A 112980-nucleotide genomic window follows, 5' to 3' on the forward strand; every position below is an offset into this window, starting at 1 on the left:
GCCCGCGCTGAACCCTCAGACGGGCACCGGCACGTTGCCGACCCACCGGTGCACCGCCTCCGCCAGCCCGGCATCACCCGAGTCCGGCGTCCCCAGCCAGGCGACGTGCCCGTCCGGCCGCAGCAGCACCGCGTCGATGTCCGAAGTGGACGGACTCGACGCCGCGACCACCGGCACCCCGGCCGACCACGCCTCGAACGACCCCGCCGACGTCAGGTCGAGCAACACCGGCCCTCCCGCATGCAACAGCGCCGCCAAGTGCGTCGGCCGATCCGAGACGGTCAGCGAGATGTCCGGTGCCAGCCGCCCCAGCCACGGGTGCCCGCCGGTCTCGTAACACGCGTCCAGTCCCGTGATGATCTCCGCCAGCGCCCGGTTCCCGGCCGGGTGCGCCGCCACCCGCCGCATCAGGTCCGCCCACGGTTCCTCGCTCGACTCCTCCAGCGCGACCTGGGCGCGGGTGTTCGCCAGGATTCGCTCGCCCGCCGCGTGCCGCTCGGCGTGGTAGGTGTCCAGGAGACCTTCCGGAGCCGTCCCGCGGACCGTGGCCGCCAGTTTCCAGCCCAGGTTGAAACTGTCGTCGAGAGCGACGTTCACCCCGATCGCCCCGGCCGGTGGGTGGATGTGGGCCGCGTCGCCCGCCAGTAGCACCCGGCCTTCGCGGTACTTCGACGCCAGCCGGGCCGCGTCGCCGAAGCGGCTCAGCCAGCGGGGTGCGCGCAGCTCGACGTGCCGGCCCAGCACCGCGTCCACCTGGGCCTGCAGCCGCTCCAGCGTCACCGGAGTGTCCTTGTCCGCCGGCGGGTCGTCCTCCCGCACCACGATCCGGACGTACCCGGGCCGCGGGATCACGAACAGGCTCCGCCCGTCCGGCCCCGCCGACGGCCCGTACGGCAGGTCGCATTCGACGTCGCCGAGCAGCGCGTACCAACGTGCGTCGACGCCCGGGAAGCCGATGCCCGCCTGCTTGCGGACCGTGCTGCGGCCGCCGTCGCAGCCCACCAGGAACCGCGACCGGATCGTCCGGCCGAACTGTCCATTGTGGACGACCGTGGTCACGTCGTCCGCGGACTGGGTGAACGAGCGCAGGTCGTGCCCGCGCAGGATTTCGGCGCCCAGTTCGAGCGCCCGTGCTTCCAGGATCTCCTCGACGCGCGTCTGCGGGATGCCCAGCGAGAACGGGTGGTCCGTGGCCGTGCCGTCGAGCAGTAGCGGGCCGGGCAGGCCGGTGACCGGCGCGTGCGGCACCCGGTGGCCCTCCGCCACCAGCCCCTCGGCCAGCCCGCGCCGGGCCAGCAGGTCCAGCGCCCGCGAGTTGAGGTTGAAGCCGCGGCAGTACGGCGGGCGCTGCGGCAGGCGTTCGACGACCGTGGTGCGGACGCCGGTCAGCGCGAGTTCCGCGGCGAGCAGCAGGCCGGCCGGGCCGGCACCGGCGATGAGGACATCGGGATCGGACACGGTTTCCTCTCAGAAGTTTTCGGGCCACGGCAGGGAGCCGGAGCGGATTTCGGCGGCGGTGTCGCGCGCCCAGTCGAGCTCGGCCTGCCAGGCGTGCCGGACGAACTCGACCTCGATCATGAACAGCCGCGGCGCGCCCTTGCCGACGGTTTCGGCCAGTGCCGTGTCCGCGCCGTCGATGCGTTCGGCGAGGTGGCGGGCGCGTTCCTCCAGGGCGTCGGCGGCGCGGTCCGGGCCGAGCGCGCCGAGGTAGCTCACCGCCGCGACGAACTTCGGGTACTCCGCGACCGGTTCGCGGACCAGTTCGTCGAGCCAGGCGACGAACTCCTGGCGGCCGAGTTCGGTGTGCGCGTAGACGGTCCGTTCCGGCCGGTTGCCCTCGCGGACCGTCTCGACGGGCTCGATCCAGCGGTGCTTCGCCAGGGCTTCCACGGTGTCGTAGAGGGAACCCGGGTTGATCTTGAACGTCGAGCCCTTGTGGCGCTCGCGCAGCGTGGCCGCCATTTCGTACGGGTGCATCGGGCGTTCCAGCAGCAGGCCGAGCACGGCCAGGGCGAGGGTGTTGCGGATCTTGCGCGGCACTAGTCGCTCCCTATTAGTCGGAACCGACTATACGGCGTCGGTCAAGCCCGGCTAGAAGCGCGTGTGCTCCAGCCAGTGCCCGAACAGGGCCGCGTCCCCGGACACGGTGAGCCGCGGGTCGTCCGCGGGGATACGCCCGGTCAGCGCGAGCAGCAGGTCGGCGGCGCGGCCTTCGACGACGACGTCGGCCTCGCCGGTTTCCCGGCTCGCCTCGGCTCCCGACGGCGTCCGCCGGACCAGCCACCCGGGTTCCGGCTCGGGGGCGCGGAAGAGCAGCGTCTCGCCGGTGCCCTGCAGCGGCGTCCGGTCCAGGGCCGGGTGCGGTCGCCGGGAGAACACGGCCACCAGGTCCAGGCCTTCGGAGATCCCGTCCGCCGCGAGCTCGGCGTCGACGTCGTACGGCGTGCCCGTCGCGAAGGCCGCGTCCGCGCGGTGGACGACGGTTTCGTGGGTCAGCCGCCGGGTCCAGAACCCGGCGCGCCGATCGGGCGTCCAGGTCGACGTCGGGGTCTCGGGTCCGACCTCGGCCACCGCGGCGACCAGCCGCTCCGCGCCGTCGCGGAGCCAGCCGCCGAGGGCCGCGAACGCGGGCGGGTCGTCGACCGTGACGGCGTCGAAGGGCACGTACCCGGTGGGCCGGCTCGCGATGATCACGGCCGCCTTGTGGTAGGCCAGCCCGACGTGCCAGGCCAGGTCGCGCAGTGTCCACTCGGGACAGGTCGGCACGCGCACCGCCGGGTCGGCGCCCGCGATCGCCGTCCCGAACCGGTCCGCCTCGGCGACCAGGGCAGCGGCCAGCCGGTCGTGGCTCAACGACTTCACCCCGCCACGGTAGGCCGGGCGGCGGCGGCCGTGGGGTCATGATCGGCTGCCCCGAAGACGACCTCCCCGGACCTGGACGGCCCGCCGCGCCGTGGCCATGATCTCCTAGGGCGATGGGGGACCTGAAACGCGCCCGCCTCGGCGTTTCCGTCGTGTTCGCGGTGTGCGGCGCCGCGTTCGCGACCTGGCTGGCCCGGGTGCCCGCGGTGCAGGAGCGGCTCGGGCTGAGCACCGGCGAGCTGGCGACGGGGCTGTTCGGCCTCGCCGCCGGATCGGTGCTGGCGCTGCTGGGCGCGGGCGCGCTGCTCACCCGGATCGGCAGCCGCGCGGCCGTGGTGCTCGGCGCGGTCGTGCTCTGCGCGGGGCTGCCGCTGGTCGCGCTCGCGTGGTCGGCGCCGGTGTTCTGCGCCGCGCTCGTCGTGCTCGGCGTGGGCAACAGCCTGCTCGACGTCGCGATGAACGCGCACGCGGCCCGCGTCGAGGAGGGCTACGGCCGCCCGATCTTCGCCGGCTTCCACGCGTTCTGGAACATCGGCGGGCTCGCGGGCTCGGGCGCCGACGCGCTGATGGAGGCCACGCACGTCCCGGTGTCCGTGCACTTCCCGGTGGCCGGCGCGGCGCTGCTCGCGCTGGCGTTGTGGGCGGCACGCACCCGGTTCCTCACCGGCGCCGACCGCGGCCAGGGCGAAGCGGCGTTCGCGTGGCCGAGCCGGGTACTGGTGCCGCTGGGCGTGCTCGCGTTCTGCGGGTTCGTCGCCGAAGGCGCGGTCAACAGCTGGAGCGCGGTGTACCTCGCCGACGTCACCGGCGCGACGCCCGCGCTCGCCTCGCTCGGCTACTTCGCCTTCTCCGGGACGATGATCGCGGTCCGCCTGGTCGCCGACCGCATCGTGGCGCGGACGGGCCCGGTCCGGTTCGTCCGCGTGGCGGCCACGACCGCGGTACTGGGCTTCGCGGTGGTCCTCGCCGTGCCGTGGCCGGTGGCGGGCGTGCTCGGCTTCGCGGTCGTCGGGCTCGGCGTGGCCGGGATCGTGCCAATCGCGTGGAGCGTGGCGAGCCGCAAACAGGCGGACGCACCGGGCCGGGCGGTCGCCGCCGTCGCGGCCTGCGGCTACCTCGGGTTCCTGGTCGAACCGGTGCTGGTCGGCGCGCTCGCAACCCGCGTCGGGCTGCACTGGGCGTTGTCGTCGGCGGTCGTGATCACCTTCGGGATCGTCTTCCTCGCACCCTCGCTGCGGGAACCCACGTCGGCGCGGGCCGGTTCGGCCTAGACTCGGTGCGGTGGGGGAGCAAGCCGTTCCGATCGACCTGGTGCTGCACCACGCGTACCGGGCGGCCGGTCCGATCACCCTCGCGCACCTGGCTTTCGGCCTGCTGACGGCGGGACCGAGCGTGGCCCTTCGCGTGCTCTCGGAGCTGGGAGCGGACCCGGCCGCGCTGGCGGAGCAGTTCCGGCCGCCCGTCCCGCCCGACACCGGACCCTTCACCCCCGAGTCCTTCATGCGCGCGTTGGAGGAACGGAACCGCACAGAGCTGACCCCGGAAGCGCAGGCCCTCGTCGACCGCGTCCGCGAGGAGCGGGACTGCGCCCCGTCGCTCCTGCTGGCTCTCGCCGAGGCCGGTGTGCTGCCGGTTTCGCCGGACGAGGTCCGGAGCGAGTTCGGGAAGTGGGGTGTGGAACCCGAGCCGGTGTTCCCTCCCGGCATCGGGAAGCTGAACGCCCTGATCGGCCATTACCGGAAGCTGAAGGAGGCAGCCGTCGACGCGGAACGCTACGAGCAGGCGAGCGCCCACCGGGCCCGCGAGAAGGCGGCGATGCGCCGTCGCGCCGAACTCCTGACGGAGTGGGCGGGCGAAGCCGAGCTCGTGGCCATGGTGGAAGAGATCGAGTCCCTCCGCGCCACGGTCCGCCGGCTCCGCGGGTGAGGCTCAGTGCGCGCCCTGGACGTCGGCGCGGCACGCCTCCAGGAACCGGTCCCCGGCGTCGCTGATCCCGGTCAGGAGCTCGTCGAGGCTCTCCCGGCGCACTTCCGAGGCCCCGGCGTCCAGCTCGGCGAAGACGGCGTTCGCCCCGTTGCGGGCCGCCTTCCACAGCTCCTTCCCGCGCTGCCGCGGCTCTTCGGTGCCGAACAACGCCACCTGGTTGTGCGCCTTGCGCAGCTCCGTGCGCCGCTCGCGCCAGCGTGCCTCGATCGCCTTGCGGTCCTCGGGCAGCTTGATGAACTCCGCGCGGACCAGCTGGAACGCCTCTTCGCTCGCCGTCGACAGGCCCGCGTACGCCTTGACGCGCTCGTCGCGCAGCCAGTTGGCGTGGTCCGCCGCCCGCTTCTGCGCTTCGGCCCGCTGGGTCGCCTTCAGCTTGCGGCCCTCGACGAACGTGTTGGTCAGCAACGTGAGCACGACCCCGCCGAGCGTGGCGCCCACGGTGATCAGCTGCGTGGTGGTCCCCGAGTCCATGGCCGGAGTATCCCGGATCCCGTGCCAGACTCCGGTCATGATCTCCGGCCACCCCGGTACCTGGACGCTCGGCGACCGCACAGTCCACCGCATCGGCTTCGGCGCGATGCGGTTGCCGCAGCACGGCCAGGCGTTCGCTCCCGACGCCGTTCCGCGCGATCGCGACCAGGCGATCGCCGTCCTGCGCCGGGCCGTCGAGCTGGGTGTCGACCACATCGACACGGCCGCGTTCTATTTTTCCCGGCTGCGGTCGGCCAACGAGCTGATCAACCGCGCGCTGGCGCCCTACCCGGACGACCTCGTCATCGCGACGAAGGTGGGGCCGTCCCGCGACCCTTCCGGCGCCTGGCAACCGCTCGCCGCCCCGGAGCAGCTGCGCGGGCAGGTCGAGGAGAACCTGCGCCAGCTCGGCCGCGACCACCTCGACGTGGTCAACCTGCGCGTGTCCGGGCTCGACTCGATCGCCGAGCACTTCGGCGTGCTGGCCGGGCTGCGTGAAGCCGGGCTGATCCGGCACCTCGGCATCTCCAACGCGCGTCCCGCGCACCTCGCCCAGGCGCAGGCGATCGCGCCGGTGGTGTGCGTGCAGAACGCCTACGGCCTCGGCTACCGCCCGGAACAGGACGCCTTCCTCGACACCTGCGGCGAGCAGGGCGTCGCGTTCGTGCCGTTCTTCGCGATCGCCGGCGCCGGGCGAGAGGCCGGCGCGGGCGACGACGAGCACGAGGAAGTGCTCGCCATCGCCCGCGCGCACGAGGCGAGCCCGGTCCGGGTGCGGCTCGCCTGGGCGTTGCAGCGCGGACCGCACGTGCTCGTCATCCCCGGCACCGGATCGGTCGGCCACCTCGAGGACAACGTCGCGGCGGGCGCCCTCCGGCTCACCCCGGACGAGCTGGCCCGCCTCGACGCCGTGCACTCACTCGGACGGTGAGCCGAACCAGCGGGTGAGGTGGTCGTCCAGGTCCCGCTGGTCGTCGCCGATCCAGGCGACGTGGCCGTCGGGCCGCAGCAGGAGGCCCGGGACGTCCACCGCGGCCGCGGGCGCCGCAAGCCGGTCGACCCGGTCCGCCCGGCGCCCGGCGGTCAGCCGTCCCGTGCGGTCCAGCAGCAGGCCGCGGCCGCCCCGCAGCCGGTCGTAGAGGCGGCCGCCCGGGACGTCGATGTCGCGCAGCCGGCGGCCCAGCAGGTCCGGGCCTTCGCCGAAGTCGTAGCGGATTCCGGTGGCGGCGATCTTCTCGATCAGGTGGCGGTTCACCTCGTTGATGTCCATCAGCTCGGTGAGCAGCCGGCGCACGGCCTCCGGGCCCGGTCCCGCCGACGACAGCTCCGTCTGCGCCCGGGTGTTGTCCAGCACGTCCGCGGCGACCGGACGGCGTTCGGCTTCGTAGGTGTCCAGCAGGGTTTCCGGTGCCCAGCCGCGGATCTGCGCAGCGAGTTTCCAGCCCAGGTTGACGGCGTCCTGGACACCGAGGTTGAGGCCCTGCCCGCCGGTGGGCGGGTGGATGTGGGCCGCGTCGCCGGCCAGCAGCACCCGGCCGGTGCGGTACCGCTCGGCCAGCCGGGTGGCGTCCCCGAACCGGGACAGCCAGCGCGGCGAGTGCACGCCGAAATCGGTGCCGGCGACGGCCCGCAGCTGCTGCCTGAATTCGTCCAAAGTGGGCGGTTGCGCGCGATCGGCGACGCCGGCGGCGGGGACGACGACGCTGTAGACCCCTTCGCCGACGGGCCTGATCCAGAACCGCCGGTGGGGTACGCCGGCCCCGGCGAGTTCCGACGGCGGCACCCCCACCTCCATCTCGCCCATCAGCGTGTCGTTCCGCGAGGGCTCGCCGGGGAAGCCGACGCCGAGCCGCTTGCGCACCGTGCTGCGCGCGCCGTCACAGCCGACGAGGTAGCTCGCCCGCACCTGTCCGCCGCCGGTCAGCCCGACGGTCACGCCGTCGGCGTCCTGCTCGAACCCGGTGACCGCGCACCCGTGCCGGACCTGCGCACCCAGCCCGGCGGCGTGCTCCTCGAGGAGCCGGACGAGCACCGGCTGCGAGATGCCCAGCAGGAAGGCGTGCGCGGAATCCAGGCCATCGGGCACGGGCTTGACGATGCCGGCGAAGAACCCGGCGGCCGGCCGTTTCCGCCCGTGGGGCAGGAGGCGGTCCAGCAGCCCGCGCATGGCCATCAGCTCGAGGCTGCGCATGTGCAGGGCGACGATGCGGACGAACGGCGCCGGTCCGGTTTCGGGTTCCAGAACGAGGACGCGCACGTCGTGCAGCCGCAGCTCGGCGGCCAGCACGGCGCCGGTCGGCCCGCAGCCGGCGATGACGACGTCGAAGGACGGAGTGTCCATGGTGGTGCCTTTCGGGAGTGCCTGGTGGTTCGCGGCGCTCCCGGCGACACCTACGTCAATCGCCGGCCGTGACGGAAACGGGGAGCACCCACGTCGATACAGCGTTCATGGGTCTCACCTCCTCGGGCCGGTCACGGACGGCTGCACGCTACAAGGCCGCGTGGCACCGCGTCCAGCCGGTTTTCAGGCCGTCGGGCGGCCCGCGCCCGCGTAGTCGTCGCCGTCCCGGCGGTACGAATGGACCTGGACCGCCTGGCCGGTCTGCGGGGCGTCGATCATCTGCTGGTTGCCGATGTAGAGCCCGACGTGGTGGATCTTCGTCGCCGGTTCGCCGTAGAAGATCAGGTCGCCCAGCTGCGGGTCGGTCACGTGCGGAACGCTGCGGAACTGCGTGTCCGCCGTGCGCATCAGCCTGATGCCCGCGCTGCCGTACGCCGCCGTCGTCAGGCCCGAGCAGTCGAAGCCCGGGTCGTTGCCGCCGGTGCCGTTGCCGCCCCAGATGTAGGGGAGGCCGATCTTGTCGATCGCGAAGTTGACCGCGCTCAGCACCGCCGGGTTCGGCGGCGCCGAGCCCTGGCCGACCGTGCCGTAGACGTTGACCGTGGCCAGCGTGCGGTGCAGGAACAGCGGCGCCGGCTGCAGCGTGCCGACCGCGTTCCACCACGCCTGGCCCTGCGAGAGGTCGTGGCCGTCGGCGCACAGCGCGCGGCCGGTGGTCAGGGCCGCGTCGTCGATGTTCTGCACGTCGGGCTTCCCGCCCGCGTAGCTCGCCTGGTACTTGCCCCAGAGGGCCGGGGACAGCTGCATCGGCCCGGCGGCGTTCGCCGTCGAGACGACCTTGTTGTAGAAGTCGCGCACCTCGATCGTGCCGAGCGGCTTGTCCAGGACGCCGGTCGTGCCGAGCTGCCTGCCCTGGGCCCGGCCGTGGTCGGTGGTCACCTTTCCGACCGCGGCCAGCGTCACCCACGACAGGTGGCACCCGGGGACGTCCTTGCCGAGTTTCGTCGTCGCCTTCGCGTAGCCGACCATCGCCCGCAGCGGGATGTCGAGCCACTGGCTGGTCTTGGACGCCCAGGCGTCGAACTCGCTGGCCTCGGGCACCTTCGGCGGCGCGGACGTCTGGGGCGGGGTGGTCGTCGGCGGTTTGGGGGTCACTGACGGCGCCGGTGTGCCCGTCGCGGCGGTGTTCGTGGTCTCCTGCTGCTTCGGCGCGAGCAGGATGCCGGCCACCAGCGCGGCCGCGACGACGACCACCGCCGCGACCACGACCACGGGCTTCCGGCGGCGAGGCTCGGGCGTGTCGTCCGGGACGACGTCGGGCTCGTCGCTCACCGGGCCGCTCCGGTGAGCCGGTCGAGGACGAAGCCGCGCAGGCCGTCGAGGTCGGTGTCCAGCGCGACCTCGATCGGGCGGCCGGGGGAGAACTGGGGATCGTCCTCGCCGAGCCGCCGCCGGTCGACCAGGGTCTGGCCGCGGGCCGGGCCGAGGCCGCAGTCGACGTCGACGCGGTAGGTCTCGGTGTGCAGGATGCCCGGCGAGATCGCCTCGGCGACCGCGACGGCGTCGTGCATGACCATCCGGTCTTCGCCGAACACGCGCGTGTAGTGCTGCCGGTACGTCGACGTCAGTCCTTCGAGGGTGGCCCCGACGGGCCCCGACGCCGCGAGCTTCGCCAGCCATTCGCCGTCGACGGCGCAGCGGTGCGTCAGGTCCAGCGGCACCAGCACGACCGGGACGTCCTCCTCGACGAGCACCCGCCGGGCCGCCTCGGGGTCGCTCCAGATGTTGAATTCGGCGGCGGTCGTGCTGTTGCCGAACGTCACCCCGCCGCCCATGATCACCAGCCGCGCGATCTTCGCCGCCGCGCCCGGGTGCGCCGCGAGCAGCGCGGCGATGTTCGTCAGCGGCCCGATCGGGGCGATGGTCACCGGCTCACCGGCGGTTTCGAGCAGATCGAGCATCAGCCCGACGGCGTCCCGCTCCTCCAGCGGACGGCTCGCCTCGGGCAGCGTGTAGGAGTGGCCCGACAGGCCGTCGCCGCCGTGGACCTCTTTCGCGTCACGCGGCTTGGAGTAGACCAGCGGCCGCGCCGCCCCGGCGGCCACGGGAACGTCGTCGCGGCCGAACAGTGCCAGCAGCCGGCGGGCATTCGACGTCGTGCGGTCGAGGGGGACGTTGCCGAAAACCGACGTCACCCCGAGCAGGTCGACGTCCGGGGACAGCGCCGCCAGCGCGATCGCCAGCGCGTCGTCGACGCCCGGGTCGGTGTCGATGATCAGCTTCGTGCCCATCCAGCTCCCCTTGCCTGCGAACCCGTCCCGCACACAGGTTACGGTCACTCGCATGACGTCGATGTGGGGTGCGCCCGCGCTGTCGCGGGTGCGGGCCTGGCGCCGCGCCCGGCAGGACCCGCGGCAGGCCAAGTTCCTGACCGCCGACTCGCTGCGCTGGGTGCTGCGCAACCGCGCGTACACGCCCTGGTACCTGGTCCGGTACTACCGGCTGCTCAAGTTCCGGCTCGCCAACCCGCACATCATCCTGCGGGGGATGCTGTTCCTCGGGAAGGACGTCGAGATCCACTGCCGGCCGGGCTACGGGCGGCTGGAGATCGGCCGCTGGGTCCACATCGGCGACGGCAACGCCATCCGCTGCCACGAGGGCTCGCTGCGGATCGGCGACAAGTCCGTGTTCGGCCGCCAGAACGTGATCAACTGCTACCTCGACATCGAGCTCGGCGCGGCCACGCTGGTCGCCGACTGGGTGTACATCTGTGACTTCGATCACGTCATCGCGGACATCCACGTGCCGATCAAGGACCAGGGCATCGTGAAGTCGCCGGTCCGGATCGGCCCGGACACCTGGCTCGGCACCAAGGTCAGCGTGCTGAAGGGCACGCGCATCGGCCGCGGCAGCGTGCTGGGCGCGCACGCGGTCGTCCGTGGTGACATCCCGGACTACTCGATCGCGGTCGGCGCGCCGGCCCGTGTCGTCCGTAACCGCGAAGACGACTACGCGGCCGACGCCGCGCGTCGCGAGGCCGTCGCGGACATGGCCCGCAAGGCGAACAAGGCGCTGCAGAAGACCCTCAACGAGCAGTAGGACTACTCAGGCGGCGTGGTCGTCTTCCGCGACATAGTGATCGCATGGGGGAGTCCCGCAGGGGTGCCGTGTCCGCCGCCCTCGCGCTGGCCGCGGTGGGGTGGCTGGTCGTCGTCCCGTTCCTGGTGCTGCAGGGCGCGCTCGCGAACATGCCGGTGTTCGGCACGAGCTCGCACGCGGGCGACGGCTACCTGGTCTGGGCGGCCTGGCTCGGCGCCGGGCTGCCCCTGGCCGGCGTGGTCGTCGCGGCGACCACACGGCGGCGGGGCTGGACGTGGTTCTTCGGGATCGCCCTGACGCTGGCGGCCGCCGTCGCGGCACTGCAGGTGGCGGACGACCTCCGCCACCGCCCGCCGCCCCCGCCGGGGCCGCGCCACTGCGTCGAGCACAGCGGCGGCGGCAACGAATGCCCGGGCGGCTGATCCGTCCTCAGATGCGGGCCCGCAGCTGGTCGCGGACCTCCATCAGCGCGAAACCGAGCAGGTTCAGCCCGCGCCAGTAGTCGGGCTTGGTCGCGTTCTTCTCTTCGCGGGCGATGCCGGTGCCCCAGACGAGGTCCTTCTTGGACGCCTCGACGAGCACCTTGTCCTCGGTCCCGAGCAGGAACCGGCGCAGGTCGCGGTGGGCGCGGAACTTCGCCAGGTTGCCGTCGACGACGATGTCGAACCGGTGCCGCTCCCAGGTCTCGGCGTCGAACCCGGCGACCTCGCGGCCGAGCACCTTCGCCGCCTTCGGGTCGGGCGTGGCCCGGATCAGCTCGGCCTTCTCGTGGTCGCCGAACAGGTCGGCCTTGCCGGCCATCATGTAGTGCTCGGCGGTCGGGTAGACGACGCCGTCGGCCTCGAACGGGTCGACCCACCACTGGCTCAGGCAGCTCGCCGTCACCCGCCCGGACTTCGCGGGCGTGTGCCCGTAGAACAGCAGGTATTCGGGCTCCGCACCCTCGTGGACCTTTTCGCGCAACGCCTCGACACTGCGGACACCGTCGACCTTCACCATCCGACTAGTGGACCACGCGCTCAAAGCAGGAAGTGGAACAGGGGGCTGCCCGGCTCGATCCGCTCCACCTGCAGCGGGCTCGCGTCCATCCGGGCCAGCAGGCCGGGCAGGTCCGACGACCGGGCGATCTCGATGCCGACCAGCGCCGGCCCCAGCTCGCGGTTGGTGCGCTTGACGTACTCGAAGCGGGTGATGTCGTCTTCGGGGCCGAGGACCTGCTCGAGGAACCGCCGCAGCGCGCCCGGCTCCTGCGGGAACCCGACGAGGAAGTAGTGCTTCAGCCCTTCGTGCATCAGCGAACGTTCGAGGATCTCGCTGTAGCGGCTGACGTCGTTGTTGCCGCCGGAGACCAGGACCACCACCGTCTGCCCGGGTGTCACGTGGACGACCGTGCCGAGCGCCGCCGCGGCGAGCGCGCCCGCGGGTTCGGCGATGATGCCGTCGGACTGGTACATCGCCAGCATCTCGGTGCACACCGCGCCCTCGGCGACCGCGGTCAGCTCGGCGCCGCTCTCGCGGATCAGCGGGTAGGTGACCGCGCCGGCTTCGCGGACGGCGGCGCCGTCGACGAACGAGTCGAGCGCCGGCAGCCGCACCGGCCGGCCGGCCTCCAGGGCCGCCGCCATGCAGGCCGCGCCCGCGGGCTCGACGCCGACGATCCGGACGTCCGGGTGCCGCTCGCGCAGCCAGCTGCCGACGCCGGCGAGCAGCCCGCCGCCGCCGACCGGCACGACCACGACGTCGGGCACGAACCCGAGCTGCTCGACCACCTCCCGCGCGACCGTGCCCTGGCCGGCGACGGTGCGGACGTCGTCGAAGGCGGGGACGAGGGTCGCGCCCGTGCGCTGGGCGTCCTCGTTGGCCGCGGCGAAGGCGTCTTCGTAGGTTTCGCCGACCACGACGACCTCGATGTGCGCGCCGCCGAGGGTCGCAATGCGCTCGCGCTTCTGCCGCGGCGTGGTGCCCGGGACGTACACGCGCCCGTTGGCGCCGAGCCGCCGGCACGCGTACGCGACGCCCTGGGCGTGGTTGCCCGCGCTGGCGCAGACGACGCCGAGGGCGCGGGTGGGCTCGTCGAGCTGGACGATGAAGTTGTAGGCGCCGCGGATCTTGTACGACCGGACCGTCTGCAGGTCTTCGCGCTTCACCCAGACCTGCGCGTCGACCCGGGCCGACAGCCGGGCGCTCGGCTCCAGCGGCGTCCGGGTCACCACCCCGGCCAGCCGCCCGGCGGCCTGTTCGATCGTGGCCGCGGTCACCGTGTCGATGTCGTGCACCCCGATGAATCTACGACTCGCGCGTCCCGGGCAACCTCCCGGGCCTCCGGGCGCATCAGAGGGGTGTCGAACAGGAATGGGGGCGCCGATGGACGCCGGATTCACGGAGTACGTGACCGCGCGGGCGGGGTGGCTGCGCAAGGTCGCGTACCTGCTCTGCGGCGACTGGCACCGGGCCGACGACCTGGTCCAGTCCGCGATCACCCGGCTCTGCGCGAACTGGCCGCGGGCCGCCAAGGCCGACAACGTCGACGGCTACGTGCGGCGCACGCTGGTCAACACGTTCCTGGCCGAGCAGCGGACGTCGTGGTGGCGCCGGGTGGACCTGGGAGGCGCCGACGACGTACCCGTGCCCCGCACGGACGTGGAACTGGCCCTGGACCTGCGGGCGGCGCTGGACCGGCTGCCCGCCCGCCAGCGCGCGACCGTCGTCCTGCGGTACTTCTGCGACCTCCCGGTCGCGGACACCGCGCGGGCGCTGGGTTGTTCCGAAGGCACCGTCAAGAGCCAGACCGCGAGGGCTGTGGACGCGCTGCGCGAGCTGCTGGGCGAACCGATCCGGGAGGGACGAGCATGACCGACCACGAGCTGAGCACGATGCTGAAGGACCTGGCCGACACGCCCGCTCCGCCGCCGTCGATCGACGTCGAGCGCGCCCGGCGGCTCGGGGGACGCCGTCGCCGCCTGCGGACGGCCGCCCTGGTCGTCGGCTGTGCCGCGGTGGTGACGGCGGGCGGGCTGACGGCGGTGTCGGCGTTCCGGCCACCGACGCCCCCGATCGCTCCGCCGGCCGTCTTGCCCAAGCCCGCGCCCGTCACACCCGCGCCCACCGACGACCCGCTGGTGGCGAAGGCGAGCTTCGGCTGGCTGCCGGAGCCGATCAAGGGCGTCGAGTACGGCGCCGGCGGCCACGGTGACTACGCACTGGCCATCGGCCGCGGCGACCTCGCCCCGATGATCTGGCTCGCGGTGTACGACCGGGAACCCGCGCTGGACCGCAGGCACGACATGGGCGGCCGGGCGGTGCGCGTCCCGGTCCGGGTCGGCGACCGCGACGGCTACTGGATCACCACCGATCCCGCGGATCCGCTCAACCGGGGCAACAGTTACCTGCGCTGGCCGGCCGCGGACGGCCGCTGGGCCGAGCTGAACGCGTACTACCTCGCCCTTCCCGACCTGCAGCAGGTTTTGCTGCACGTCGCTGCGGAGGTGACGTTCGCGAACCGCGCGGTGCCCCTGCCGCTGCACATCTCCGGTCTGCCGGAGACGTTCCGCGTCGCCGACATCGGGCTGTGGCGCCGTCCGGACACCGACGGCGTCCCGTGGCGGGCGGTGCTCCAGTACTCGTCGAACGGCGCACTGGCGACGATCACCGTTTCCCCGCCGGGTGGCCGCGCGGATGGCCTGGGCAAGCCCGTGTGCACGACGGAGAACGGGCTGCGGGCGTGCGTCGCGATCGACAAGCCGCAGGCCGCGGGCATCACTTCGAAGGAGCTGCTGAACCGGATCACGCTGCTCGGCCCGGACGAGGCGAAGTGGACGCCGCGCGTGATCGGCTGATCACCCCTTCGGCACCGCCGGGTACGGGACGAAGGTGCTGGTGTTCTCGTCCACGGTGAGCTGCTTGCCGATCGTCGGGAACGCGCGCTGCGAGCACGCCGGGCGTTCGCAGACTTTGCAGCCCATCCCGATCGGCGTCGCCGCGGCCGGCTCGTCCAGGTCCAGGCCCGTCGAATAGATCAGGCGCCCGGCGTGGCGCAGTTCGCAACCCAGACCCACGGTGAACGTCTTGCCCGGGCTGCCGTAGCCGCCGATGTTGCGCGACACCGTGCGCGCGATCCAGAAGTAGCTCTTCCCGTCGGGCAGGGTGGCGATCTGAGTGAGGATCTTGCCCGGCTGGGTGAACGCCTCGTAGATGTTCCACAGCGGACACGCCCCGCCGACGCGGGAGAAGTGGAACCCGGCCGCGGACTGCCGCTTGGACATGTTCCCGGCCCGGTCGACCCGCACGAACGAGAACGGCACCCCGCGCTGCTTCGGCCGCTGCAGGGTCGACAGCCGGTGGCAGACCGTCTCGAAGCCGACGCCGTAGTGGTCGCACAGCCGCTCGATGTCGTAGCGGAACCGTTCGGCGGCGGCCAGGAACGGTCCATAGGGGAGGATCAGCGCCCCGGCGAAGTAGTTCGCCAGGCCGACCCGGGCCAAAGACCGGGCGGCCGGGCCGGAGAACGCCCACGAGTCGGCCAGCTCGGTGATCAGGTCGTCGTATTCGAGCAGGGCGATCTGCGAAGCCATCCGGAACGCCTGCTGCCCGACCCGCAGGCTCGGCGCCAGCCGCAGCACCCGCGTCACCGGCTCGTACCGGTGCTGCTGCCCGGCGGCTTCGTCGATGCCCTCGCTGGTCACCTCGACGCCGTAGCGCTGGGACAGGCGTTCCTTCAGCGCGCCGAGCACCTGCCCGCGCTGCAGCGGGATGTCGGCAGCCATCTTCTCGGCGCGTTCGTCGAGTTCCGCGACGTAGTTCTCGCGCTCGTAGAAGAAGTCGCGGACCTCCTCGTGCGGCAGCGGCGCGGCGGCGCTGCCGTGCAGGCCCAGCCCGTTTTCCATGGTCAGCGCGGCGGTGTTCTCGACGGCGTTGCGGTAGCTGCGGTGCAGCTTTACCAGCGCCTGCGCGATCGCCGGCAGGTTCGTCGCCAGCTCGTTGAGCTCGCTCGTGGTCACGTCGATGCCCAGGGCCTCGTCGAGCAGGGCTTCCTTGACGTCGGCGACCAGGCGCGAGGTGTCGTTGTTGGCGAAGAACTCGGTGTCGACGCCGAACGCCTGCGTGATCCGCAGCAGCACCGGCACGGTCAGCGGGCGCGAGTTGTGCTCGATCTGGTTGAGGTAGCTGGGTGAGATCTCCAGCACACGAGCGAGGTCGGCCTGGCTCATCGAGCGGCTTTCGCGGAGGTGCCGCAACCGCGCGCCGGCGAAAGTCTTCTCCATTCGAGCCCTCCTTCCCGGAAGGTTTCCGGCCCTGAACGGTTACGTGAACGGTCAAGAACGCGGATTTTCGATCACTTGCGAACCGGGCGATTCGCAACCTTTGCAAAGAGCGTACGTACCCTTCGCACAAATTGGCAAATTGGACAACTGGACCTCGTTTTCGCTGGCGTGTCAGGGTCAGAGCAAGCAAGGCGAGCAATCGCAAACTTCGCAACACCGGGAGAGTCCGATGACGGAACAGGCCAAGCAGGCGGCCGCGGAGCTGGCGGCGCAGTGGGCGAACGACCCGCGCTGGGCGGGCGTGCAGCGCTCCTACTCGGCTGAGGACGTCGTCAAGCTGCGCGGCAGCGTGGTCGAGGAGCACACCCTGGCCCGCCGCGGCGCGGAGAAGCTGTGGGACCTGCTGCACACCGAGGACTACATCCACGCGCTGGGCGCGCTCACCGGCAACCAGGCCGTCCAGCAGGTCCGCGCGGGCCTGCAGGCGATCTACCTGTCCGGCTGGCAGGTCGCGGCCGACGCCAACCTGGCGAGCCAGACCTACCCCGACCAGAGCCTGTACCCGGCCAACTCGGTGCCGGCCGTGGTGCGCCGCATCAACAACGCGCTGGGCCGCGCCGACCAGATCAGCTGGGCCGAGGGCAACACCGACATCGACTGGTACGCCCCGATCGTCGCCGACGCCGAGGCCGGCTTCGGTGGCCCGCTCAACGCGTTCGAGCTGATGAAGGGCATGATCGCCGCCGGTGCCGCGGGTGTGCACTGGGAGGACCAGCTCGCGTCCGAGAAGAAGTGCGGTCACCTCGGCGGCAAGGTGCTGATCCCGACCAAGCAGCACGAGCGCACGCTGAACGCCGCCCGCCTCGCCGCGGACGTGCTGAACGTGCCGTCGCTGATCGTCGCCCGCACCGACGCCCAGGCCGCGACGCTGCTGACCAGCGACGTCGACGAGCGCGACCAGCAGTTCCTCACCGGCGGCCGCACCGCCGAGGGCTTCTACGAGGTCCGCAACGGCATCGAGCCGTGCATCGAGCGCGGCCTGGCCTACGCCCAGTACGCCGACCTGCTCTGGATGGAGACCTCGGAGCCGGACCTCGAGGTGGCGCGCAAGTACGCCGAGGCGATCAAGGCGAAGTTCCCGGACCAGATGCTGGCCTACAACTGCTCGCCGTCGTTCAACTGGAAGAAGCACCTGGACGACGCGACGATCGCGAAGTTCCAGCGCGAGCTCGGCCACATGGGCTACAAGTTCCAGTTCATCACGCTGGCCGGCTTCCACGCGCTGAACTACTCGATGTTCGACCTGGCGCACGGCTACGCCCGCGAGGGCATGACCGCCTACGTCGACCTGCAGGAGCGCGAGTTCGCTTCGGAGAGCCGCGGCTACACCGCCACCAAGCACCAGCGCGAGGTCGGCACCGGCTACTTCGACCAGGTCGCCACCGCGCTGAACCCGGAGAGCTCGACCACCGCGCTCAAGGGCTCCACCGAAGAAGCCCAGTTCCACTGATCCCGGCCGCGGCCTGACGACGGCAACCCCCACCGTCGTCAGGCCGCGTCCTTCCCCTTCTTCCCCGCACAGCTCGTGGAGGCACCCCATGGTTGATCGGCTGAACTACCGCATCGAGGTCACCGGGCCGGTCGAGGGCCGGTTCGCCGAGATCCTGACCCCGGCGGCACTCGACTTCCTGGCCAAGCTGGACAACACGTTCGCCGGTCGCCGGCGCGAGCTGCTCGACGCCCGCCGCGTGCGGCGCGAGGAACTGCAGTCCGGGGAGAAGCCGCTCGGCTTCCTGCCCGAGACGCGCCGGATCCGCGACGACGAGTCGTGGCACGTCGCCCCGGCCGCGCCGGGCCTGGAGGACCGCCGCGTCGAGATCACCGGCCCGACCGACCGCAAGATGACGGTCAACGCGCTGAACTCCGGCGCCAAGGTCTGGCTGGCGGACTTCGAGGACGCGACGTCGCCGACGTGGCACAACGTCATCGACGGTCAGCTCAACCTCTACGACGCCATCCGCCGCAACATCGACTTCACGACTGAAGCCGGCAAGCGCTACACGATCGGCGACGACCCGGCGACGATCGTCGCGCGCCCTCGCGGCTGGCACCTGGTGGAGAAGCACATCCGCATCGACGGCCGGCCGGTGTCGGCGAGCCTGGTCGACTTCGGCCTGTACTTCTTCCACAACGCCCGCCAGCTGCTCGCCCGCGGCGTCGGCCCGTACTTCTACCTGCCGAAGCTGGAGAACCACCTCGAAGCGCGCCTCTGGAACGACGTTTTCCTGCTTGCCCAGCGCGAGCTGGGCATCCCGCGCGGCACGATCCGCGCGACCGTGCTGATCGAGACGATCACCGCCGCGTTCGAGATGGACGAGATCCTCTACGAGCTGCGCGAGCACGCCGCCGGCCTGAACGCGGGCCGCTGGGACTACATCTTCAGCATGATCAAGAACTTCGCCGCGCACGGCGCCGACTTCGTGCTGCCGGACCGCGCGCAGGTCACCATGACGGTGCCGTTCATGCGGGCCTACACCGAGCTGCTCGTGCGCACCTGTCACCGACGCCGCGCGCACGCCATCGGCGGCATGGCGGCGTTCATCCCGAGTCGCGATCCCGAGATCAACGCGACGGCGATCGAGAAGGTCCGAGCGGACAAGGAACGCGAGGCCGGCGACGGATTCGACGGTTCGTGGGTCGCACACCCCGGCCTGGTCCCGGTGTGCCGCGAGGTCTTCGACGGCGTGCTCGGCGGCTGGCCGAACCAGCTCGGCAAGCTGCGCGAGGACGTCCACGTCACCGCCGAGGACCTGCTCGACGTGGCCAGCGCCGGCGGCGAAGTCACCGAGGCGGGCGTGCGCGCGAACATCAACGTGGCGCTGCGGTACGTCGACGCGTGGCTGCGCGGCACCGGCGCGGCGGCGATCCACAACCTGATGGAGGACGCGGCCACCGCGGAGATCGCGCGCTGCCAGGTCTGGCAGTGGATCCGCAACGGCACGAAGCTCGAGGACGGCACGGCGCTGACCCGTGAGCTGGCGGTCGAATTCCTGGACGACGAACTCGCGTCGGTGCGCGCGGACCTGGGCGAGGGCAACCGCCTCGACGACGCCCGCGAGATCTTCACCGAGACCGCGCTGGGGGAGAAGCTCCCGAGCTTCCTCACCACGGGTGCCTACGCGCGGTACCTCACGGACGCCCGGTAGCAGGGCCCCGGTCTCCCTTACCTGACGAAGGGAGGCCGGATTCCACACTGTTGGGATGGTGTGGGTCCGGACCGGTCCCGGTGGCGGCGGCTCCCCGCCCCCGGGACCGGTCCATTTTTGCCTCAGGAGATCGCGTAGGCCCGGATCACCGTCTGCTGCACGGTGTTCCCGTCGTCGTCCGACGCCTTCGCCCGCAGCGAAACGAACCCGCTCGCCGGGTTCCGCACCACGACCGTCCAGTGATCACCGGTCCGCACGGTGGGCGCGGGCTGCCAGGTGCGCCCGTCGTCCGTGGACGTCTCGACGGCGAGCTTGCTGCCGGTGCCGCCGCCCTGCCGCTCCACGTAGGCCGGGAACGTGACGACGCAGTGGCCCGGGGCGCGGTTGCGGAGGTCGACCGCCGGGTCGAACCGGGCCGTGAGCAGTGGCAGCGCCCGGCCGTCCGCGGCCGCCGACGAGCGGAAGCCCCACTCCGCCGACACGTCCGTCCACAGTGGCCACCAGTCGGCGTGCCGGTGGACGTCCGCGGTGAGCCGGTACGCGCCGTCGGCGTCCGGCACCGGGATCGAAGCCCGGCCCGGCTCGTCCGGTGCCACGGGAATCGCGACGCCGTCCTTCGAGAGACTCGTCGAACCGGTGTCCCCGGCGGCCGGCTCGGCGGTGCGCGGCCGCCCGGCGGCGTCGCCGAACAGCGGCAACCACATGTCGAAGACGCCGTCCTTGCGCCAGGCCCACGGCCGCGGCTGCTCGCCGGAGTGGGTCACGGTCAGCCCGCGCAACGACGGCCCGGCCACGGCCTTGTTCCACGCGAGCTGGTACTTGCGGCCCGCGGCGAGGTCGAGCTTCTCGGTCAGGTCCCCGAGAAACCCGGCGGTCCACACGGTGTCCCACCGGCCCGGTGAGTAGTACTCGGTGCGTTCGTGCTGGTCGGGGGCGAGTTCGGTGTAGCCGTAGCCGACCATCCGGCCGAAGAACTCGCGCGCGGCGACGTAGCGGACGGTCGCGGGAACGCTGTCGTGGTAGGCGGTCCGGACCGCGGCGAGGTCGCGGGTCTCCGGCCGCTGCACGCGCGCGGCCGTCACCGCCCGCTCGACGCCGTCGCCGAGTTCGTAGCGGAAGTCCGGCGACGGACGGCTGACCACCGTCGCCGTCCCGCCGGCCTTCGCCAGCTCCGCCAGCCGCCGTCCGGTCACCGACACCCCGCTCCAGATCGTCGGCATGGTGAGCACCGGGATCCCGCCGCCGAGCACCGTGGGCGCGGCCGTTTCGCCGGCCAGGGAGACCAGGCCGAGCTTCGCCCCGGCGTGCTCGACGTTCGCGAGCCGCTGGTACGTCTCCGTGATCGGCGTGCTCGCCGGCACCTGGATGACCACGAGCTTGCCGCGGGCGTCGATCCCGGCGAGGTCCTCCGGGGTCCCGGCGCCGCCGGACACCACCGGCAGCGTGCTGCGGCCGGCCGGCGCGGCCGAGGACAGCCACATGCCCCGGACCGCGAACGGCTGCCCGTCGTCCGCAGTCAGCTCCAGGTCCGGTTCGGTGGCCCGGCGCTGCTGGCTGAGCGCGAAGGCGGCCGACGAAGTCCCCGGCACCGTCGCGGCGAAGGCCTCGTTGAAGCGCGGGTCGAGGTCCGCGCCGTCGGCGAACACACAGGAGCAGGCGGCGATCCGGCTGAGCCGCTGGACGGTGTGCGTGCCGCCGCGCGCCGCGGGGTTGTCCGGCTCGAGCGACATCCGCTTGCCGTCGCGCGCGTCGAGGGTCTGCGTGACGTCGTGGTCGAGCACCAGCTCCGGCTGGCTGATGAAGCTGTACGACGGCTCCTGGCCCGGCCGCGGCGTCTCGATGACGCTGTTGACGACGTACCGGCCGCGCGGCAGCCGGTACGTGCCCGGCTCGGCGTTGGTGACCGCACCGGTGTCGAGGTCGAAGATCGTGACCGGCGGGTACCCGGTCGGCGCCCACGGCTTGCCGTCGCGGTCGGCCAGGCCGACGGTGAGGTCGTACATCTCGCCTTCCTGCCGGACCGACAGCGCGGTCCGGGTGCGCACACCGTCGCCGCGCGCGGTGAGGATGCCGGCGTTGGTGCCCGGCGCGCCGTCCCGGGCGGTGAAGGTGAGCTCCACCGCGGTGCTGCCGCCCGCGGGCACCGTCACGTCCGGCGGGAAGGTGACCAGGCCGGCGAGGTCGGTGGAGAGCGCCAGCGTGACCGGCGTGGAGCCTGCGTTGTACCAGGTGACCGTCGCCTTCTTGGCCGTCCCGTGGTTGGGCCACGGCAGGTACGCCGAAGCGGCGCCGGTCGCGGTGACCGGCGTGGTCGTCGCGCGGGCGACGTCGACGCGGCCGGTGCCGACCGCGGCCGGTCCGGCGTCGACGGGCTCGGCGCTGCTGGTCAGGGCCGCCTTGAGCCGGTCCGCCGGCCAATCGGCGTGCTGCTGGGCGAGGATCGCCGCGGAGCCGGCGACGTGCGGCGTCGCCATCGACGTGCCGCTCAGCGTCTGGTAGCCGTCGCCGACGGGTTCGCCGGCCGGCGGGATCCCGGCCGGCCGCGCCGCGGTGATCGACTCGCCCGGAGCCGCGAGGTCCGGCTTGGCCGCGCCGTCGCCGGGCCGCGGGCCACGGCTGGAGAACGGGCTGAGGACGTCCTTTTTGGACACACTGGCCACCGCGAGCGCGGCGTCGGCCGCCGCCGGGCTCTCGACGGACTCGTCCTGGCCGGAGTTGCCCGCGGCGACGACGAACAGGGTGCCGTACTGGCGGGTCAGGTCGTTCACGGCGGCGGACACCGGGTCCGTCCCGTCCGACGGCCCGCCGCCGAGGCTCATGTTGACGACGCGGGCGTGCGCCTCGGTCACCGCCCACTGCATGCCGGCCAGGACGGCGTCGAACGTGCCGTGGCCGGAGTCGTCGAGGACCTTGCCGACGGCCAGCGTCGCGTCCGGCGCCACGCCCCGGTACTTGCCGCCGGACGCCGCGCCGGAGCCGGCGATCGTCGAGGCCACGTGCGTGCCGTGCCCCTGGTCGTCCTCGACGCTGCCCTTGCCGGTGAAGTCCTTGCTCGGGCCCACGCGCCCGGCGAAGTCCGGATGGGCGGTCGCGATGCCCGTGTCGAGCACCGCGACGGCCACGCCCCGGCCGGTCAGGCCCGCCTGCCACGCCGTCGGCGCGCCGATCTGGGGGACGCTCTCGTCGAGGCTCGCGTGCACCTTCGCGTTGAGCCACACCTTCGCGCTGCTCGCGGCGAGCGTGGCGGGCGCCGTGGCGAGCCGGTTCCAGAATGCCGCCGCGCCGGACTTGGGTTCGTCGAGGACGGTGTAGCCGAGGGCGGCCGGCCGGGCGGCCACGCCGGTCCGGGCGGCGACCGCCGGGCCCGCCTGCCGGACCAGCAGCGGCACGTGCGGCGTGCGGGCGTCGTCGTAACCCTGGCGCAGCAGGCCGGTGACGTTGAACAACTGCTCGTCGAGCCGCCCGGCGCGGACCATCCCGGCGGCGTCGCCGGGCATGACATAGCTGTCGCCGTGGCGGGTGTACTGCCGGAAGGGCACCGGGCGGTCGCGGCGGGCGGGCAGCACCCGCACGTCACGGCCGCTGACCAGCACCTGATCGCCGGTGACGAGCGTGATCCGGCTCGGCGCGCCCGCCGCCGGTCCGGGTGCCGGGGCCGCCGCGGCGGTGGGTGCGGTCAGCACGCCCGCGGCCAGGGTCACCGCGACGACCGCGGTGATCGGTTTGCGCATGGAATGGTTCCTCCCAGTCGGTCCCCCGGTCCGTGGAACGGGGTCCGCGCGGCGGCGGGTTGCCCGGATTCCGATCTCCGGGCAACCCCCGGCGTCGCCCGTCCCGTTCGACAGGTGTGGGGGCACTGAGGAGGAACCTGGTGAAACGGCCGGAAGAAGCGGGGTACCGCGACTACGTCACGACCCGGATGGACGTCATGCGCCGCACGGCGTACCTCCTGTGCCGGGACTGGCACCTCGCCGACGACCTGGTGTCGATCACCATCGGCAAGCTGTACCGGCACTGGTCGCGGGCCCGCCAGGTCGAGCACCTCGACGCCTACGTCCGCCGGATCCTGGTGCGGACCTGGCTGGACGAGAAGGCACGGGCGTGGCGGCGCGAAGAGCCGGCGGAGACGCTGCCGGAGCCGCCGGTGCTGCCGTCCGACGACGTCGTCGAACGGATCGGCCTGCTGGAACTGCTCGACGCGCTGCCGCCGCGGCGCCGGGCCGCGGTGGTGCTGCGCTACTACTGCGACCTTTCGATCGAAGAGACGGCCGAGATCCTCGAGTGCTCGGCCGGGACCGTGAAGAGCCAGACCGCGCGCGGGCTCGAGTCGCTGCGCGCGCTCGTCGCCGCGAGCCGGAACTGACGGAGGGATCATGAGCAAGGACCAGTTCGACGTGGCGATCGGCGTCGTTCCGCCGTCCACAGTGGACGTCGAGGCGGTGCTGGACCGCGAACGCCGCCGGGCGCGCGTGCGCCGCGTGGCGAACCCGTGGACCGCGGTGGGCGCGGGCGTCGCGGCGGTGGCCGTCGGCGCGGTGTTCGTCCTCGCCCCGGGGGACCCCGGGCCGGCCGTGGTGACGCCCGGCGCGGCACCGCCGCCTCCATCGGCCGACGCCTGCAAGAACGCCCCGCGGCCGACCACGGCACCGCTGCGGGAGAAGGCATCGGTGGTGGCGGACCGGCTGTCGACGGTGCTCACCGACGCCGTCCGGCAACGCGTGGCCGCGGGGACGACGCTGGGCGTCCACCCGATGGGGCAGTACCCGAAGGGCACCCAGCACGGGCCGCTGGCCTTCTTCCACGTCTTTTCCGCGTTCGTGTCGCACGAAGACGGCGAGTGCAGCGGCGGCGAGGACTACTTCATGGCCGCGGCCTCGACGTCGGAAAAGGCACACAAGGGCAACGTCTGGGCCATCGTCACCCGGCTCGGCGGCAACGCGGGCCCGGCGACCGAGTGCCAGCCGGCGCCCCAGGACACGCAGGGCTCGTGCCACCGCCGGACCGGCCCGCACGGCGAGACGATCGTCGAGGAGAGGTTGGTCATGCCGGGCGGCCCGACGGTCGACCGGGTGAACGTCACCAAGCCGGACGGCACCGGCGTCATCGTCGAGGCCCAGAACACAGCCAGGGACGCGAAGCTGGGTGACGCGCCGGACATGCCGGCCCCGCCGTTGAGCCCGGCCCAGCTGGCGGAGGTCGCGCTCGACCCGGGGCTGACGCTCTACCCCTGAGCGGCCAGCAGCACCTTCGCCGCTTCGCGGGCCGTATCCGCTTCGCCGGGGTTGCCGGTGATCGCGGCGAGCACGGTCGCGCCCTCGACGAGGGCGAACAGCTGGTCGGCGGTGTCCTGGCCGGGCACGAGGCCGCGCAGGTAGGCCCGGACCTCGTCCTTGTGCTTGCGGATCGCGGCGGCGATGCCCGGCGCGGGCTCGCCGAACTCGCCGAAGGAGTTGATGAACGCGCAGCCGCGGAAGCCCGGCTCGGCGAACCAGTTCTTCAGCCAGGCGAAGACGGCCAGCGGGTCGTCGCCGCGGGCGTGGACGAATTCGCGCAACGAGCCGCGCCAGCGTTCGTCGCGGCGGAGCAGATAAGCCTCGACCAGGTCGTTCTTCGCCGGGAAGCACTGGTAGAGCCGCTTGAGCGAGACGCCGGAGCGTTCGCGGACGGCGTCCATCCCGACCGCTTGCACGCCGTGGGCGTAGAAGAGGTCTTCGGCGGCCTCCAGCAGCCGCCCGGTCGCCTCCGTGGAATCCATGTCACCTGCCCCTGGCGCTGAGAATGAACGTTCTCTAGTCTAGCGGCAGTGACGGAGAACGCACGTTCTCCGTCTTGGAAGGAGCCTGTCATGACCCCGCGTCCGCCGTTCCCGCCGTTCGACGAAGACACCGCCCGCCAGAAGGTCCAGGCCGCCGAGGACGCGTGGAACACCCGCGACCCCGAGCGGGTGTCCCTGGCGTACACCGAAGACTCGGTCTGGCGGAATCGTGACCGGTATGTCGTCGGCCGCGCGCAGATCGTCGAGTTCCTCACCGAGAAGTGGACGCGCGAACTGGACTACGCCCTGCGCAAGGAACTGTGGGGCTTCCGCGGCCACCGCATCGGCGTCCGGTTCCAGTACGAGTCGCGGACCGTCGGCGGGCAGTGGTTCCGCAGCTACGGCAACGAGCTGTGGGAGTTCAGCGACGAAGGCCTGATGCGCCGGCGCGAAGCGAGCATCAACGACGTCCCGATCGCCGAAGCCGACCGCCGCATCTTCGGCCCGCGGCCCGAGTCCGAGCACGGCGTTCTGCTGCCGGTGTTCTGAGTCCGCTCTCCGCGGAACCGCACCCGGCCGTCCGGTGCCGTGGGCATGCTGCGGTCATGACGGCTTCGGCGTTCGGCGGGGAAGTGAGCTCGTACTACCAGCGGTTCCGCCGCGGCTACCCGCCCGAGGTGGCGGACGCGCTGGCCGCGGCGTTCGCCCTGACCCGCGACGACGTCGTCCTCGACCTCGGCTGCGGCACCGGCCAGCTCACCCGCGTCCTCGCGCCCCGGGCCGGCGCGGTCCTCGGCATGGACCCGGAACCGGCGATGCTCGCGCAGGCCCGCCAGGCGACGGCGGAGCCGAACGTCACCTGGCTGCTCGGCGCGGACTCCGACATCGGCGCGCTGACACCTCTGGTCGGCCCGGGCCGGCTGGCCGCGGTCACGGTGGCGCAGGCGTTGCACTGGATGGACCACGAGCGGCTCTTCGCGGCGGTCCGCCCGCTGCTGCGGCCCGGCGGCGGGATCGCGGTGGTGACCAACGGCGAACCGCTGTGGCTGCAGGACACGGCGTGGTCGGCGGCGCTGCGAGAGGTCGTGTCGGCCTACCTCGGGACCCCCGTGCACCGCACCTGCGGCACGGACGAAGCGAGCCAGGAGCGGTACGCGGCGGCGCTGGCGGCCGCCGGGTACGCCGTGGGCTCGTCGGTCGTCGAGTACTCGGCGCCGCTGAGCGTCGAGGAAATCACCGGTGGCGTTTTTTCGGCGATGAGCCCGGAGCAACTGCCCGCCCCGGACGCGAGGCCCGCGTTCACCGAGCGCGTCCGGGCGGCGGTGGGCCCGCACGGGCCGCTGCGGGAGCGCGTCCGGGTCCGGCTGCTGACCGGAACCCGGTGAACCGGACGAACCGATCACGGAAGGCGAATACGTACCGCCCCTGCAGTTCCTCTTATTGTTTCCGCGGGACGCGGCGCGGATGCTCGCTGCCAGGCGCCGATCGCGCCGCCGCCCCCCGAGGAGTCCCCATGACCAGCCGGTTGAGAGCTGCCGTCGCCACCCTCTTCGTCGTGCTTTCGCTCGCGTTCGTCGTCGACGCGACCACGGCCACGCCCACCGCGGCGCGGCCGGACTGCATGCGGCCCTGCCGGTTCTGACCGGCCGGCTACCTAGACTTCCGGGATCTCGGCCGGCACCGGTTCGAACGCGTTGCCGGTGGCGATCTTGGGCCGGGGCAGCTCGACCGGCTCGCCCGGCTTCGCCCGCCGGTAGACCTCGGCGGTCGCCTCGGCGATGCGGCCCCAGTCGAAGTCCGCCGCCAGCCGGGACTGCGCGGCCCGCGCCCGCTCGGCCGCGGCGTCGGCGTCGGAGAGCACCGCCGTCACCGCGTTGGCCAGTTCCGCGACATCGCCGGGACTGAACGCCAGGCCGGTCTCGCCGTGCACGACGACCTCGCCGAGCCCGCCGGCCGTCGACGCGACCAGGGGTGCCTTCGCGGCCGCGGCCTCCAGCGCGACGATGCCGAACGGCTCGTACCGGCTGGGCAGCACCACGGCGTCGGCCGCGGCCAGCGCCGCCCGCAGGTCGCGGTCGGACAGGTGCCCGACGAAGTCGACCGCGCGCCGCACCCGCAGCTTCCGCGACTGCTCGACCAGCTCGTCGAAGTGTCGTCCTTTTCCGGCGACGACCACGCGCGTGCCGGGGTGACGGCGCCGGATGCGGGGGAGGGCGGCGAGCAGGTCCTGCACGCCCTTCTCCCACTCGAGCCGTCCGAAATAGAGCAACAGCGGCGCCCCGGCCGGGCTGTAGACCTCCCGGGCGTGCGCGATCTCGTCCGCGGGCACCTGCCAGCCGCGTTCTTCGATGCCGTTGTGGATGACCGTGACGTCGGCCGCCTCGATCTCGAAGAGGTGTGCGACCTCCCGGCGCATGGCCTGCGAGCAGGTGATCACCGCATCGGCGCGGTTCGCCAGCCACCACTCGACCGAGTGAACCTGCTGGTTCAGCGGGTGCGACAGCCAGCCGGAGTGCCGCCCGGCCTCGGTCGCGTGGATGGTGCCGACCAGGGGCACCCGCGCGGCCTCGGCGATCGCGATGGCCGGGTGGGCGACGAGCCAGTCGTGTGCGTGGACGACGTCAGGCTGCCAGGTGCGCAGCAGGTCCTGCGCGGCGCGGATCATGGCGTGCCCCATGGCCAGCGTCCAGGCGACGAGGTCCCGTTCGAACGTCACGTGCATCGGGTCCTCGGCGACCCGGATGATCCGCACGCCCTCGACGACGCGGTCGCTGCGCGGGTGCGTCCCGGCGTCGGTGCCCGCGGCGTGCCGGCAGAGCACCACGACGTCGTGGCCCTGGCGGGCGAGATGGGTGGCGAGCGCGTGGACGTGCCGGGCCAGGCCCCCGATGGCCACGGGCGGGTACTCCCAGGACAGCATCAGCACACGCATGGGCAGAGGTTACTCGCGAGTCGGAAACCCCGGTCGGGCCCGTGTCGGCGGACCGTTCACATGTGATCCCGATCACTGTGCCGATCTGCCGGCATGGGCCGGGATGACTGCCTCCTGGCGCCGCCTCGACCCGCCCCTGTCGACGGCGTCGTCGCCGGACGAGCGCCGCGCCGGGCGAAGGGCCCGGCGCGGCACCGCTGCCTCACGCCGGCAGAGCGGCCTCGATGGCCTTGACGACCTTTTCGTCCTCGGGCTCGGTCCGCGGCCGGAACCGCGCGAGGACCTCGCCGTCCGCGCCGACCAGGAACTTCTCGAAGTTCCACTGGACGTCGCCGGTCTCACCGTCGGCGTCGGCCGTCTTGGTCAGTTCCGCGTACAACGGGTGCCGGCCCTCGCCGTTGACGTCGATCTTCTCGAACAGCGGGAACGTCACGCCGTAGGTCGTCGAGCAGAACGTCTGGATCTCCTCCGCGCTGCCCGGCTCCTGCCCGGCGAACTGGTTGCACGGAAAACCGACCACGGAGAAGCCCTGGCCGCCGAAGCGTTCCTGGAGCCGTTCGAGGCCGGAGTACTGCGGGGTCAGGCCGCACTTCGACGCGACGTTGACCACGAGCAGCGCCTTGCCGGCGAGCGAACCCAGCGAGCTGTCCTGCCCGTCGAGGGTCTTGACCGGAATTTCGTGGATCCCCATGAAGGTCCCTTCAGTCGTGCTTCAGCGCCCGGGCGTCGAGGTGCCCGAACGGTCCGTCGTCGGCGCGGTAGGCCGCGGCCAGCTGAGCCGCCCGCGCGCGGTCGCCGCGTCGCAGCAAATCGGCCAGCGCGTCGAAACGCTCGGTGTGGACCGCCGCGCGACGACGCGCGTAGTCCGCGGCCGAGTCCTTCGTGACCATGAACGCCCAGTCGCTCTCCAGCGCCAGCATCGCCTCGGCGACGGCCTGGTCGGCGACGGTGTCGCGGGCCGTGGTCGCCAAACCGGCGACGAGGTCGAGCAGCCGCTCCTGCAGGCCGGCGTTGGCGGCGACCATGTCCTTGACCTGCTCGCCGTCCCAGACGCGCCAGTCCTTGCCCGAACCCCACGACGACGACGGCAGGTCGATCGGCTCGCCGACGTGCCCGGCTTCCAGCGCGCCCTTCAGCGTCGTCACCCGCACGCCGGCCTCCGGCAGCGCGCGAAGCACACCCTCGAGCCACGCCGGTCCTTCGTGCCACCAGTGCCCGAAGAGTTCCGTGTCGTACGCGGCGACCACGAGTGCCTCACGCCCGTGTCGCTGCTTCAGCGAGCGAAGCCGCGTCACGACCGTCTCGACGAAGTCCTTGACGTGCGTCCCCAGCACGTCGGCGGCGAGCGCCGGATCGTAGGGCGCCTTGTCCTGTGGCTCGACCGTCTTGCCGGTGACCCGCGCCGCCTTGAGCCCGACCTCGTGCTGCCAGGTGTGGAAGTCGCGGTAGGCGGCGTGGCCGGGGTAGCCGGCCTTCGGCGACCAGACGCGGTAGGTGACTTCGAGGTCTCGTCCGAAAGCGACCACGTCGCTGTCGCCGACCGGCCGCGCCGCCCAGGTCTCGCCGCGCAGCGACGGCCCGTCGACCATGAACCGCCGCACGCCCGCCGCCGCGTAGCCGTTTTCCATACCGGGCGCGTAGCCGCACTCCGGCGCCCAGATCCCCTCGGGCCGCGTCCCGAGGCGCAACGCCGTGTCGGCGAGACCGGCGTTCAGGGCGAACTCCCGCACCCGCGGATCCAGCAGCGGCTGGAACGGGTGGGCGAGCGGGCCGCCGAGCAGCTCGATCGTCGAGTTGTCGACCAGCGAACGAAGGATCGGCGAGAACCCGTGCCGCCAGCGCGTGCCGAGTTCTTCGGCCGCGCGGACCGCAGTCCGGTGTTCGGCCGCGGCGAGCTCGCGCAGCAGCGGGTCGCCGTGCCACAGCGTCGACGCGTGCTGCGCGCGCAACTGCCAGTGGCCGAGCCACTCGTGGAACGCGCGGATGCTGTACGGATCGTCGAGCTGCGCGGCCAGCACCGGCGTGACACCGAGCGTCAGGACGTCTCGGCGACCTTCGTCGGCGAAGCGCTCCAGCAACTCCACCATCGGCAGGTAGGAGTGCGCCCACGCCTGGTACAGCCATTCCTCGCCGACCGGCCAGGTGCCGTGGTGCGGCAGCCACGGCAGGTGGCTGTGCACGACGAGGCAGAAAGTCCCTTCGCTCATCGGCGCACCGCCACGGCGATCAGGTCGAGGCTCGCGTCGAGGTCGTCGCCGTGGATGTCGAAGCCCGTGGCCTCGATCGCGGCGACGTCGGCGAGCAGCGCCTCCGGCCACACCGCCTGGCCCGGCAGCTTGCCCATGACCACGTCGAGCTGGGCGTCGATGATCGAACCGCCGTACCGCTCGTCGAGCGCGCGCACGGCCTCGCCGTGGTGGAGCCCGTGCAGCGTTTCGACGGCGAACCCGGCACCGGTGAGCAATTCGGCCAGTTCGGACGGTGCCAGCTCGCGGGTGTGGAAGGGGTTGAGGGGCGTGTCACTGTCCGGGGTGAAGGTCAGCCGGTTGGGAGTGGTGACCAAAAGCCGGCCACCCGGCTTCAAAACCCGGTGGCACTCGGCGAGGAATCCGGCCTGATCCCACAGGTGCTCGATGACCTGGAAGTTCGCCACGACGTCGACGACGGCGTCCCGCAGCGGCAGGAACGCCAGGTTCGCCCGCGCGACGCCGACCTCGGGGTAGCGGCGGGCGACGTGCTCGGTGGTCGGGACGTCGTAGTCGAGGGCGAGCACCCGGCGGGCCGTGGTGGCGATGAGCCCGGCCCCGTAGCCCTCGCCGCAGCCGGCTTCGAGCACCGTCGCGTCCGCGCAGTGGGGGAGCAGGGCGAGGTACGCGGCTTCGTGGCGGCGGAACCAGTAGTTCTCGGCGGCGATGCCGGGGACGGTCCGCTCGCCGGTCAGGTGCAGCGCCTCGGCCCGGGTGGCTGGGGTGGTCACCTCCGCGACCCTAGCGGTGTCACGTCCGGCACCGCCGTCTCGTTCCGTCGTCATGCAACGGACCATCACCCGTGTACTGCTCGTCGTCTTCGGCCTCGTCGAGGCCGTGGTCGGAACTTGGCCACTGGTCTCGCCGACCGGCTTCTACCAGGATTTTCCCGGCTTCCGCACGGGCTGGGTGGCGATGGACGGGCCCTTCAACGAGCACCTCCTGCGCGACTTCGGCGGCCTCAACCTGACCCTCGCCGCGCTCCTGATCGGTGCCGCCGTGATCGGCACCACAGCCGTGGCGCGGCTCGCCGGCGCGGCCGGGCTGCTGTTCGGCCTGCCGCACTTCCTCTACCACCTCGGCCACGTGGCGCACTTCGACCGGATCGACCAGGTGCTGATCGTTGCGACGACCGCCCTGGGCGTCGTGGTCCCGCTCGTGGTGCTGGCGATCCCGGGCCGGCGGATCAGCCCACCGGCGACACGGTGATGCCGAGCGCGCCGGGGCCGAGGTGCGCGCCGATGACCGTGCTCGCCTCGACGACCATGCTCTCGACCATCGCCGGCACACGGCGTTCGATCTGCCTGCCGATCTCCAGCTCGTGGTCGCTGGCGCCGAACCGGGTCACGGCGATGTCGGCGCGGAACCCGCCGGACTTCTTGACCGCGAGATCGACCATCTTCGCCAGCGCGCGCCTCGTCCCGGGCACCCGGGCGAGCGGCGCGACCTCGCCGTCCTTGACCGTGAGCAGCGGCTTGATCGAGAACGCGCTGCCGAGCATGGCCTGCGCGGCGCCGATCCGGCCGCCGCGGCGCAGGTACTCCAGCGTGTCGACGTAGATGAACTCGGTGCTCGTCGTGCACCGGCGCTCGGCGGCTTCGATGACGCGGGTGGCGTCCGCGCCGGCCGCCGCGGCCCGGGCGGCGGAGACGACGGCGAAGCCCAGGCTCATGCCGGTGGTCCGGCTGTCGAGGACGTGCACCGGGATGCGGACCTGCTGGGCGGCCTCCCGGGCCGCGCGGACGGTGTCGGACATGCGGCCGGAGATGTGGATGCTGACGATCGCGGTCGCGCCCGAGGCCGCCGCTTCCTGGTAGGTCCAGAAGAAAGCCCCCGGATCCGGGGGCGCGGTGGTGATCACCCGGCCGGATCTCATCGCGTCGATCACCTCGCCGCGGTCGAAACGGTTTTCGTCGTCGTAGTGGTGGTTCCCCAGGCTCATCTGGATCTGGACGACCCCGATCGCCCAGCGAGCGGCGACGAGGTCGGGCAAGCAGGAGCTCGAGTCGGTGATGACGGCGATGCGCGCGGGCATGGTCGGGGAGGTTAATGCCTGACACCCACCGCGAGTAGGCCGTGGTTGGTCCGATCGGACGAACGGCAGTTCGGGTGGGGTAGCCGGTCGACTACCGGGACAATCGTCCCAATAGATTGCGCATCCAGGTGAAAGGCGTCACCTCGGCGGGTGTTACACGCCGATCGGCCCTAATCTACCGGCCAGTAGAGCACTGTCCCGTGGTCGACCGCGGGCCACGAACCGGGAGGTCGAAGCAGACCCATGACCAACATCGTCGTCCTGGTCAAGCAGGTACCGGACACCTACTCGGAGCGGAAGCTCAACGGGTCCGACCACACCCTTGACCGCGAATCCGCCGACGCCGTGCTCGACGAGATCAACGAGAAGGCCGTCGAAGAAGCGCTGAAGATCAAGGAAGCCGGCGAGGGCGAGGTCACCGTGATCTCGGTGGGCCCGGACCGCGCGACCGACGCCATCCGCAAGGCGCTGTCGATGGGCGCCGACAAGGCCATCCACGTCTCCGACGAGGCGCTGCACGGCTCCGACGCGATCGCGACCGCGAAGGTCCTCGCCGCCGCCATCGGCAAGGTCGAGGGCTTCGACCTGGTCATCGCCGGCAACGAGTCGTCCGACGGCCGCGGTGGCGCCATCCCGGCCATCCTCGCCGAGCTGCTGGGCCTGCCGCAGGTCACCTACGTGCGCGAGCTGACCGTCGACGGCACGACGATCAAGGCCACCCGCGAGACCGAAGACGGCCTCACCCACCTCGAGGCGAGCCTGCCCGCGATCGTGAGCGTCGGCGAGAAGATCAACGAGCCGCGCTACCCGTCGTTCAAGGGCATCATGGCCGCGAAGAAGAAGCCGGTCGAGAAGTTCACCATCGCCGACCTGGGCGTCGACGCGGGCGAGGTCGGCCTCGGCAACGCGTGGTCCACCGTGACCGAATCCTCGCCGAAGCCGCCGCGCACCGCCGGCGAGAAGGTCGAGGACGAGGGCGACGGCGGCACCAAGGTCGCCGAGTACCTGGTCGGCCAGAAGCTCATCTGACAACGGCTCTTCGAGGAGGAACAAGAACCATGGCTGAAGTACTCGTCCTCGTCGACCACGTCGACGGTGAGGTCAAGAAGGTCACGCTCGAGCTGCTGACCGCCGCCCGCGCCCTCGGCGAGCCGTCGGCCGTCGTCGTCGGCCCGACCGGGACCGCCGCCAAGGCGAAGCAGGCGCTGGCGTCGCACGGCGCCGCCAAGGTGTATGTCGCGGAAGGCGACGAAGCCGCGAACTACCTGGTCACGCCCAAGGTGGACGTGCTTGCCGCGCTCGCGCAGCAGGCGTCCCCGGCCGCCGTGCTCGTCACCGCCAGCGGTGAGGGCAAGGAGGTCGCCGCCCGCCTGGCCGTGCGTCTGGGCTCCGGCCTGATCTACGACGCCGTGGGCGTCAACGGCGACGGTGTCATCGACCAGTCCATCTTCGGTGGCGCGTTCTCCGTCAAGTCGAAGTCCGCCAAGGGCGCGCCGGTCGTCTCCATCCGCCCGGGCGCGGTCGAGGCCGAGCCGGCCGAGGGCGCGGCGGCCGAGGAGACCGTCGAGATCCCCGCCGTCGACGCGGCGAAGGCGACTCGCATCACCGGCGTCGAGCCGGTGACCGGCGGTGATCGTCCCGAGCTGACCGAGGCCTCGATCGTGGTCTCCGGTGGCCGCGGCGTCGGCTCGGCGGAGAAGTTCGACGTCGTCGAGAAGCTGGCCGACGCCCTCGGCGCGGCTGTCGGCGCGTCGCGTGCCGCGGTCGACTCCGGCTACTACCCGGCGCAGTTCCAGGTGGGCCAGACCGGCAAGACCGTGTCGCCGCAGCTGTACATCGCGCTCGGCATCTCCGGCGCGATCCAGCACCGCGCCGGCATGCAGACGTCGAAGACGATCATCGCCGTCAACAAGGACGCCGAGGCGCCGATCTTCGAGATCGCCGACTTCGGCATCGTCGGGGACCTGTTCAACGTCGCGCCGCAGCTGACCGAAGCGGTCGAGAAGCGCAAGGGCTGAGTCCTGGTCCGAAGGGCCTTCCGGGAGCTCCCGGAAGGCCCTTCGCGCGTTTTCGGGACCTGAGAAGAGCCTGAGAACCCGCCATTCACCGAACATGCACTAATCGGTCATCGGATCGCACTCTCCGCGGCTTCCTCCGCGCAGGTACACCTTGACCATGACGACGTCACAGCTCCTCGTCAGCACTGATCAGGCGGGTGCCCAGCTCCCCGCCGACGCCCCCCGGTACTCGCTTCTCGTCGCGCACGCGAACGACGAAGTGGTCGCCGCGCAGAAACTGCGGCACCGGGTTTTCGCCGAGGAAATGGGGGCGCGGCTGCACTCCCCGCGCCCCGGTCTCGACGTCGACGAGTTCGACGAGTTCTGCGACCACCTCGTGGTCCGCGACGACAACACGGGCGACATCGTCGGCTGCTACCGGATGCTGCCGCCGGAACGCGCCGCCCAGGCCGGGAAGCTGTACGCCGACAGCGAATTCGACCTGAGCGCCCTCGCCGGCCTGCGGCCGTCCCTGGTCGAGACCGGCCGGTCCTGCGTCCACCCGGACCACCGCAGCGGCGCCGTCGTCAGCCTCGTCTGGGCCGGGATCGCCCGCTACATGCTGCTTTCCGGCCACCGCTACCTCGCCGGCTGCGCCTCGGTCCCGCTGTCCGGCGACGGCTCCTTCGCCGCCGGCGTGTGGGACGTCCTGCGCACCAAGCATTACTCCGACGAGGGCACGCGCGTAACGCCGCTGATCCCCTGGGATGCCTCGGGCATCGAGCGCCCGGCGCGGTCGACGCTGCCGCCGCTGATCAAGGGTTACGTCCGCCTCGGCGCCAAGGTCTGCGGGCCGCCCGCGCTCGACGCCGACTTCGGCGTCGCGGACTTCTTCGTCCTGCTCGATCTGCACAACGTCGACGAGCGCTACCTGAAGTTCTTCCTCGGAGCTCAGGCATGAGCCACGCCTGGATGCCGACGTCGCCGTGCGGCGACGGCTGCCTCACCACCGACGACCCGGTGGTCGGCCTCCCGCGCCGCGTCCTGCGCTTCGCGGCCGCGATCTCCGTCGTTCTCGCGGCGCTGCTGTCCGCGCCCCTGCTCCTGGTCGCCCCGGGCCGCGAACGCCTCCTGCGGCTGATCTTCCGCGGCATGCTCCGCGCGTTCGGCATCCGCCTCGACATCCGCGGCGGCGCCGACTTCCTGACCGCGCCGGCCGGCCGTGGCGCATTGGTGGTCAACAACCACATTTCCTGGCTGGACATCGTCGCGATCAACGCGTTGCGCCCGATGCGTGCGCTGGCCAAGAAGGAGATCGCGGGCTGGCCGGTCCTCGGCGGCCTGGTCCGCCGCGGCGGCAGCATCTTCCTGGACCGCGAACGGCTGACGACCCTGCCGGCCACGATGGCGTCAGTGGCCGACGCACTCCGGACGGGCTCACTGGTGAGCGTGACCCCGGAGGGCACGACGTGGTGCGGCCTGGCCTCGGGCCACTTCACGACGGCGACGTTCCAGGCGGCCATCGACGGCGGCGTCCCGGTCCGCCCGATCGCGTTGCGCTACCGCCTCGCCGACGGCCGCGAGACCAGCCGCCCGGCGTTCATCGGCCCGGAGTCCCTGATCGCGTCCCTGCGCCGGGTCGCGGCCCTGCGCGGCCTGGTCCTCGAGATCCACATCTGCCCGGAAATCGCCCCCGGCCGCGCCGAGAACCGCCGCGAACTGGCCGCCCTCGCCGAAGCGGCGGTCCACTCCGCGCTGGGCACGGTGCAGATCCCGGCACAGCGGAAGCGCCGCACGCCGAGCCGCCCGCCGGCACCGTTGGCTTCGCCTCCCGCGAAGTGATCCGGGCCCTGCCGCCGCGATCCGGCGGCAGGCCCGGGTTGGGACGTGGTCTTGTTCCGAACGAGCCGGCCGCCGAGACCCGGCGACCGGCGTGGATCCGAGGCATTCGCCGTCAGCAGTCCGCAGCTCCGGCGCGGAAGCGTGAACAGGCCCGTCACCGGAATCCGGCGCCGGGCCCGTTCACGATGTCACCGATTCAGCCGACAGCGAGCGTGAGCTTCCCGCCCGGGTGCCCATCCTCGCTCTCGACCTGCGCGGCGGCCGCCTCGGCCAGCGGGTAGCTCTTGCCCTGCGCGATCCCGACGCCGCGTTCGGTCACCCAGCCGGCGATCCCGGTCAGCACCTCACGCGACTGCTCGCCGCCGCTCGAGAACGGAATGCCCAGCTCGAAGGCCGCACTGTCGGCGATGGTGACGACCCGGTCCTTCGTGCCCCGCAATTCGACCGAACCGGGCAGCACACCGTGCCCGGCGGCATCGAACACGGCATCCACCGGCCCGGACGCGGCCTGCCGGACCCGCTCCAGCCAGCCGTCGCCGTACTGCACCGGCACGACGCCGAGCGACTTCAGATCGTCGAGGTTCCGGCTGCCGGCGGTGCCGATGACGGTCACCCCCTGCGCCACGGCCACCTGCGCGGCGAACCGGCCGACCGTGCCACTGGCGCCGTGGATCAGCAGCGTTTCCCCTTCGCGGACCTCGAGCAGCCCGAGGACGCGAAGCGCTGTCTCACCGGCGACCGGCAGGGCCGCCGCGTCCGCCCACGAGATGCTCGCGGGCTTCGGCGCGAGGGTCTTCGCCAGCGCGTACTCGGCGTAGGCGCCGGTTTCGGACCAGCCGAACACCTCGTCACCGACGGCGAAGTCCGCGCCCTCGCCGACGGCGTCGACGACACCGGCCACCTCGAGACCGGGGGTGTGCGGGAAAGCGACCTGGAAGTTCTGCTGCATGGCGCCCGAGCGGATCTTCCAGTCGATCGGGTTGATCCCGGCGGCCCGGACGGCCAGCCGCACCTGCCCCGGGCCGGGCTCCGGCACCGGCACCTCGGACAGCTGCAGAACGTCCGGCCCGCCGTACGCGGAGAAGGTGATCGCTCGCATGGTGGTTTCTCGCTCCTTGGTCGGTGACCCTTCGAATGTCCTCCCCGGGAAGTCAACTCGCCCGGCGGGACCGGCGAACCGCCCGGACGAGCAGTGTTCACTAGCCGGACGAGCAGGTCGCCCGATCGTGGACGCGCCTACCTTGGACGCCATGGACGCTTCCTGGTCGGATCCGCGACACGTGCTGGACGTCGTCGAGCAGGTGCTGTCGGCGCCACGGCCCCAGCTGCTCAGCCGGTTTTCCGCCGAACTGGGCAAGCTGGTCCCGCACCGCGCGGTCGCGATGCAGACGGGCGACTGTCCCCGCAGCCCCCTCAAGGTCATCGGCGACGAAACGATCACCCACGCCGTGACCAGCGTCGAGCTGCAGAGGCTGGCCGACCGCAGCGAGCCGGGCAAGGCCCTGGTGATCGACGCCGTGCTCGGCGGCGTCGAACGCCGTCTCGTCCTGCTCGCTGCGGCACCGGCCATCGGCCAGGGCGCGGTGCTCGCCGTGGTCCCGGAGGCCGCAGAGCCGCCGGCTGCGGAGCTGGAGCTGGCGGCCCGGCTGTGGCACATCGTCAGCACCGACGCGGGACAGCGCGCGCTGGACCCCGGCCCGGACGTCCTGGCCGGCAGCCTCGCGGCAGCCTCCGCACGCGCCCACGCGATCACCGACCTCGGCCAGACGCACGCGGCGACCCTGGCCACCATCCTGGCGGTGCTCCGCTCGGGTCGGCTGTCCGACGTCGTCGCCCGTCGCACCGCGATCGACGTGGCTGCCGCCGCGCTGCTCGAGCTCAAAGGCGTCGTCGACCGCGACGAGGTCCTGTCCGCGGAGCAGGTGGACGCGGCGTTCGAGGTCCTCAAGACCCAGCTGGCCGACCTGGTCTGGCACACGGAAGTCGACGTCGACCTGCCCGCACCCGTCGGCGAGGCGTCCCTCCCGCAGGACATCGCCCACACGGCCCGGACCCTGACCCGCGGCCTCGTGCTCGGCGCCTTGGACCGCCCCACGACCACACGCCTGCGGGCGTCCTGGCGCGTGGACGGATCGCTGCTGCGGATCACGGTCCGCGACGACGCCCCGGAGGTAGCGGACGCGGTCCCGCCCCGCCGCCTGACCGAGCGCCTCACAGCCCTCGGCGGCGACTGGGAGGTCGACGCGGTGCCGGGCTGGGGCACGACGGTCACCGCGGTCCTCCCGCTCGGCGTGGCCGAGCCGCCGGACCTGCGCCCGCTCGACCGGCTCAACCCGCGTGAACTCGAGGTGCTGTCGGGTATCTCGCAGGGCCTGCGCAACCGGCAGATCGCCGAGCAGCTGCAGCTGAGCGAGCACACGGTCAAGTTCCACGTCCGCAACATCCTCGACAAGCTGGACGTGAGCTCCCGCGGCGAGGCGGCCGCGCTCGCCCGCGACCTGCCACTGGAACCGGTGGCCCACCGGTCCGCCTGAACCGCCTTGACCTCCAGCGGACTGGAGGTTGCACGCTGCTGATCATGGCCTCGACGACCGACTCGACACCCCGTCGCCGCAGCGTGCTCTGGAGCGCGGAACACCGGCTGACCACGATCGCGCTGCTGCTGGTGGTCACGTTGGTCGCGTTCGAAAGCATGGGCGTGGCGACGGCGATGCCGACCCTCGTGGCGGACCTCCACGGGTTGTCGCTCTATTCGTGGCCGTTCACGATCTTCCTGATTTCCAGCGTGGTCGCCACGGTGCTGTCAGGCCGGATCGGCGACCGCCGAGGCCCGGCGCCGGCCCTGCTCGCAGGGCCGTTGCTGTTCGCGGCCGGCCTCGTGGTCGCGGGAACGGCAACCGGAATGCCGACGTTCCTCCTCGGCCGCGCCCTCCAGGGCTTCGGCTCGGGACTGCTCCTGGTCTCGGTCTCCCTCCTGATCGCGTTGACATTCACCGACCACGAACGCCCGGTCATCTACGCGGCGAACGCCGCAGCCTGGGTCCTCCCGGCGGTGATCGGCCCTTCGGTGGCCGGAGTGGTGACGGTCAGCATCGGCTGGCGCTGGGTCTTCCTCGGCCTGGTCCCCCTGGTGGCCATCGGCGTCCTCATGCTGGCGGTGGTCGTCCGCCGCCTACCGGCCCACGCACCGGCACCGGACGGACGGCGGGCAAGCGTGCCCCAGGCGATCATCGCCGCGCTGGGCGTCGCAGCGTTGACGTGGGCGGCCCAGCACCAGTCGTTCGTCGCGCTCGGCTACGGCACGGTCGGCCTCATCGCGCTGGCCTACGCCCTCCGGACGCTGCTGCCGGTGGGAGCGTTGACCGCCCGCCCCGGCCTGCCGACGGTCGTCGCCTCCCGCGCCCTGATCGCCGGCGCGTACGCGGGGATGGAGGCGTACCTGCCTCTGACGATGAGCGCGGTCCACGGCTACAGCCCGGCTCTCGCCGGCCTCCCGCTGACAATCACGGCTTTGGGCTGGTCCGCAGCGTCGGCGGCGCAGGGCCGGTACCTCAACTGGTCGAGGGAGGCCTCCCTGCGCACAGGCTTCTGGCTGGTCGCAGCGGGCCTCGTCTTCTTCGGCCTGGTCTCGCAGCCGTGGTTCCCCGGCTGGGTGGCGTTCGCGGCCTGCGCGGTCGGCGGCGCCGGCATGGGAATCGCAATGCCCGCCATCTCGGTCCTCCTGCTCCGCTACTCACCCGAAGGCGAGCGCGGATTCAACACCTCGGCGATGCAGCTCGCCGACTGGGTCGGCTCGGCGCTGCTCATCGGCTTGGGCGGCGTCCTGCTGGGCCTGGTCGGCTCGGTGCTCGACCCATCACCGGCGATGGCCCTGCTCACAGTGGCCTTGGTGGCGCTCGCGCTGGTGGGCGTCCGCTTGACCGGACGGTGGCCGTCGAAGGTGTGACAGGCCACTTCGAGAGCCAGGGTGGGCTTCGTCACGCGCTGGAGCGGACTACCCTGAAGAGGCGATGACCTATCTCGACCACGCGGCAACCACCCCGATGTTGCCCGAAGCCATAGCGGCGATGACCGAGGCGCTGTCCACCGTGGGCAACGCCTCGGCGCTGCACTCGTCGGGCCGCCGGGCCCGCCGCATGGTCGAGGAAGCCCGCGAAACCATCGCGGACGCGCTGGGCGCCCGCCCCTCCGAAGTAATCTTCACCGGCGGCGGCACCGAGAGCGACAATCTCGCGATCAAGGGCATCTTCTGGGCCCGGCACGACGACGACCACCAGCAACGCCGCCGAATCCTGTGCGGCGCCGCGGAGCACCACGCTGTGCTGGACACCGTCGAATGGCTCGAAACTCACAGCGGCGCTGAGGTCGTCCTGCTGGACGTGGACAGCCAAGGACGAGTCTCGCCTGACGTCCTCCGAGCAGCCATCGTCGAGGACCCGGAATCGGTGGCTTTGGCCACCGTGATGTGGGCGAACAACGAGGTCGGCACGATCAACCCGATCGCCGAGCTCGCGGCAGTTTGCGCCGAATTCGACATCCCGTTCCACACGGACGCGGTCCAGGCGGTCGGCGCCGTTCCGGTCGACTTCGCGGCCAGCGGCGCCTCGGCCCTCACCTTGACCGGCCACAAGCTCGGAGGCCCCTTCGGAGTGGGAGCCCTTCTCCTCGGCCGCGACACTCCGTGTGTGCCCCTGCTGCACGGCGGCGGCCAGGAACGCAGCGTCCGTTCCGGCACCCTGGACGTCCCGGCGATCGCGGGTTTCGCGGCTGCGGTCCGGATCAGCGTCGCAACCCGAGCTGAATATGCGAAGCGAGTCGAGGAACTACGGGATGGCCTTGTCGAGGCCATTCGGCGCGAGGTACCGGACGTTCTCCTCAACGGTGGAGACGGTGAAAGGCTGCCCAGCCACGCCCACTTCACATTCCCGGGGTGCGCCGGCGACAGTCTCCTGATGTTGCTCGACGCCAAGGGCATCGAATGTTCGACGGGGTCTGCCTGCACTGCAGGCGTCGCCCAGCCCAGCCACGTGCTGCTCGCCATGGGAGCCGATCCGGCAGCTGCCCGCGGTTCACTTCGATTCTCCCTTGGCCACACATCCACTGCCGCGGACGTCGAGGCGGTCGCCGCGGAGATCGGCGGCGTCGTGATGCGCGCCCGGCAGGCCGGCCTCGCCGGAATGCGCAAGCAGACTCAGAAGCAAGAGGTGTAAGGCAATGCGGGTTTTGGCCGCGATGAGCGGAGGAGTGGATTCGGCGGTGGCCGCGGCGCGCGCGGTCGACGCCGGGCACGACGTCGTCGGTGTGCACCTGGCCCTGTCGGCCAAGCCGGGAACATTGCGTACCGGCTCGCGCGGCTGCTGCACGATCGAAGACTCACACGACGCCCGGCGAGCCGCGGACATCCTCGGAATCCCGTTCTACATCTGGGATTTCGCCGAGCGCTTCACCGAAGAGGTCGTCGAGACCTTCGTCGGCGAATACGCCGCCGGACGTACGCCCAATCCATGTGTCACCTGCAACGAGAAGATTAAGTTCGAGGCGCTTCTCGAGAAGGCGATGGCACTGGGCTTCGACGCGGTCGCGACCGGCCATTATGCGCGCCTCTCCGTGGAGGATGGTGTGCCGGAGTTGCGCCGTAGCGCGGACAGCGGCAAGGACCAGTCGTACGTCCTCGCCTCGTTGACCGCGGAGCAGCTCAGGCACGCCATGTTCCCCCTCGGCGACTCCTGGAAGACGGACGTTCGGGCCGAAGCCGAGCGACGAGGCCTCTCCGTTGCCAACAAGCCGGACAGCCACGACATCTGCTTCATCCCGGACGGCGACACCAAGAAGTTCTTGGAGAACCGGCTGGGGCAGCGTCCGGGCGAGCTCGTAGACGCGGAGACGGGTGCGGTCCTAGGCCGGCACACCGGCGTGCACGGATTCACGGTCGGGCAGCGCAAGGGGCTCGGGATCGATGCTCCTGCCCCGGACGGCCGCCCTCGGTATGTCCTTTCACTCGAGCCGGTGTCCGGGTCCGTCAAGGTCGGCTCCGTGGCTGGGCTCGGCGTCAAGGTGATCGAGGCTGACCGGGCGATCTGGCCCAGCGGCCGGCCGCTGACCGAACCCACCGAGTGCGTGATCCAGGTGCGGGCCCACGGAGGCATCGTGGACGCGGTTGCCGAGGTGGATGCCGACACCATGACTGTGCATTTGCGCGAGCCTCTGCGGGGAGTTGCACCTGGCCAGGTCGTTGTCCTCTACCGCCCCGATTCTGAAGGCGGAGACGTCGTCCTGGGCAGCGCGAAGATCTCCGGCACTCGCTGACCGTCGGCTACTTTCCTGGCCTCTTCCAGAATCGGTGCACCCGTTGGCGGACCGGGTGCACCGACGGTGGTGTAGTCGAATGGACATGCCCGGCCGGAGTCGCGACGTTAACGGTGCCGTCCGAGGTGACTTCGAAGTCCCAGCCAGGCTGTCCCTTCAGCTTGCGGTGTCGCGCGCAGTACGTGACCGGCTGGTCGGCAGCCCCTTCGGTCTCACCCTTCGTGCGAGTCGCTTCGATCCCGCAGTTCTGCGCGGGACGAGTGCACCCGGGTTGACGGCACTCCTGGTCGCGGACGCGAATGAACTCGTCTTGCTGAACCGGGTAGCGGTTCGGAGACAGTTCGATCGCCTGACCTGTTCGTGGGTCGGTGAGCACGCGTCGCAGCGTCGTGTCGGCGCCGCTGATGATGTGGCGCGCCACCGCGGCCGCGATAGGTCCACGGCCGGCCAACATCGCCGGAGACTGGCCTAGGCCGAGGTAGGTGGCCAGGTCGATGTGCAGGAAGACTTCGGTGCGCGCGCCCGGACCACCGGTGCCGCTGAGCAGCAGATCGATGGCGACGTCCGCTCGGAGCTGATCCAGCGTTCGCGGCTCGTCCGCGGTCTTCAACGCTCGGGCGGCCTGGTCGATGCGGGCATAGGCGGCGGTTGCCTTTTCGGTCGGTACGTTGTTGACCGACACGTTGGTCACGCCGGTGTCCTGGTGGTGCAGGGAGAACCGCCGCTCGACGAGCTTTCGCTCGGTCCGGAGCGCCGCGCCCTCGGGGTCGACCTTCGCCGCCGCGTAGGCCGCGGCCCGGCGCACCTGAGTTGCATTGCGTCCCGGAACCCGGTCCTCGAGCGTCGCGTCGACGACCCGTACGTGATCTCCCGACAGCCATGACGTTGCATCGGTGACCTTCATGGCGCGATAGAGGTCGAGCCGACCGTCGTCCATGAGGTGGAGCATGCGGGGAAGCCGGGCGATCAACGCGTTGGCCGCGGAAACGATGGCGCTGGCGCGGTGTTCCGTTATGGACAGGGCCAACGCGACTTCAGATGACGCGCTGGGCGCCCGTCTCCGGCGCACGCTCAGATCCGCGATCGCTCTTAGCTGCAGTGCTTGCAGCTTCGAGATCTCCGCTTCGGCATCACGGATCAGATCGACGACCTGGCCGTCTTCCATCTGCTGCAACGAGTTCGGGTCGGCACGGAACGATCGCAGACTCAACGGAAGTTCGTTGTCAGCTCCCGGAGCAGTAGAAGGAACGAGTTGGTGGACTGGCTGTGAAGACGTCATGGGTCCGACCGTACGACAGCGCAGGACGAAAGTCAGCGAAAGGGCGCGAACGGTCCATTCGCGCCGTTTGCTTGACTTATCGCGATCGTTTCGGGATCGTCGCGTGTGCGTGAACGTCCGTGTCGATCACCCGGAAGGAGGAATATCCGAAGTGGACAGTTGAAACTTGGTCGTGGGCTTCATTGTTCAGAACTTGAGCTTGAATCCCGTGTGGCTAGGGACGAATCCGATACGCTCGTAAAACCGATGCGCGTCCGTTCTGGAGACGTCCGAGGTGAGCTGCACGAGTGCGCACCCGCGCCGTCGCGACTCGTCGATCGCCCAGCGCACGAGGTCGGCGCCCAGCCCGGAGCCGCGATGGTCGGCGTGGATCCGCACGGCTTCGATCTGACCGCGAAGTGCGCCGCGCCTGGCCAAGCCGGGGATGATCGTCAGCTGCAGAGTGCCGACTGGCTCGCCGTCTGACACGACGACTACCAGATACTGATTCGGATCGGCATCAATCTCGTCGAAAGCGCGCAGGTACGGATCGAGGTCGCGGGGATCGTCCCGGGTGGCGCCAAGCTGGTCGTCAGCCAGCATTCGCACGATCGCGCCGACGTCGTCACGCTGCGCCCTGCGGATGGTGTAGTCGGCCACGGCGTCAGTATCACAGGACGCGGGTGAATCCTTGGTAGCTGTACTCGAATCCGAAGCGCGCGTAGAAGTCTCGCAGGTCGCCGCGGTTGAGGCCGGAGTCGAGGTGGATGCGGGTGCATCCGCGTCGCCGGGCTTCGTCGATGCCCCAGGTCAGAAGCGCGCTCGTCACCCCACGCCGGGCGGCGCGTATGCCTTCGAGCAGCCCGCGAGGCGCGCCGTCCCAGGCGAGGCCTCGCAGCATCGTCAGCTGGGCGGTGCCGGCAACGCCGTTGTCGTCCTCCGCTACGACCAGCGTGACGTGCGGGTCGTTCGTCAGCTCCCGGAACGCGGCTGCCAGCGGTTCGCCCGATGCGCCGAACAGGCGCACGAGCGCCTCGATGTCCGTGGCTCGGGCGCGTCTGATGACATCCATTTAACCCAGTATGCAGGAGGCCGGCTGACGGACATAACTGCTATGAGGCGGCTACCCGCCGTGCTCGCCGCGAGTTCGTCAAGGCAGGGTGTATCGCCGGACTCCGTCGGCGACTTGGGCGGTCAGTTTGCCCTGTGACACCAGGAGGTCGAGGTGCGCTGCGGTTTCGAGCACTGCGAGCATCTGGTTGAACGAGTCCATTTCGGACAGTGTGCGGTTGCGGCGGGTCCACCCGATCCGGTGCGCTGCTTCGTAGGCACTGGTCGCGCCAGCGGCGATTTGGGCGCCTATTGTCTCGAGGCGCTGCCGGTGGTGTTCCAGCAGTTCGTCGACCCGCGTGTGCACGCTTTCGGACACGGGGCCGTGCGCGGGAAGCATGCGGCGGTCCGGCATGGCACGCACCAGGCGAAGAGAGCCGATGAAGTCGTTGAGCGGCAACTCGGCCGGGACGGGTTGGAACCCGATCGAGGGCGTGATGTGCGGCAGCACGTGGTCACCGGAGAACAGCAGGCCGGCGGTGTCGTCGACGAAGACGACGTGCCCGGCCGTGTGTCCCGGAGTGGCGACGACGTCGAACTCACGTCCGGGCAGGATTGGCCGGGGGCCCGGTGTCAGCCATTCGTCAGGTGCTTCCCAGAGGTGGGCTTCGGTGTGCCGGCGATCCGTGCCGAATTCCCGGGCCAGCGCTTCCACGACCTCGCTCGCTCCGGCTTGGAACAAGAGGTCGACCTGAGCCTCCATCGGCAGCCGGTCGGGATTGCCCGATGCCTTGAGCGATGGCTCCTCGTCCTGGCCGAGGGCGATCTTCGAACCGAACTCGCGACGGAGGACCACGGCCTGCGAATAGTGGTCGCGATGCACGTGGGTGACGAGGAACTCGCTGACGTCGGCCAGTTCGGCGCCGATCCCGCCGAGGGCGGCCGCGAGCTGTTGGCGAGCCACCGTCAGGGCCCAGCCCGAGTCGACCAGGACCAGCTTCTCGCCGTCGGTGACCGCGTAGACGTTGACCGCGCGCAGGGCGTCGTTGGGCAGGGGCAACGGGATGCGGTAGACGCCGTCGGAGACCGCGTAGATTCCGGGCTCGGTCCAGTTCCTGTCGCTGCTTTCCGGCAACGGTTCCACGGTGACCTCCGTCCCGGCGAGACTGCGGTGTCCCGGCCTTTCTTCACACTGGGCCGTGCCGGGCCCGCTGTCCACCGGGCGAGGCTGAGACGCCGGTCACTCGATCAGTCGGTGTCCTGCTTCAGGGCCGTGTCGATCGTCAGGGCCGCAGCGACCACCATGCTGGCGAGCGGGTCCGCCAGCGGGCTCGGGATCTCCACGACGTAATTGTCTGCCGTGGTGAAGGCTGCTTTGAGGAATCCGCCCCAGGTCTTGGTCACCCGGGCGACCTCGGTGCCGGCGTGGTCGCGGATCGAGAAGTTCCAGGCGCGCCAGTTCTCCGCGAAGATCCCGCCGACCGGCCGGCCGTCGACGATGAAGCCGAACCGGATCTTCCCGAAGACGTTCTCCTGGACGATCTCGCCGATCGGGGTCTCGTCGGCCCTGGTGACTAGGAACCGCGACTTGAACACCTTCGCCGGCCGGGTCACCTTGAGCACGGTGCTGTGGTTGGCGTCGCGGACCTCGAACTTGTGCGTCAGGTACTGGTCGTAGTTGGTCAGGAGCCGGATCGCCTTCTTGAGCGTGCTCTGGCCCACCTCGACGACTCCGCCGAGCCGGTTGCCGTTCTGGTCGAAGACGCCGAACTCGTTGGCCATCTCGATCAGCTTCGCACGCTGGTTGACCACCAGGACCGGCTCGGTGAACAGCGTCCCGCCCCCGCTGTGCGCGCCGCCTCGGCCGCGTGTCGCCCGGTGGACCTGGTTCTGGATCCGGGCCGGGTCGTGGGCGCGTTCGATGTCCAGCTCGATCGGCTCGGAATCGCTCGGCGGCGGGGCCTGGTAGGCGGGCCGGGTGTCGGCGGTCCAGGCCTGGCCGTCCCACCAACGATGCAGACGGGGGTCCCGCGCGTCCGGGTACCAGCCCGGCTGCGGTGGCGAACTCGTCATGGCCGGTCAGCCTATCGGTGCGAACCCGCTCATGGTGTCGCCCAACGGATATGCGGTGAATGTCCGCATCCTGGCGCGCCGGTACGCCAGCCCGGTCGGTGCCGGCGGTTGGTGGTCGGCGAGAATCGGTCGTCGTGAGCGAGCGAATCTGGCCCGTCGGGGCCGCGACGGCGATCGGCTCGATGCCGGGCGACGACCCTGCCGAGGCGGCGGCGGTCGTGTTCGGGGAGCTGCCCGACTTCCCGCACCTGCCCGAGCTGCCGGCTCGTGGTGTCGGAGCAGACATGCTCGGCCGGACTGCCGCAGTGCTCGTCGACCTGGCCGTCGACGTCGTGCCGAGCGGCTACCGCGTCGCAGCCCGGCCAGGGCATGAGTACCGCCGGGCCGTCGACCTGCTCCGCTGGGACCTCGACGCCGTGCAGGAGGCTCGGGAGAAGGCCGGGGTCACTCCGCCGGTTTTCAAGGTCCAGCTGGCCGGGCCGTGGACCCTCGGCGCCGGGATCGAGCTTCCGCGAGGACATCGGGTGCTCACCGACCGCGGCGCCTTGCGAGACTTCACGTCGTCCCTGTTGGACGGCCTCGCCGAGCATGTCGCGGAGGTGCAGGCCAGGGCCGGGGCGCCGGTGGTCGTCCAGTTCGACGAGCCGTCATTGCCCGCGGTGCTGGCCGGTGGCCTGTCGACGCCGTCCGGCTACGGGACCGTCCCGGCCGTGCCGGCGCCCGAGGCGCGCCAGCTGCTCACCACCGTGATCGAGGGCGCCAAGCGGATCACCGGCCAGGCGGTGGTCCTGCACTGCTGCGCCGCGAAACCGCCCCTTGGCCTGCTGCGTGAGGCCGGCGCGGACGCGCTGGCCTTCGACCTGGCCGCGCTCGATGGCGCCTCTGCTGCGTTCCTCGACGAGATCGGCGAAGTCTGGGACGGCGGCGCCACGCTGTTCCTCGGCGCGGTTCCGGCAACGGCTCCCGGCTCGTCGCCGAGTCTGAAGGACGTCGGGGAGCCGGCCTTCCGGCTGGCCGACCGGCTCGGCTTCAACCGCAGCGTCCTCGCCGAACGAGCGGTGCCGACGCCCGCCTGCGGTCTCGCAGGCGCGACGCCGGACTGGATGCGCCGGGCCCTCTCGCTGACGCGCGATCTCGGCAAAGCCTTCGTCGAGCCGCCCGAAGGCTGGTGACGGATTCCGGCATCTCGCCGACGTCCGCTCCGGGCGCCAAGTAGCGTGTCCGGGAAGCCGACCAGACGAGGATCGCCCGTAACCATGCGCCTGTTCCGCCGCAAGAACGCCACCGCCGATCCGCCCGACCCGCGCACCGCGTGGCCCGAGCAGCCTGTGCCGGAGGATCCGGCGGCGGCCGCGGAGACGTTCTGGCACGGCTGGTTCGAGCTGCTGCCGATGGTCAGCGCGGCGCTGGGCGAGGGTGAGCCGCACCGGGTCGAGCACGAGCTCTGCCGGCTGGTCGAGGCCCTTCACCCGCGGCTGCACTTCTCGCTCGAGCGTGGTCGTCAGGCGATCTACGCCCTGGTCGTGACCGGTCAGGAGGATCCGGCGGTGCGGCCGTTCACCGACGCCTGGCGCGCCGCCGCGCCGCCCGACGACGCGATCTGGGAGTACCACGACTCCGTGCCGCCCGTGCCCGATCCGACCGAGGTGACGGTGAACTTCGGAGAACGCCGGATCGCGCTGGCCGACGTCCGGGTCGTCGCGCAGGTGGACGACGCGGAGCAGGTGGTCGACGTCGCCGTCTTCCATCCCGGGTTCGTCGACCTCGACGACGTCACCCGGCAGACCATGACCTTCCTGCCGCTCGATGCGACATTGGGTGAACGGCTGGCCGCCGAACGGTTACGCCGCGTCGAGACCGCGGAGGCCGAGCCGGCTGGGGCGATCACCCTTCTGGAGTTCCGTGAACTGGTCCGCGGGCTGGGCGGCGACCAGGACGAAAATGTCGGTACCGCCGACTAGGGTTACCACCCGTGAGCAGCACCGAACTTCCCCAGGACCAGAGCGTGGCGGCCGCCGAGGACGTGACCGACGTCCCGGCCGATGTGCGTGAGCGGCACGGCGCCCTCGCCGAGGAACTGCGCAACCACCAGTTCCGCTACTACGTCCTGGACTCGCCGATCATCTCCGACGGGCAGTTCGACGAGCTGCTGGGTGAACTGCAGCAGATCGAGGACGAGTACCCCGGCCTGGTCACGCCCGATTCGCCGACCCAGCGGGTCGGGGGCACGTTCTCGACCGAGTTCACCGCGTACGACCACCTCGAGCGCATGCTCAGCCTGGACAACGTGTTCGACCCCGACGAGTTCCTGGCCTGGGTGGAGCGCGTCGAGAAGGAGGTCGGGCAGACGGAGTTCCTGGCCGAGCTGAAGATCGACGGCCTGGCGATCAACCTCCTGTACGAAAACGGCCACCTCACGCGGGCTCTCACCCGCGGCGATGGCCGGACGGGCGAGGACGTCACGCTCAACGTCCGCACGCTCGACCAGGTCCCGGAGACCTTGACCGCCACCGACCAGTTCCCGGTGCCCGCCTTGGTCGAGGTGCGCGGCGAGGTCTACTTCCGCGTCGAGGACTTCCTTGAGCTGAACGCGAAGATGGTCGAAGCGGGGAAGCCGCCGTATGCGAATCCGCGCAACACCGCGGCCGGCTCGCTGCGGCAGAAGGACCCGAAGATCACGCGCGAGCGGCGGCTGCGCCTGATCTGCCACGGATTGGGCAAGCGCGACGGCTTCGAGCCCCAGCGTCAGTCTGAGGCGTACGACGCGCTGGCCGCGTGGGGCTTGCCGGTGTCACCCCACAGCAAGGTCCTGACGTCGGCGGACGAACTCACCGCGCACATCACCTACTGGGGTGAACATCGGCACGACGCCGAGCACGAGATCGACGGCGTGGTCATCAAAGTCGACAGAGTGGCGTTGCAGCGGCGGCTCGGCACGACTTCGCGTGCGCCGCGGTGGGCGATTGCCTACAAATACCCGCCCGAGGAAGCCATCACGACGCTGCTGGACATCCAGGTGAACGTCGGGCGGACCGGCCGGGTGACCCCGTTCGCCGTGACCGAGCCGGTCAAGGTCGCGGGGTCCACCGTCGCGCGGGCCACCCTGCACAACCAGGAAGAGGTCAAGCGCAAGGGCGTGCTGATCGGCGACCGGATCGTCATCCGGAAGGCCGGTGACGTCATCCCCGAGGTCCTCGGGCCCGTGGTGGACGCCCGGACCGGGGACGAGCGCGAGTTCGTCATGCCCACGCATTGCCCGGCCTGCGGCACCGAGCTCGCCTACCAGAAAGAAGGCGACAAGGACATCCGCTGCCCGAACAGCCGTTTCTGCCCTGCCCAGCTGCGGGAGCGTCTGTTCAGCCTCGCCGGGCGGGGTGCCTTCGACATCGAGGTCCTCGGGTACGAGGCGGCGGCCGCGCTGCTCGACGCCCGGGTGATCGCCGACGAGGGTGACGTCTTCGACCTGAATGAGGACAGCCTCGCGGAGGTCGAGCTGTTCCGCACCAAAGCCGGGGAGTTGTCGGCGAACGCACGAAAGCTGCTCGCCAACCTGGAGGTGGCGAAGGACCGGCCGTTGTGGAAGGTGCTGGTCGCTTTGTCGATCCGGCACGTCGGGCCGACCGCGGCGCAGGCACTGGCGCGGGAGTTCGGCTCGATCGAGCGCATCGAGGAGGCGACCGAGGAAGAGCTCGCGGACGTCGACGGCGTCGGCCCGACCATCGCCCGCGCGACGCGGGAGTGGTTCGAGGTCGGCTGGCACCGGGAGATCGTCGAAAAGTGGCGACGCGCCGGCGTGCGGATGGAGGAGGAGCGCGACGACTCGATCCCGCGCAACCTCGAAGGCCTGTCGATCGTCGTGACGGGTTCGCTCGATGGCTTCTCCCGCGACGAGGCCAAGGAGGTCATCATGGCCCGCGGCGGGAAGGCCGCCGGGTCGGTGTCGAAGAAGACCGCGTTCGTCGTCGTCGGGGATTCGCCTGGTTCGAAGTACGACAAGGCGGTGCAGCTCAAGGTGCCGGTGCTGGACGAAGCCGGTTTCCGCGTCCTGCTGGAGCAGGGGCCCGAGGCGGCGCAGGAGGTGGCGCTGCCGGCCGGCGACGAGACTGCTGAGGGCGAACCTGAGGATGCGGATGGGTGACGTCGAGATCCGGCCGCCGCGGCCCGAAGAGTACGCCGCGGCGGGCGAGGTCACGGTGCTGGCGTACGAAGCCGATGGTCATTTGGCCGACGACGTCGGTTACGACGCGACGCTGCGTGATGTCGCGCGGCGGGTCGAGGCGGCCGAGGTCCTCGTGGCCGTGGATCGGGCGGGCACCGTGGTCGGCACGGTGACGATCGTGCAGCCGGGGTCGGAATACGCCGAGATCTCGCGTCCGGGCGAGCTGGAGTTCCGGATGCTGGCGGTGGCGCCGTCGGCGCGCGGCCGTGGTGTCGGCGACGCGTTGGTCGGTGCGGTGTTCGATCGGGCTCGCGCCCTCGGGCTTCGCAAGGTGGTCCTGAGCAGTCTCGACCGGATGCACAACGCGCACCGGCTCTATGAGCGTCTCGGGTTCGCGCGCCTGGCCGACCGGGACTGGCGGCCGTTTCCGCACGTCACGCTGATCGCCTACCAGATCGACGTCTGAGCTGGGCGTAGTCGCCAAAGGGACGAGCCCGCGGAAGGGGCTCGTCCCTTTTGACGACTTGGCGTGGTCCGTTTCAGCCGTCGAGGACGACCGCGACGATGCCGGCGAGGTGGGCCAGGCGGGCGACCTCGGCGGCGCGGAAGTTCGGGCCGCCTGGGCGGGCGACGAGCAGCGCCTTTCCCGGTTTGCCGAGCGGGGTCGCCGCCAGCTCGGTGCCGAGTTCCTTCCACGTCTCCGGAATCCAGTCATCCTCGCTGTCCAGGACGGTCGCGCGCTCGAGCGGCAGCCAGGGCAGGTCCGTGATCGGGGTCTCCGGGGCCGCGCTCGACGAAGCCAGGCGGACCGCGCCGGTCTCGGCGTGCTCGACGATCATCGCCCAGCCCGCGCGCACGATGCGGGGGACGCCCTCGGCGAGGATGTCCAGGCCGGACTTCGGCTGCGCCGCGATCTCCTCGACCAGCTCGAGCTCCCGGTGCGTGTCCAGGACGCCCGCGTAGGGACGGACCGCGTCCACTTCGACGCCTTCGACGCTCTCCGCCGCCGTGATGAGCGCGTCGGGCAGGCGGCCCGACGGGAGTTCGACGACCAGGTCGTCGACGGCGACTCCGCTGCCGCGCTCGACGACGTCCACGCTGAGGATGTCGGCGCCTACCGTGCCGAGCGCCGTGGCTACCGCGCCGAGGGTCCCCGGGCTGTCCGGAAGGAGGACCCGGATCAGGAACGACACCACGCGCCCCTCTCACCTCTGGCGTCCCAGCCTTGCCGTGGGACGCTCGATGCCGGTCGCCGATTGTGACAGACCCACCCGGCTCGCGGGACCTGCTGTCCGCCGGGCGGGATGCGAGCGTCGCCGGACGGCAGCCTGCCTGCGCCGGGCGTAACCCAGTCGAGTCCGCCCGCGCCGCCACCATAGACTTGCAGCTTCCGAGACAACCCGCACAGCACAACCCGGGAGTCACCCGCGTGCCCAACATTTCCCGAGACGAGGTCGCGCACCTCGCGAAGCTGGCCAGGCTGGCCGTGACCGACGACGAACTCGACGTCTTCGCCGGCCAGCTCGACCAGATCCTGGACTCGGTGGCCAAGGTGAGCGAGGTCGCCGCCGACGACGTGCCGCCCACCTCGCACGCCGTGCCGCTGACGAACGTCTTCCGACAGGACGTCGTCGTCCCCGGGCTCTCGCAGCAGCAGGCGCTGGCCGGTGCGCCGGCCGCCGAGGACGGGCGTTTCCGGGTGCCGCGGATTCTGGGGGAAGAGCAGTGACCGAGCTCATCAAGCTGACCGCCGCGGAGCTGGCGGAGAAGATCCACGCGCGTGAGGTGTCCGCGGTCGAGGTCACGCAGGCCCACCTGGACCGGATCGCCGAGGTCGACGACCACATCCACGCGTTCCTGCACGTCGACACCGAGGGCGCGCTGGCCGCGGCTGCGAAGGTCGACGAGGGGCTCGCCGGCGGCAACGCGCCTGCGTCGCCGCTGGCCGGCGTGCCGCTCGCGCTGAAGGACGTCCTCACCACCGAGGGCGTGCCGACGACCTGTGGTTCGAAAACGCTCGAAGGCTGGATCCCGCCGTACGACGCGACCGTGACGCGCAAGCTGCGCGAAGCCGGTGTCGTGATTCTCGGCAAGACGAACATGGACGAGTTCGCCATGGGGTCGTCGACCGAGAACTCGGCGTACGGCCCGACGCACAACCCGTGGGACCACGCCCGCATCCCGGGCGGGTCGGGCGGTGGTTCGTCGGCGTCGATCGCGGCCTTCGAAGCCGCCATCGCCATCGGCACCGACACCGGGGGGTCGATCCGGCAGCCCGGATCCGTGACCGGGACCGTCGGGGTCAAACCGACCTACGGCGGGGTGTCGCGGTACGGCCTCGTCGCTTTTTCGTCTTCGCTCGACCAGGCGGGGCCCTGCGCGCGGACGGTGCTCGACGCCGCCCTGCTGCACGAGGTCATCGCCGGGTACGACCCGCGGGACTCGACGTCCATCGACGCGCCGGTGCCGCCGGTGGTCGCCGCGGCCCGGCAGGGCATGACCGGTGACCTCAAGGGCGTCAAGGTCGGGGTCGTGAAGGAGTTCGGCGGCGACGGCTACCAGCCGGGTGTCGAGCGGTCGTTCCAGGCCGCGGTCGAGCAGCTGCGTGCGCTCGGTGCCGAGGTCGTCGAGGTGTCGTGTCCGCATTTCGTCTACGCGCTGCCTGCGTACTACCTGATCGCGCCGAGCGAGTGCTCGTCGAACCTCGCGCGGTTCGACGCCATGCGCTACGGCCTGCGCGTCGCCGACAACGGCACGCACAGCGCCGAAGAGGTCATGTCGCTGACCCGCGAGAAGGGCTTCGGCGCCGAGGTCAAGCGGCGGATCATGCTGGGCACCTACGCGTTGTCGTCCGGCTACTACGACGCCTACTACGGCTCGGCGCAGAAGGTGCGCACGCTGATCACGCGTGACTTCGACGCCGCCTTCGAGAAGGTCGATGTCCTCGTTTCGCCCACGACGCCGACCACGGCGTTCAAGATCGGTGAGCGTGTGGACGACCCGATGGCGATGTACCTCGCCGACCTGTGCACGATCCCGTCGAACCTGGCCGGCAACGCCGCGATGAGCGTGCCGAGTGGTCTTTCCGAGGACGACGGCCTGCCGGTCGGGCTGCAGATCATGGCCCCGGCGCTCGCCGACGACCGGCTCTACCGGGTCGGCGCCGCCTACGAGGCCGCCCGCGACGCCGCTGCCGGCGGGGCGCTCATCCACAAGGTCCCGGAGCTGGGAGGAACGAAGTGACTGCCGTGGCCGAGTTGATGGACTACGCCGACGTCGTCGAACGCTTCGACCCCGTCCTCGGGCTCGAAGTGCACGTCGAGCTGAACACGAACACGAAGATGTTCTGCGGCTGCCCGAACGAGTTCGGCGGCGAGCCGAACACGAAGGTCTGCCCGACCTGCCTCGGCCTGCCCGGGGCGCTGCCGGCGCTCAACGGCAAGGCCGTCGAGGGCGCGATCCGGATCGGCTTGGCGCTGAACTGCGAGATCGCCGAGTGGTGCCGGTTCGCCCGGAAGAACTACTTCTACCCGGACATGCCGAAGAACTTCCAGACCTCGCAGTACGACGAGCCGATCGCCTTCAACGGCTACCTCGACGTCACGCTCGACGACGGCGAGGTCGTGCGCGTGGAGATCGAGCGCGCGCACATGGAGGAGGACACCGGCAAGTCGCTGCACGTCGGTGGCGCGACCGGCCGGATCCACGGTGCCGAGCACTCGTTGCTCGACTACAACCGCGCCGGCGTGCCGTTGATCGAAATCGTGACGAAGCCGATCGAGGGCACCGGTGAGCGGGCGCCCGAGGTTGCGCGCGCGTACGTCTCGGCGCTGCGTGACCTGCTTCGCGCGCTCGACGTGTCCGACGTCCGGATGGACCAGGGTTCGTTGCGGTGCGACGCGAACGTCTCGCTGATGGCGAAGGATGCGACAGAGTTCGGCACGCGCACGGAGACGAAGAACGTCAACTCGCTGCGCAGTGTCGAGCGCGCCGTTCGCTACGAGATGACGCGGCAGGCGGCGATCCTGGCCGGGGGCGGTTCGATCAAGCAGGAGACGCGGCACTTCCAGGAGGCGGACGGCACCACGTCGTCCGGCCGGACGAAGGAGACCGCCGAGGACTACCGGTACTTCCCGGAGCCGGACCTGGTCCCGATCGCGCCGTCGCGCGAGTGGGTCGAGGAGCTGCGCGGCACGTTGCCCGAGATGCCCTCGGAGCGGCGGAAGCGGATCCAGCAGGAGTGGTCGCTTTCCGACGAAGCCCTGCGTGACCTGCTGAACGTCGGTGCCGTCGACCTCGTCGCGGCCACGGTCGAAGCCGGGGCCACCCCGGACGAGGCGCGCGGCTGGTGGGTCAACACCCTCGCCCAGGAAGCGAACACGCGCGAGGTCGAGCTGACCGATCTGGCGATCACGCCGAAGCAGGTGGCCGAGGTCATCGGGCTCGTGTCGTCCGGTGAGCTGACGAACAAGCTCGCCAAGGAGGTCGTCCAGGGCGTGCTCGCCGGTGAGGGCGAGCCGCGGGAGGTCGTCGAGAAGCGCGGGCTGAAGGTCGTCTCGGACGACTCGGCGCTGTTGTCGGCGATCGACGACGCGCTGGCGGCACAGCCGGACGTCGCGGACAAGATCCGCGGCGGGAAGGTGGCCGCGGCGGGGGCGATCGTCGGCGCGGTCATGAAGGCGACCAAGGGGCAGGCCGACGCCAAGCGGGTCCGGGAGCTGATCATCGAGCGCGTCGGTTCCTGACCGTTCTCATGACACAGCCGTTCTCCGTCAAAAGCGTCACCTGGCGCGAGTGGCTCGGCCTGGCGGCCGGGCTGCTCGCGCTGGGTTCGACGTTCCTGCCGTGGACGACCCTCAGCGCCGGCAAGCCCGACATCGAGAACATCCTCGACCAGCTGCCGCACGGTGACGTCGTCCGCGACGCCTGGCACTCGAGCTTCTTCGCCTGGTGCCCTCCGCTGCCGCTGCTGCTGGCCGGTCTCGTCGTGGTCGTTTTCGGGCGGATCCGGAACCTGCGGGTCAGCGGCCTGCCGCACCTGTGGCTGGTGGTCGCCGCGGCGTCGCTGCTGATGATGGTGATCGGCTGGCTCACCCTCGACTGGGAGTTCGACGCCGACCAGCGCGGCATCTTCGACGCGGCCGGGATCACCATCGGGGCCGGCCTGGGGCGGTACCTCGGGCTGTTGGCTGCGGTGGTGTCCGTCGTGGTCGCTTTCCTGGACGCGCGGGCGATGCGTGCCGAAAGCCGGCAGCCGCGTAAGGCCCGCAGCAAGAGCCGCTGAACCTCCGGCGGCGGCCGGGGTGGCGTTGCCGCCTTTGGCAAGGTCCTTGACGTTCGGTGAATTCTCGACCGGGTCCTGCAGTCGTCCGTCCGGTTGATCGCCGCCGCTGACAACGTTGACATCGACGGTGGCCGTTGCGTGAGAAAGCGCTTTCTGGAACGGTCGGAGACGGGGACCGGCATGGTGAGGTCGCTTTCGCGCCGACCTGCGGGCGGTGTGGACCGGGCGCCGGCTGGATGCAGGAACCGAGGAAGGAGCCCCGTTGGCCCACGGAAAGCGCTTACGGGTCGCCGTCGTCGGAACCGGGGGTATCGCGGACAGCCACCGCGCCGCCTACCAGGCCCACCACGACGACGTCGACATCGTGGCCGCCGTCGACGTCGATGAGGCCCGGGTGACCGCGTTCTGCGCCGGGACCGAACACGCCCGGCCCTACCACGACCTCGATACCCTGCTCGCCGAACAGCAGCCCGACCTGGTCTCGATCTGCACGCCGCCGAGCCTGCACGTCGAGCAGACCAAGACCGCCCTCGAGAGCGGTGCCTGGGTTTGGTGCGAGAAGCCGCCGTGCCGGTCGCTCGCCGAATACGACGAGATGATCGTCGCCGAGCGGGACGGTGGTCCGTACGCCGCCTTCGTCTACCAGCAGCGGTCCGGCTCGGGCGCCGCGCACTTCCGGACCCTGCTCGCGGAGGGGGAGCTGGGCCGTCCGCTCGTCGCGCACTGCCAGACCACCTGGTACCGCGACGCCGCTTACTACGCCGTTCCGTGGCGTGGACGCTGGGAGAGCGAGGGCGGCGGGCCGGCCATGGGCCACGGCATCCACCAGATGGATCTGCTGCTCCACCTGCTCGGCGACTGGGCCGAGGTGCGGGCGATGACCGCGCGGCTCGTCCACGATGTCGAGACCGAAGACGTCTCCACCGCGCTCGTCCGGTTCGAGTCGGGGGCCCTGGCCACCGTCGTCAACAGCGTCCTCTCGCCGGACGAGGTCAGCCGGATCCGGATCGACTGCGAACGCGCCACCGCGGAGCTCACCCACCTGTACGGGTACGGCGTCAAGGACTGGCGCTACACGCCGGCGCCGCATGTCGGCGGCGAGACCGTCGAACGTTGGCTCACTCCATCCGCCGACGTCAACAGCTCACACGCCGCCGCCTTCGCCCCGATCCTCGCCGCCTACCGGGCCGGGCGGCGGCCGCCGTGCAGCGGGGATGACGGGCGGCAGGTGCTGGAGCTCGTCGCGGCGCTCTACAAGTCCGCGGCCACCGGGGCCGGCGTCCGGCGCGGGGAGATCGGGCCCGGCGACGCCTTCCACCGCTCGATGGCCGGGACCGCCGCGTGAGCGCCGCGATCACGGTGACCCACCGGCACGGCGAACACGTCTCCGTCGAAGCAGGCGGCGTCCAGCTGATGTCCTATGTGTACAAGCCCGACCCGGTCGCGTTCGAGTCGCGCAAGCCCTACGTCCACCCCTTGCGGACCCTCGGCGGCCGGCCCGTCAGCGGGTACCGGCCGGCCGACCACCGGTGGCACAAGGGCCTGCAGATGACGTCCAGCCACCTCTCCGGCCAGAACTTCTGGGGCGGCCACACCTACGTCCCCGGCCAGTGGTACCAGGACCTGCCCGACCGCATCGGCTCCATGCGGCACGACGGGTTCACCGCCTTCACCGTCGCACCCGACCGGCTGAGCTTCACCGAAGCACTCACCTGGGTCGCCAACGGCGGCGGCGAGTGGGCGCGGGAGCGGCGCGACATCGTCGTCCACTCGGTCGAGCCCGCCGAGGGGGCCTGGGCGCTCGACTGGGGGATCGAGCTGACCAACGTCCGCGACACGCCCCTCGTGTTCGGCAGCCCGACCACGGCCGGCCGCGAACTGGCCGGGTACACCGGCCTGCACTGGCGAGGTCCGCGCGACTTCGGTGGCGGCCGGGTCCTCGGGCCCGGCGACCTCGAGGGCGACGGGATGATGGGCGCGCAGGCGCCGTGGCTCGCGTTCGTCGGCGAGCACGACGACGTCGACGCGCATTCGACGCTCCTGTTCGCGCACGCGCCCGAGAACGACAAGGCCATCCACGAGTCGCACTGGTTCGTCCGTTCCCAGGACACGCCCATGGTCGCTTTCTCGTGGGCGTTCTTCGAGGAATTCGCCCTGCCACCGGGCGAAAGTTTCACATACCGCTACCGGATCGTCGTCGCCGACGGCGCCTGGGACCGCGACCGGGTGACCCGCTACCTGGACGGGCACGGATGGTCATGAACGAATTTCCGCTACCGGGCGCCATCGGCGTCTCGCACCTGCGTGCCTACGACTGGGCGGCCGAGGACGGCGTCTGCGGCGGCAGCCCGCACGTCCACCTCGCCTGCACCGAGGCCTACGTCGTCACCGGCGGACTAGGGGCCGTCCAGACGCTGAGCGTCGGCGGCTACGTCGAGACGCCGCTGGAGGCCGGGGTGATCGCGTGGTTCGCGCCCGGCACCGTGCACCGGATGGTGCAGGACGACGGCTTGCGCGTCACGGTCCTCATGCAGAACAGCGGGCTGCCGGAGGCGGGGGACGCCGTGTTCACTTTTCCGCCGGACGTGCTCGCCGACGCGGTGGCGTACGCCGAGGCCGCGGCTCCGCCGAAAACCGACCACGCCGCGCGGCGGCGCCGTGACCTGGCCGTTCGGGGGTACCTGCCGCTGCGCGATGCTCTGCGGGACGGTGATCCCGAGCCGTTGCGGACGTTCCACCGTGCGGCCGTCGCGCTCGTCGCGCCGAAGGTCGCAGAGTGGGTACCGCGCTGGCGCGCCGGGGCGCTGAAGGCCGCCGAGCTGACCGGTGCGCACCTCGAGGCCCTCGCCCGCGGCGACGGGAGCCACCTCGGCCGGTGCGGCGTCCGGGTCGCGACGCCGTCGAACCCGGACGGCTACGGCATGTGCGGCCGCCGCGCCGAATACGACATCCCGCTCGACCAGGAAGGCTTGCCGTGATGAACCAGTCCAGCATCGGAGTGCTGCTCAACGGGGTGACGGGCCGGATGGGCTACCGGCAGCACCTGCTCCGGTCGGTCCTGGCGATCCGTGACCAGGGCGGCGTCGCGCTGCCGGACGGCAGCCGCGTGCAGCTCGAGCCGATCCTCGCCGGGCGCAACGCCGCGAAGCTCAAGGACCTCGCCGACCGGCACGGCCTGACGGCGTGGACCACCGACGCCGGCTCCGCGCTGCAGGACGCCGACATCTACTTCGACGCGCAGCTGACGTCGGCGCGGGAACCGTCGGTGCGGGCGGCGATCGCGGCGGGGAAGCACGTCTACGCCGAGAAGCCGCTGGCCGAGTCGCTGCCGGCGGCGCTGGAGCTGGCCGCGCTCGCGCGGGACGCCGGGATCTGCCATGGCGTCGTGCACGACAAGCTGTTCCTGCCCGGGATGCTCAAGCTGCGCCGGCTGGTCGACGGCGGGTTCTTCGGCCGGATCCTGTCCGTGCGCGGCGAGTTCGGCTACTGGGTGTTCGAGGGCGACTGGCAGGAGGCGCAGCGCCCGAGCTGGAACTACCGCGCCGAGGACGGCGGCGGGATCGTGCTCGACATGTTCTGCCACTGGAACTACGTGCTGGAGAACCTCTTCGGCCGCGTGTCGGCGGTGACGGCGAAGGCGGTGACGCACATCCCGCGCCGTTGGGACGAGCGAGGCGAGGCGTACGCGGCTACGGCGGACGACGCCGCGTACGGGATCTTCGAACTGGAGTCGGGGGCGATCGCGCAGATCAACTCGTCGTGGTCCACGCGGGTCTTCCGCGACGAACTGGTCGAGTTCCAGGTCGACGGCACCGAGGGCAGCGCGGTCGCCGGGCTGCGGCGCTGCCGCGTCCAGCACCGCTCGGCGACGCCGAAGCCGGTGTGGAACCCGGACCTGCCCGCGACCGAGCCGTTCCGCGACCAGTGGCAGGAGGTGCCGGACAACGCCGAGTTCGACAACGGCTTCAAGGCGCAGTGGGAGGAGTTCGTGCGGGACGGGGTCGCGGGACGGCAACACCGGTACGACTTCTTCTCCGCGGCGCGGGGGCTACAGCTCGCCGAGGCCGGGTTGACGTCGTCGGCGGAGGGACGACGGGTGGAGCTGAAGCCGCTGAGCTGAGCGGCGGCCGGCCAAGGGGGGTGCCCATGCTGGGGAGCTGGGCCACGCTGTGGTCGAACAACGGCGAAGGGTCGCTGCGCGTACCGGGACCAGCTGTGGTCGAAGAACGGTGACGGATTGCCGCGCGTGCCTGACCACGCCGTGGTCGAAGGACGACCACGGGTTGCCGCGCGCTGGACCAGGCTGTGGTCGAGAAACGGCGACGGGTGGAATCCCGCCGCTCAGTCCTTGCCGTTGCCGCCGCCGGAGGTGGCCGGGGTGATCAACACCACGCGGTCGTCGCTGGAGACCGGGGTGCCGCCGTCCTTGTTGACCGTTCCCGCCACCGCCAGCTGGGGGTTGATCATGCTCATGCCCGCGAGCCGGCCGTACGTCAGCGGGGGTTTGCCCGTCTTGCCGTCCAGGTTCACGGTCGGCTTGCCGCTGATCGCGCCCTCGGCGGTCACCGGCAGGTTCTGCAGATTACCGGCCAGAGACGTGCCGACCGACAGCGAGCCGTTGGCGTCGACGAAGTCGGCGCAGCCCGCGACGCCCGGTTTGTCCGGCCACGTCCACGCCGGCGTCGTCAGCGGCTGGCCGGCCTGGAAGCGGTAGAGGGCGTCCTTGTCGGCGAGCCGGTCGGTGACCCAGACGCGGCTGCCGTCGGCCGACGCGCACACCCCGCCCGGTGCGTGCAGGCCCGCTGCCACCGCCAGGGCGCCGTTCGGGTTGCCCGCCGCGGCCTTGCCCGACGTGTCGATGCGCAGCAGCTTCCCGGCGAGGGAGTTCACGTCGGCGGCCGCGTTGGGGTTGCCCGCGTCGCCGGTCGCGACCAGGAGCGCGCCCTTGTTGTCCGTGCCGATCGTGCCGCGGTTGCCGGACGTGCCCTTCGGGATGCCGATGAGCACCGGCTTCGGCGGCTGGCCCTTGGCGAACCGCACGACACGGTTGTCGGTCGCCGTGGTGATGTAGGCGAACACCAGCTGGTCCTCGACGTAGGACGGCGAGAGCGCGAGACCGGTCAAGCCGCCGTCGCCGGCCGCCTGGACGTCGAGCTTGGCGAAGTCCGTCGTGTCCTTGCCGCCCGTCACCAGCAGGACGCGGCCGCTCTTGCGCTCGCCGGCCAGTGCGCTCGGCGTCGAGCCATCGCCCGGCAGGCCGGCCACCGCGGCCACCGTGTCCAGGCAGGTCGCGATCACCGACGGATCGAAGTCCTTGCAGCCCTGGGGCGGGGGCACCGGCGCGGCCGACTGGCCTGGCCGCGGCTGCTTGCCGTCGCTGCCGGAGTCCGCGCCGGGGCCCTGGACCTCGGGTGGCGACTCCGGGCTCGGCACGGGGGCCGGGCTGAACGTCTGGCCTGCCGCGGTGTCGTCGAACCGCGCACATCCGGCGGGCAGCAGGACGCCGCAGGCCACGATCGCCAGCAGGGCCGAGCGGTACCGGGTGCGCATGATCCCCCAGCCTAGGGGCCGGTGCGTGAACCATGGGTGAGTACTCCTCGGTTACGTTGGAGATCATGACGCTGACCGTGCTGGTGCCCGACGACGAGGGCATGACCGTGCTCGCCGAGGTCCCGCGGGTCCTGCCCGTGCGCTACCAGTGGGGCGAGCCGGTGCCGCCCGAGGCTTCGAAAGCCGAGGTCCTCATCCCCGGCAAGCACCCGCCGGGCGAACAGCTGTGGCGGACCGTGCCGAACCTCAAGCTGATCCAGCTGCTGTCCGCCGGCGCCGAGGACTGGGTCGGCAAGGTGCCCGACGGCGTCCTCCTCTCCACCTGCCGCGGCGCGCACGGCGGGAGCACCGCGGAGTGGGTCGTCGCCGTGCTGCTGTCGCTGTACCGGCAGCTGGACGTCTTCGCCGCGGCGCAGCGCGAAGGCCGGTGGGCGCGGCAGACGACCGACACGCTGCAGGGCAAGCGGGTGCTCGTCATCGGCGCCGGCGACCTCGGGCAGCACCTGCGGCGCCGGCTGGAGCCGTTCGACGCGCGCTGCACGATGGTCGGGATGACCGCGCGGGAGGGCGTGCACGGCGTGCGCGAACTGCCCGGCCTGCTCGAGCTGCACGACGTCGTGGTGCTGATGGTGCCGTTGACGTCCCGCACCCGCGGGATGGCCGGCGCGGAGTTCCTGTCGCGGATGCGCGACGGCGCGGTGCTGGTCAACGCCTCGCGCGGCGCCGTCGTGGACACCGATGCCCTGGTCGCCGAACTGACCACGGGACGGCTGCGGGCCGCCCTCGACGTCACCGACCCCGAGCCGCCGCCCGCCGGGCACCCGCTGTGGACGGTGCCGGGGCTGCTGCTGACCCCGCACGTCGGCGGGGCCGTGCGCGGGGTCCGTGGTCGTTCGTACGCCGTCGCCGCGGCCGAGATCGCCCGGTACGCCGGCGGGGAGCTGCCGGACAACCTCGTCCACGGGGAATACTGAGCTCGCCAGGGCCGCGGGATTCCCCTAACCTGCGCGGGTGAGCAGTGGAGACGACTTTTCGCAGCAGCCCACCAGCCTCCTGTCGGGTGTCGAGGACGATCGGTCGGACGACACCCCACGCCAGGGCGGCCTCGGTCTCGGCCTCCTGATCCTGAGGCTGGCGCTCGGCCTGACCATGGGCGCGCACGGCCTGCAGCACCTGTTCGGCCTGTTCGGCGGGCCGGGCATCGGCGGGTTCGCGCGGATGCTGGAGACGTTCGGCTACCACAAGCAGACGACGCTGCTGTCGTGGATCACCGGCATCACCGAGGTCGGCGGCGGGCTGCTGGTGATCGTCGGGCTGTTCACCCCGCTGGCGGCGGCGGGCCTGCTGGGTGTCGCGGCCAACGCCGTGTACGCGAAGTTCCACGGCGGGTTCTTCGAGGGGCAGGGGCAGGGTTTCGAGCTGGAGCTGCTGCTCGGGGCGGCGGCGTTGAGCCTGCTGTTCACCGGGGCCGGGCCGATCTCGCTGGAGCGGAACACGCCCTGGCGGAAGCGGCCGCTGCCGCTGGGCCTGGGGTCGCTGCTGCTGGCGATCGCCGCGGCGGTCGTGGTCATCGTTTTGACGCGGTAGCCGGGGACAACTCGGCGGGGGTGTGGACAACCCGGCTTCGGTGGGCCGGAATTGTCGGTGGGCGCTGGTAACGTTGAAACCGGGGGTCCCCCAAGAGGCTCGGGGGTTTGGGCGGCTTGGCGCGGAAGTGGACTCCAGCGGGTTTCCGGGCCGCCTGCACGGGATTCGACGAGACGTGCGCGCCGCCGGACGGGCTAGGCGCCGTCGTTGCCCTCGCGCAGGGAACGGATCATCTTCTGCAAAACCTCGAACGCCTCTGACTGCTCGGCCTCGGTCAGGCCGGACAGCATCCTGAGCTCGACGGACCGGACCGCCGCCGTCGCCTTCTCCAGGCTTCGGCGGCCGCGGGGTGTGAGGCGGGTGGGGAGGGCCTTTCCGACGGGGGCCTCCGCCGGCCTTGTCACGTAGCCGTCTCGTTCCAACGCCTGGAGCAGCACGTTCATCGTCTGGCGGGTCACGAACGCGCCGCGGGCCAGTTCGGAGTTCGACAAGCCCGGGCGCTGGGCCAGCAGTTCGAGGCAGGAGTAGTGCGTCACGCTCATGCCCAGCGGCCGCAGCACCTCCTCCATGGCCACGCGGAGCGCGCTCGACGCCTCCTTCAGCAGGTAGCCCAGTGACGTCTTCAGGTCGACCCCGTCTTGACTCATGTCAGTATTCTGACATAGGTTGGACAATGTCAGAAAACTGACACGTCAAGAAGGAGTGCTCCCATGCCCGCCACCGGCCCCGACTTCATCTCGCTGCAAGCGCGCGACCTCGACGCCTCGCAGGCGTTCTACGAGCGGTACCTCGGTCTCGTCCGCTCGCCGGCCGGGCCTCCGCACGCCGTCGTCTTCGAGACGAAGCCGATCGCCTTCGCCCTCCGTGACGTCGTTCCCGGCACCGATCTCGGCGACCGGCCCGGCGTCGGGGCCGCGATCTGGCTGCACGCCACCGACGTCCAGGACATCCACGACGCTCTGGTCGCCGACGGGCACACCATCGTCTCCGCGCCCGTCGACGGGCCCTTCGGCCGGACGTTCACCTTCGCCGACCCCGACGGCTACCGCGTCACGCTCCACGACCGCGCCTGACGGCAAAGCGAAAAGGCCGCCCCGGTGTGCGGGGCGGCCTTTCGGGTCGAAAAACCTACTTGTTCACGTCGCGGACCGCGCCGGTGTCCGCCGACGTCGCCATCCGGGCGTACGCGCGCAGAGCCGCCGTCACCGGGCGCTGGCGGTCCTTCGGCTGCCACGGCCGCTCCGACGCCTCCATCTTCGCGCGGCGCTCCGCCAGGACCTCCGGGGAAACCAGCAGCTCCAGGCGCCGCTCGTGGATGTCCAGCAGGATCCTGTCGCCGTTTTCGACCAGGCCGATCAGGCCGCCCGCCGCCGCCTCCGGGGAGATGTGGCCCACCGAAATGCCCGAGGAGCCGCCCGAGAACCGGCCGTCGGTGATCAGGGCGCACTTCTTGCCCAGGCCGGAACCCTTGAGGAACGCCGTCGGGTGCAGCATCTCCTGCATGCCGGGGCCGCCCGCCGGGCCCTCGTAGCGGATCACCAGGACCTCGCCCGGCTGGATCTCCTTCTTGAGGATCGCCGACACCGCTTCCTCCTGGCTCTCCAGGACCCGTGCCGGGCCTTCGAAGTGCCACAGGTCCTCGTCGATGCCCGCGGCCTTGATCACCGCGCCGTTCTCCGCGAGGTTGCCGCGCAGGATCGCGAGGCCGCCGTCCTTCGTGTACGCGTGCTCGACGTCGCGGATGCAGCCGTCGGCGGCGTCGGTGTCCAGGGACGACCACCGGTTCGACGTCGAGAACGCCTGTGTCGTGCGGACCCCGCCCGGCGCCGCGTGGAAGAGCTCCAAAGCCTCGGGAGAAGGCGACGAGGCGCGGATGTCCCACGCCGCGAGCCACGACTCGAGGTCGCGCGAGTGCACCGACCACACGTCGGTGTTCAGCAGGCCGCCGCGGTACAGCTCGCCCAGGATCGCCGGGATGCCGCCGGCGCGGTGGACGTCTTCCATGTGGTAGTCCGAGTTCGGCGCCACCTTCGACAGGCACGGCACGCGGCGGCCGATCGCGTCGATGTCGGCGATCGTGAAGTCGACCTCGCCCTCCTGGGCGGCCGCGAGGATGTGCAGCACCGTGTTCGTCGAGCCGCCCATCGCCATGTCCAGGGCCATCGCGTTCTCGAACGCCGCCTTCGACGCGATCGAGCGCGGCAGGACCGAGGCGTCGTCGTTTTCGTACCAGCGGCGGCACAGCTCGACGACGGTCCGCCCGGCCTCCTCGAACAGCGCGCGCCGCGCCGCGTGCGTCGCCAGCGTCGAGCCGTTGCCGGGAAGCGACAACCCGAGGGCTTCGGTGAGGCAGTTCATCGAGTTCGCGGTGAACATGCCGGAGCACGACCCGCAGGTCGGGCAGGCCGAACGCTCGACGACCGCGAGCCCGTCCTCGTCGACCTCGCTGCTCGCCGACGCCGCGATCGCGGTGATCAGGTCGGTCGGGGCCTGCGCGACGCCGCCCACGACCACGGCCTTGCCGGCCTCCATCGGCCCGCCGGAGACGAACACGACCGGGATGTTCAGGCGCATCGCCGCGTTGAGCATGCCCGGGGTGATCTTGTCGCAGTTGGAGATGCACACGAGCGCGTCGGCCTGGTGCGCGTTGACCATGTACTCGACCGAGTCGGCGATGATCTCGCGCGAGGGCAGCGAGTAGAGCATGCCGGAATGGCCCATGGCGATGCCGTCGTCGACGGCGATGGTGTGGAACTCGCGCGCGACGCCGCCGGCTTCCTTGACCGCGTCCGCGACGATCTCGCCGAGGTCCTTGAGGTGCACGTGCCCCGGCACGAACTGCGTGTAGGAGTTCGCGATGGCGACGATCGGCTTGCCGAAGTCGCTGTCGGTCATGCCCGTGGCGCGCCAGAGCGAGCGCGCGCCCGCCGCGTTGCGGCCGTGGGTGGTGGTCCGGGAACGGAGAGGCGGCACGGGAACTCCCAGGTCAAAGGGTGGCCAGCGAAACTGGTAGGACCAATTTACTCGCTGGCCGAAGCCTCTGAGGTCCCGGGCTTGATGTCTTCGGCTTGCAGCACGCCGCTCGGGTCCGCGATCAGGCCCTCGCTGACCAGCGACAGCACCGGCAGGTGCCGCGTCCGGACCGTCGGCAGCGGCACCTTCGTGTCGTCCTTCAGCACGGCCTGCACGCGCGCCTTCTTCGTGATCGCGAGCCCCTTGAGCGCCGACCACGGGATGTCCCGGTGGCCGAACATCGTGCGGACCGCCAGCCCCGAGCGCGTCGCGACGGTGCGATGGCGGACCACGAACACCGCCAGCGCGATCGGGAAGATGTAGAGCCACTGCAGGTACGGGATCTCCCCGAGCGCGATCGGCGTCACGCAGATCGTCAGGAGGGCGATCGCCATGAAGGACGTGCGGGGGACGCGGAAGACGGCCTTCCGGCCTTCGTCCTGCTGTTTTTCGGCCACCCCGAAATGGTGCACCGCGCCACTGACCGGCCCGGACCCGGGTCTCGCGGGTGTGACCCACGTCCACGATGCGGACACGTCATCCCGCAGAGTTGACACCCGCGGGGCGTTCGGTCTAGCGTCATCGCCGTGACACCGCTGACCGGCCTCGTACTTCCCAAGCGCGTCGACGCTTAGGGAAGACTTTCCGCTGCGTCGACGCGCGAACCCTCGTGCGACCTTACGGTCGGCGAGGGTTTTTTGTTGCCCTAGGGAAGAGATTCCTGGCCCCACCGCACAAAACCGACCCGAACGAGTGACACCGAGACCCACGAGGCAGATCCGATGACCAGTGCGACGTCGCGCAGCGACGCGAAGCCCGGGCCGACGCCCGGAACGCCCGGAGCACGTCCGAAGCCGGCCCCACCGGCGGGAACGCCGGTGCGCGTCACCGGCGCCCAGTCCCTCGTGCGCTCGCTCGAAGCCGTCGGCGCCGAGGTGGTCTTCGGGATTCCGGGCGGCACCATCCTGCCCGCCTACGACCCGCTGCTGGACTCGACGAAGGTCCGCCACGTCCTGGTCCGCCACGAGCAGGGCGCCGGCCACGCGGCCACCGGCTACGCGCAGGCCACCGGCAAGGTCGGCGTCTGCATGGCCACCTCCGGCCCGGGCGCGACCAACCTGGTCACCCCGCTCGCCGACGCGAACATGGACTCGGTCCCGGTCGTGGCCATCACCGGCCAGCAGTCCCGCGCGCTGATCGGCACCGACGCCTTTCAGGAAGCCGACATCTGCGGCATCACCATGCCGATCACCAAGCACAACTTCCTCGTCACCGACCCCGCGGACATCCCGCGGACCATCGCCGAGGCGTTCCACCTGGCCGCGACCGGCCGCCCCGGCCCGGTCCTGGTGGACATCCCCAAGGACGTGCTGCAGGAGATGACCTCGTTCTCCTGGCCGACCGAGCTGCGCCTCCCGGGCTACCGCCCGACGCTGCGCCCGCACGGCAAGCAGGTCCGCGAAGCCGCGAAGCTGATCGCGAAGTCGCGGCGCCCGGTGCTCTACGTCGGCGGTGGCGTCATCAAGGCCGAGGCGCACGAGCAGCTCAAGCAGCTCGCCGAGCTGACGAACATCCCCGTCGTCACCACGCTGATGGCGCGCGGGGCGTTCCCCGACTCGCACCCGCAGCACCTCGGCATGCCGGGCATGCACGGCACGGTCGCCGCGGTCGCCGCCATGCAGCGCGCCGACCTGCTGATCGCGCTCGGCGCCCGGTTCGACGACCGGGTCACCGGCCAGCTGTCCTCCTTCGCGCCGGACGCCGCGGTCGTGCACGCCGACATCGACCCGGCCGAAATCTCCAAGAACCGCAAGGCGGACGTCCCGATCGTGGGCGACTGCAAGGAGATCATCGGCGAGCTGATCACCGCCGTGAAGGCCGAATTCGACCACAGCGGGCAGCCCGACCTGGCCGACTGGTGGACCCAGGCCGACGACTGGCGCAAGACCTACCCGGCCGGTTACGAATGGCCCGACGACGGTTCGCTGTCGCCGCAGTACGTCATCGAGCGGATCGGCGAGATCGTCGGCCCCGACGCCGTCTACGCCGCGGGTGTCGGCCAGCACCAGATGTGGGCCGCGCAGTTCGTCAAGTACGAGAACCCGCGCACCTGGATCAACTCCGGCGGCCTCGGCACCATGGGCTACGCGGTGCCCGCCGCGATGGGCGCGCAGTTCGGCGTCCCGGACAAGCAGGTCTGGGCGATCGACGGCGACGGCTGCTTCCAGATGACCAACCAGGAGCTGGCCACCTGCGCCATCGAGGGCGCACCGATCAAGGTCGCCGTCATCAACAACGGCAACCTGGGCATGGTCCGGCAGTGGCAGAACCTCTTCTACTCGGAGCGGTACTCCAACACCGACCTGGGCACGCACAAGCACCGCATCCCGGACTTCGTGCTGCTGGCCGAGGCGCTGGGCTGCGCCGGCCTGCGGTGCGAGACGAAGGCGGACGTCGACGCCACCATCCGCCGCGCGATGGAAATCAACGACCGCCCCGTCGTGATCGACTTCGTCGTGGGGAAGGATGCCCAGGTGTGGCCGATGGTCGCGGCCGGCACCGGCAACGACGAGATCATGGCGGTCCGGGGCATCCGGCCGCTGTTCGACGACGACGAGGTTTCGGTCGAGACGACCGAGGCCGCCGCGGAAGCCGCCGGAGAGGGTGAGCGCTGAGATGAGCGTCCACACGCTGAGTGTCCTGGTCGAGAACAAGCCCGGTGTGCTCGCGCGCGTGTCCGGCCTGTTCTCCCGCCGCGGGTTCAACATCGAGTCCCTCGCCGTCGGGCCCACGGAAAACCCCGAGGTGTCCCGCATGACGATCGTGGTCGCCGTGGAAGAGCTACCGCTCGAACAGGTGACGAAGCAGCTCAACAAGCTGGTCAACGTGATCAAGATCGTCGAGCTGGAGCAGTCGACCGCCGTGCAGCGCGAACTGCTGCTGGTGAAGGTGCGCGCCGACAACACCGTGCGCAGCCAGGTCCTCGAAACCGTCCAGCTCTTCCGTGCGAAGGTGGTGGACGTGTCCCCGGAGGCGCTCACCGTCGAGGCGACCGGGACGTCGGACAAGATCGGTGCGCTGCTGCGGATGCTGGAGCCGTATGGCATCCGCGAGCTGGTCCAGTCCGGCATGGTCGCGGTGGGACGCGGCGCCCGCTCGATCACCGCTACATCACCGCGTTAAGACGTAAGTCAGGAAAGGAAGCAGTACCCCCATGGCAGTGGAAATCTTCTACGACGACGACGCCGACCTCTCGATCATCCAGGGGCGCAAGGTCGCTGTCATCGGCTACGGCAGCCAGGGCCACGCCCACTCGCTGAGCCTGCGCGACTCCGGCGTCGACGTCCGCATCGGCCTGCCCGAGGGGTCCAAGTCGCGGGCGAAGGCCGAGGAGCAGGGCCTGCGCGTGCTCACCCCGGCCGAGGCGTCGGCCGAGGCCGACCTGATCATGATCCTGGCGCCGGACACCAAGCAGCGCTTCATCTACGAGCAGGACATCGCCCCCAACCTCAAGGACGGCGACGCGCTGTTCTTCGGGCACGGCTTCAACATCCGCTACGACCTGATCAAGCCGCCGGCGAACGTCGACGTCGCGATGGTCGCCCCGAAGGGCCCGGGCCACCTGGTCCGCCGCCAGTTCGTCGACGGCAAGGGCGTCCCGGCGCTCATCGCGGTGGAGCAGGACGCCACCGGCAACGCCCAGGCGCTCGCGCTCTCCTACGCGGCCGCCATCGGTGGCGCCCGCGCCGGCGTCATCAAGACGACGTTCACCGAGGAGACCGAGACCGACCTCTTCGGCGAGCAGGCCGTGCTCTGCGGTGGCGCGTCCGCGCTGGTGCAGACCGGCTTCGAGGTGCTCACCGAGGCCGGCTACGCCCCGGAGATCGCCTACTTCGAGGTGCTGCACGAGCTGAAGCTGATCGTCGACCTGATGTACGAGGGCGGCATCGCGCGCCAGCGCTACTCGATCTCCGACACCGCCGAGTACGGCGACCTGACCCGCGGCCCGCGCGTCATCTCGCCGGCGGTCAAGGAAGAGATGAAGAAGATCCTCGGCGAGATCCAGGACGGCACGTTCGCCCGCGAGTGGGTCGCCGAGGACGAGGCCGGCCGGCCGAACTTCACCAAGCTCGAGGAGCAGGGCAACCAGCACCCGATCGAGGCGACCGGCAAGAAGCTGCGCGACCTGATGTCGTGGGTGGACCGGCCGATCACCGAGACCGCCTGAGTTTTTCCCGTGAGAACCCGAAGGGGGCGCCCGGTGCGGGCGTCCCCTTCGGTGCGTTCGGTACCCGGGTCGCTACGCTGGTGACATGAGTGATCAGCCGGTCGACGACAAGGCACACATCCGGCACCACCTCGACTTCACGAAGGCCGAGTGGATCCGGGCCGAGCCCGAAGGCGTCACCCTCGACGACTGCGTCGAGTACGCCTTCATCGAGCACACGGACGGCGTCACCTACACCGCGATGCGGCAGTCGGCGAAGCCGGACGGCGTGATCCTCGTCTTCACGCCGGGGGAGTGGGACGCGTTCGTCAAGGGCGTCCGCGACGGCGAGTTCGACCTGCCCGAGGACCTCGCCGAGGCCTAGAGCTTCGCCGCTAGCTCGGGGATCGTACCGAGGTCGCCGGCGATGCCGAGGTGGTCGCCGTAGTCGCGGGATTCGACGACCAGGCCGTCGCGGATCCGCATGGCGAAGATGTTGGCGATCCGGACCGGCCGCCCGCCGTAGGTGCCCTGGTAGGCGAACTCGGCGATCAGGATCTCCGGGTCGGTGCCTTTGTAGGTGACCAGGTCGGCGATTTCGAAGTCGACGCCCAGGGATGCCGCCCGCCCGAAGTGCTCGCGCAGTTCTTCGCGTGTCCGCACGACCTCCGAACCCGGCTGGAACGGGTGCGTCACGTGCGTCGGCTCGGCGTAGAGCTCCGCCAGCGCCGGGCCGGCCTTGTCGGACACGCCGTAGACGAGCCGCTCGAACACCCCGCGCCGGCTCTCCGGGTCGCTCGACGTCCGTGGCCCGATCGGCGACAACTCGCGCGGCGGCGCCTGCTCGTAGGCTTTGACCAGGTCGTCGACGCCGTCGCGGACGACCGCGAGCCGCAGGTAGTCGTGGTAGTCGCGGGAATGGACGATCAGGCCGTCGCGGACGCGCAGCACCTGGATGTTGGCCGCTTCGATCGTTCGGCCGGTCTCCACCGACTCGGCGTCGTAGCCGTATTCGGCGACGATCACCTCGGGGTCGGTCGTCTCGTGGACGACGACGTTCTTGCGCTTGAGGCGCAACGCCCCGGCGAGCACGCCGGCGAACCGTTCGTGGACGGCGGCGCGGCCGGTCAGCCGCGTTGGCCGCGGGACCGCTTGCGGGTGCTCGACGACGGTGTCCTCGGCGTAGAGCGCGGAGAGCTCGCTGAAGCGTCCTTCGCTGATCCCGTCGGACAACGCGGTGAAGACGTCGCGGGGTGTGGTCATGGGTCCTCCCAGTGGGCAAACCGGAGTCTGTAGTCCGCCTCCGAAGATACGGACTACAGACTCCGGTTGTCTACCGGAGCAGGTCCCGCGCGGCCGGCTGCCCGCACACCTCCGCCCAGGTCTGCGGGGTGCCGTGGAAGATCGCGTCCCGCGCGGTGGGGTCGGCGCCGTTTTCGACGAGGGTGCGGATGACGTCGAGGTGCCCGGACTGCGCGGCCAGGTGCAGGGCCGTGACGCCTTCGCCGTGGTTCGGGCCGCCGAACGTGCCGCGGAAGTTCACGTCGGCGCCGAGGTCGAGGAGCGTCCGGACGGCGGCGAGCTTGCCCTGCGCCGCCGCCCAGGCCAGTGCGGTGCCGCGGTAGACGTCGGCGTTGACGTCGGCTCCGCGCGCGACCAGGGTGCGCAGGGCCTCGGTGCGGTCGTTGCGGGCCGCCCAGGCGAGAGCTTCGTTGCGGACTTCGGCCGGGTCGTCCGTCGGGTGCCAGGCCGGGAAACCGCTGTGGGGACGGTAAAAACCCCGGTGCATCCCGCCGCGGCCCGACGTCAGGAGTTCGTCGATGGCGTCGAGGTGGCCGAGGCCGGCCGCGACCCGCAGGTTGCCGGGTGCGTGGCTGTGTTCCGCCAGCTTTTCCGCGGCTTCCCGGTGACCCCAGAACAGGGCGACGACCAGGGGAGTGCCGCCGTCGCCGCGGGCCGGGACGTCGACGGGCGCGCCGTGCTGCAGGAGCAGGTCGAGCAGGAGGGGCAGGTTGCTGTAGGCCGCCTGGTGCAGGGGCGTCCAGCCGTGGACGTTGCCGCGCGCGGGATCGGCGCCGTGGTCGAGGAGGATGCGGCTGAGCCGCTCGTCGTGCGTCGCGCCCGCCATGCCGAGCAGGTCGTTGCCGTTGGTGCCGCGGGCGTCGACGAGCCCGGGGAACTCGCGGAGCAGCGTTTCGAGCTGTTCCGGAGCCCGGGCTTCGATCGCCCGGTAGGCGCGGGCGAACGGCTCGCCACTGTCCACAAGGGACCTCACGTGCGCGCGGAGTGCTTTCCAGGAAGCAAAACCGTGCTCCCGGGCGACGACCGCCCGGGCGCCGTCGCGGGTGAACGGCTGGTTCCAGCGGGCGAACGGCTCCTTCGCGCCGGGTGTGTCGTCCTCAGCCGAGGCGAGCAGGCCGAGCGCGCGTTCGGCGTAGTACGCGGCGTCCTGGTGGTACGGGTGCTGCAGGGTTTCCCCGTGCTCGATGACGCGCCGGACGTAGGCCTGCAGCTTCGGCCAGCTCGGGAACCCGTGGTCCCTCGCGATGCGGAACTGTGCTTCGGCGAGCTTGACGCCTTCGGCGCGCGCGAGGTCCTTCGCGCGTTTACGCAACTGGTCCAGGCTGGGTTTTGCGGGCAGCACGCCCATGGTGCCTCCTTCCCTCGTCGCCCGTGGTCCGCCGGCACCGGGCAGGAAAGAAGGTGCGGAGCTGGTGGTGCGGTGCAGCAGGGGTGGGCTCGGCCCTTTCCGCGGACGGGACGCGGCCCGCACCGCGCTCCGCCACCCTACCCCGGCGTGAAGGAAGGGTCATCACACGTGATTGGAGGGTCGACTCACGTGATTGGAGGGTCGACACGGGGGAGTTGGGGCTCGGCGCCGTGTCGTCGCTTCGATCACGCGTGTCGGCTTTCTGATCACGCGAGTCGACCCTTCGTTCACGGGAGGAGGGTGGCCAGGCGGCGGTAGGAATCGGGGGTGCGGGCCAGGACCTGGAGGCAGACGTGGTCGGCGCCGGCGTCGAGGTGGGCCTGGATCCGGTTCGCAGCCGCTTGTTCGCCGGTCGCGACGATGGCGTCGACCAGGCGGTCGCTGCCGCCGTCGGCCAGGTCGGCGTCGGTGAAGCCGAGGCGGCGCAGGTTCTGCTGGTGGTGCCGGGCCTGGCTGACGTAGAGGCCGACGTGCTCCCGGGCCGCCTCGGGGGCCGGGTCGAGGACCACCGCCTGCTCGACCGCCAGGTACTTGCCAGGGCCGAGCCGTTCGCGGGCCATGGCCGTGTGCTCCGGCGGGACGAAGTACGGGTGGGCGCCGTCGGCGCGTTCGGCCGCGAGGTCCAGGAGCTTCGGGCCCAGCGCGGCGAGTACCCGCCGGGGACGGGGTGACGGCTGGGGCAGGCCCGGCAACTCGGCCGCGTCCATCCCGTCGAGGTACTCGCGCAACGCCGTCAGCGGCCGCGCGCCCGGCCGGTGCCCGCCCAGTCCGGCGACGAACCGGCCCGGGTACGCCTCGCCCAGTGCGCGGATCGCGCCTTCCGCCGCGAGCGGGGAACGCTGGTCGAACCGGGCGACCCCGGTGGCGACCGTGAGCCGGGACGTCGCCGCGAGCAGCAAGGCCGCCTGGGTGAACGCCTCCCGGCCGGCGTACTCGCCGAACCAGATCGAGGTGAAGCCGAGTTCCTCCACCTCGGCGGCCGTTTCGCGGAGCTCGCCGACCGGGGCGCCGTCGAAGAACCGCCAGATCCCGACGCTCATCGGACCACCGCCGGGGCCAGCTCCACCAACGCGTCCACAGTGGACTCGAACGACGGTGCGGACGGTGTCAGCAGGACGTGGTCCGCGCCCGCGTCGAGCACCTCGGCGAGGCGGTTCGCGATGGTCGCCGCGTCGCCCCAGAGCACTAGGTCGTCGACGAACCGGTCGCTCGGCCCGGCGATGTCGGCTTCGGTGTAGCCGAGCCGTTTCCAGCCCGCGAGGTAGACCGTGACGGAGTATTCCCGCGACTGCGCCACCCGGCGCCGCACGCTTTCGCGGGCGTCCTCGCGGCTGCCGAGGAGAACGGTCTGCTGCGGGATCAGCAGCTTGTCCGGCCCGAGGATCTCCCGGGCGTACGGCGTGTGCGAGACCGGCTGGGCGAACGGGTGCGCGCCGTCCGCGTGGTCGCGCGCGAGCTCCAGCATCTTCGGTCCGACGGCGGCCAGCATGCGTGGAAACGCCGCGGGTGAAGGGTTTTCGGCCGCGGCGGAGTCCATTTCGGACAGATAGGCGCGCATCCGGTCGATCGGCCGATGGTCCTCGCCGAGCTTCGCTGCCTGGAACGCGTGCCCGACGCCGATGCCGAGCACGAACCGGCCCGGGTGGGTTTGGGCGAGCGTCGCCCCGCCCTTGTACGCGGTCGTCCCGCGCCGCAGCCAGGTGTTGGCGATGCCGGTGCCGAGCACCACGTCCGGCACGGACGCGAGGAGGTCGCCGAAGTGGGCGAACACCTCCCGGGTGCCGGGTCCTTCGCCACTCCAGACCGAGCGGTAGCCGGCGTCGGCGAGCCGCCGCGTCGCCGCGCGTTCGACGTCCGGGGGCGGTTGCAGTGGTGCGCTCGGCAACCACGTGCCGAACGCGCCGAGCCGGGCCCGGGTGTCATCGATCAGGGTCATCCTCGAGTTCCCTCCAGTAAGCTGAGGCTGCCTCCGGTTAATATACGGAGGTAGCCTCCGATTGGCTAGCGGGTATGGTCGGGAGTGCGATGACCGACGTCAAACCGATGCGCGCGGACGCCCGCCGCAACTACGAGCGCCTCCTCGAAGAGGCTCAGCGCGCCTTCGCCGAACACGGCGTCGAGGCGTCCCTGGAAGAGATCGCGCGCCGCGCCGGCGTCGGCATCGGCACGCTGTACCGGCATTTCCCGACCCGGGACGCCCTGCTCGAAACGCTCCTGCGCGCCCGGTTCGACGCGCAGGCCGAGCGCGCCCGCGAACTGCTCACCCACCCCGAGCCGCTGAACGCGCTGCACGCGTGGCTCGCCGGGCTCGGCGACGCCACCGGCACCTTCCGCGGCCTCGTCGAGCTCACCGCCGACGCGCTGAACGACGAAACATCCCGTTTGTACGAGTCCTGCCACGCGATGCGTGACGTCGGTTCCCAACTGGTGGAACGAGCGAAGCACGCGGGCGAGCTGCGTCAGGACGTCACGGCGCACGAGCTCCTTCTGTTGCTGCACGCGGCATCCTGGGCGGGCGGCCACCTGCCCGGCGAAGGGGGCATGCAGCGCCTGCTGGCTCTTGTTTTCGAGGGATTGCGCGCAAGTTAACACCAGGAGACGCCACGGGCCCGGCCAGCGCGTTAAACTCCGCCACGACCGGGGCACAACGACGTGCTTTGACCGTTTGTCGACACAGAGCGTCCTGGAAGTGACCAGATAGTGGGAGCCGCATCGTGAGCAAGCCCAATAAGCCCGTCGTCCTCATCGCGGAGAAGCTCGCCCCCTCCGTGCTGAGTGTCTTCGGTGACGAGGTGGAGGTCCGGCACGTCGACGGCACGGACCGGTCCGCGCTGCTCGAGGCGGTGAAGAGCGCCGACGCGCTCCTGGTCCGCTCCGCCACCCAGGTGAACGCCGAAGTCTTCGCGGCCACCACGCAGCTGAAGGTCGTCGCCCGCGCGGGTGTCGGCCTGGACAACGTCGAGGTGCCCGCCGCGACCGAGCGCGGGGTCCTGGTCGTCAACGCGCCGACGTCGAACATCGTCTCCGCCGCCGAGCACGCCGTCGCCCTGCTGCTGGCGGTCGCGCGCCGGGTCCCGGCCGCCGACCAGAGCCTCCGCGGCGGCGAGTGGAAGCGCAGCTCGTTCTCCGGTGTCGAGCTCCAGGGCAAGACCATCGGTGTGGTCGGCCTCGGCAAGATCGGCCAGCTGTTCGCCCAGCGCCTCGCCGCGTTCGACACGAAGATCATCGCCTACGACCCCTACGTTTCGGCCGCGCGCGCCGCGCAGCTCGGCATCGAGCTCGTCACCCTCGACGAGCTGCTGTCCCGTGCCGACGCGATCTCCATCCACCTGCCGAAGACGCCGGAGACCAAGGGCCTCATCGACGCCGAGGCGCTGAAGAAGACCAAGCCGGGCGTCATCATCGTGAACGCCGCCCGCGGCGGGCTGATCGTCGAGCAGGACCTGGCCGACGCGCTGCGCTCGGGCCACGTCGGCGGCGCCGGCGTCGACGTCTTCGTCTCCGAACCGACCACGTCCAGCCCGCTGTTCGAGCTGGAGAACGTCGTCGTGACGCCGCACCTGGGCGCTTCGACGGCCGAGGCGCAGGACCGCGCGGGCACCGACGTCGCGAAGTCGGTGCTGCTGGCCCTGCGCGGCGACTTCGTGCCGGACGCGGTGAACGTCAGCGGCGGCGGCGCCGTCGGCGAGCACGTCCGCCCGTACCTGTCGCTGGTGCAGAAGCTCGGCCAGCTGCTCACGGCGCTCAACCCGACGTCGCCGACGTCGGTGACCGTGCAGGTCAAGGGCGAGATCTCGAACGAGGACACCGGCGTGCTGCAGCTGGCGGCGCTGCGCGGGGTGTTCACCGGCGTCGTCGAGGACCAGGTCACGTTCGTCAACGCGCCGCAGCTGGCGGAGAAGCTCGGTGTCCAGGTCGAGCTGGAGACCGAGCCGGAGAGCCCCAAGTTCCGCAGCCTGGTCACCGTCCGCGCGGTGCACTCCGACGGCTCGGTGCTGAGCGTGTCCGGCTCGGTCACCGGCAAGGACGAGGTCGAGAAGCTGGTCGAGGTCAACGGCCGCGGCTTCGACCTGCGCGCCGAGGGCACGGTGCTGCTGGTCGAGTACCCGGACCGCCCGGGCGTGATGGGCCGCGTCGGCACGCTGCTCGGCGAAGCGGGCATCAACATCGAGGCCGCGCAGATCAGCCAGACGACGGACGGCTCGGACGCGGTGATGCTGCTGCGCGTCGACCGCCACATCGACGCGCACCTGCTGGAGCCGATCGGCGCCGCGGTCGGCGCGCACACGATCCGCGCTGTCGACTTCAACTGACGTAACCCTTTCGAAGGCCCCCTGTCACCCGGCAGGGGGCCTTCGTGCGCAATCACAACTACATAACGGCATCCTTTGCCTACGTAAGTAGGTGTTTTGGGGCATTAGGTTCTCCCCGCGAGGTTGAACCACGCGTCGTCGAGGGCACGGCGCTGTGCCGCGCTTCCACCGTCGGGGGTGTTCCGGAGCGGCAGGCAGGTTCGGGTCCAGACCTCGGGTAAGGGGCCGACTCATGAGCAGATCCCGCCTCCCCGCGCGCGCCACGACGGCGGCCTTCGCCGTCGTTCTGGCCGCTGCGCTCGGGGCGCCGATCGCGAGCGCAGCGGACGCTCCGCTCGCCGACGGTGTTGCGCCGGCGAAGATCGACGACGCGAAGCTGCAGGGCAAGGTTTCGCCGCGGCTGGGGGCCGCGCAGGGCCGGGTCACCGCGTTCGTCGAGCTGGCGAAGAAGCCGGCCGTCGACGCGTTCACCTCCGCGCAGCCCCAGGGCAAGGAGGCCGCCAAGCGCGCCGCCCGGGCCGCGAAGGACGACACCACCGCAGCCGTCAACTCGGTCGTGGGACAGCTGCGCGCGGCCGACGCCAAGCCGCAGGTCGTCACGCAGACCGCCAACGCCGTTCCCGGCGTGGTCGTCACCGCCGACGCCGCGAAGCTGCGTGACGTCGCGAAGCGGGCGGACGTCGTCGCGGTGCGCACCGTCGTGCCGAAGACGCGCACCAACGCCAGCGCCGAGCAGCTCACCAACACCCTCGCCGCCTGGCAGCAGACCGGGAAGTTCGGCGACGGCGTCCGCGTCGGCGTCATCGACGACGGCATCGACTACACCCACGCCGACTTCGGCGGCCCCGGCACGCAGGCCGCCTACAAGAGCGTCGATTCCACCAAGCCGACCCCGCTCTTCCCGAGCGCCAAGGTCGTCGGCGGCACCGACCTCGTCGGCGACGACTACGACGCCGCCACGGCCGGCAAGACCACCCCGAAGCCGGACCCCAACCCGCTCGCCTGCGGGGAGCACGGCACGCACGTCGCCGGCACCATCGGCGGCTTCGGCGTCACCGCCGACGGCAAGACCTTCAAGGGCGACTACAAGAAGCTGGACGCCAAGAAGGTCGACGCGATGCAGATCGGCCCGGGCACGGCGCCGAAGTCGCTGCTCTACGCCATCAAGGTGTTCGGCTGCACGGGTTCGACGAACGTCACCTCGCAGGCGCTGGACTGGGCGCTCGACCCGGACGGCGACGGCGACTTCACCGACCACCTCGACATCGTCAACCTCTCGCTCGGCTCCGACTTCGGCGCGCCGGACGACCCGGACTCGCTGTTCGTGCGCAAGCTCGCCGCGAACAACGTCCTCCCGGTGATCTCCGCGGGCAACGGCGGCGACATCAACGACATCGCCGGCTCCCCGGGCAACACCCCTGAGGCGCTCACCGTCGCCAGCACGCGCGACGCGGGCATCCTGCGCGACGCCGCCGAGGTCAAGGCACCCACCGCGGGCCAGAAGACCGGCCAGTACAGCCAGAACTTCACCGGCTACGACACCCTGGACGTGACCGCGCCGGTCGTCACGCTGTCAGCGTCGAACAGCGCGGGCTGCGCGCCGTACTCCGCCGAGGACAAGGCAAAGGCCGCGGGCAAGTTCGTCTGGCTGGAGTGGGACGACAACGACTCGACCCGCGCCTGCGGTTCGGCCGCCCGCGCCAACAACGCGCAGGCCGCCGGGGCGAAGGGCGCGCTCCTGTCGTCCACTTTGGAACACTTCAGCGCGGGCATCGCGGGCAACGCGGCGATCCCGATGTTCCAGTTCACCGGGTCCGCGACGAAGACGCTGCGTCCGGCGCTGGCCGCGGGCACCCTGCAGGTCCGGCTCTTCGGCGCCGGCCGCGCGTCGATCCAGACCTACGACAAGACGATCGTGGACACGCCGAGCTCGTTCACCTCGCGCGGCACCCGCGGCCCGGCCGTCAAGCCGGACGTCGCCGCGCCCGGGGACACGATCACCTCGGCGTTCCGCGGCAGCGGCAACGGCCGGACCGTGCTCTCCGGCACGTCGATGGCCGCCCCGCACACCACCGGCATCACCGCGCTCGTCCGCCAGTCCCACCCGGACTGGTCGGTCGAGGAGGTCAAGGCGTCGGTGATCGGCACCGCCGGCCACGACGTCTCCGACGGCGCCGGCCACACCTACGCGCCGCAGCGCGTCGGCAGCGGCCGGATCGACGCCAAGGCGGCGCTGGACAACCAGGTGCTCGCCTACGTGCAGGACGACCCGGGCGCGGTCAGCGTCAGCTTCGGCACGGTCGAGGCCGGTGGCCCGGTCACGCTGTCGAAGACGGTCAAGCTGGTCAACAAGGGCGTCACCCCGGCCGAGTACACCGTCGCCTACCAGGCGGTCAACGCGCTGCCGGGTGTCGAGTACACAGTGGACAAGCCGTCGGTGAAGCTGACCCCGCGCGGCACCGCCAAGGTCAAGGTGACGCTGAAGATCACCGACCCCAAGGCGCTGCGCAAGGTCATGGACCCGACCATGGCGGCCACCCAGGCCGGCCTGGCCCGGCAGTTCGTCGCCGACGCCTCCGGCCGCGTCGCCTTCACGCCGGTCAGCGGGGCCAAGGTGCCGCTGCGGGTTTCGGTCTACGCCGCGCCCAAGCCGGTCTCGTCGATTTCGACGCCGGCGTCGGTGAAGTTCGGCGCGGACGCGGCCCAGGCCGTGCTGAACCTGGGCGGCAAGGGTGTCGACCAGGGCACCGGCGCCCAGCGGTACCGCTCGCTGATCAGCGTGCTCGAGCTGCAGGCGGAGTCCCCGCAGCTGCCCGAGTGCGACGCGGACGTGGTCACCGACTGCACGCTGAACAAGACGGCCAAGGGCGGCGACCTCCGCTACATCGGCGCGGCGTCCACCGCTCCGCTGGCGAAGGCGCAGGGCGAGCCGGAGAACGCGCTGCTCGCGTTCGGCCTCTCCACCTGGGGGGACTGGGCGAACATCGGCAGCAACACCTCGCCGTTCGTCGACATCGACACGACCGGGGACGGGCAGCCGGACTTCGAGACCTACGTGACCAAGGCGACGTCCACCGATGTCCTCCTGGCCAACACGGTCGCGCTGACCCCGGGCTTCCCGACCGTGGACGTCCAGGCGGTCAACGGCCAGCTCGGTGACGTCGACACCAACGTGTTCGACACGAACGTGATCACCCTGCCGGTTTCGCTGGCCGCGCTGGGCATCGACGCGAACGCCGACAGCCACCGGATTTCCTACACCGTGGGCGTCAGCGGCTTCTACGTCGCGCCGGGCACGACCAACGGGCTGATCGACTACGTCGGCACGCCGCTGTCGTTCGACGCGCTCGCGCCGGGCTACACGGTGCAGGGCGGCGGCGACGCCGCGCTGGGCTACGTCGCGAAGCCGGGAACGGCCCTGGTCGTGACGCGGAACGCGGCTTCGGCCGCGGCCGACAAGGCCCTCGGCCTGCTGGCCATCGAGCACCACAACGCCGCGGGCAACCGGGCGAACGTGGTCAAGGTGGAGGACGCCCGGCCGGGGAACGCCCGTCAGCCGATCGGGGGCGGCCGCCCGTAGTTCCCGGCAAGATCGATTTTCGCAGGACCAGGGGCGTCTCCGGCGGATTTCCGCCGGGGACGCCCCTCGGCTGTTCACCCGATTGGGTGTCTCACCCTGCGGGAGGATGCGGCATAAGGGTGGTGCGGCTACGGCAGTTTGTCTACGGCCGGTAACCTTCCGGCTGCTGGCGTTTTGTTGCGGTGGGCCATCGGTGCGGCCGGTGGTCCGGTCGACGGAGGTGTGTGGATGCGGCTCGCGGTGATCCCAGGAGACGGGATCGGGCCCGAGGTGGTCTCCGAGGCGCTGAAGGTGCTCGGCGAGGTAGTACCGACGGCGGAGATCACGAACTACGACCTCGGCGCGGCCCGATGGCACTCGACCGGCGAGCTGCTCCCGGAGTCGGTCCTCGGCGAGCTCCGCCAGCACGACGCGATCCTGCTGGGCGCGGTCGGCGATCCGACGGTGCCGAGCGGGATCCTGGAGCGCGGCCTGCTGCTGCGCCTGCGCTTCGAGATGGACCACCACGTCAACCTGCGCCCGGCGCGGCTCTACCCGGGTGTCCGGGGGCCGCTGGCCGACGCGGGCGACGTCGACATGGTCGTCGTGCGCGAAGGGACCGAAGGCCCGTACGCGGGCACCGGCGGCCTGCTGCGCAAGGACACCGAGCACGAGATCGCGACGGAGGTCAGCGTCAACACGGCGTTCGGCATCCGGCGCGTGGTCGCGGACGCGTTCAACCGCGCCGAGGCCCGCCCGCGCAAGCACCTGACGCTGGTGCACAAGACGAACGTGCTCGAGTACGCCGGTTCGCTGTGGTCGCGGATCGTCGAAGAGGTCTCGCTGGAGCACCCGGAGGTGACCGTCGCCTACTCCCACGTGGACGCGGCGACCATCCACCTGGTGACGGACCCGTCCCGGTTCGACGTCATCGTGACCGACAACCTGTTCGGCGACATCATCACCGACCTCGCAGCCGCGGTGACCGGCGGCATCGGCCTCGCGGCGAGCGGCAACCTGGACATCACCCGCCGGAACCCCAGCATGTTCGAGCCGGTGCACGGTTCGGCGCCGGACATCGCGGGCCAGGGCCTGGCCGACCCGACGGCGGCGGTGCTGTCGGTCGCGCTGCTGCTGGACCACCTGGGGCAGAAGGAAGCGGCGCGGCGGATCGAGGCGTCGGTGGCGTTCGACCTCGCGACGCGGGACCAGTCTTCGCCGGGGGCCACGCAGGCCATCGGGGACCGGCTGGCGGCGCTCGTTTCGTCCAACGTGCGGACGGCCGGCTGAGTTTCCGGGAAAGCCCCGCGCCCGTCCTCGGGTGCGGGGCTTTTTCGTGCCCGCACTGTTCCCGGATGGTGGGAGGTTGGCCCAGTTCCTGGACTCGCCCGCGGCCGGTGTGGCATGATGCGACCGTGACCAGCTTCGCGATCATTATCGACGAGCGCGCCGGACGATAGCTCCACAAGAGCCCCCGGCGCGCAACCTCTCGCACCCTGCGGGAGGTTTTTTTGTTGCCTTGAAACGCTAGGAGAAGACCGTGACCCGCCAGGAGCCCGCCGATACGCCGCTGGGCGATGCCTTCCACCTCTACGACACGACCCTGCGCGACGGCGCGCAGCGGGAGGGCATCACCTACTCGGTGCAGGACAAGCTGGCGGTCGCCCGGCTGCTCGACGAACTGGGGGTCGGGTTCATCGAAGGCGGCTGGCCCGGGGCACTTCCCAAGGACACCGAATTCTTCGCCCGCGCCGCGAAAGGCGAACTGAAGCTCCGCCACGCCGCGCTCGTCGCGTTCGGCGCCACCCGCAAGGCCGGCACCACCGCCGACGCCGATCCGCAGGTGCGGGCCCTGCTCGACAGCGAGGCACCGGTGGTCACGCTCGTCGCCAAATCCGACCTCAGGCACATCGAACGGGCTCTCCGCGTCGATGTCGACGAAGCCTGCGCGATGGTGAAGGACACCGTCGAATTCCTCACGAAGGAAGGCCGGCGCGTCTTCCTCGACGCCGAACACTTCTTCGACGGCTACGCGTATTCCCCCGAGACCTCGCTCCGGGTGCTGGACGCCGCCGCCCACGCGGGCGCCGACGTCCTCGTGCTCTGCGACACCAACGGCGGCCAGCTGCCGCTCGGGCTCGCCGAAACGGTGCAGAAGATCAAGGAAACGACCGGATTCCGGCTCGGGATCCACTGTCAGGACGACACTTCCTGCGCCGTGGCGAACTCCGTCGCCGCGGTGCAGGCCGGCGCGACGCACGTCCAGTGCACCGCCAACGGTTACGGGGAACGGGCCGGCAACGCCGACCTGTTCGCCGTGACGGGAAACCTGGTGACCAAGCTCGGCCTCGACGTCCTCCCGACCGGAGGCGCCGCCGAGCTCACCCGCGTCTCCCATGCCCTTGCCGAAATCGCGAACATCGCCCCCTACACCCACCAGGCCTACGTAGGGGCGTCGGCCTTCGCCCACAAGGCGGGACTGCACGCGAGCGCGATCAAGGTGGATCCGTTGCTGTACAACCACATCGATCCGTCTTCCGTCGGCAACGACATGCGGGTACTGGTCACCGAGATGGCCGGCAGGGCCAGCCTCGAGCTCAAGGGACGTGAGCTCGGGGTCGACCTTGCCGGCCGGCCCGAAGCGCTGACGAGCGCGATCACGAAGGTCAAGCGCCTGGAAGCGGAAGGCTGGTCCTTCGAGGCCGCCGACGCCTCCCTGGAACTCCTGCTGCGTCAGGAAGCCGACGACCCGGCGGAGGCGCCGTTCCGGCTCGAGTCCTACCGCGTGGTGCTCGACCACCGCTCCGACGGCGAGGTGATGGCCGAGGCCACGGTCAAGGTGCACGTCGGCGGCCAGCGCGTGATCGCCACCGCCGAGGGCATCGGCCCGGTGCACGCCCTCGACGCCGCCCTGCGGAAGGCGCTCTCGCCCCACCTGTCCTGGTTGGACAGTGTGGAGCTGGCCGACTACAAGGTCCGCATCCTCCAGGGCCACCCCGGCACCGACGCGGTGACGCGCGTGCTGGTCGAGAGCACCGACGGCGAACGCGAATGGACCACCGTGGGCGTGCACGGCAACATCGTCGAGGCCAGCTGGCTGGCCCTGTGCGACGCGCTGGTCCACAAGAGCAGCACCGTGGCCTAGCTCACCGGCTGGGCGCACGTAGACTGGCGGCGTGCGCCTAGCCCGAATTGCTCATCCCGGTGGTGTCGCGTTCGCCTCGATCGAAGGCGACGGCGACGACGCCCAGGTCCTCGAAATCGCCGAACACCCCTTCGGCCAGCCGAACTTCACCGGCAAGCGGTGGCCACTGGCCGACGTCCGGCTGCTCGCGCCGATCCTGCCGTCGAAGGTGATCGCCGTCGGCCGCAACTACGCCAAGCACGCGGCCGAGTTCGGCAACGAGGTGCCCGCCGACCCCATGCTGTTCCTCAAGCCGTCGACCACGGTCATCGGGCCCCACGCGGCCATCCGCCGCCCGTCCGGCGTCGGCCGCGTCGACTTCGAGGGCGAGCTCGCGATCGTCATCGGGCAGCCGGTGAAGAACGTGCCGGCCGCCCGCGCCGCGAGCGTCATCCTCGGCTACACGATCGCCAACGACGTCAGCGCCCGCGACCTCCAGAAGGCCGACGGCCAGTGGGGCCGCGCCAAGGGCTTCGACACCTTCTGCCCGATCGGCCCGTGGATCGAGACGTCGCTCGACGCCTCCGACCTCGCCCTGCGGACCGAGGTCGACGGCGAGCTCAAGCAGGACGGCCGTACTTCGGACCTCGTCCACAAGATCCCCGAGCTGGTCGAGTTCGTCTCCGGCGTCATGACGCTGCTGCCCGGCGACATCATCCTCACCGGCACCCCCGAGGGCGTCGGCCCGATCGAGGGCGGCCAGACCGTCTCGATCACCATCGACGGCATCGGCACCCTGACCAACCCGGTCGAGAACGTCTAGCCCCCGCTTTTCCGATTCAGCGCTGTGCCGGCTCCATCGGCCGCCGGGCGAACGCCGGAGCGTGCTCCGGCCGCAGCCCGAGGCCGAGGAGCCGGGCCGGGAAGTACGACAGCCGCGGGAACCGCGCGAACAACTTGATCATCGGCTCCGGCGGGCCGTTCCGCCTGCCGTTCATCACCCCGCGCACCACGGTCCGGTGCATCAGGCGCTGCAGCCCCTGCACCAGCAGCGTCGGCGCGAGGCGCCGCGCCCGCACCTTCGCCAGCTCGGCCTCCGTCGGACGGCCCCGGCGCAGCGGCTCGGCCAGCAGCGTCGCCGCCGCGACCGCGTCCTGCACCGCCAGGTTGATGCCCACGCCGCCGATCGGCGACATCGCGTGCGCCGCGTCACCGAGGCACAGCAGCCCGTCGACGTGCCACTTGCGCAGCAGGTTGAGCCGGACGTCGAGGAACTTGACGTCGTCCATCGTCTCGAGTTCGTGCACCCGGTCGGTGAACTCGGGGCAGATCTGCGTCACGTTCTCGCGGAAGGCCTCGATCCCGTGGGCGCGGAGGTCTTCGCCCTTCGGCGCGAGGTAGGCGACCTGGTAGAAGTCCGGGCGGGGGAGCGGCACCGCGAAGCGGCGGTCCCGCATCTTCGGCAGCAGCATGCCGCCTTCCTCGCCGTCACCGCGCGAGAGCCGGAACCACCAGACGTCGAACGGGCAGTCGTACTCCCGCGGCACCAGCCCGGCTTCCCGGCGGGCCAGCGACCACCGGCCGTCGGCGGCGATCACCAGGTCGGCGCGGATTTCGCCGGTCTCGCCGGCGCTCGTGCGGTAGGTGATGCCGGCGACCCGGCCGTGTTCGCGGACCAGGCCGGTGCACTCGGTCTCCATCCGCTGGACGAACGTCGGCTCCTTGCGCGCGCTCTCGGCGAGCAGGTCGAGGAAGTCCCACTGCGGCACCATCGCGATGTACGGGTGCGCCACCTTCAGCCGGGTGAAGTCGGCGAGCTTCATCATTTCGCCGTTTTCCTGCGGGAACCCGGCCGAGTGCAGCTCGCTGTGCGGCAGGGCGTGGAACTTCTCGCCGAGGCCCAGCTCGTCGAGCAGCGTCAACGTCGACGGGTGGACCGTGTCCCCGCGGAAGTCGCGCAGGAAGTCGGCGTGCTTTTCCAGCACCGTCACCTCGACGCCGGCCCGGGCCAGCAGGAGTCCCGTGACCATCCCGGCCGGCCCGCCACCGATGACGACGCAGGTCGTGCGCTCGGTCATCTCGACCATCTCCCTTATTCATCGCCTGTTGAATAAGATGAGGATGCACCTCGCGAGCACCGGCGTCAAGGGGTGTGACCGGGGATACGCTGATCGGGCGACGGTGGGTGGCACGCGCCGCCGATGGGCGGAAACCGTCCAAACGCGACAGTTCGTCGGTGGTGTGCCACGTCCGGGCGGTGCCGGCGGGCTCCTCGACCGGGCGCCCCTTGTGGACGGAGTGAATTTCCAAGCCGCGCAACGGTTTCGGATGGCATGGGGTTCCGCACCGGAGGAGGCGACAGCGCCGGTGTGCGGTGCCGGATAACCGATCGGGGACGGTACGCCAACTGGGAGTAGAACCGGTGCGCCGGAACAGGGGTGCGGCAATCACCTCTTTGGCAGCGTCGCGAACGCGGCGGTTGCCCTAGCCTCACTGGGTGGATTTCGCCGTGGCACCCCGGACCCCTTCGCGAACCGCCCCGCCCGCCGCGGCGGCCTCCGAGCCCTGGGCGCCGCCCGAGCTGCGGCTGGTGTGCCTGGACATCGACGACACCCTCATCGACTGCACCGCGGCGATCCGCCGCAGCCTCCACATCCTCACCGGCCGGGGCGACCTGTGGCCGTTGTGGGACCTCATCACCGAGGAGCACGTCGCCCTCGTCGTCGCCGGCGAACTCGACTACGCGACCATGCACCAGCGGCGCACCGACTGCTTCCTGGCCGAAATCGGCATCCTCGCCGACGCCGAGCAGGTGAGTTCGTTCGAGCGGCGCCGAAGAGAACTGCTCGACCACTCCTGGCAGCTGTTCGACGACGTCGTCCCGTGCCTGGAATGGCTCCGCGCGGCCGGCCTGGTCCTCGCCGCGGTGACGAACGCCTCGGGCGCCCACCAGCGCCGGAAAATCGCCGACCTGGGCCTGGCGCCGTTTTTCGACCACGTCGCCATCGCGGGCGAACTGGGGGTGGCGAAACCCGACCCGGTGATGTTCCACACGGTGTGCCTGGGCCTGGACTGCGCCCCGGCCCAGGCGGTTCACGTCGGCGACAAACTGGACACCGATGCGATCGGAGCCCGCGACGCCGGCCTGGGCGCGGTCTGGCTCGACCGCGACGGCATCGGCGAGCGCGCCCCCGAGGGCGTCCACACGGTGGCGGGCCTCGCGGAGCTGCCTGAGCTGCTGGTTTCGGAGTACGCCACGATCGGCGTCCCCGCCCAGCGCGGCAGTGGCACCCCCGCGTTCACCGTCCGGAACGGCGTGCTCTAGTATTTCTCCTCGTGCGGTGCTGAACCGGCCAGCCGGGGCGGTACCTCACTGGGGTATGGTGTAATTGGCAGCACGACTGGTTCTGGTCCAGTTAGTCTAGGTTCGAGTCCTGGTACCCCAGCTGCGGAGAGTGACCCCCCTGCAGGGCGGGAAATCGGCTCTGGTAGGTTCTCTCCAGCAAGAAAAACAGAAAAGCCCCTGGGAAACCAGGGAAGATCCTAAGCCCCCGTCGTCTAGCGGCCTAGGACGCCGGCCTCTCACGCCGGTAGCGTGGGTTCGAATCCCATCGGGGGTACCAGCAAGACCGCTGAGCCCGTCTGACCCAGGTCAGGCGGGCTTTTTCGGTTTGATCAGCCGGGTCCCGCGACGACTCCGGAGATTCTTTCTGCGGCGGGTACCCCCGGCCCGGGTGAGCCGGGCCTCCCGGGCTGAGGACGGCTGTGGCGCCCGCAACGGCGTGCCGCGGGTGCCCCGGCCGGGCCATCGTTGCGGGACGCCGCAGTGCCCGGTCCGGCGCCGTGGCGGCCAGGAACGGGTGAGCTCGCCGGACGCGCCTGACCGGCCGGGTCAGGCGGCTGCGCTCTTGCGGGACGAGCGCCTCGGCGGGGCCGGTGCCTCCCCGGCCGCGTGGGCCTGCTCGTAGGCCGTGACCACCTGGGACGAGAGGCGGCCGCGCTCCGAAATCTCGTAGCCGTTCGCCGCCGCCCATGCGCGGATCTGCTGGTTGCGCTCGCGGTCCGACGTCGTCATCGCGGGGCGGGTGGCTGCCGCGCGGCCGCGGCGGCCGGCGATGCGGCGGCCCGCGCCGATGTAGCGGGAGAATTCGTCGCGCAGGGCCGTGGCGTTCTCGTCCGAAAGGTCGATTTCGTAGGTGACGCCGTCGAGGCCGAACTGGACCGTCTGGGCGGCGGCGCTGCCGTCGATGTCGTCCAGGATCTCGACGAGGACTTTCTGGGCCATTGACTGCTCCTCGGGTGGACACAATGGGCGACGTTCTCTCCGGCGAGTGTATCCACAAAGCCGCCGGAAAGGGAAATACCTGCCCGCCGCGTGCCGTGCGGAAACCGCACGATCAGCCGTTCTTCCGCCCGCGGGCGCCGAGGTACCGGGACGGATCTTCCGTTGCCGCATTGGCGATCCGGGCGCATCACGCATTCCGGGGAAACGACGTGAGGCCGTTCGGCGTAGTCGGTGCCGGGCGTCGCCGAAATGTCACACATTCGCCTCATCGAGTGATGATCGGCGATCCGGTATTCCCCGCGGAAAACCGGCGGTGCCCGGTCTGTCCGCTGTGGAGGGTGTGACGTCTGCTCAACGCCGGTCGGCTGCCGCGGCGAACTGCGCTGCGGATTCCGCCGCGTCCCGGTCGCCGGCCCGCGGATTGTCCGGACTGGCACCCCGAGCGACTCCGGGGCAGCCCGGTGTGGCGCGGAGGCTTCTCGAGGTCGTGCCCGGCGGAGGGCACGCGAGGCGGCCTCGGGAACTCAGGCCCCGAGCCAGCGCCGCAGCGTCTCCGTCTCGCGCGGCAGCACGGCCGGGTCGTCGTCCGGGACGAACTCGAGGAGGACGTCCACCGGGCGGCCCGCGACGAGCTCCAGCGCCGGCCGCCACAGCCGCTCGCGTTCCTGCAGGGGGAGGCGGTGCTGGCCCGGCCACCACGAGAAGACGTGGACCGCGCTGACCCGCTCCAGCATCGTGGCCAGGCCGGCGACCGCGCGCTCGTCCGGCGCGTCGACCGGAGGCTGCCAGTAGGCCGACAGCGCGTCGTGGCCGACGTCGTCGAGCAGCCGCAGCGCCGCCGGCGGGGTGTCCGCCAGCGTTCCGGAGTGGAATTCCAGCGCGACCGTCAGTCCCCGGGCGGCCGCGATCGCCGCCGCTTCACGCAGCGACGCCGTCACCCGCGACCGGGTCTCCGCCGACGCGTCCGCAGAGTCTTCCGTGCCCGCCCACACGCGGATCCGCGGTGCGCCGAGCGCGGCCGCGGCTTCGGCGAGGGCGGCGAACTCCGCCGTGCTGTCCCGGCCCGCACGCCAGTACGAGCCGTAGGAGCAGACCGCCAGCCCGTGGGCGGCGGTCTGCTCGCGCACCTCACGCAGGGCCGCCGCCGGGCGCGGGGGAGCGTGGACGTCGGCGCCCCACTCCACGACGCGCAGCCCGGCCGCGGCGGCGACCCGGGCCACCTCGGCGGCGGGCAACGCGCGGAACGTCACCGAGCACAGCCCGATCCGGTCTCGCAGGGTGGTCGGCACGCGGCTCCTCCGGGTAGTCGCTTTCTTCGCGAGCGTAGGCGACGCCGTCCGCGGCAGACAAGCCGGAAAGCGCTTTCTGGCGTGCCGCGGTCAGCGCACCCGGCGGACGTCGTCCGGCGCCGCTTCGATGCCCGCGACCTGGACCCAGCCCCGGCCACGGACGTGCCCGCGAGCCTGCAGGTCCGCCGGCTGGTGGCGGGGCGCCGCGCCGGCGTCGTAGCTCTGGACGAGCCCTTCCCCGGTGTCGCCGAAGCTCCACAGCTGGGCGTAGACCTGTCCGGCGTGCCGCCAGCGCGAGTGCACGACGGGCTTGGCCAGCAACGCTTCGAACCACTTCGCGCACTCGGCCGCGAGCTGCCGAGGCGGCCCGGTGACGTCGACGGCGAATCCGGTCGGCTCGTCCGGCAGGGTGTAGAGCTGGTTGTGCAGCTGGTCCCCGCGCGCCCGGTCGCCGAGGACGTGGACGCCGAAGTCGCCCAGCGAGACCCGAGCTTCACCGTCGACCAGCGACACCACGGCGAGCAGCGGCGACCCGGGTTCCTCGCGCCAAGCCCAGGTGGAGGCGAACGGGACCGACCAGCGGCCGGCCGCTTCCCGGAGCGCCTCGAGAAAGGCGGTGTCGCGGGGGGAGAGGGCGGGAGTCTCCTCGTCCTCTTCGTAGGGGAACCACTCGGTCATGGGGGAAGGCTAGAGCCGTCGTCCGGCCGCGGAAAAACGCTTTGCGCCGGACTACGCCGGCGATCGGTCCTTCCCGCCGGGCGGGACGGGCTCCGCGCCCGGCTCGTCCGACCGGCGCACCAGGCGCTCCCCGCGCCCGGTCAGGGCACCGAGGACGAAGTCGGCCACGGCTTCGGGCGGGCGGCCGCCCGGCAGCGTGGCCACGACCTGCACCGCGCCGTCCCGGCCGTCGTCCGCGGCGAGCTGCCAGCCGGCGTCGGGGGTCCACAGCAGCAGGTAGTCGCTCGGTTCCCGGTCTCCGGCCCGGCCCGCGAACCGGATGCGGCCGCCCTCGAAGTCGCCGGTCCGGGCGCGCGTGTCCTCGGGCTGCAGCCCGAGTTCGGCGGCCACAGCCTGCAGGTGCGCGCCCGCCGGCGGTTCGTTCGTCATGGCCCGCCCTCCTGTCGCAGCCGGACTACCCGGCCGCGACCGGAGGGAAACGCCGGACTACGGCGTCCAGGGGCTGTTCACGGCCCAGCTGACGTCGTCGGCCCAGGATGCCGAGGCGTCGAAGGTGTTGGGACCGCCGTTGCTCGCGATGTAGACGGTGTTGTTGTAGTGGCGGATGAAGCGGTCGGGGTAGTTGTACGAGGCGAAGGACGTGCCCTGCCCGTTCTTCCCCGCCTGCGGGCAGAACGTGGCGTCGGCGCGGAAGGTCGCGCTGCCGTCCATCGGCTGGCGCAGCAGCTGGTAGTTGTAGTGCCGCAGGAAGTCACCCGGGTAGTTGCGCGACTCGAACGAGACGCAGGACGGGTTCGCCAGGCCGCGGCGCACGATCCAGGACGCGTCGCTCTTGTCCAGCGCCGGGCTGGTGGCACTGACCACCGACGTGACCGCGTTGTCGAACTGGTGCCGGATGTACCGCGTGGTGCAGCAGGCGGTGGTGGCCCGCAGCGAGATCGTCGATCCGGCGTTCAGCGTGCCGCCCGCCACCGGGCTGGGGCCGCCGTAGCCGACCGAGACGACGTTGGCCTGCACGGCGTTGTCGGCCGCGTCGGTCGGCAGCCCGCTGGTCATCACGCCTTCGAAGAACGACCCGATCGAGCCGTTGCTGTTGTCGCCGCCGGTGCCGAGGACGATCGACCCCTCCTGCTGCATCGGGGAGTACCCCGGCTGGGTGGGCTCCGGGCCGGAGTAGCGCGTGGCGAGGCCGCCGGACTGGGCGTTGCCGTCCTTCGTGGCGAAGAAGTTCTGCCCGTTGTTCTTCAGCAGCGCGGTGACGAACGGCGCGCTGTTGCCGGTGTAGGAGCTGTTCTTGCTGGGACCGGCGTCGGACTGGAACAGGCCGTTCTCCAGGTCGGCCTGCACCCACGGGCCCTGGCCGACACACGGCGAGAACCAGCATTCGGTGCCGAAGTTGATCGCGTCCATGTGGCCGTTGCCGGTGTCGGCGATGGACACCTCGGCGTTGCCGTAGTCGAAGCAGCACCGGTTGTTGACATGGGTCCCGGACGTCACCATGTACATGCCCTCGGCTTGGCCGTTGACGGCGACGCCCGAGGCGGCGGTGTGCCGGTAGCCCATGCGGCCGGAGAACGACGCGCCGTACACCGCGTGGCCGCCCGCGGTCACGGGCAGCGCGTCCGCCGGCACGCCGGAGTTCGCCGGTCCCGCGGCGCCTGCGGGCTCGATGAACAGGTCGTTGTGCCGCGGCGACTGGTCGTAGATGACGCTGATGACGCACGTCGTGGTGGCGCAGAAGGAGTCCTGCGTGGCCGCGTTGGCGTACCCGCCCGCGGCCAGCAGCCCGACGTCGGCGACAGCGCCGTCGGAAGCGCGCTTCAGCTGGTACAGCGGGCCGTTGTAGGACGCGTACAACGCGCGGGTGGTGCTGTGCGCGGCGACGCAGGGGGTGCCCGCGGCGCCGTAGATGTCGCACGGCAGCGACGTGGCCGCTTCGGCGGCCTGGCCCGCGTTCAAGACGGTGGCGGCGAGCACCAGCGCACCGCCCGTCAGCAGTGATGCAGTTCTCCGAGCGAACATGAAAAACTCTCCGTTTCGGGGTGGGGGACCGCGGAAAAAGGCAGCGCGGAACGATTCCGGGTGCGGAGCCGGAATGAGGGAAAGACCTGGGGTGAGCCGGCCGGGCCTGGCCGCTTCCGGGCCTGTGATCAGGAGCGGAGCGAGGGGCTCAGGGCGAACCGGCGACGACGAACAGCATGGAAACCTCCCTGCGGCACTGCAAGGTGTTAACGCTAACATTTGTGCTGGAGAGAGCTTAGATGGCGAGTTCCGCGGTTGGCAACCGGCGTCGTCGAATTGCCGGGGGCGAAGCCGGAAATCTCCGGCGAATCGGGCAAAAGTGTCCACTGTGGACGTCGGTGGGGGCTTGACACCCCCGCCTTGTCATTCATACATTCGATGTCTCTTTGTATGAATGACGGGAGTTGGTCCGCATGCGGCTCGGCAAGACCGCCGTCGTCCTGGGCGGCAGTGCCGCCGGTCTGTGCGCCGCCGGCGCGCTCGCCCCGTACTTCGACCATGTGCTGGTGCTGGAACGCGACGAACTGCCCGCCGGGGCCGGGCACCGGCGCGGCGTGCCGCAGAGCAAGCACCCGCACTTCCTGCTGAACTCCGGGCGGCGCGCGATCGGTGCGCTGTTCCCCGGGTTCGAGGACGACCTCATCGCCGCCGGCGGCCTGCTGCTGATGCCGTCCATGGACGCGGCCTACCTCGACGGCCCGGGCTGGTCGGCCCGCAAGCGCAGCGCCATGACGATGGTCTACGGCTCGCGGATCCTCATCGAGCGCGTGCTGCGGGACAAGGTGCGCGAGCTGGGCAACGTCGTCGTCCGCGAGGGAGCGTCGGTGCGCGGCCTGACCACGCACGACGGCGAGATCACCGGAGTCGGCTTCACCGCGTCCGGCGCGGACGACCACGTCGACGCCGACTTCGTGGTGGACGCGATGGGCCGCGGCTCCCCGGTCGCCGGCTGGCTGGTGGCGGCCGGCTGGCCCGAACCCGAGGTGCGGACGCTCGACGCCAAGGTCACCTACACCTCCCGCTGGTACGACCTGCCCGCCGAACGCCCCGCGTCCTGGTGGTGGCGGCACCTGGTGATCATGCCGACGCCGGACAAGGGCGAACACCCCGCCGAGCACGAGTACCTGGTCAACTTCTTCCCCGTCGAAGGCAACCGCGTCATCGCGTGCATGGGGTCGTGGGGCCTCGAGATGCCCAGCACCACCGACGCCTTCGTCGAAACGGCCCGCCGGGTCCGGACGCCGTTGTTCGCCGCCGCGATGGACCGGTGCGAGCCGGCCTCCCCGGTCCACCTGACCCGGTCGACCGGCAACAAGTGGCGGCGCTACGACCGCCTGCGGACCCCGCCGCGGCGGCTGGTCTTCGTCGGCGATTCGATCTGCGCGTTCAACCCCTTCTACGCCCAGGGCATCAGCTCCGCGTCGGGTTCGGCGTTGCTGCTGCGCGAGCACCTCGCCCGCGCCGGGCACCTCGACGCGGGGTTCTCCGCGCGGTTCCTGGCCGCGCAACGCAAGCTGCTTCGCGTGCCGTGGAGCCTGGCCATGGCCCGGGACCAGGGCTACGCGTGCGCGACCGGCACCGAACAGCTGCCCGAATGGCGGCGGCGCCTCGTCGCGGCGCTGTCGGCCCCGGCGTTCAGCCTCGTCGTCGGCGCCGCCCGGGAGGACGCCGTGGTCGACGAGCACTTCGCCAAGGTGTTCAACCTGGACGAATCGCTGGGGCAGATGCTGCGCAACCCCCGCGTGCTCGCGGGACTGCTCCGCCACCGCGTCCGCAAGGCGCTGGGCCGCCAGCGGGTACCGTCCGGATTCGACCCCCAGGCGGAACCGCCGGCGACGGACTATTCGACGGCGGTCGCGCGATGAGTGCGGGCTGCGGGCCGGACGCCGAAGCCGTCACCCGCGGCCTCGGGTTCGGCTGCCACGACGTGTCCGCGGTGGTTTCGGTCCGGCCGCCGTGGGCGCTCGCGCACTGGACGATGCCGCTGCTGGAACTGCTCGTCGTGGGCGGCGCGGTGTTCGCGCTGGTGCACGCGGTCCGCCGGTACCGCGCGGGCGATCCGGTGAACCTGGCGTTGTGGTGGGCGTCGCTGGTCTACCTCTTCGTCACCGAGCCGCCGCTGTACTTCCCGGAGTGGTTCGGCCTGGACCGCCTGTACGGCTTCATCTTCGCCCACAACCGGTTCACCGTGCAGTTCATGGCGGACCGGCTGCCGCTCTACATCGTGGCGTTCTACCCGGTGATCAGCCAGCTCGCCTACGAGCTCGTGCGTTCGCTCGGGATCTTCCGCCGGGGCGCGCTGAGGAGTTCGGTGGCCGTCGCGTTCGTCTGCCAGGTGTTCTACGAGGTCTTCGACCAGCTCGGCCCGCAGCTGAAGTGGTGGGCGTGGAACCCGGGCAACGCGATCGTCAACCACCCGTCACTCGCGTCGGTGCCGATGACCAGCATGGTGCTGTTCGCGTCGGTTTCGATGGCGGCCATGACGTACCTGGTCGTGCGGCTGGCCGGCGGCCCGGTACCGCGCCGCGGATGGGCGCTGGTGCCGCGGATCCTGCTGGCCGGCGTCCTCACGCCACTCGCCATGGCGGTCGCCGGCATCCCTTCGGGGCTCGCGGGCGGAAACACCACGGCGAAGGCGTGGATCCTCGGCGTCGAACTGGTCCTGATCTGGCTGGCCGGTGCCGTGGTCGTCCTGCGGTCTTCCCGGCCGGAGCCGCTGCCGGCGTTCACGCGGTACTACCCGGCTGTCTACCTGGGCGGGCTGCTCGTGTGCTGGATCGGCGCCCTGCCGGCGTACTTCGCCGCCCAGGACGGTCTCACCCCGGAGGGCACGCCGATCGGCAGCGGGCTCTACGCGCTCGCCTGCTTCGCCGTGGCCGGGCTGCTGCTGCTCGCGCTGTCGCGGAAAGCACCTGCCGCCGGCTGACCCCGCCGGCTCGGGGAAGATGGACCGTATGGGGCACCACGGATGGCAGGGCAACCCGCCCGGCACCGAAGACGAGGCACGCCGCCGGATCGTCGAAGCCGCGACGGCGTGCCTCGACCGGGCCGGCCTGGCCAAGACGAGCCTTTCCGACGTCGCCGCCGAAGCCGGCGTCACCCGCCAGACCGTCTACCGCTACTTCCCGGGCCTGAAGGACATCCTCCGCGCGGTGGCACTGGCCGGGGTGGAGGAGTTCGCCGGGCGGATGGAACGCCACCTGGCCGCGTTCGGCAGCGCCGAGGAAGCCGCGGTGGAGTCCGTGGTGTTCGCGGTCCGGGCGATCCCCGGTGAACCGCACATGGGCCTGCTCCTGCAGGCGGGCGAAGCCGACTTCTTCACCGACGGGGTCGTCTCCCCGCTGGCCTTTTCCTACGGCGCGCGGATCCTCCGCAACGTCCCGGTCGACTGGGCGGCCGCCGGCGTCACCACCGAGGCGGAGCTGCGCGGGCTCGCCGAGCTCCTGATGCGGCTGTTCCTGTCTTTCCTGCAGTACCCGTCGACCCCGCCGCTCACCGACGACGAACTGCGGACCCTGGTCCGCCGGTGGATCGGGCCGGCGTTGCGGGGGTAGTTTCGCTGTCGGTGTCCGCACGGTCGCGCTGTGGTCGGGAAAAGGACTGCGCCGAATGCGATGACAATTCCTGACAACGCGGATCTGTGACGGTGCCCACGTCCGATCCGCGGAATGCCGGACGCGGGCGGCGAGGAGGTTCAGTCCCCGCCGCCCGCGCGGCCGTGATCTTTCCCCAGTGATCTGCCGGCCACCGCGTTACTTCTTGGCGGCGGCGACCTTCTTGCGCGGCGCACGCTTGCGCGGCGGGGCGGCGGGCGTCTCGGCTTCCTCGGCCTGGGCGGCCTCGTAGGCGGAGATCACCTCGGAGGACAGCCGTCCGCGCTCGGAAACCTCGTAGCCGTTCGCGTTGGCCCAGGCGCGGATCTGCTGGTTGCGCTCGCGGTCGGTGGTGCTGGTCGTGGTCGACTGGCCGGTCGCGACCCGGACCTTCCGGCCGCCGATGCGCCGGCCGGCCGCGATGTAGCGGGCCAGTTCGTCGCGCAGGGCGGTGGCGTTGCCGTCCGAAAGGTCGATTTCGTAGGTGACGCCGTCGAGGCCGAACTGAACGGTCTGGGCGGCGGTGCTGCCGTCGATGTCGTCCAGGATCTCGACGAGGACTTTCTGGGCCACGTGAATGCTCCTCAGCTGGATGTGCGTCCGGGGGAACGCGACATGTGACAAGTTGCACAATGGTCGGCGTTCTTCGGTGGAGTGTATCCACCCGAGGAGAGATACGGCAATTTCCTCCCGCAACCGCGGAACGGACGGCGGCCGGCCGGGTCCTGATAGGACTGGCCGGCCGCCGCGTTCCGGGCGAAAGGCCGCACCCGCCCGGTTCGCCCGGGAGCGGCAATACCGGCGGAAATGGCGGCCCGGAATCTAGGTACCGGAGGGTGTGGACCCCTGCTCGCCGTGGTGGTAGGGCGGATCGGTGGGCACGGCCTCGCCGGCGTCCCCTTCGGCCGGATCGGCCAGGTCGGCCTTCTCGGCGGCTTCTTTGGCCTCTTTGATGGACTGCCGGCTCCGGGCGAGGTCGTCGTCCCCGGGCCGGTTTTCGTTCTCGGTCATCGCCACTCCTCGGTCGGACGGGGTTTCTTCCGGCTACCCCGGGAGACCGGAGGACAACCACAGCCGCCCGATTCGGACGGCGTTCACCCCAACGGGTGGGTCGGGGGAATTCTCCGGCGGGGTGCGGGTGGATCGGGTGAGCGGGTGACCGGGACCGGTTCCGGGCCGGGGGAAACGGCGTTCACCGCGGCGGTGGTGGTTCCTGGGGAAGAGGGGAATGTCGGGGCGGAATGCTCGCGCGGGGAAGGGCGGCATTCCGGGAACCCGGCGGCTCATGTGGGCTCGGCGAGGGATGGGCTGGGGGCTTCGCCGGAACTCATCGCCGCTCGCTGATGTCGGTTCGGCACGGGAACGGCCTCAGTGGCCTCCGGAGGGCGAAAGGGTGCGCCGCCGGATCACAACGCCGCCGGAGGGTGTTGGCGTGCGGAGGGGCTGTCTGAGCGCTGGGGTGGGCTGGAGCTGGTGCGCTGCGGCGGGTGGTGTTTGCGCGCCCAGAGACGGCCGGGCGGTGGTGTGCCGCCGAGCTTGGTGTTTGCGCGCGGAGGGGTCGGCGTGGGCGGTGGTGCGCTGTGGCGGCTGGCCTTGCGCGCCGAGAGACTGCCCGGCGTGGTGCGCAGCCGCGGTTGGTGTTCGCGCGCGGAGGGGCTGTCTGAGCGCTGGGGTGGGCTGGAGCTGGCGCGCTGCGGCGGCTGGTGTTTGCGCGCCGAGGGGCTGGCATGGGCGAGAGCCGGTGCGCCGCCGTAATTGGTGTTTGCGGGCCGAGGGGTCGGCGTGGGCGGTGGTGCGCTGTGGCGGCTGGCCTTTGCGTACCGAGGGGCTGGCATGGGCGAGAGCCGGTGCGCCGCGGCCGGCGTTCCCTCGGCGCGCCGCAGCCCCACGCCTGCCTGCACCCACCCGGAAACGGCGGAAGGGCCCCGCACCAGCCTGGTGCGGGGCCCTTCCGAGGTCGCCGTTGTTACTTCTTCTTGGCGGCCGACGTGCGCTTGGCCGGGGCCTTCGCCGCCGTCGTCGTCTTCTTCGCCGCCGCGGTCTTCGTCGCCGCCGCCGGCTTGGCCGCCGCCGTCTTCGCGCGGGTGGTGGTCGCCTTCGCCGTGGTGGCCTTGGCCGCCGTCGTCTTCGGGGCCGCCTTCGTGGCCGTGGCCTTGGTCGCAGTCGCCTTCGCCGCCGGCTTCGCGGCCGCCGTGCGGGTGCGGGTCGTCGTCGAACGCGTGGTGGCCGGCTTGGCCGCCGCCGCGCGCGAGGTGGTGGCCCGCGAAGTCGTCGCCTTGGCCGGGGCCGACGCGGCCGCGGTCTTCGTGGCGGTCGCCCGGGTGCTGGTCGTCGCCGCGGTGGCGCGCTTGACCGGGGTGGCCTTCGGCAGCTTCTTGGTGCCGGAGATGACGTCCTTGAACGTGGTCCCGGCGCGGAACGCGGGCACGTTGGTCTTCTTCACCCGCACGGCCTCACCGGTGCGCGGGTTGCGCGCGGTCCGGGCGGCGCGAGCGCGCTTCTCGAACACCCCGAAGCCGGTGATGTTGACCTTTTCGCCCTTGTTGACCGTCCGGATGATGATGTCGACCAGACCGTCAACGGCCTGCGAAGCCACCTTCTTGTCGCCCAGACGCTCCGACAGCGCCTCGATCAGCTGGGCCTTGTTCGTCATTCCAGTCCTCCATAGTGGAACTACTCGTCACGGCCCATCTCGGCCGACACTGCACACGGTATTACCAATACCGCACAAAATCCAACCGGGGGTCGAAATATTTCCTTGTACGAGGGCGGGTTCCGCCCCCGCCGGGACCTCCCCCGGACGCCGCCCGGAACGCGACCCGGACCTCCGCCATGCCCCTGAGCAGGCAAAACCCGGTACCGCCGCCGTCCACAGTGGTCGTCCATATAGGACCCGAGGCCCTTCCGGAGAACTTTTCCCGCGACACGCCGGAGCGGGCACCCCGGCGTGTGGCCGATGCCACCGCCGGCCCGATCCCCCGCAGCGGCCGGGGATCGCGGGCCGCCCGGACGGCCCCCGGAGCCGGGGGCCGCGGGGGTCTCCGGGCGCTCCCGCCGGGGCGGCAAGGGGATTGGCCGACGGCGCAGCGAACTCCGCCGCGGCGACGGCCGCCCGGGTGCCCGGCGACGGGTACGCGCCCGGACCCGGAAGGGCCTGCGGTGCCGGAAAGATCGCCCCCGAAGGGTGAGCTCACTCGTTCGGCGCAGTCGTGGCCTGCGGTGACGGCCTGCGGTCCCCGCCGCGGCAACGCCGTGTTGGCCGCGGGACTGTCGTCCCCCCGGGCTAGTCTGCCGCGGGAGGAAGCCCCGGGCGGACAGGGAGAACCGTGGACCAGGAGACGCTCACCACCGTCGTCGGACGGGTCGCAGGCACCGAGGACTCGACGCCGCTGCAGTTCTGCGTGGCCATCGACCCGGAAGCCTATCTGCAGCTCGACGACGTCGTCGTGACCCGGCGGCAGCTGCCCGGGCTCGGCGAAGTCACCTCCTACGGCGTCGTGACGCAGGTGAGCGCGCGGCACGAGGGCGCCAGCTTCGGCAGCGACGTCTTCCTGATCTCCGACGGGGTCCTGCCCGCCCAGGTGCAGGAGATCGCCGAGATCGCCACCACCCGCGTCGAACCCGAGTGCTACGTGCCGCCGAAGCCGGGGTCGGTCGTCGAGCGCGCCAAGGGGGAAGATCGCGCGCAGGCGCTGTACTTCGACAACATGACCCGCCAGGTGGCGGTCGGGCTGGGCCGGGACGGCGAACCCGTCTACCTCAACATGGACTTCCTCGACGGCACCCGCGGCGCGCACGTCAGCATCAGCGGCGTCTCCGGCGTGGCCACGAAGACGTCGTTCGCGTTGTTCCTGCTGCATTCGATCTTCCGCGGCGGCGCGCTGCCGAACGCCCACAACGCCAAGGCCCTCGTCTTCTCGGTCAAGGGCGAGGACCTGCTGTTCCTCGACACGCCCAACGTCCACCTCGACGAGAAGCTCACCGGCGAGTACCTCAAGCTGGGCCTGCCCGCGGAGCCGTTCGCGTCCGTCGGCTTCTACGCCCCGCCCACGCCGTCGGACACGACGGGGAAGCCTTACGTGACCGGGCGGACCTCCGGCGTCGGCGCCTTCTGGTGGACCATCGCGGAGTTCTGCGCCCAGGACCTGCTGCCCTACGTCTTCGCCGACGCCGAGGACGAGCGCAACCAGTACACGATGGTCATCCACCAGGTCGCGAACCGGCTGCACCACGACAGCACCCCGGCGGGCAAGGACGGCGCCGCCACCGTCGACGGCGTCCTGTGCCGCACCTACGCCGAGCTCATCGACGTCATCTGCGACCGCGTCACCGACGAGGAAACCCGGGCGAGCTGGGCGGGCGCGGTCACCGGCGCCGGCACGGTCAACGCCTTCATCCGCCGCCTGCGCTCCAGCCAGCGCGCGCTGAACGGCCTCATCCGCGGCGACCTCGCCGACCACCCGGCGCGCAAGCTGTCCACGGAGAACCAGCAGGTGACCGTCGTGGACATCCACAACCTCGTCGAGCGCGCGCAGCGGTTCGTCGTCGGCGTGACGCTCGCGGCCGAGACCGCGCGCAAGGAGGCGGCCGGCCCCGGCGGGCTGCTGTTCACCATGCTGGACGAGCTGAACAAGTACGCGCCGCGGGAAGGCAGCAGCCCGATCAAGGAGGTGCTGCTGGACATCGCCGAGCGCGGGCGCTCCCTCGGCGTCATCCTGATCGGCGCGCAGCAGACCGCCAGCGAGGTCGAGCGCCGGATCGTCAGCAACAGCTCGGTGCGGATCGTCGGCCGCCTCGACGCCGCCGAGGCTTCGCGGCCCGAGTACGGCTTCCTCCCGGCCAGCCAGCGGGTCCGCGCCACCCTCGCCACGCCGGGCACGATGTTCGTGAGCCAGCCGGAGATCCCGGTGCCGATCGCCGTCGGCTTCCCGTTCCCGGCCTGGGCCACGCGGCTTTCCGAGGCCGGGCAGGTCCCGGCGGCCACCGCAGCGCCGGCTACGTCGAAGAAGAACAGCGATCCCTTCGCCGGCCTCCCTTCGCGCGGCAGCGACCCCTTCGGTGACGACCCGCCGCCGTTCTGAGCCCACCGCCCACCCCCCGAACGGAAGGACGAAGGGTGAAGTTCCTGCACACCTCCGACTGGCACATCGGCAAGACGCTCAAGGGCCGCAACCGGCTCGACGAGCAGCGGGCCGTGCTCGGCGAGATCGTCCGGATCGCGCGGGACGGGCGGTTCGACGCGATCCTCGTCGCCGGCGACCTCTACGAGACGTCGGCGCCCTCGGCGGCCGCGCAGGAACTCGTGGTGCGGGCGCTGATGGCACTGCGCGAAACCGGTGCCGAGGTGCTCGCCATCGCCGGGAACCACGACCACGCCGCGACCTTCGAGGCGTACCGGCCGCTGCTGCAGGCGGCCGGCATCCAGCTCACCGGCGATCCCCGCCCGGTCCACGACGGCGGCGTCTTCTCGTTCGACGCGCGTTCGACGGGCGAGCGCGTCAACGTCGCCGTGCTGCCGTTCCTTTCGCAGCGCTACGCGGTCCGCGCCGCGGAGCTGCTCACCGGGACCCCGGCGGACAACGTCGGCCAGTACGACCAGCGCGTGCGCGACATCCTGGACCACCTCAAGTCCGGGTTCACGCCCGGCGCGGTGAACCTCGTCATGGCGCACCTGACGGTGACCGGCGGCGCGATGGGCGGCGGGGAACGCGCCGCGCAGTCGATCTTCGAGTACCACGTGCCCGCGACGGCGTTCGGCGCCGAACCGCACTACGTCGCCCTCGGCCACCTGCACCGGCGCCAGTCGCTGCCGGCCGCGTGCCCGGTGCACTACAGCGGTTCGCCGTTCGCCGTCGACTTCGGCGAGCAGGACAACACCAGCGTCGTGCTGTCGGTGGAGGTGAGCCCGACGACGCCGGCGAAGGTCACCGACATCCCGCTGAAGGCGGGCCGGAAGCTGCGGACGGTCCACGGCACGGTGGCGGAACTGACCGCCCGCGCCGAGGAGTTCGGCGAGGATTACCTTCGCGTGTACGTCCGCGAAGCGACCAGGGCCGGGCTGCGCGAGGAGATCCAGGAAGCCCTGCCGAACGCCCTGGAGATCCGCATCGACCCGGAGTTCGCCGCGCCGGTGACGGCTTCGGGCGGCGACCGCGCGGTCGCGGACCGCTCGCCGGGGGAGCTGTTCGCGGCCTACTGCGCGGAGCGGACGGTCGACGACAAGCGCGTGCAGACGCTCTTCGCGCGGCTGCACGACGAAGAGACGAGCGGGGTGTGACATGCGGCCAGTGCTGCTGGAGATGACCGGCTTCGCGTCCTTCCGCGAGAAGACCGAAGTCAGCTTCGAGGACACGGACTACTTCGCGCTCGTCGGCCCGACCGGCGCGGGCAAGAGCACCGTGATCGACGCCCTCACCTTCGCCCTCTACGGGTCCGTCGCCCGCTGGGACCACGAGGGCCTCGTCGCGCCCGCGCTGGCGCCGACGGTCAACCGCGCCACCGTGCGGCTGGTCTTCGACGCCGGCGGCGCGCGCTACCACGTGGTGCGGGAAGTCCGGCGCAGCGGCGGGAAGAAACCCACGGTCAGCGTCAAGAACGTCCGGCTGGAACGGCTCGCCGACCCGGCCGCGCTCGGCGGTCCGGAGGACGACGCCGACGCCATCGCCGCGGACTCCGAGGTGACCCCGGCGATCGAACGCCTGCTCGGGTTGACGTTCAAGCACTTCTGCACCTGCGTCGCGCTGCCTCAGGGCGACTTCGCGGAGTTCCTGCACGCCAAGGCCGCCGACCGGCAGAAGATCCTCATCAAGCTGCTGGGCCTGGAGGTCTACGAGCGGATCGGGCGCCGCGCCGGGGTGACGGCGGAGCAGCAGAAGCAGCGCGCCGCCGTCCTCACCGAGCAGCTCGGCAGCTACGCCGACGCCACCGAGGAAGCCGTCGCGGACCTGGCCGCGCGGATGACCGCGCTCGCGGAGCTGGACGCCCGGGTGAACGCGGCGCTGCCGGGACTGCACGACGCGGCACGCGCGCACGACGAAGCCCGCCAACACGTCGCCACGCTGACGCAGGAGCTGAGCGTCCTCGAGGCGGTGGAACGCCCGGACGGTGTCGAAGACCTCGAAACCCGGCGCCGGACGGCGGCGGAGGCGGCCACGGCGGCCCGGGCCGGGCTGGAGACGGCCGAAACGGCGGACGAAACCGCCCGGGCCGCGCTCGCCGCCGCTCCCGCGCGAAGCGAGCTGGAACGGATCCGCGCCGACCGCACGGAGCTCGCCGCGACCGAGAAGGCGCTCCCGGGCCTGGAAGAAGCCGCAAAGGCGGCAACGCAGGCCAAAGACGCCGCCGCCGTCGCGGTCGCCGAAGCGGTGTCGATCGTCGAAGCGGCCCGGAAGAACCGGGACACCACGGCCCGCGCGGCCGAGAACGCCGCCGCCGAAGCCGAGAAGGCCCGGCACGACCGCGATCGCCTGGCCGGGCTGAAGGCGCCCGCCGAGCTGGGGGACCTGACGGCCGAAGCGGCGCGGGTGGCTAAGCGCACGGCGGACGCGGCCGCTCGGCTCGACGCGGCGGAGGCCGCCGACGCCGAAGCGCGGGCTGCGCTGGCGGCGCAGCCCGACGTCGCCCCGCTCGCCGCTGCCCGCTCGGACGCCCGCACGCTTTATACAGTGTGCGACGCGCAGCGGAAGGCCGCGCCGGAGCAGGCCGCGCGCCGCAAGGAACTCGAAGGCGCGCGAACCGCCTTCGCGCGTGCCGACGCCAAAGTCGCCGAAGCGAAGGCCGAGCTGGCCGAAGCCGAACGCACCGGGCAGGCCCTGGTGCTGCGGGCCGGGCTCGCCGTCGGGCACGCGTGCCCGGTGTGCGAGCAGGAGGTCTCGACGCTGCCGGACGCGGGCGGGCACGCCCACCTGGCCGAGGCGAAGGAACGCCTCGAGCGCGCGGAACGGGATCGCGCCACCGCCGAGTCGGCGCTGCGCAAGCTGGAGCGCGCGGTGGACCGTGACGCCGACGCGAGCGCGTCCGCGGCCGCGCAGGCGGAAGAACTGCGTGCCGCCCTCGTGGGTGTCGAAGGGCCGCCCGGGTCGCCGGTGCTGCGCCGCCCGGTCGAGGCCGCTTTCTCGGAGCAGGACTACGCGGATCTCGTCGCCGCCGTGCGGGAACGAGGGGAATGGCTGTCGGCGACGATCGACGGCCGCGCCCGCGTCGCCGAGGCGGCCCGGGCCGCGGACGCGGAACTCGCCGCGGCCCGCGCCGAACGCGCGGCGGCGCAGCACGACGCCGACGTGCTCGGGAAATCCGTCGCGGCCGCCCGCGAAGCCCTGCGGGTGGCCCGCGATCCCCTGGTCGAGCTGGGCGCGCCGGCGATCGACGCCGACGACGTCCCGGCGGCCTGGCAGCGCCTGACCGCGTGGGCGGCTGCTGCTTCGGCCGAACGCCGCACGGTCCTGGCTTCCCTGGAGGCGGCCGCGGAAGCCGCGGGCAAGGAAGCCGCCGTCGCGGCCGACGACCTCACCTCCGCCGAGCGGAGTGCCGAACAACGGCGGAAGCGGGCGGAAGAGGCGGCGCTGGCCGAGCAGGCGGCGAGCACCGGGTGGGCGAACGCCCGCCGTCGCCACGGCGAACTGACCGCGGCCCTGGCCGGCGCGCCCTCGGCCGAAGTCGTCACCGAGCAGCTCGCGAAGGTCGCTTCGCTCGAAGAAGCCGCGAAGGCGGCGGACGCGGACCTGCGAACCGCGCGGGCGGCCGCGAAACGCGCGGTGGAAGCGCAGGAGGGCATCGGCGCCCAGGTCGACGCGGAGCGGCAACGCCTGTCCCGGGCGCGGGATCCGCTGGTCCGCCTCGGTGCGCCGCCGATCGACGGCGAAAGTCTCCTGGACGCCTGGACCGCGCTCACGGAATGGGCCGCGCGTCAGGCGGCTGCCCACCGCGAGCGGCTGGCCGCGGCGACGACCGCCGAAGGGGAAGCCGCCGAAGCGTTGCGCGTGGCCGAACGCGCGGTCGCCGACGACGTCACCGCGCTCGGCGTCGCCGTGCCGGAAGGTCCGGTGCGGGACCGCGTCCCGGTCGCCGTCGCGGCCGCCCGGGCTCGCGCGGAAGGCGACCACACGGAGATGCAGCGGCGGGTCGCCCGGGTGGCCGGGCTGCGGGGCGACATCGCGGCCGCGGAGTCCGACGCCCAGGTCGCGCGGCTGCTCGCGGATCTCCTGCGCTCGGACAAGTTCCCGCGCTGGCTGATCGCCGGGGCCCTCGACACCCTGGTCGCCGAAGCCTCGGCGTCGCTGCTGGAGCTGTCCGGCGGCCAGTTCGAGCTGACCCACGACAAGGGCGACTTCCTGGTGGTGGACCACAACGAGGCCGACGCCCGCCGCCCGGTGAAGACGCTGTCCGGCGGCGAGACGTTCCAGGCGTCGCTCTCGCTGGCCCTCGCGCTGTCCTCGCAGCTGGGCGCGATGGCCGCCGAGGGCGCGACCCGGCTGGAGTCGATCTTCCTCGACGAAGGCTTCGGGACGCTGGACGAGGCCACCCTCGACGTCGTGGCGTCCACATTGGAGAACCTCGCCGCCACCGGCAGCCGGATGGTCGGGGTGATCACGCACGTGCCGGCGCTCGCCGAGCGCGTCCCGGTGCGGTTCCAGGTGACCCGGGACGGCGCCGGCTCGCACATCGCCAGGGAGGGCGCATGACCGTTCCGCAATTCAATGCGGTGGCCGGGATGAACTTCAGCATCGACGCCTGGGACCCGGGCTACGGCAGCTCGATGGAGGCCGAGGACCTCGGCCGGTCCCAGGCCGAGGTCGAGCTCGACGTCGAGGTGCCGGCGGCCGAGTGGGCCCCGATCGACCCGTCGCCGGTTCCGGTGCCGGAGGCGGTGTGCTTCGTCGACGGCGTCCGGCGGATCGACGCCCGGGTCTGGATCGACGACCCGGCCGGGACGAACTCGGCGTCCATCGGCATCTGCGCGTCCTACGCGGCCGGGGTCGTGTGCTGCTGCGAGGGGCAGGCGCACGTCGTCGGCACCGACGTCCGGCGCGGCCTCTTCACGGTCGCCCCGCGGGCGGACGACATCGCCACCCCGGCCGGGATCTACACCGCGCACCGCGCGGCGGCCAAGGAGGACAAGCCGCTGCCGGTGGTGCTGTCGTCGGCGTTGCAGGAGCAGCTGGCCGAAACCGAGCTGGAGACCGCGATCCGGGCGCGCACCGCGATCGCCGGCCACGTCCGCGACGACCTGCTGGTCGTCGACGGCCCGCTGCGCGGCCGGGCGCACCTCGAGCGGACCGTCGGGTTCATCAAGAGCCACCAGACGACGTACCTGCCCGGCGAGCTCAACTCCCTGGTCGGCCGGCTCGGCGCGCACCAGCGCACGCCGGTGTTCCTGATGGGCACGACCTGGGTGCGGCATTCGTGGTACCTGCGGCTGCCGTCGGCGGGCGGCCCGCCGTGGTCGGGGGTGGTGCGCGTGGAGGCGGCCCCGCACCTCGGGCGCGCGGAGGTGGCCGAGCTGGCCAACCTGACGCAGTCGGTGCTGGGGCGGTTCGCGTCCGTCCCCTACAAGGACTCGCGCGCGCCGCAGAACCTGTACCCGATCGCCGGGCTGGAGCGCGACCTGCGGCACCGGCTCGGCGACCAGCAGTTCGTCTACCGGGCGCTGCGGCTGGCCGCCGCCCGTTAGGCCGATCAGGGTTTTCTCGGCCACGGCCGCCGGTGCGTGTTCCCGGGCTTGAGCCGGGGAAACCCGGGAATTCAAGTACGTGAACGTAAATCGAGTCTATGTTTCCTTGTCACGTATGGGTTAGCTTGGCCGCCGTTGGTCCCGTTCGATGGCGAGGGAGACTCGATGCGCTACGGCCCGCTCGTTTTCGTCGTGGTCCTGGGGTTGTCGACGGCGACGCCGTCGGCCGCGGAAGCCCAGCCGTGGCGCGACGCCCGCCAGTCACCCGACAGCCGGGCCGCCGAGCTCGTCGCCGCGATGACGCTCGACGAGAAGATCTCCCAGCTGCACCTGCAGCCCGACGCCGAGCACCAGCGGTTCGTGCCGCCGATCCCGCGGCTGGGCGTGCCCGGCTTCCGGATCGCCAACGGCCCGGCGGGCATGGGCCCGGCCGACGACAAGCCGCAGAAGCCGGCGACCGCGCTGCCGGCCACCATGGCTTTGGCGTCGACGTTCGACACCGGCCTCGCGCGCCGGTACGGCCGCCTGATCGGCGACGAGACGCGCGCGCTCGCGCACAACGTGTCGGAGGGGCCGGACATCAACATCGCCCGCGTCCCGCGCAACGGCCGGACGTTCGAGGGCATGGGGGAGGACCCGGTGCTCGCGGGCACCCTGGCCGCCGCCGACATCCGCGGCATCCAGGAGAACGGCACCATCGCCGAGGTCAAGCACTTCGCGGCGAACAACCAGGAGACCGATCGCCACAGCATCGACGAGCGCATCGACGAGCGCACGCTCAACGAGCTCTACCTGCCGCACTTCGAGCAGGCGGTGACCGAAGGGCGCGCGGGCTCGGTGATGTGCGCCTATCCGAAGATCAACGGGGTGTTCACGTGCGAGAACCCGGCGCTGCTGCAGGGCAAGCTGCGTGACGACTGGGGGTTCCGGGGGTTCGTCCAGTCGGACTGGGGTGCCGCGCACAGCACCGTCGGCTCGGCGAACGCCGGCATGAACCTCGAAATGATCGACGGCACCTGGTACGGCGAGAAGCTGAAGCAGGCCGTGCTGGCCGGGCAGGTCACCGAGAAGCGCGTCGACGAGCTGCTGCTGCCGCGGTTCCGCACGATGTTCGCGTTCGGCCAGTTCGACCACCCGCCGGTGCTCACCCCGCTGCCCACCGCGCAGCACGACGCGGCCGCCAAGGAGTTCGCCGAACGCGGCATGGTGCTGCTGCGCAACGAACACGCCCAGCTCCCGCTCGACGCGGGCGTGCGGTCGATCGCGCTCATCGGGCCGTTCGCCACGAAGGCCAAGACCGGCGGCGGAGGCAGCTCGGCCGTCATCCCGACGTCCACAGTGGACCCCTTGCCGGGCCTGCGGCAGCGGGTTCCCGGTGCCCTCGTGACCCTCGACGACGGCAGCGACGTGGCGCGCGCGGCCGCGCTGGCCGGGACCGCCGACGTCAGCGTCGTGATGGTCGGGGACAACGAAGCCGAGGGCAAGGACCGGCCGAGCCTGGCCCTGGACGGCAACCAGGACGCCCTGGTGGCGGCCGTCGCCGCGGCGAACCCGCACACCGTGGTCGTGGTGAAGAGCGGCGGCCCGGTGCTCATGCCCTGGGCGTCGCGCGTGCCGGCGATCCTGCAGGCGTGGTACCCCGGCCAGCAGGACGGCGCGGCGGTGGCGGGCGTGCTCTTCGGCGACGTCAACCCGTCGGCGAAGCTGCCGATCACGTTCCCGGCGGCGGACGCCGACACCCCGGCGAACACCCCGGCGCAGTTCCCGGGTGTCAACGGAGTGGCGACGTACTCGGAGGGCCTGCAGGTCGGCTACCGCTGGTTCGACGCGCAGGGCCGCACGCCGCTGTTCCCGTTCGGCCACGGCCTGTCGTACACGACGTTCGCCTTCTCGGACCTGAAGGTGCGCACCACCGGCGACGGCGCCACGGCGACGTTCACGGTGCGGAACACCGGCCATCGCGAAGGAGCCGAGGTCGCCCAGCTCTACCTGGGTTTCCCGGCGGCCGCGGGCGAGCCGCTGCGGCAGCTGAAGGGGTTCTCGCGGGTTTCGCTGCGGCCGGGCCAGGCCCAGCGGGTGACGATCCGGCTGGACGCGCGTGATTTCTCGGTCTGGGACATCGGCAAGCACGCGTGGCAGCCGGTGCGTGGCGGGTTCACGGTGTCCGTCGGGGACTCGTCGCGCTCGCTGCCGCTGCAGGCACCGCTCGCGCGATGATGGCGGGGTGACGGCGGAGCTCAGGCCTTACAGCCCGGCGCGTTCTCGGCGGCGAGCATCAGCTCCGGCGACGACGTCACCGCGCCGACCGGGTCGTAGGTGCCCTCGATGTCCTGCTGCGCCTGCTCGAGGGCTTCGGCCGCCGGGGCCTGGGACGCCTGGTCGCCCGGCTTCGCGCGGTCGAGCCGGGCCTTCGCCGCTGTCGCGCGGTCGTGGGCTTTCGAGAACTTCGCCGCGAACGCCCGGCGCGCGGTCTCGGCGACCGGTACCGGCGCGGCGGGCAGCGCGTCCAGTTCGGCGACGACCTCGCCGGTGCGGGCGGCCATCGCGCCCAAGTCCGCGCTGAGTTCCCGCTGCGCCTCGGCGACGCTGCCGGGAGTCGGCCGCGTGGGGTCCGCCTCGCGTTGGGCGCGGTTCCGGTAGCCGTGGACCGCGGTGCAGAAGCCGTCCATCCAGTGCACCAGTACCGGATCGGCGATGGGTGAGGGCGGGATGGTGTCGACCGGGCTCAGGTAGTGGGAAGGCGGGGCTTCGGCCGGGGTGCGCTCGCAGGCGGTCAGCAGCAGGCCGGTGGCGAGCAGCGCCGCAACGATCTTCACGGGTGTTACACGCGCGAGGGGCCCGGAAGGTTGCGTCAGGCGGCGGCGAGTGTCCCGCCCAGGGCGAGCCTGCCGTCTTCGGTGAGCTCCGCCCGCGTCCACTGCCCGACGGCGACGACTCGCGCCGGCCGGATCAGGCCGGCTCGGGCCAGCTGGTGGGCAGTTGCCTGGTCGCAGCACGGCAGGCCGTCGACGCGGAGGTCGGGTTCGCAGCTGCAGGTGAGCTCGGCGCGGCCGGCGTCGACGGCTCGCAGCATCGCCAGGGCGCGGCGGTTCAGTTCGGTGGTCATGGTCTCCCCCTTTGTGGTGCTGATACTTAGGAGACGTGACGGGCGTCACCGAGTACGCGGTTTTGGCGAGGCTCACTCGAATAGGTGCATGACGGTGACCGAGTCGTCATGTGAGCTGGGTGGGTTCCGGTGCCTGAAGGCGCCGGTTGCGCTTCGCCGCCTTGAACCCGCCGGTTGGGCTGTTCCGCCACCCCGATGCCCGATTGTGACTACGGCCGGCGGCACCGGGTCAAGGCGGGAAAGCGTGCCTTGACCCGGTGCCGCCGGCCGTGTTGGGGCTTCGGATCGGGGTTGCGGGGGTCTGGGTGGCGTCGTGGTGCCGTTCCGCTCTTGCCCTCCGGTGTTTGTTGCCTTTGCGCTCGGGGTGCTGTTCCTGCGCGTCCGCGGTTTGTTCGGGCCTCAGAGGCGTTCTTGCAGTGCGTCCGCTGCTGCGAGCAGGTCTGCTGCCCAGCGGGCTCCTGGTTTGCGGCCGATTCGCTCGATCGGGCCCGATACCGACACTGCCGCCACCACGGTTCCCGCCGAGTCGCGCACGGGGGCCGAAATGCTGGCCACTCCCGGCTCGCGCTCGGCCACGCTCTGCGCCCAGCCGCGCCGTCGGACCTCCAGGAGCGTTCGCTCGCCGAAGACCGCGTCCGCCAGGATTGTGCGCTGGGTGTGCGGGTCCGCCCAGGCCGCCAGCACCTTTGCGCCCGATCCTGCCGTCATCGGGAGCCGGGAGCCCACCGGGACCGTGTCGCGCAGGCCGCTCGGGGGCTCGGCCGTCGAGACGCACACGCGCTGGACTCCGTCGCGGCGGTACAGCTGGACGCTTTCGCCCGTCACGTCGCGCAGCTTCGGCAGGACCACGCCCGCCGCGTCGAGGAGGGGGTCCGTCGAACCGCCCGCGAGCTCGGCCAGTGCCGTACCGGGGCGCCAGCGCCCGTCCGGACCTCGGCGCAGCAGCCGGTGCACCTCCAGGCCCACCGCGAGCCGGTGCGCGGTGGCCCGGGGGAGGCCCGTCCGCGTGCACAGTTCCGCGAGGCCGCAGGGGTCGTCCGCGACCGCCTGCAGGACGGCCACTGCTTTGTCCAGTACTCCGATACCGCTATGCTGTCCCACGACCCGATACTAGCGTCCCGCACTTTGGGAAGTCCAGCATCTGGGAAAACCCTGAACTCGAGCTGCGCCCTCCCTCCGTGGCTCGCATCCCGTTCGCAGGTGCGCGCGGCGAGTTCGTCGACGAACCGTGGAAGGAGCCGGAGATGACCAGCCCGACCGGCAAGGCCCGCACGCTGGCGGAGAAGGTGTGGGAAAGCCACCTCGTGCGCCGAGGCGAAGGCGCCGAACCGGACCTGCTCTACATCGACCTCCACCTGCTGCACGAAGTCACCAGCCCGCAGGCCTTCGACGGCCTCCGCCTGGCCGGGCGGCCGGTGCGCCGCCCCGACCTGACCATCGCGACCGAGGACCACAACGTCCCGACCGTCGACATCGAGCTCCCCATCGCCGATCCGGTCTCGCGCACCCAGGTCGACACGCTTCGCCGCAACTGCGCCGAGTTCGGGGTCCGGCTGCACCCGATGGGTGACGCCGAGCAGGGCATCGTGCACGTCATCGGCCCGCAGCTGGGCCTGACCCAGCCCGGCATGACCGTGGTCTGCGGCGACAGCCACACCTCCACGCACGGCGCGTTCGGCGCCATCGCCTTCGGCATCGGCACGTCCGAGGTCGAGCACGTGCTGGCCACCCAGACGCTGCCGCTGCGTCCCTTCAAGACGATGGCGATCACTGTCGACGGCGAGCTGCGGCCCGGCGTCACGGCGAAGGACATCATCCTGGCGGTGATCGCCAAGATCGGCACCGGCGGTGGCCAGGGTTACATCCTGGAGTACCGCGGCTCGGCCATCGAGGCCCTCTCGATGGAGGCCCGGATGACCGTCTGCAACATGTCGATCGAGGCCGGCGCCCGCGCCGGGATGATCGCCCCCGACGAGACGACGTTCGCCTACCTGAAGGGCCGTCCGCACGCCCCGCAGGGCGCGGACTGGGACGCGGCGGTCGAGAACTGGCGGCAGCTGCGCACCGACGACGGCGCCGAGTTCGACGCCGAGGTGCACCTGAACGCGAGCGAGCTGACGCCGTTCGTGACCTGGGGCACCAACCCCGGCCAGGGGCTCCCGCTGGGCGCCGAGGTGCCCGATCCGGAGCAGATCCCGGACGAGAACGACCGCATCGCCGCAGAGAAAGCCCTGTCCTATATGGACCTGAAGCCGGGCACGCCGCTGCGGGAGATCGCCGTGGACACCGTCTTCCTCGGCTCCTGCACCAACGGCCGGATCGAGGACCTGCGGGCCGCCGCCGAGGTGCTGCGGGGGCGGAAAGTGGCGGACTCGGTCCGGATGCTGGTGGTTCCCGGCTCGATGCGCGTCCGCAAGGCGGCCGAGGAGGAGGGGCTCGACCAGGTCTTCACCGACGCGGGCGCCGAGTGGCGCCAGGCAGGCTGCTCGATGTGCCTGGGCATGAACCCGGACCAGCTGAAGCCGGGGGAGCGCAGCGCGTCGACGTCGAACCGCAACTTCGAGGGCCGGCAGGGCAAGGGCGGCCGGACGCACCTGGTGTCGCCGCTGGTGGCCGCCGCCACGGCCGTCCGGGGCACGTTGTCGTCGCCGGAAGACCTGCTGACCGCCGCCCGCTGACCACCCGAGGAGCTACCGCCATGGAACCGTTCACCCAGCACACCGGCGTCGGCGTCCCGCTGCGCCGGTCCAACGTGGACACCGACCAGATCATCCCCGCGGTCTACCTCAAGCGGGTGACCCGGACCGGCTTCGAGGACGGCCTGTTCGCCGCCTGGCGCGGTGACCAGGACTTCATCCTCAACCAGGAGCCGTTCAAGAACGGGAGCGTGCTGGTCGCGGGGCCGGACTTCGGAACCGGTTCCTCCCGCGAGCACGCCGTCTGGGCGCTGATGGACTACGGCTTCCGGGTCGTCATCTCCGCCCGGTTCGCCGACATCTTCCGCGGCAATTCCGGCAAGGGCGGCCTGGTGGCCGCGCAGTGCGAGCAGCACGACGTCGAACTGCTCTGGAAGCTGCTGGAGAACGAGCCCGGCAGCGAGGTCACGGTCGACC

Annotated in this window: 104 protein-coding genes and 2 tRNA genes (2 of these 106 cut by a window edge); 62 read left to right on the forward strand and 44 right to left on the reverse strand. The window is 71.4% G+C overall.

Annotated elements, in window-relative coordinates; all coding sequences use genetic code 11:
- Positions 1–11: the end of a GNAT family N-acetyltransferase gene (locus AB0J55_RS35215; protein WP_364258656.1), read on the forward strand. The gene continues 508 nt to the left of window position 1, outside the view; the window shows 11 of its 519 coding nt (coding positions 509–519); its start codon lies off the left edge, out of view; its stop codon occupies positions 9–11.
- Between the two features lie 4 nt (positions 12–15).
- Here the strand turns inward: AB0J55_RS35215 and AB0J55_RS35220 are convergent, their stop codons facing one another.
- From AB0J55_RS35220 to AB0J55_RS35230, 3 genes are read right to left on the reverse strand one after another with little or no spacing between them, the layout of a single operon-like run.
- Positions 16–1458, reverse strand: coding sequence for an FAD-dependent monooxygenase (locus tag AB0J55_RS35220; protein ID WP_364258659.1), 1443 nt, complete (start codon positions 1456–1458; stop codon positions 16–18).
- 9 nt (positions 1459–1467) lie between these two features.
- Positions 1468–2040, reverse strand: coding sequence for a PadR family transcriptional regulator (locus AB0J55_RS35225; RefSeq protein ID WP_364258662.1), 573 nt, complete (start codon positions 2038–2040; stop codon positions 1468–1470).
- A 51-nt stretch (positions 2041–2091) separates the two neighbouring features.
- A complete protein-coding gene (locus tag AB0J55_RS35230) occupies positions 2092–2862 on the reverse strand; it encodes a maleylpyruvate isomerase family mycothiol-dependent enzyme (RefSeq protein ID WP_364258665.1) in 771 nt (256 codons plus the stop codon).
- 113 nt (positions 2863–2975) lie between these two features.
- On the opposite strand from AB0J55_RS35230, the gene AB0J55_RS35235 reads away from it, so the two are divergent.
- Entirely contained in the window at positions 2976–4133 is a 1158-nt protein-coding gene (locus tag AB0J55_RS35235; protein ID WP_364258668.1) for an MFS transporter, read from the forward strand.
- Between the two features lie 10 nt (positions 4134–4143).
- Positions 4144–4788, forward strand: coding sequence for a hypothetical protein (locus tag AB0J55_RS35240; protein ID WP_364258671.1), 645 nt, complete (start codon positions 4144–4146; stop codon positions 4786–4788).
- 3 nt (positions 4789–4791) lie between these two features.
- Here AB0J55_RS35240 and AB0J55_RS35245 read toward each other — a convergent pair whose 3' ends face one another.
- Complete coding sequence (locus AB0J55_RS35245; RefSeq protein ID WP_364258674.1) at positions 4792–5319, reverse strand: hypothetical protein; 528 nt, start codon at positions 5317–5319, stop codon at positions 4792–4794.
- Positions 5320–5356: 37 nt separating this feature from the next.
- Between AB0J55_RS35245 and AB0J55_RS35250 the strand changes: the two genes are divergently transcribed.
- Positions 5357–6250 carry an oxidoreductase gene (locus AB0J55_RS35250; protein WP_364258677.1) on the forward strand — a complete coding sequence of 298 codons (894 nt, stop codon included), beginning with the start codon at positions 5357–5359 and terminating at the stop codon, positions 6248–6250.
- On the opposite strand, the gene AB0J55_RS35255 is transcribed toward AB0J55_RS35250, so the two are convergent.
- From AB0J55_RS35255 to AB0J55_RS35265, 3 genes are all read right to left on the reverse strand, one after another.
- Positions 6236–7660 (reverse strand): FAD-dependent monooxygenase, encoded by a 1425-nt coding sequence (locus AB0J55_RS35255; protein WP_364258680.1) that lies wholly within the window; start codon positions 7658–7660, stop codon positions 6236–6238. The two genes, AB0J55_RS35250 and AB0J55_RS35255, sit on opposite strands and share 15 nt — an antisense overlap.
- 183 nt (positions 7661–7843) lie before the next feature.
- Positions 7844–8932 (reverse strand): C40 family peptidase, encoded by a 1089-nt coding sequence (locus AB0J55_RS35260; RefSeq protein WP_364258960.1) that lies wholly within the window; start codon positions 8930–8932, stop codon positions 7844–7846.
- 56 nt (positions 8933–8988) lie between these two features.
- Entirely contained in the window at positions 8989–9951 is a 963-nt protein-coding gene (locus tag AB0J55_RS35265; protein WP_364258683.1) for a nucleoside hydrolase, read from the reverse strand.
- A gap of 52 nt (positions 9952–10003) precedes the next feature.
- Between AB0J55_RS35265 and AB0J55_RS35270 the strand changes: the two genes are divergently transcribed.
- Both AB0J55_RS35270 and AB0J55_RS35275 read left to right on the forward strand, forming a co-directional pair.
- Positions 10004–10759, forward strand: a complete 756-nt coding sequence (locus AB0J55_RS35270; RefSeq protein ID WP_364258686.1) for an acyltransferase — start codon at positions 10004–10006, stop codon at positions 10757–10759.
- 44 nt (positions 10760–10803) lie between these two features.
- The gene (locus AB0J55_RS35275) at positions 10804–11181 is read left to right on the forward strand and encodes a hypothetical protein (RefSeq protein ID WP_364258689.1); all 378 of its coding nucleotides are present in this window, start codon (positions 10804–10806) and stop codon (positions 11179–11181) included.
- A 7-nt stretch (positions 11182–11188) separates the two neighbouring features.
- Here AB0J55_RS35275 and AB0J55_RS35280 read toward each other — a convergent pair whose 3' ends face one another.
- Together AB0J55_RS35280 and ilvA are read right to left on the reverse strand one after the other, a co-directional pair.
- The gene (locus AB0J55_RS35280) at positions 11189–11758 is read right to left on the reverse strand and encodes an NADAR family protein (protein ID WP_364258692.1); all 570 of its coding nucleotides are present in this window, start codon (positions 11756–11758) and stop codon (positions 11189–11191) included.
- A gap of 20 nt (positions 11759–11778) precedes the next feature.
- Positions 11779–13035: a threonine ammonia-lyase IlvA gene (ilvA, locus tag AB0J55_RS35285; RefSeq protein WP_364258695.1), complete on the reverse strand. Its 1257-nt coding sequence runs from the start codon at positions 13033–13035 to the stop codon at positions 11779–11781.
- Positions 13036–13123: 88 nt separating this feature from the next.
- On the opposite strand from ilvA, the gene AB0J55_RS35290 reads away from it, so the two are divergent.
- The gene (locus tag AB0J55_RS35290; protein WP_364258698.1) at positions 13124–13612 is read left to right on the forward strand and encodes a SigE family RNA polymerase sigma factor; all 489 of its coding nucleotides are present in this window, start codon (positions 13124–13126) and stop codon (positions 13610–13612) included.
- Positions 13609–14595, forward strand: coding sequence for a hypothetical protein (locus tag AB0J55_RS35295; RefSeq protein WP_364258701.1), 987 nt, complete (start codon positions 13609–13611; stop codon positions 14593–14595). The genes AB0J55_RS35290 and AB0J55_RS35295 overlap by 4 nt, the downstream gene beginning before the upstream one ends.
- Here AB0J55_RS35295 and AB0J55_RS35300 read toward each other — a convergent pair whose 3' ends face one another.
- Positions 14596–16020 carry a short-chain fatty acyl-CoA regulator family protein gene (locus tag AB0J55_RS35300; RefSeq protein ID WP_364258704.1) on the reverse strand — a complete coding sequence of 475 codons (1425 nt, stop codon included), beginning with the start codon at positions 16018–16020 and terminating at the stop codon, positions 14596–14598.
- A gap of 229 nt (positions 16021–16249) precedes the next feature.
- Between AB0J55_RS35300 and aceA the strand changes: the two genes are divergently transcribed.
- Positions 16250–17530, forward strand: coding sequence for an isocitrate lyase (gene aceA / locus AB0J55_RS35305; RefSeq protein WP_310974720.1), 1281 nt, complete (start codon positions 16250–16252; stop codon positions 17528–17530).
- Between the two features lie 88 nt (positions 17531–17618).
- Positions 17619–19226: a malate synthase A gene (gene aceB / locus AB0J55_RS35310; protein WP_364258708.1), complete on the forward strand. Its 1608-nt coding sequence runs from the start codon at positions 17619–17621 to the stop codon at positions 19224–19226.
- A gap of 122 nt (positions 19227–19348) precedes the next feature.
- Here aceB and AB0J55_RS35315 read toward each other — a convergent pair whose 3' ends face one another.
- Positions 19349–22957: a S8 family serine peptidase gene (locus tag AB0J55_RS35315; protein ID WP_364258711.1), complete on the reverse strand. Its 3609-nt coding sequence runs from the start codon at positions 22955–22957 to the stop codon at positions 19349–19351.
- Positions 22958–23097: 140 nt separating this feature from the next.
- Here AB0J55_RS35315 and AB0J55_RS35320 point away from each other — a divergent pair, with 140 nt between their 5' ends.
- Positions 23098–23589: a SigE family RNA polymerase sigma factor gene (locus AB0J55_RS35320; RefSeq protein WP_364258714.1), complete on the forward strand. Its 492-nt coding sequence runs from the start codon at positions 23098–23100 to the stop codon at positions 23587–23589.
- 10 nt (positions 23590–23599) lie between these two features.
- Positions 23600–24457, forward strand: a complete 858-nt coding sequence (locus AB0J55_RS35325) for a hypothetical protein (protein WP_364258717.1) — start codon at positions 23600–23602, stop codon at positions 24455–24457.
- Here AB0J55_RS35325 and AB0J55_RS35330 read toward each other — a convergent pair.
- Entirely contained in the window at positions 24448–24981 is a 534-nt protein-coding gene (locus tag AB0J55_RS35330) for a helix-turn-helix domain-containing protein (protein ID WP_364258720.1), read from the reverse strand. The genes AB0J55_RS35325 and AB0J55_RS35330 overlap by 10 nt on opposite strands.
- A gap of 90 nt (positions 24982–25071) precedes the next feature.
- On the opposite strand from AB0J55_RS35330, the gene AB0J55_RS35335 reads away from it, so the two are divergent.
- From AB0J55_RS35335 to AB0J55_RS35345, 3 genes are all read left to right on the forward strand, one after another.
- Positions 25072–25530: a nuclear transport factor 2 family protein gene (locus AB0J55_RS35335; protein WP_364258723.1), complete on the forward strand. Its 459-nt coding sequence runs from the start codon at positions 25072–25074 to the stop codon at positions 25528–25530.
- A gap of 56 nt (positions 25531–25586) precedes the next feature.
- Positions 25587–26366, forward strand: a complete 780-nt coding sequence (locus AB0J55_RS35340) for a class I SAM-dependent methyltransferase (protein ID WP_364258726.1) — start codon at positions 25587–25589, stop codon at positions 26364–26366.
- A 128-nt stretch (positions 26367–26494) separates the two neighbouring features.
- On the forward strand, positions 26495–26623 hold the full coding sequence (locus tag AB0J55_RS35345; protein ID WP_354808185.1) for a hypothetical protein: 129 nt from the start codon (positions 26495–26497) through the stop codon (positions 26621–26623).
- 12 nt (positions 26624–26635) lie between these two features.
- Here the strand turns inward: AB0J55_RS35345 and AB0J55_RS35350 are convergent, their stop codons facing one another.
- The 4 genes from AB0J55_RS35350 to AB0J55_RS35365 form a co-directional block, all read right to left on the reverse strand.
- Entirely contained in the window at positions 26636–27913 is a 1278-nt protein-coding gene (locus tag AB0J55_RS35350; RefSeq protein WP_364258729.1) for a glycosyltransferase family 4 protein, read from the reverse strand.
- Between the two features lie 202 nt (positions 27914–28115).
- A complete protein-coding gene (locus tag AB0J55_RS35355; protein ID WP_364258732.1) occupies positions 28116–28604 on the reverse strand; it encodes a glutathione peroxidase in 489 nt (162 codons plus the stop codon).
- 10 nt (positions 28605–28614) lie between these two features.
- Complete coding sequence (locus AB0J55_RS35360) at positions 28615–30120, reverse strand: glycoside hydrolase family 57 protein (RefSeq protein ID WP_364258735.1); 1506 nt, start codon at positions 30118–30120, stop codon at positions 28615–28617.
- Positions 30117–30890 carry a class I SAM-dependent methyltransferase gene (locus AB0J55_RS35365; RefSeq protein WP_364258738.1) on the reverse strand — a complete coding sequence of 258 codons (774 nt, stop codon included), beginning with the start codon at positions 30888–30890 and terminating at the stop codon, positions 30117–30119. The genes AB0J55_RS35360 and AB0J55_RS35365 overlap by 4 nt, the downstream gene beginning before the upstream one ends.
- A gap of 52 nt (positions 30891–30942) precedes the next feature.
- On the opposite strand from AB0J55_RS35365, the gene AB0J55_RS35370 reads away from it, so the two are divergent.
- On the forward strand, positions 30943–31368 hold the full coding sequence (locus tag AB0J55_RS35370; protein ID WP_364258741.1) for a hypothetical protein: 426 nt from the start codon (positions 30943–30945) through the stop codon (positions 31366–31368).
- Here AB0J55_RS35370 and AB0J55_RS35375 read toward each other — a convergent pair.
- Positions 31346–32194, reverse strand: a complete 849-nt coding sequence (locus AB0J55_RS35375; protein ID WP_364258744.1) for a DegV family protein — start codon at positions 32192–32194, stop codon at positions 31346–31348. The genes AB0J55_RS35370 and AB0J55_RS35375 overlap by 23 nt on opposite strands.
- 243 nt (positions 32195–32437) lie before the next feature.
- Between AB0J55_RS35375 and AB0J55_RS35380 the strand changes: the two genes are divergently transcribed.
- The 4 genes from AB0J55_RS35380 to AB0J55_RS35395 all read left to right on the forward strand — a co-directional run bounded on the left by AB0J55_RS35380 (position 32438) and on the right by AB0J55_RS35395 (position 36033).
- Complete coding sequence (locus AB0J55_RS35380; RefSeq protein WP_364258747.1) at positions 32438–33223, forward strand: electron transfer flavoprotein subunit beta/FixA family protein; 786 nt, start codon at positions 32438–32440, stop codon at positions 33221–33223.
- Positions 33224–33252: 29 nt separating this feature from the next.
- Positions 33253–34212 (forward strand): electron transfer flavoprotein subunit alpha/FixB family protein, encoded by a 960-nt coding sequence (locus tag AB0J55_RS35385; protein ID WP_364258750.1) that lies wholly within the window; start codon positions 33253–33255, stop codon positions 34210–34212.
- A 157-nt stretch (positions 34213–34369) separates the two neighbouring features.
- Positions 34370–35152 (forward strand): GNAT family N-acyltransferase, encoded by a 783-nt coding sequence (locus AB0J55_RS35390; RefSeq protein WP_364258752.1) that lies wholly within the window; start codon positions 34370–34372, stop codon positions 35150–35152.
- A complete protein-coding gene (locus AB0J55_RS35395; protein ID WP_364258755.1) occupies positions 35149–36033 on the forward strand; it encodes a lysophospholipid acyltransferase family protein in 885 nt (294 codons plus the stop codon). Before AB0J55_RS35390 ends, AB0J55_RS35395 begins: the two co-directional genes overlap by 4 nt.
- 196 nt (positions 36034–36229) lie before the next feature.
- Here AB0J55_RS35395 and AB0J55_RS35400 read toward each other — a convergent pair whose 3' ends face one another.
- Entirely contained in the window at positions 36230–37132 is a 903-nt protein-coding gene (locus AB0J55_RS35400) for an NADP-dependent oxidoreductase (protein WP_364258758.1), read from the reverse strand.
- A 151-nt stretch (positions 37133–37283) separates the two neighbouring features.
- On the opposite strand from AB0J55_RS35400, the gene AB0J55_RS35405 reads away from it, so the two are divergent.
- The 4 genes from AB0J55_RS35405 to mnmA all read left to right on the forward strand — a co-directional run bounded on the left by AB0J55_RS35405 (position 37284) and on the right by mnmA (position 42339).
- Positions 37284–38567, forward strand: a complete 1284-nt coding sequence (locus tag AB0J55_RS35405; protein WP_364258760.1) for a response regulator transcription factor — start codon at positions 37284–37286, stop codon at positions 38565–38567.
- A 44-nt stretch (positions 38568–38611) separates the two neighbouring features.
- Positions 38612–39979 (forward strand): MFS transporter, encoded by a 1368-nt coding sequence (locus tag AB0J55_RS35410; RefSeq protein WP_364258763.1) that lies wholly within the window; start codon positions 38612–38614, stop codon positions 39977–39979.
- Positions 39980–40043: 64 nt separating this feature from the next.
- On the forward strand, positions 40044–41243 hold the full coding sequence (locus AB0J55_RS35415; protein WP_364258766.1) for a cysteine desulfurase family protein: 1200 nt from the start codon (positions 40044–40046) through the stop codon (positions 41241–41243).
- A 4-nt stretch (positions 41244–41247) separates the two neighbouring features.
- Positions 41248–42339, forward strand: coding sequence for a tRNA 2-thiouridine(34) synthase MnmA (mnmA, locus tag AB0J55_RS35420; RefSeq protein ID WP_364258769.1), 1092 nt, complete (start codon positions 41248–41250; stop codon positions 42337–42339).
- A 7-nt stretch (positions 42340–42346) separates the two neighbouring features.
- Here the strand turns inward: mnmA and AB0J55_RS35425 are convergent, their stop codons facing one another.
- From AB0J55_RS35425 to AB0J55_RS35445, 5 genes are all read right to left on the reverse strand, one after another.
- A complete protein-coding gene (locus tag AB0J55_RS35425) occupies positions 42347–43549 on the reverse strand; it encodes a DUF222 domain-containing protein (protein WP_364258772.1) in 1203 nt (400 codons plus the stop codon).
- Positions 43550–43804: 255 nt separating this feature from the next.
- On the reverse strand, positions 43805–44257 hold the full coding sequence (locus tag AB0J55_RS35430) for a GNAT family N-acetyltransferase (protein WP_364258775.1): 453 nt from the start codon (positions 44255–44257) through the stop codon (positions 43805–43807).
- Between the two features lie 10 nt (positions 44258–44267).
- Positions 44268–44669 (reverse strand): GNAT family N-acetyltransferase, encoded by a 402-nt coding sequence (locus tag AB0J55_RS35435; RefSeq protein ID WP_364258778.1) that lies wholly within the window; start codon positions 44667–44669, stop codon positions 44268–44270.
- A 78-nt stretch (positions 44670–44747) separates the two neighbouring features.
- A complete protein-coding gene (locus AB0J55_RS35440) occupies positions 44748–45791 on the reverse strand; it encodes an MBL fold metallo-hydrolase (protein ID WP_364258781.1) in 1044 nt (347 codons plus the stop codon).
- 104 nt (positions 45792–45895) lie between these two features.
- On the reverse strand, positions 45896–46720 hold the full coding sequence (locus AB0J55_RS35445; protein WP_364258784.1) for a phospholipid scramblase-related protein: 825 nt from the start codon (positions 46718–46720) through the stop codon (positions 45896–45898).
- Positions 46721–46854: 134 nt separating this feature from the next.
- On the opposite strand from AB0J55_RS35445, the gene AB0J55_RS35450 reads away from it, so the two are divergent.
- The 4 genes from AB0J55_RS35450 to AB0J55_RS35465 all read left to right on the forward strand — a co-directional run bounded on the left by AB0J55_RS35450 (position 46855) and on the right by AB0J55_RS35465 (position 51345).
- Positions 46855–47892 (forward strand): methionine synthase, encoded by a 1038-nt coding sequence (locus tag AB0J55_RS35450; protein WP_364258787.1) that lies wholly within the window; start codon positions 46855–46857, stop codon positions 47890–47892.
- An 84-nt stretch (positions 47893–47976) separates the two neighbouring features.
- Complete coding sequence (locus tag AB0J55_RS35455) at positions 47977–48681, forward strand: hypothetical protein (protein ID WP_364258789.1); 705 nt, start codon at positions 47977–47979, stop codon at positions 48679–48681.
- A gap of 11 nt (positions 48682–48692) precedes the next feature.
- Complete coding sequence (gene ligA / locus AB0J55_RS35460; protein WP_364258792.1) at positions 48693–50858, forward strand: NAD-dependent DNA ligase LigA; 2166 nt, start codon at positions 48693–48695, stop codon at positions 50856–50858.
- Positions 50851–51345, forward strand: coding sequence for a GNAT family N-acetyltransferase (locus AB0J55_RS35465; RefSeq protein WP_364258795.1), 495 nt, complete (start codon positions 50851–50853; stop codon positions 51343–51345). The genes ligA and AB0J55_RS35465 overlap by 8 nt, the downstream gene beginning before the upstream one ends.
- A gap of 73 nt (positions 51346–51418) precedes the next feature.
- Here AB0J55_RS35465 and AB0J55_RS35470 read toward each other — a convergent pair whose 3' ends face one another.
- On the reverse strand, positions 51419–52072 hold the full coding sequence (locus AB0J55_RS35470) for an amino acid-binding protein (protein ID WP_364258797.1): 654 nt from the start codon (positions 52070–52072) through the stop codon (positions 51419–51421).
- Between the two features lie 236 nt (positions 52073–52308).
- Here AB0J55_RS35470 and gatC point away from each other — a divergent pair, with 236 nt between their 5' ends.
- The 8 genes from gatC to AB0J55_RS35510 all read left to right on the forward strand — a co-directional run bounded on the left by gatC (position 52309) and on the right by AB0J55_RS35510 (position 60283).
- The gene (gene gatC / locus AB0J55_RS35475) at positions 52309–52608 is read left to right on the forward strand and encodes an Asp-tRNA(Asn)/Glu-tRNA(Gln) amidotransferase subunit GatC (protein WP_364258800.1); all 300 of its coding nucleotides are present in this window, start codon (positions 52309–52311) and stop codon (positions 52606–52608) included.
- The gene (gene gatA / locus AB0J55_RS35480) at positions 52605–54122 is read left to right on the forward strand and encodes an Asp-tRNA(Asn)/Glu-tRNA(Gln) amidotransferase subunit GatA (RefSeq protein WP_364258803.1); all 1518 of its coding nucleotides are present in this window, start codon (positions 52605–52607) and stop codon (positions 54120–54122) included. Before gatC ends, gatA begins: the two co-directional genes overlap by 4 nt.
- Positions 54119–55624, forward strand: a complete 1506-nt coding sequence (gatB, locus tag AB0J55_RS35485; RefSeq protein ID WP_364258805.1) for an Asp-tRNA(Asn)/Glu-tRNA(Gln) amidotransferase subunit GatB — start codon at positions 54119–54121, stop codon at positions 55622–55624. Before gatA ends, gatB begins: the two co-directional genes overlap by 4 nt.
- A gap of 8 nt (positions 55625–55632) precedes the next feature.
- Positions 55633–56163, forward strand: coding sequence for a hypothetical protein (locus tag AB0J55_RS35490; protein ID WP_364258808.1), 531 nt, complete (start codon positions 55633–55635; stop codon positions 56161–56163).
- Positions 56164–56425: 262 nt separating this feature from the next.
- Positions 56426–57508, forward strand: coding sequence for a Gfo/Idh/MocA family oxidoreductase (locus AB0J55_RS35495; protein WP_364258810.1), 1083 nt, complete (start codon positions 56426–56428; stop codon positions 57506–57508).
- Positions 57505–58425, forward strand: coding sequence for a PmoA family protein (locus AB0J55_RS35500; protein WP_364258813.1), 921 nt, complete (start codon positions 57505–57507; stop codon positions 58423–58425). Before AB0J55_RS35495 ends, AB0J55_RS35500 begins: the two co-directional genes overlap by 4 nt.
- Complete coding sequence (locus AB0J55_RS35505; RefSeq protein ID WP_364258816.1) at positions 58422–59141, forward strand: cupin; 720 nt, start codon at positions 58422–58424, stop codon at positions 59139–59141. Before AB0J55_RS35500 ends, AB0J55_RS35505 begins: the two co-directional genes overlap by 4 nt.
- Positions 59141–60283, forward strand: a complete 1143-nt coding sequence (locus AB0J55_RS35510) for a Gfo/Idh/MocA family oxidoreductase (RefSeq protein WP_364258818.1) — start codon at positions 59141–59143, stop codon at positions 60281–60283. The genes AB0J55_RS35505 and AB0J55_RS35510 overlap by 1 nt, the downstream gene beginning before the upstream one ends.
- A gap of 221 nt (positions 60284–60504) precedes the next feature.
- On the opposite strand, the gene AB0J55_RS35515 is transcribed toward AB0J55_RS35510, so the two are convergent.
- A complete protein-coding gene (locus tag AB0J55_RS35515; protein ID WP_364258821.1) occupies positions 60505–61713 on the reverse strand; it encodes a PQQ-dependent sugar dehydrogenase in 1209 nt (402 codons plus the stop codon).
- A gap of 65 nt (positions 61714–61778) precedes the next feature.
- Between AB0J55_RS35515 and AB0J55_RS35520 the strand changes: the two genes are divergently transcribed.
- Together AB0J55_RS35520 and AB0J55_RS35525 are read left to right on the forward strand one after the other, a co-directional pair.
- Entirely contained in the window at positions 61779–62687 is a 909-nt protein-coding gene (locus AB0J55_RS35520) for a 2-hydroxyacid dehydrogenase (RefSeq protein ID WP_364258823.1), read from the forward strand.
- Between the two features lie 37 nt (positions 62688–62724).
- Positions 62725–63300, forward strand: a complete 576-nt coding sequence (locus AB0J55_RS35525; RefSeq protein WP_364258825.1) for a DoxX family protein — start codon at positions 62725–62727, stop codon at positions 63298–63300.
- 194 nt (positions 63301–63494) lie between these two features.
- On the opposite strand, the gene AB0J55_RS35530 is transcribed toward AB0J55_RS35525, so the two are convergent.
- Positions 63495–63947 (reverse strand): MarR family transcriptional regulator, encoded by a 453-nt coding sequence (locus tag AB0J55_RS35530; RefSeq protein WP_364258827.1) that lies wholly within the window; start codon positions 63945–63947, stop codon positions 63495–63497.
- A gap of 63 nt (positions 63948–64010) precedes the next feature.
- On the opposite strand from AB0J55_RS35530, the gene AB0J55_RS35535 reads away from it, so the two are divergent.
- Positions 64011–64373, forward strand: a complete 363-nt coding sequence (locus tag AB0J55_RS35535) for a VOC family protein (protein WP_364258830.1) — start codon at positions 64011–64013, stop codon at positions 64371–64373.
- Positions 64374–64428: 55 nt separating this feature from the next.
- Here the strand turns inward: AB0J55_RS35535 and ilvD are convergent, their stop codons facing one another.
- Positions 64429–66273: a dihydroxy-acid dehydratase gene (gene ilvD / locus AB0J55_RS35540; RefSeq protein WP_364258833.1), complete on the reverse strand. Its 1845-nt coding sequence runs from the start codon at positions 66271–66273 to the stop codon at positions 64429–64431.
- A gap of 47 nt (positions 66274–66320) precedes the next feature.
- Positions 66321–66770, reverse strand: a complete 450-nt coding sequence (locus AB0J55_RS35545) for a PH domain-containing protein (protein WP_364258836.1) — start codon at positions 66768–66770, stop codon at positions 66321–66323.
- Positions 66771–67094: 324 nt separating this feature from the next.
- On the opposite strand from AB0J55_RS35545, the gene AB0J55_RS35550 reads away from it, so the two are divergent.
- The 4 genes from AB0J55_RS35550 to AB0J55_RS35565 all read left to right on the forward strand — a co-directional run bounded on the left by AB0J55_RS35550 (position 67095) and on the right by AB0J55_RS35565 (position 70904).
- On the forward strand, positions 67095–68987 hold the full coding sequence (locus AB0J55_RS35550; protein WP_364258839.1) for an acetolactate synthase large subunit: 1893 nt from the start codon (positions 67095–67097) through the stop codon (positions 68985–68987).
- 1 nt (position 68988) lies between these two features.
- Complete coding sequence (gene ilvN / locus AB0J55_RS35555; RefSeq protein WP_003080760.1) at positions 68989–69495, forward strand: acetolactate synthase small subunit; 507 nt, start codon at positions 68989–68991, stop codon at positions 69493–69495.
- A gap of 31 nt (positions 69496–69526) precedes the next feature.
- Positions 69527–70540 carry a ketol-acid reductoisomerase gene (gene ilvC / locus AB0J55_RS35560; RefSeq protein ID WP_364258842.1) on the forward strand — a complete coding sequence of 338 codons (1014 nt, stop codon included), beginning with the start codon at positions 69527–69529 and terminating at the stop codon, positions 70538–70540.
- 85 nt (positions 70541–70625) lie between these two features.
- On the forward strand, positions 70626–70904 hold the full coding sequence (locus AB0J55_RS35565) for a DUF397 domain-containing protein (RefSeq protein WP_043780771.1): 279 nt from the start codon (positions 70626–70628) through the stop codon (positions 70902–70904).
- On the opposite strand, the gene AB0J55_RS35570 is transcribed toward AB0J55_RS35565, so the two are convergent.
- From AB0J55_RS35570 to AB0J55_RS35585, 4 genes are all read right to left on the reverse strand, one after another.
- A complete protein-coding gene (locus tag AB0J55_RS35570) occupies positions 70901–71782 on the reverse strand; it encodes a nuclear transport factor 2 family protein (RefSeq protein ID WP_364258849.1) in 882 nt (293 codons plus the stop codon). The genes AB0J55_RS35565 and AB0J55_RS35570 overlap by 4 nt on opposite strands.
- A 70-nt stretch (positions 71783–71852) precedes the next feature.
- Positions 71853–73169, reverse strand: coding sequence for an ankyrin repeat domain-containing protein (locus tag AB0J55_RS35575; RefSeq protein ID WP_364258852.1), 1317 nt, complete (start codon positions 73167–73169; stop codon positions 71853–71855).
- Positions 73170–73456: 287 nt separating this feature from the next.
- Positions 73457–74269: a TIGR03620 family F420-dependent LLM class oxidoreductase gene (locus AB0J55_RS35580; protein ID WP_364258855.1), complete on the reverse strand. Its 813-nt coding sequence runs from the start codon at positions 74267–74269 to the stop codon at positions 73457–73459.
- The gene (locus AB0J55_RS35585; protein WP_364258858.1) at positions 74266–75165 is read right to left on the reverse strand and encodes a TIGR03620 family F420-dependent LLM class oxidoreductase; all 900 of its coding nucleotides are present in this window, start codon (positions 75163–75165) and stop codon (positions 74266–74268) included. The genes AB0J55_RS35580 and AB0J55_RS35585 overlap by 4 nt, the downstream gene beginning before the upstream one ends.
- 89 nt (positions 75166–75254) lie before the next feature.
- Between AB0J55_RS35585 and AB0J55_RS35590 the strand changes: the two genes are divergently transcribed.
- The 6 genes from AB0J55_RS35590 to AB0J55_RS35615 all read left to right on the forward strand — a co-directional run bounded on the left by AB0J55_RS35590 (position 75255) and on the right by AB0J55_RS35615 (position 85048).
- Positions 75255–75818 (forward strand): helix-turn-helix domain-containing protein, encoded by a 564-nt coding sequence (locus AB0J55_RS35590; RefSeq protein ID WP_364258861.1) that lies wholly within the window; start codon positions 75255–75257, stop codon positions 75816–75818.
- Between the two features lie 125 nt (positions 75819–75943).
- Positions 75944–77542 (forward strand): phosphoglycerate dehydrogenase, encoded by a 1599-nt coding sequence (serA, locus tag AB0J55_RS35595; protein ID WP_364258864.1) that lies wholly within the window; start codon positions 75944–75946, stop codon positions 77540–77542.
- Between the two features lie 232 nt (positions 77543–77774).
- Positions 77775–81122: a S8 family serine peptidase gene (locus AB0J55_RS35600; RefSeq protein WP_364258867.1), complete on the forward strand. Its 3348-nt coding sequence runs from the start codon at positions 77775–77777 to the stop codon at positions 81120–81122.
- A 228-nt stretch (positions 81123–81350) separates the two neighbouring features.
- Positions 81351–82391, forward strand: a complete 1041-nt coding sequence (locus AB0J55_RS35605) for a 3-isopropylmalate dehydrogenase (RefSeq protein ID WP_003080722.1) — start codon at positions 81351–81353, stop codon at positions 82389–82391.
- A 250-nt stretch (positions 82392–82641) separates the two neighbouring features.
- Entirely contained in the window at positions 82642–84246 is a 1605-nt protein-coding gene (gene cimA / locus AB0J55_RS35610) for a citramalate synthase (RefSeq protein WP_364258870.1), read from the forward strand.
- Between the two features lie 31 nt (positions 84247–84277).
- Positions 84278–85048, forward strand: a complete 771-nt coding sequence (locus tag AB0J55_RS35615; protein ID WP_364258873.1) for a fumarylacetoacetate hydrolase family protein — start codon at positions 84278–84280, stop codon at positions 85046–85048.
- Between the two features lie 16 nt (positions 85049–85064).
- Here the strand turns inward: AB0J55_RS35615 and AB0J55_RS35620 are convergent, their stop codons facing one another.
- Complete coding sequence (locus tag AB0J55_RS35620) at positions 85065–86312, reverse strand: FAD-dependent oxidoreductase (protein ID WP_364258876.1); 1248 nt, start codon at positions 86310–86312, stop codon at positions 85065–85067.
- A gap of 503 nt (positions 86313–86815) precedes the next feature.
- Here AB0J55_RS35620 and AB0J55_RS35625 point away from each other — a divergent pair.
- From AB0J55_RS35625 to AB0J55_RS35635, 3 genes are all read left to right on the forward strand, one after another.
- The gene (locus tag AB0J55_RS35625) at positions 86816–87550 is read left to right on the forward strand and encodes an HAD family hydrolase (protein ID WP_364258963.1); all 735 of its coding nucleotides are present in this window, start codon (positions 86816–86818) and stop codon (positions 87548–87550) included.
- A gap of 49 nt (positions 87551–87599) precedes the next feature.
- Positions 87600–87671 (forward strand) — tRNA-Gln (locus AB0J55_RS35630).
- 101 nt (positions 87672–87772) lie between these two features.
- Positions 87773–87848, forward strand: a tRNA-Glu gene (locus AB0J55_RS35635).
- 269 nt (positions 87849–88117) lie between these two features.
- Here AB0J55_RS35635 and AB0J55_RS35640 read toward each other — a convergent pair.
- From AB0J55_RS35640 to AB0J55_RS35660, 5 genes are all read right to left on the reverse strand, one after another.
- Positions 88118–88510, reverse strand: a complete 393-nt coding sequence (locus AB0J55_RS35640; protein ID WP_364258879.1) for an Lsr2 family protein — start codon at positions 88508–88510, stop codon at positions 88118–88120.
- Between the two features lie 524 nt (positions 88511–89034).
- Positions 89035–89799, reverse strand: coding sequence for a TIM barrel protein (locus AB0J55_RS35645; RefSeq protein WP_364258882.1), 765 nt, complete (start codon positions 89797–89799; stop codon positions 89035–89037).
- Positions 89800–89889: 90 nt separating this feature from the next.
- Positions 89890–90477, reverse strand: coding sequence for a hypothetical protein (locus AB0J55_RS35650; RefSeq protein ID WP_364258885.1), 588 nt, complete (start codon positions 90475–90477; stop codon positions 89890–89892).
- A gap of 51 nt (positions 90478–90528) precedes the next feature.
- Complete coding sequence (locus AB0J55_RS35655) at positions 90529–90906, reverse strand: DUF6292 family protein (protein WP_364258888.1); 378 nt, start codon at positions 90904–90906, stop codon at positions 90529–90531.
- 57 nt (positions 90907–90963) lie between these two features.
- Positions 90964–92499 carry an alpha-L-arabinofuranosidase B gene (locus tag AB0J55_RS35660; RefSeq protein WP_364258891.1) on the reverse strand — a complete coding sequence of 512 codons (1536 nt, stop codon included), beginning with the start codon at positions 92497–92499 and terminating at the stop codon, positions 90964–90966.
- 413 nt (positions 92500–92912) lie between these two features.
- Between AB0J55_RS35660 and AB0J55_RS35665 the strand changes: the two genes are divergently transcribed.
- Genes AB0J55_RS35665 through AB0J55_RS35675 form a run of 3 tightly spaced genes read left to right on the forward strand, consistent with a single transcriptional unit; the run spans position 92913 to position 96053 of the window.
- Complete coding sequence (locus tag AB0J55_RS35665; protein WP_364258894.1) at positions 92913–94364, forward strand: FAD-dependent monooxygenase; 1452 nt, start codon at positions 92913–92915, stop codon at positions 94362–94364.
- A complete protein-coding gene (locus AB0J55_RS35670) occupies positions 94361–95425 on the forward strand; it encodes a hypothetical protein (RefSeq protein ID WP_364258897.1) in 1065 nt (354 codons plus the stop codon). The genes AB0J55_RS35665 and AB0J55_RS35670 overlap by 4 nt, the downstream gene beginning before the upstream one ends.
- Before the next feature lie 28 nt (positions 95426–95453).
- Positions 95454–96053 (forward strand): TetR/AcrR family transcriptional regulator, encoded by a 600-nt coding sequence (locus tag AB0J55_RS35675; RefSeq protein ID WP_364258900.1) that lies wholly within the window; start codon positions 95454–95456, stop codon positions 96051–96053.
- 198 nt (positions 96054–96251) lie between these two features.
- On the opposite strand, the gene AB0J55_RS35680 is transcribed toward AB0J55_RS35675, so the two are convergent.
- The 3 genes from AB0J55_RS35680 to AB0J55_RS35690 form a co-directional block, all read right to left on the reverse strand.
- A complete protein-coding gene (locus AB0J55_RS35680; RefSeq protein WP_364258903.1) occupies positions 96252–96665 on the reverse strand; it encodes an Lsr2 family protein in 414 nt (137 codons plus the stop codon).
- Positions 96666–96914: 249 nt separating this feature from the next.
- Positions 96915–97103: a hypothetical protein gene (locus AB0J55_RS35685; RefSeq protein WP_364258906.1), complete on the reverse strand. Its 189-nt coding sequence runs from the start codon at positions 97101–97103 to the stop codon at positions 96915–96917.
- 955 nt (positions 97104–98058) lie between these two features.
- The gene (locus AB0J55_RS35690) at positions 98059–98745 is read right to left on the reverse strand and encodes an HU family DNA-binding protein (RefSeq protein ID WP_364258909.1); all 687 of its coding nucleotides are present in this window, start codon (positions 98743–98745) and stop codon (positions 98059–98061) included.
- A 673-nt stretch (positions 98746–99418) separates the two neighbouring features.
- On the opposite strand from AB0J55_RS35690, the gene AB0J55_RS35695 reads away from it, so the two are divergent.
- The 5 genes from AB0J55_RS35695 to AB0J55_RS35715 all read left to right on the forward strand — a co-directional run bounded on the left by AB0J55_RS35695 (position 99419) and on the right by AB0J55_RS35715 (position 108978).
- Positions 99419–101173, forward strand: a complete 1755-nt coding sequence (locus AB0J55_RS35695) for an ATP-binding protein (protein WP_364258912.1) — start codon at positions 99419–99421, stop codon at positions 101171–101173.
- A 35-nt stretch (positions 101174–101208) separates the two neighbouring features.
- A complete protein-coding gene (locus tag AB0J55_RS35700; RefSeq protein WP_364258915.1) occupies positions 101209–102369 on the forward strand; it encodes an exonuclease SbcCD subunit D in 1161 nt (386 codons plus the stop codon).
- 1 nt (position 102370) lies between these two features.
- On the forward strand, positions 102371–105772 hold the full coding sequence (locus AB0J55_RS35705; RefSeq protein ID WP_364258918.1) for an AAA family ATPase: 3402 nt from the start codon (positions 102371–102373) through the stop codon (positions 105770–105772).
- Positions 105769–106761 (forward strand): hypothetical protein, encoded by a 993-nt coding sequence (locus tag AB0J55_RS35710; RefSeq protein WP_364258921.1) that lies wholly within the window; start codon positions 105769–105771, stop codon positions 106759–106761. The genes AB0J55_RS35705 and AB0J55_RS35710 overlap by 4 nt, the downstream gene beginning before the upstream one ends.
- Positions 106762–106926: 165 nt before the next feature.
- On the forward strand, positions 106927–108978 hold the full coding sequence (locus AB0J55_RS35715) for a glycoside hydrolase family 3 C-terminal domain-containing protein (protein ID WP_364258924.1): 2052 nt from the start codon (positions 106927–106929) through the stop codon (positions 108976–108978).
- A gap of 20 nt (positions 108979–108998) precedes the next feature.
- Here AB0J55_RS35715 and AB0J55_RS35720 read toward each other — a convergent pair whose 3' ends face one another.
- The 3 genes from AB0J55_RS35720 to AB0J55_RS35730 form a co-directional block, all read right to left on the reverse strand.
- A complete protein-coding gene (locus AB0J55_RS35720; RefSeq protein ID WP_364258927.1) occupies positions 108999–109577 on the reverse strand; it encodes a hypothetical protein in 579 nt (192 codons plus the stop codon).
- 35 nt (positions 109578–109612) lie between these two features.
- Positions 109613–109867, reverse strand: a complete 255-nt coding sequence (locus AB0J55_RS35725) for a hypothetical protein (RefSeq protein ID WP_364258930.1) — start codon at positions 109865–109867, stop codon at positions 109613–109615.
- A 399-nt stretch (positions 109868–110266) separates the two neighbouring features.
- Positions 110267–110968, reverse strand: a complete 702-nt coding sequence (locus tag AB0J55_RS35730) for an IclR family transcriptional regulator (protein ID WP_004560682.1) — start codon at positions 110966–110968, stop codon at positions 110267–110269.
- 143 nt (positions 110969–111111) lie between these two features.
- Between AB0J55_RS35730 and leuC the strand changes: the two genes are divergently transcribed.
- Together leuC and leuD are read left to right on the forward strand one after the other, a co-directional pair.
- Positions 111112–112545, forward strand: a complete 1434-nt coding sequence (gene leuC / locus AB0J55_RS35735) for a 3-isopropylmalate dehydratase large subunit (RefSeq protein ID WP_364258933.1) — start codon at positions 111112–111114, stop codon at positions 112543–112545.
- Positions 112546–112565: 20 nt separating this feature from the next.
- Positions 112566–112980 carry the 5' portion of a 3-isopropylmalate dehydratase small subunit gene (gene leuD, locus AB0J55_RS35740; protein WP_364258936.1) on the forward strand. It continues 188 nt past the right edge of the window, so only the first 415 of its 603 coding nucleotides appear in the window; its start codon is at positions 112566–112568; its stop codon lies beyond the right edge, outside the window.

The sequence above is a fragment of the Amycolatopsis sp. NPDC049688 genome, assembly GCF_040674975.1.
GTDB lineage: Bacteria > Actinomycetota > Actinomycetes > Mycobacteriales > Pseudonocardiaceae > Amycolatopsis.

Bases quoted from the DNA above. Each gene is read 5' to 3' on its own strand.
- AB0J55_RS35235 (WP_364258668.1), top strand. From the start codon at position 2,976: ATGGGGGACCTGAAACGCGCCCGCCTCGGCGTTTCCGTCGTGTTCGCG.
- AB0J55_RS35245 (WP_364258674.1), bottom strand. From the start codon at position 5,319: ATGGACTCGGGGACCACCACGCAGCTGATCACCGTGGGCGCCACGCTC.
- AB0J55_RS35250 (WP_364258677.1), top strand. From the start codon at position 5,357: ATGATCTCCGGCCACCCCGGTACCTGGACGCTCGGCGACCGCACAGTC.
- AB0J55_RS35255 (WP_364258680.1), bottom strand. From the start codon at position 7,660: ATGGACACTCCGTCCTTCGACGTCGTCATCGCCGGCTGCGGGCCGACC.
- AB0J55_RS35265 (WP_364258683.1), bottom strand. From the start codon at position 9,951: ATGGGCACGAAGCTGATCATCGACACCGACCCGGGCGTCGACGACGCG.
- AB0J55_RS35270 (WP_364258686.1), top strand. From the start codon at position 10,004: ATGACGTCGATGTGGGGTGCGCCCGCGCTGTCGCGGGTGCGGGCCTGG.
- AB0J55_RS35275 (WP_364258689.1), top strand. From the start codon at position 10,804: ATGGGGGAGTCCCGCAGGGGTGCCGTGTCCGCCGCCCTCGCGCTGGCC.
- AB0J55_RS35280 (WP_364258692.1), bottom strand. From the start codon at position 11,758: ATGGTGAAGGTCGACGGTGTCCGCAGTGTCGAGGCGTTGCGCGAAAAG.
- AB0J55_RS35290 (WP_364258698.1), top strand. From the start codon at position 13,124: ATGGACGCCGGATTCACGGAGTACGTGACCGCGCGGGCGGGGTGGCTG.
- AB0J55_RS35295 (WP_364258701.1), top strand. From the start codon at position 13,609: ATGACCGACCACGAGCTGAGCACGATGCTGAAGGACCTGGCCGACACG.
- AB0J55_RS35300 (WP_364258704.1), bottom strand. From the start codon at position 16,020: ATGGAGAAGACTTTCGCCGGCGCGCGGTTGCGGCACCTCCGCGAAAGC.
- aceA (WP_310974720.1), top strand. From the start codon at position 16,250: ATGACGGAACAGGCCAAGCAGGCGGCCGCGGAGCTGGCGGCGCAGTGG.
- aceB (WP_364258708.1), top strand. From the start codon at position 17,619: ATGGTTGATCGGCTGAACTACCGCATCGAGGTCACCGGGCCGGTCGAG.
- AB0J55_RS35315 (WP_364258711.1), bottom strand. From the start codon at position 22,957: ATGCGCAAACCGATCACCGCGGTCGTCGCGGTGACCCTGGCCGCGGGC.
- AB0J55_RS35325 (WP_364258717.1), top strand. From the start codon at position 23,600: ATGAGCAAGGACCAGTTCGACGTGGCGATCGGCGTCGTTCCGCCGTCC.
- AB0J55_RS35330 (WP_364258720.1), bottom strand. From the start codon at position 24,981: ATGGATTCCACGGAGGCGACCGGGCGGCTGCTGGAGGCCGCCGAAGAC.
- AB0J55_RS35335 (WP_364258723.1), top strand. From the start codon at position 25,072: ATGACCCCGCGTCCGCCGTTCCCGCCGTTCGACGAAGACACCGCCCGC.
- AB0J55_RS35340 (WP_364258726.1), top strand. From the start codon at position 25,587: ATGACGGCTTCGGCGTTCGGCGGGGAAGTGAGCTCGTACTACCAGCGG.
- AB0J55_RS35345 (WP_354808185.1), top strand. From the start codon at position 26,495: ATGACCAGCCGGTTGAGAGCTGCCGTCGCCACCCTCTTCGTCGTGCTT.
- AB0J55_RS35350 (WP_364258729.1), bottom strand. From the start codon at position 27,913: ATGCGTGTGCTGATGCTGTCCTGGGAGTACCCGCCCGTGGCCATCGGG.
- AB0J55_RS35355 (WP_364258732.1), bottom strand. From the start codon at position 28,604: ATGGGGATCCACGAAATTCCGGTCAAGACCCTCGACGGGCAGGACAGC.
- AB0J55_RS35360 (WP_364258735.1), bottom strand. From the start codon at position 30,120: ATGAGCGAAGGGACTTTCTGCCTCGTCGTGCACAGCCACCTGCCGTGG.
- AB0J55_RS35370 (WP_364258741.1), top strand. From the start codon at position 30,943: ATGCAACGGACCATCACCCGTGTACTGCTCGTCGTCTTCGGCCTCGTC.
- AB0J55_RS35375 (WP_364258744.1), bottom strand. From the start codon at position 32,194: ATGCCCGCGCGCATCGCCGTCATCACCGACTCGAGCTCCTGCTTGCCC.
- AB0J55_RS35380 (WP_364258747.1), top strand. From the start codon at position 32,438: ATGACCAACATCGTCGTCCTGGTCAAGCAGGTACCGGACACCTACTCG.
- AB0J55_RS35385 (WP_364258750.1), top strand. From the start codon at position 33,253: ATGGCTGAAGTACTCGTCCTCGTCGACCACGTCGACGGTGAGGTCAAG.
- AB0J55_RS35390 (WP_364258752.1), top strand. From the start codon at position 34,370: ATGACGACGTCACAGCTCCTCGTCAGCACTGATCAGGCGGGTGCCCAG.
- AB0J55_RS35395 (WP_364258755.1), top strand. From the start codon at position 35,149: ATGAGCCACGCCTGGATGCCGACGTCGCCGTGCGGCGACGGCTGCCTC.
- AB0J55_RS35400 (WP_364258758.1), bottom strand. From the start codon at position 37,132: ATGCGAGCGATCACCTTCTCCGCGTACGGCGGGCCGGACGTTCTGCAG.
- AB0J55_RS35405 (WP_364258760.1), top strand. From the start codon at position 37,284: ATGGACGCTTCCTGGTCGGATCCGCGACACGTGCTGGACGTCGTCGAG.
- AB0J55_RS35410 (WP_364258763.1), top strand. From the start codon at position 38,612: ATGGCCTCGACGACCGACTCGACACCCCGTCGCCGCAGCGTGCTCTGG.
- AB0J55_RS35415 (WP_364258766.1), top strand. From the start codon at position 40,044: ATGACCTATCTCGACCACGCGGCAACCACCCCGATGTTGCCCGAAGCC.
- mnmA (WP_364258769.1), top strand. From the start codon at position 41,248: ATGCGGGTTTTGGCCGCGATGAGCGGAGGAGTGGATTCGGCGGTGGCC.
- AB0J55_RS35435 (WP_364258778.1), bottom strand. From the start codon at position 44,669: ATGGATGTCATCAGACGCGCCCGAGCCACGGACATCGAGGCGCTCGTG.
- AB0J55_RS35445 (WP_364258784.1), bottom strand. From the start codon at position 46,720: ATGACGAGTTCGCCACCGCAGCCGGGCTGGTACCCGGACGCGCGGGAC.
- AB0J55_RS35455 (WP_364258789.1), top strand. From the start codon at position 47,977: ATGCGCCTGTTCCGCCGCAAGAACGCCACCGCCGATCCGCCCGACCCG.
- AB0J55_RS35465 (WP_364258795.1), top strand. From the start codon at position 50,851: ATGGGTGACGTCGAGATCCGGCCGCCGCGGCCCGAAGAGTACGCCGCG.
- AB0J55_RS35490 (WP_364258808.1), top strand. From the start codon at position 55,633: ATGACACAGCCGTTCTCCGTCAAAAGCGTCACCTGGCGCGAGTGGCTC.
- AB0J55_RS35505 (WP_364258816.1), top strand. From the start codon at position 58,422: ATGAACGAATTTCCGCTACCGGGCGCCATCGGCGTCTCGCACCTGCGT.
- AB0J55_RS35510 (WP_364258818.1), top strand. From the start codon at position 59,141: ATGAACCAGTCCAGCATCGGAGTGCTGCTCAACGGGGTGACGGGCCGG.
- AB0J55_RS35515 (WP_364258821.1), bottom strand. From the start codon at position 61,713: ATGCGCACCCGGTACCGCTCGGCCCTGCTGGCGATCGTGGCCTGCGGC.
- AB0J55_RS35520 (WP_364258823.1), top strand. From the start codon at position 61,779: ATGACGCTGACCGTGCTGGTGCCCGACGACGAGGGCATGACCGTGCTC.
- AB0J55_RS35530 (WP_364258827.1), bottom strand. From the start codon at position 63,947: ATGAGTCAAGACGGGGTCGACCTGAAGACGTCACTGGGCTACCTGCTG.
- AB0J55_RS35535 (WP_364258830.1), top strand. From the start codon at position 64,011: ATGCCCGCCACCGGCCCCGACTTCATCTCGCTGCAAGCGCGCGACCTC.
- AB0J55_RS35550 (WP_364258839.1), top strand. From the start codon at position 67,095: ATGACCAGTGCGACGTCGCGCAGCGACGCGAAGCCCGGGCCGACGCCC.
- ilvN (WP_003080760.1), top strand. From the start codon at position 68,989: ATGAGCGTCCACACGCTGAGTGTCCTGGTCGAGAACAAGCCCGGTGTG.
- ilvC (WP_364258842.1), top strand. From the start codon at position 69,527: ATGGCAGTGGAAATCTTCTACGACGACGACGCCGACCTCTCGATCATC.
- AB0J55_RS35565 (WP_043780771.1), top strand. From the start codon at position 70,626: ATGAGTGATCAGCCGGTCGACGACAAGGCACACATCCGGCACCACCTC.
- AB0J55_RS35570 (WP_364258849.1), bottom strand. From the start codon at position 71,782: ATGACCACACCCCGCGACGTCTTCACCGCGTTGTCCGACGGGATCAGC.
- AB0J55_RS35575 (WP_364258852.1), bottom strand. From the start codon at position 73,169: ATGGGCGTGCTGCCCGCAAAACCCAGCCTGGACCAGTTGCGTAAACGC.
- AB0J55_RS35580 (WP_364258855.1), bottom strand. From the start codon at position 74,269: ATGAGCGTCGGGATCTGGCGGTTCTTCGACGGCGCCCCGGTCGGCGAG.
- AB0J55_RS35585 (WP_364258858.1), bottom strand. From the start codon at position 75,165: ATGACCCTGATCGATGACACCCGGGCCCGGCTCGGCGCGTTCGGCACG.
- AB0J55_RS35590 (WP_364258861.1), top strand. From the start codon at position 75,255: ATGACCGACGTCAAACCGATGCGCGCGGACGCCCGCCGCAACTACGAG.
- AB0J55_RS35600 (WP_364258867.1), top strand. From the start codon at position 77,775: ATGAGCAGATCCCGCCTCCCCGCGCGCGCCACGACGGCGGCCTTCGCC.
- AB0J55_RS35605 (WP_003080722.1), top strand. From the start codon at position 81,351: ATGCGGCTCGCGGTGATCCCAGGAGACGGGATCGGGCCCGAGGTGGTC.
- AB0J55_RS35620 (WP_364258876.1), bottom strand. From the start codon at position 86,312: ATGGTCGAGATGACCGAGCGCACGACCTGCGTCGTCATCGGTGGCGGG.
- AB0J55_RS35640 (WP_364258879.1), bottom strand. From the start codon at position 88,510: ATGGCCCAGAAAGTCCTCGTCGAGATCCTGGACGACATCGACGGCAGC.
- AB0J55_RS35650 (WP_364258885.1), bottom strand. From the start codon at position 90,477: ATGACCGAGTGGTTCCCCTACGAAGAGGACGAGGAGACTCCCGCCCTC.
- AB0J55_RS35655 (WP_364258888.1), bottom strand. From the start codon at position 90,906: ATGACGAACGAACCGCCGGCGGGCGCGCACCTGCAGGCTGTGGCCGCC.
- AB0J55_RS35660 (WP_364258891.1), bottom strand. From the start codon at position 92,499: ATGTTCGCTCGGAGAACTGCATCACTGCTGACGGGCGGTGCGCTGGTG.
- AB0J55_RS35665 (WP_364258894.1), top strand. From the start codon at position 92,913: ATGCGGCTCGGCAAGACCGCCGTCGTCCTGGGCGGCAGTGCCGCCGGT.
- AB0J55_RS35670 (WP_364258897.1), top strand. From the start codon at position 94,361: ATGAGTGCGGGCTGCGGGCCGGACGCCGAAGCCGTCACCCGCGGCCTC.
- AB0J55_RS35675 (WP_364258900.1), top strand. From the start codon at position 95,454: ATGGGGCACCACGGATGGCAGGGCAACCCGCCCGGCACCGAAGACGAG.
- AB0J55_RS35685 (WP_364258906.1), bottom strand. From the start codon at position 97,103: ATGACCGAGAACGAAAACCGGCCCGGGGACGACGACCTCGCCCGGAGC.
- AB0J55_RS35690 (WP_364258909.1), bottom strand. From the start codon at position 98,745: ATGACGAACAAGGCCCAGCTGATCGAGGCGCTGTCGGAGCGTCTGGGC.
- AB0J55_RS35705 (WP_364258918.1), top strand. From the start codon at position 102,371: ATGCGGCCAGTGCTGCTGGAGATGACCGGCTTCGCGTCCTTCCGCGAG.
- AB0J55_RS35710 (WP_364258921.1), top strand. From the start codon at position 105,769: ATGACCGTTCCGCAATTCAATGCGGTGGCCGGGATGAACTTCAGCATC.
- AB0J55_RS35715 (WP_364258924.1), top strand. From the start codon at position 106,927: ATGCGCTACGGCCCGCTCGTTTTCGTCGTGGTCCTGGGGTTGTCGACG.
- AB0J55_RS35725 (WP_364258930.1), bottom strand. From the start codon at position 109,867: ATGACCACCGAACTGAACCGCCGCGCCCTGGCGATGCTGCGAGCCGTC.
- leuC (WP_364258933.1), top strand. From the start codon at position 111,112: ATGACCAGCCCGACCGGCAAGGCCCGCACGCTGGCGGAGAAGGTGTGG.